A 113,657-nucleotide genomic window follows, 5' to 3' on the forward strand; every position below is an offset into this window, starting at 1 on the left:
CGGTGGCGCCATCGGCGCGTGCATCAGCGCGGCGGAGTATATCCTGCAAGCCGTGCCCATAGAAGATGTTGTCGCCGAGGATAAGCGCGGACGGCTGATCGCCAACGAAATCGGCACCGATGTGATATGCTTGCGCCAGCCCCGCCGGCACAGGCTGCACCGCATAACTGAACGCGACGCCGAAGTCGCCGCCATCGCCCAGCAAGCGCTGGAACGCGGTCTGGTCTGCCGGAGTCGTGATGATGAGGATGTCGCGGATGCCCGTCATCATCAGCACCGACAGCGGATAGTAGATCATCGGTTTATCATAGACGGGCATCAACTGTTTCGAGACGCCGCGGGTCAGCGGATAGAGCCGCGTTCCCGATCCGCCCGCCAGGATGATTCCCTTCCGCATTCAGCCCCCATCTTATCGGGCGATTGTTCCGGCGTGCCGCGTTCCTGGCAAGCGATACCGCTATATCGAGGAATGAAAACGTCAAACCGGCGCCGTCACGGCCGCCGGTCCCAATCGATAAGGCGTAGCCCGTCCGCATCGCATGCGATCACCCCGTACGCCCCGGTGCGCAGCTTCAGCGAGGGGAGCGCCTCCGCCTGCCGCCTTAGCGACTCGTCGGAGCGGAGCGCGAAGCGCGCGGCGCCGTTGCTGGTGACGACCAGCACGCGCCCGGCCCCTTGCCTCCACAGATCGCGCCAGCCCGCCAGCCGGCGCTCCGCATCGACGATCCACCCGCCGGGCACGCGCGCCTCGGCGTCCCAGGCGGCGAGCGCGGCGTGGCCGATCCGGGCGAGCACCGCGTCCTCGGCCGCGTCCTCGTCGGGGCCGTGATCGATTTCGGTGAGCCAGTCGGCGTCTTCGATCGTCGGTGCATCGGCCCGCGTCGCGAGGATCGCTTCGACGGTCGCGCGCGTGCGCAGCAGCGGTGCCGCCAAGACGCGGTCGAATCCCGGCAAAGCTGCGCCCAGTGCGCGCGCCTGCGCCTGCCCGCTCGCGACGAGCGGCAGATCGGTGCGCGCGCCGATCCGGCGAGGCGGCTCGCCAGTTTCGAACGTGTTGCCGTGTCGGACGATTGTGACGATCAGGCCCATGAGAGATGCGGCTCGCCATGTTCGGCGATCAACGCTTCCGCCATCGCGACGTCCTCGGGCGTATCGATGCCCGACATCGCATGGCGCGGCGGCGCGACCGCGACGGTCAGGATGTCCTCGCCGGTTTCGAGGAAGCGCAACTGCTCCAAACCCTCCAGCACTTCATAGGGGGTCGGCTCGGTTTCTTCGAAACGCCGCAGCGCCGCGAAACGATAGGCGTACAGGCCGATATGGCGGAAAATCGGCGACAGGTCGCTCGCCCCGCGCAACCGTCCCTCGTTGCGGATCGCCGGGATGACGGCTTTCGAAAACCACAAGGCGCGATCGTCCGCGCGCCGCGCGCAGGTCGTGCCGCTGAACGGCGACGCCAGCTTGTGCGCGCGCAACGCATCGAGCGCGCGCCAATCGAGCCGCACCACCGGCGTCGCGACCCCGCACGGGGAGGCGCGTAACGCCGTGATCAACGCGGCGATCATGTCGGGTGCGGCGAACGGCGCATCGCCCTGCAAGTTCACGACGATTGGCGGCGGAACCAACCGCTCGCGCGCGACCGCCCAGGCGCGGCCCGACCCCGAGGTGATCGCGGGATCGGTCATCACCGCGGCGCATCCGAGTTCGCGAGCATGGTCCAGGATGCGCGGATCGTCGGTCGCGACCACCACCTCGGCATTGCCGACGCGGCGCGCGCCCTCGCGTGCGATCGCGACGACACGCGACAACAAGGTGCGCCCGGCGATCGAGACCAGCGGCTTGCCCGGCAGCCGGGTCGAGCCGTACCGCGCGGGGATGACGATCAGGTCGGGCGGCGCGTCTCCGGCCCCGCGTGTGTCAGGCAACGCCGGCCCGCAGCATGTCGTGGAGGTGAACCACGCCGACCAGCCGCTCGTCCTCGCAGACGAACAGCACCGACACCGCCTTTTCATTGAGGATGCGCAGGGCGTCCGAGCTCAGCGTCTCGGGCGCGACCACGATCGGCGTCTGCGTCATATGGTGGCGAATGTCGTCACCGAGATGCTTGTTGGCGAAACTGCGGCGAAGATCGCCATCGGTGAATGCGCCGACCAACCGGTCCGCCTCATCGACCACGGCGGTGCAACCGTAGCGCTTCTGGCTCATCTCGATGGTCGCGTCCTGGAGCGACGCGCCGATCCGCACCACCGGCACTTCCGCGCCGCGCGCCATCAGTTGCGCGACGGTGGCGAGTTGCGCGCCGAGCCTGCCGCCGGGGTGGAAGGTGAGGAAATCGGAGCGGGTGAAACCCCGCCGCTCGATCAGCGCGACCGCGAGCGCGTCGCCGAGCACGACCTGTACCGTCGTCGAGGATGTCGGCGCGAGCTGGTTCGGACACGCTTCCTGCACCATCGGCAGCGCCAGGCAGATATCGGCGGCGCGACCGGCGGTGCTGTCGGGGCACGCGGTCGCGACGATCAGCTTCACGCCGAAACGCCGGCAATAAGCGATGATGTCACCAAGCTCGGTCGTCTCGCCCGACCAGCTCAGCGCCATGACGATATCGTCGCGCCCAATCGTGCCGAGGTCGCCGTGGCTCGCGTCGCCGGGATGGAGGAACAGCGCCGGCGTGCCCGTCGAGGTCATCGTCGCGGCGATCTTGCGCGCGACGAGCCCGCTCTTGCCCATGCCGGTGACGATCAGCCGGCCGGTATGTCCGCTGATCGCGCTGACGGCGGCGGTGAAGCTCTGTCGAAGCGGCCCGACATGCAGTGCTTCCGAAAGCGCGCGGAGCGCGTCCATCTCGATTCGCGTGGTGCGCAGCGCGGACAGCAGGCCGGGTTCGTCCGCGCCTTTGGTGGCAATCGCCGGCATAACATTCCCCAATGGCGGCGCTTTAGCGTCTGCCGCCGTGTCTATAAGGCCATCGCATTGACTTCCAGCGCTTTTGCGGCGCAGGGAACCGATACGCGACCGTCTGTTGCTCCTAAGAGACAGGTTCCCGCGCGTGGCAAGTCTAACGAGGTCGTGATGCGTCTGTTTGGGCAGGAAATTGGTCCGAATCAGAAGATGTTCTTCATCGCCGGGCCTTGCGTGATCGAAAGCGAATCGTTCGCGCTCGCGACCGCGACGCGGCTGCGCGCGATCGCCGACCGGCTCGGCGTGCTGCTGATCTACAAGAGTTCGTTCGACAAGGCGAACCGCAGTTCGGGCACGTCGTTCCGTGGCCCCGGTATCGACGAGGGCCTGCGCATTCTCGAGAAGGTCCGTGCCGAAACCGGACTACCGGTGCTGACCGACGTGCATGGCGAGGACCAGGTGCGCGCCGTCGCCGAGGTGGTCGATGTGCTGCAAACCCCCGCCTTCCTCGCGCGGCAGACCGATTTCATTGCGGCGGTGGCGGCGTCGGGCAAGCCGGTCAACATCAAGAAGGCGCAGTTCATGGCGCCGGGCGACATGGCGCACGTCGTCGCCAAGGCGCGCGCGGCGGCCGAAGGCGCGGGCGTCCCCGCCGACTTCATGGTGTGCGAACGCGGCGCGAGCTTCGGTTACAACAATCTCGTGTCGGACATGCGCGGCCTCGCGATCATGCGGGAAACCGGCTGCCCGGTGGTGTATGACGCGACGCATTCGGTGCAATTGCCCGGCGGACGCGGCACCACCTCGGGCGGGCAGCGCGAGCATGTGCCCGTGCTGGCGCGTGCCGCCGTCGCGGCGGGCATCTCGGGCCTGTTCATGGAAACCCATCCCGATCCCGACAATGCGATGTCGGACGGCCCTAACAGTTGGCCGCTCGACCGGCTCGAACCCCTGCTGACCCGGCTGCTCGCGATCGACGCGATCGTGAAAGACGGCGGCTTTGAGGAGCAGGCGCTGGTCGCGTGAGGCGGAACACGAATGCCGCGCGTTGAAGCACGATGTTCGCGCACGTTCCCGTCTCGCTCGGCATCCAGCTCGCCTGCTGGGCGCTGGGACGCAGACTCGGTGCCTCGACCAAGGCGTCGCTGTGGCTCGGCTGCTTCGCGGGGGCGGCGGTGTGCATCATGCGCGAGATCACGCAGCGCGAATATCAATGGATCGAGCAGTTCGGTGACGGCCGGCGCGCCAACATGCCGGGCTACGCCGGCCTTGAGGTGTGGGAATGGAACGCGCATTCGCTTAGCGAAACGGCGGTTGCGATATCCGCTTCGGTCGCGTTCGCGGCGTTCGTGACGCGGCGGCGTTAGCCGCGGGTCAGGCAAACCGCTCCGGCACCGACATGGCTTCCTCGACGATCGTCGCGCTCATGCCCACCGCTTCCCACGGGAATACGAACCAGCGCTTGTCCTGGTCGCGGTCGATAGTCTCCGCGCGGTAATCGACCCGCGCTTGCGAGCGAATATTGTCCAGCACCACCGCGAAGCGCAGATTGCCGCTGTCGCAGCCGGTCTCGGCGAGCAGTTTGCGAATATAGGCGATCGTGCCGCCGCTGTCGTTGATGTCATCGACGAACAGCAACCGCTCGCCCGCGGCGCTTTTCTCCGCCACCTTGCGCAGCAGCTCGTCGGCGAAGCCCGGCACCTTGGACGAATGATCGACCGATAGCATCGGGAGGTTGAGCTGGTGCGAGATGAACACCGCCGGCACCAGCCCGCCGCGCCCGATGCCGATCACGAAATCGGGCCTCCACTCGCCCGCCGAAACGCTCGCAGCGACGGTGCGGACATCGGCGAGGAACGCCTCATAGGGGATGTAATAGAGGTCCGGGCTCATGATCGGGCGAATCCAGAATGCTGGGAGGAAGCGCCCCGGATATCGTCTCGGCGCGCGGGCGGCAATCGTTACACCTCGGGAGCGACGGTCGGGGCCGCACCGGCATAGCCGAGTTGGGCGAAATCATTCTCGATCTCGGCCAGCACGATGCTCGCCGCATAAGACGGTGTGCGCGCGGTCGCGGTGCCGAGCGCCAGCGTCATCGGCCGCAGGATCGAATCGGAAATGCGCGTGAAATTGAGCAGCCCGCGCTTGATCTCGGTGAAAACGTCGATCGAGGTGAGGATGCCGATGCCCACACCCTCCAGCACCAGCGACACGATCATCTGGATATTGTCCGAGGTGACGGTCCGGTCGAGCACGACGCCGGTGATCCCCTCCAGCACCGCGATCTGCTGGCTGACCGCGAGCGGTTCGGCGGGCACGATCAGCGCCGAGCCGGTCACCGCCGAGAAACGCGCTTCCTTACGATGCCCGAGCGGGTGATCGGGCGGCGTTATCAGCCCCAGCACCACCTCGACGAAGGCGCGCACGGTGATGCCGCGATAGGATTGCGGCTCGAAGAAGATGCCGAAATCGACCTCTCCGTTCATGATCGCGGCGCGCACCTTGTCGTTCTCGACCACGCGCACGCCGATCGTGATGCCCGGATAGCGGCTCTGGAGCGAGCGGACGATGCCCGGCAGATACCCCTTCGCGAGCGCGTCGATCACGGCGATATCGACATGCCCGCGCTTGAGGCCGCGCAAATCCTCGATCTGCGCGCGAACATCGCTGAGGTTCTTCTGCCACCGGCCACCCGCCGCCATCATGATCTCGCCCGCCGCGGTGAGGCGCAGGCCGGTCGGCAGCCGCTCGAACAGCGGCATGCCCAGGTCGGCTTCGACGTTGAGGATTTGCCGGTCGATCGCCGACGCCGACACGTTGAGCACCTCGGCCGCCTTGCGGATCGAGCCGAGCCGGCCGACCGCCATGAAGTACCGCAGGAAACGCGAAAAGGCCGGCATCGAAGCCCCTCTATTTTTTGCAACGCTCTGTGGGATTCATTGCGTTTGATGGCGCGACGTCAAGCCCCTACGCAAAGATAATGCTGCGATGCCGCACGTGAGCGTCGGCGGACACATCCGAAAAATCAGAGGGAGCATTGCCGCGAGCGGCTAACCGAATAGCACCGAAGGCACCTTAAAACGAATACTATTTTCTTTACAATATGATGAACGCGTATCTACGATGACGCACCGCAACATTCGTCCGGCGGTGCGTGGGCGGGGCAAGGACACAAACGGGTCGGCGACGGGCGAGACACAAGCCGCCCGTCGCGAATGGGGGAAAGTTCACCAATGGCACAAACATATCTTCCTGGTTTCAAGGCTGATCTCGCACGGCACTGTCACACCCGCACATCGCTGACCGCGCTCGCGGCGGCGTTGCTGTCGTGCTCTGTGATCGCCGCCCCGGCCTGGGCGACGGACGCGCCAGCGCCAGCGCCGGCACCCGATGCGGCGCCCGATGAGGACAAGGACATCGTCGTCACCGGCGCGCTGAACGCGCTGCCGAACCAGGATGTCAGCTCGATCTTCGGCTTCAACAAGAGCGTGCTGGAAACACCGCGTTCGGTCTCGACGATCAGTTCCGAGCAGATGGAGCGCTACGGCGTCACCGACATCTACGATCTCGTCGCGCAATCGCCCGGCACCTTCACCAACTCGTTCTTCGGCGTCGGCGGCGCACTCGATATCCGCGGCACGCCGGGCGAAGTGTTCTTCCGCGGCATGCGCCGGCTCGACAACCCCGGCAATTACCCGACGCCGATCGCCGCCGCCGATCGGATCGACATCGTGCGCGGCCCGTCCTCGCCGATCTACGGCCCGTCCAAGACGGGCGGTTACATGAACTTCGTGCCCAAATCGGCGCGCGTGAAAGGCGGCGCGCTGCTCGATCATGCCGAGGGTCAGGTCAGCTACACCGGCGGCAGTTGGTCGTACAACGACATCAAGGCCGAGCTGCGCGGGCCGCTGCGCTTCGGCGGCACGGAGTTCGGCTACAGCCTGTACGGCGAGGTCGAGGATTCCGGGAGCTATTACCGCAACATATCGACCCGCAACGTCGTCCTGCAGGCGGCGTTCGACAACCAGATCACCGATACGCTGCGCGTCGAATTCGGCGGCATGTACCAGAAATACGACGGCCAGCAGAACGGCGGCTGGAACCGCCTGACGCAGGATCTGGTCGATAACGGCACGTACATCACCGGGACGCCGCCCTCGCTCGACACCAACGGCGATGGGCAGATGTCACCCGCCGAAATCAAGGCCGCCGGCGGTACCGCCGTGTTCAACCCGTTCCGCCCGTCGGGCAGCGCCTATACCGACGCCAGCTTCTCGCCCCTGCTCGCGCTCACCAACCCCGGCACGACCAAGCTCAGCCGCCGCGACGTGCTCGCGGGGCCCAACGATTTTCTGAAGAACAAGCAATCGACCGGCTATTTCGACATCATCTGGGATGGCGGCAACGATCTGGAAATCAAGAATCAGTTCTTCTACGATGGTACGCGCAACCGGAACAACAACGATTACGGCTTCTCACAATTCCACAAATCCTATGTGATTGAGGACAAGATCGTCGCGGCGAAGACCTTCAAGACCGACATCGGAAAATTCGCGCTGCAACTGTCGCCGTCTATCCGCTACACGGATTTCCTGCACGGCGATGATTTCACCTACGAATATTTCCACCGCGTCGATCTGTCGGTTGGCTACACGCCCGCCTCCAACCGGCTGCTGTCGAACGAATGCGGCTGCAATTACACCAACTACATCAAGGGCCATGATACCGATTACGGGTTCGCCGGCCTGCTCGACGCCGACTTCGACTTCGGCCTCGATGTGATCCTTGGCGGCCGGTACGACAAGGTGGATGTCACCTCATCCTACAACCCGAGCAAGATGGAGGTCGCGCCGACCACGGTCTCGGGATCGGGCAGCAACGATGGCTGGTCGTGGAACGCCAGCGTGTCCTACAAACTGCCGTTCGGGCTGATCCCCTATGGGACGATCTCGCGCCAGACGACGATCATCGCCGGCCAGGGTTCCGAAATCGACCCAGTCACTGCAATCGCCGGCACCTTCATGACCGCCTCGAAGCTCTATGAGGGCGGCATCAAGGGAAGCTGGCTCGGCGGCCGGCTCTACGGTGCGCTCGCGGTCTATAACCAGGAGCGGGTCGATCACAACATCCAGTCGTCGACCGTCAACCAGTCGGTGCAGACCAAGGGCCTTGAGGCCGAGATGCGCTGGTCGGTCGACAAGCATCTGCTTCTCACCGGATCATACACGCACCTCAAGGTCTACAACCTGACCTTCTACGATGCCGGCTCGACATTCAGCTTCTTCGGGGTTGGCGATCTGCCCAACGTCACCAATCCCGCGCTGATCTTCGGCGGCCAGCCCGGCGGCCTCGTACCGATCCCGGACAAGGAGGCCTCGCGTCGGCAGGGCATCCCGACCAACACCTACACCGCGACCGGCACCTACAAGTTCGACAACGGCATCGCGCTCAACGCCAGCCTCGTCCATGTCGATTCGGTGTTCTCTGGCCAGTCGCGGACGGTCAAGCTGCCGGCATATACGTTGCTCGATGTCGGCGCATCTTACGAGACCGGACCGTTCCTGTTCCGCGTCATCGTCAAGAACGCCACCGATGCGACCTATTATCGCGCCAACTTCACCGAATTGTTCGGCGGCACGATCGTGCTGCCCGAGCGGCCGCGCAGCTTCCAGGCGACGATCCAGTACAAGTTCTGACATTCTCGAAGGGGCGCCCGCTTAGGCTGGCGTCCCTTCGCCCATTATGGAAACCCCGCCATGCGCCTGTTGACCCGCGCCACCATCCTCGCCGCCGCGCTGTTCGGCCTCGGCGCCCCCGCGCTTGCCGCCTCCGCGGAGTGCCAACCCGGCGGCGCCTGCACGCACCCCCTGCCCGTCAAGGTCGTGATCGTCACGATGTTCGAGATCGGCGCGGACAGCGGCGACGCGCCGGGCGAGTTCCAGATCTGGAAGGAACGCCGCCACCTCGACACGCGCATTCAGTTTCCGCAATCCTATCACGATCTTTATTACAATCCGGACACGCAGACGCTCGGCATGGTCACGGGGATGGGCAGCATCCGCTCGGCGACGGCGACGCTCGCGCTCGGGCTGGACCAGCGGTTCGATCTCACCCATGCCTACTGGCTGGTCGCGGGCATCGCCGGGGTCGATCCCGCCAAGGCGTCGATCGGCTCGGCGGCATGGGCACGCTATCTGGTCGATGGCGATCTCGCGCATGAGATCGACGCCCGCGAAATTCCCAAGGACTGGAATTCGGGCTATTTCCCGCTCCACAGCAAGGGGCCGAACGACGCCAGCCCGCCGACCGGACAAGGCGAGGTGTTCGAGATCAACGCCGGCTTGCGCGATTGGGCGTTCGCGTTGACCAAGGACATCGCTTTGCCCGACGAGGCCGGCCTGCGGGCCGCACGCGTGCGCTTCACTGGCTATCCGGCCGGGCAGCGGCCGCCCTTCGTCCTCAAGGGCGACAATCTCGCCGCGATGACCTTCTGGCACGGTAAGCTCATGACCGGCTGGGCCGAGGATTGGGTGAAATATTGGACGCGCGGACAAGGCGAGTTCGTCACCTCGGCGATGGAGGAGACCGGTACCTACCAGTCGATCACCTATCTCGACACGATCGGCCGGGTCGACAAACGGCGCTTCATGGTGCTGCGCGCCGGCAGCAACTATACGATGCCGCCGCCTGGCGTGGACGCCGCGACGTATCTGCTGCGCGAGAACGAAGGTTATGCCGGCATGCACGCCGCGCTCGAGAATCTGTACACCGTCGGATCAAAAGTGGTCGATGAACTGACCGCGCATTGGGACCGATACGAGAAGAACGTACCGGAATGAGCCGATCTGCGGGCCGGACGTTCCCGCCGATCAGCCGCCGCGTTCCTTCACCGTCTCCATCGCGACGAAGGTCGAGGTGCTCTCGACATGCGGCAGGCTCGAAATCTTCTCGCCGAGCACGATGCGGTAGCGGCGGATGTCGGCGGTGCGGACCTTCAGCAGATAATCGAAGCTGCTCGCGATCATGTGGCATTCCTCGACTTCGGGGATACGGCGCACGGCGGCGTTGAAATCGCGCAGGGCCGCCTCTCGGGTGTCGGACAGTTTGACCTCGGCGAAGGCGACGTGATCGAGCCCGAGCCGCGCGGGATCGACGATGGCGCGGAAGCCGCGGATCACGCCGGTCGCGATCAGCCGGCGCAGCCGCGCCTGGGTCGGGGACTTGGACAGACCGATCCGGCGGGCGAGATCGGTGACGGTCATGCGCGCGTCTTCGACCAGCGCCGCGACGATGCGGTGATCGAACTCGTCCAGATCGACTGTACGTGGCGGCTTCTCCATTCATTTTGCCTGCCACGTACACGTAAAAAAGTCGATCATGCACGATTTCAGCGCGACATCGGTCGGAACGCCGTCACGGCTGTTGCTAGACTGGCGCGATGACGACGCCCCCGCCCTTCGCCGCCTTCGCGCCCCCGATCCGCCCCGCCACGCCGCTGCGCGCGGGCGTAACCGCCGCCTATCGTCGCGACGAGGCCGAGGCGCTCGCCCCGCTGCTTGCCGCCGCGACGCTCGACGATGCGACCCGCGCCAAGGTGCGCGAGACCGCGCGCACGCTCGTTACCACCTTGCGCGCGCAGAAGCGCGGCAGCGGGGTCGAGGGGCTGGTGCAGGAATATGCGCTCTCCAGCCAGGAGGGCGTCGCGCTGATGTGTCTCGCCGAAGCGCTGCTGCGCATTCCCGACGACGCCACGCGCGACGCGCTGATCCGCGACAAGATCGCCGATGGCGATTGGGGCGCGCATCTCGGCGGAGGCAAGTCGCTGTTCGTCAACGCCGCGACCTGGGGGCTGGTCGTCACCGGCAGACTGGTCGGCAGCGTCGATGATCGCGGGTTGGGTGCGGCGCTGACGCGGCTGGTGGCGCGCGCGGGCGAGCCGGTGATCCGGCGCGGGGTCGATCTGGCGATGCGGTTGATGGGCGAGCAGTTCGTCACCGGCGAGACGATCGACGAGGCATTGCGCCGCGCGAAGGCGATGGAGGCGAAGGGCTTCGGCTACAGCTACGACATGCTCGGCGAGGCGGCGACCACCGCCGCCGACGCGGCGCGCTATTTCGCCGATTACGAACGCGCGATCCATGCGATCGGCGCGGCATCGGCCGGGCGCGGCGTGTATGGCGGGCCGGGCATTTCGATCAAATTGTCGGCGCTGCACCCGCGCTACGTGCGCGCACAGGCCGGGCGCGTGATGGCCGAATTGCTGCCGCGCGTGACCGATCTCGCGCGACTCGCCAAACGCTATGATATCGGCTTCAACATCGATGCCGAGGAGGCCGACCGGCTCGAACTGTCGCTCGATCTGCTCGAAAGCCTCGCGCTCGATCCCGATTTGGCCGGGTGGAACGGGCTCGGCTTCGTCGTGCAGGGCTATGGCAAGCGCTGCCCGTTCGTGATCGACTGGATCGTCGATCTCGCGCAGCGCAGCGGGCGGCGGATCATGGTGCGGCTGGTCAAGGGCGCTTATTGGGACGCCGAGATCAAGCGCGCGCAGGTCGATGGGCTGGCGGATTTCCCGGTCTATACGCGCAAGGTGCATACCGACGTCGCGTATATCGCCTGCGCGCGGAAGCTGCTGGCGGCGCGCACGTACGTGTTCCCGCAATTCGCCACGCACAATGCGCAGACGCTGGCGACGATCTACCATCTGGCCGGGCCGGACTTCGCGGTCGGCGATTATGAGTTCCAGTGCCTGCACGGCATGGGCGAGCCGCTGTATGAGCAGGTGGTCGGCGCGGACAAGCTCGGGCGCCCGTGCCGGATCTACGCGCCGGTCGGCACGCACGAGACGTTGCTGGCGTATCTGGTGCGGCGGCTGCTCGAAAACGGCGCCAATTCGTCGTTCGTCAATCGCATCAACGACGTGTCGGTGCCGATCGGCGCGATGATCGCCGATCCGGTCGAGGTCGTGCGCGCGATGCCGCAGCCGGGCGCGCGCCACGACCAGATCGCGCTGCCGGCGAACCTCTACCCCGATCGCGCCAATTCGCGCGGGCTCGATCTCAGCGACGAAAGCGTGCTCGCCACGCTCGAAGCCGCGCTGCTCGAGAGTGCCGCGACCGGCTGGATCGCCGCGCCGCCGGGCGGCGAGGGCGTGGCGCGCCCGGTGTACAACCCGGCGGATAGGCGCGACGTGGTCGGCACCGTGTTCGAACCGTCGCTCGCGCAGGCCGAGGCCGCCGCGGCGCGCGCTGCCGCGTCGCGCTGGGGCGCGGTGCCCGTGGCGGAGCGCGCCGCGATCCTCGACCGAGCCGCAGAGGCGCTTCAGGCGCGGATGCCGGTGCTGCTCGGGCTGATCGTACGCGAGGCGGGCAAATCGCTGCCCAATGCGATCGCCGAGGTGCGCGAGGCGATCGATTTTCTCCATTACTACGCCGCGCAGGCGCGGGCCACGTTCGGCGCGCAGCAGGCGCCGCTCGGGCCGGTGGTGTGCATCAGCCCGTGGAATTTTCCGCTGGCGATCTTCACGGGCCAGGTCGCCGCCGCGCTCGCCGCCGGCAATCCGGTGCTCGCCAAGCCAGCCGAGGAAACCCCGCTGATCGCGGCCGAGGCGGTGCGGCTGCTTCACGCGGCGGGGGTGCCGGGCGATGCGCTGCAGTTGCTCCCCGGCGACGGTGCGATCGGCGCGGCGTTGGTGGCGGCGCCCGAGACGGCGGGGGTGGTGTTCACCGGCTCCACCGAGGTGGCGCGGCTGATCCAGCGGCAGCTTGCCACGCGGCTGTCGCCGGCCGGCAAGCCGATCCCGCTGATCGCCGAGACCGGCGGGCAGAATGCGATGATCGTCGATTCGTCGGCGCTCGCCGAGCAGGTCGTGGCCGACGTGCTCGCCTCGGCGTTCGACAGCGCCGGGCAACGCTGCTCGGCGCTGCGCATCCTGTGCTTGCAGGATGAGGTCGCCGATCGCACGCTGGCGATGCTCAAGGGCGCGCTCGCCGAGCTAAGCCTGGGGCGGACCGACCGACTCGCGGTCGATATCGGCCCGGTCATCACCGCCGAGGCGCAGGTGTCGATCACCCGACATATCGAGACGATGCGCGCCCACGGCCATGCCGTCACGCAAGCGCCGCTGCCGGCGACTTGCGCGCACGGCACGTTCGTTGCGCCGGCGATCATCGAGATCGACCGCATCGCCGATGTGACGCGCGAGGTGTTCGGCCCTGTCCTGCATGTGCTGCGCTTCAAGCGCGAGCGGCTCGGCGATCTCGTCGCGGCGATCAACGGGACCGGCTATGGCCTGACCTTCGGGCTGCACACGCGGCTCGACGCGACCGTCGCCGAGGTGACCGCGCGGGTTCAGGCGGGCAATCTCTATGTCAATCGCAACGTCATCGGCGCGGTGGTCGGCGTGCAGCCGTTCGGCGGGCACGGCCTCTCGGGGACCGGCCCCAAGGCGGGCGGCCCGCTCTATCTGGGACGGCTAACCCAGGTCGCGCCGGATGTCGCCGAGCATAGCGGGCACATCCCGCAGCGCTTGCGCGACTTCGCCGACTGGCTCGCCGCTCGCGGCGATACGCGCGGCGCGGCGCGGGGGCTGCGCTACGGCGCGGCCTCCGCGCTCGGCGTCGAGCGCGCGCTGCCGGGGCCGGTCGGCGAACGCAACCTCTACGCGCTTCATCCGCGCGGCCGCATCCTGCTCAGGCCGGCGAGCGACGCCGGGTTGATCGAGCAGATGGCGGCGGTGCTGGCGACCGGCAATCGCGGGGCCGTCGAGGGGATGGCGCTGCCCGGCGGGCTGCCGGCAACCGTCGCGGCGGCGTTCACGGCGGCCGACACGCCCTGCGCGGTCGCGCTGGTCGAAGGCGATCCGGCGGCGACGCTCGCCGCGGTCGCGGCGCTCGACGGGCCGATCGTGTCGGTCCATCGCGCGGACCCTGCCCGCCCGCTCGCCTATGATCCGGTTTGGCTGGTCGAGGAGGTTTCCACTTCGATCAACACCACGGCGGCGGGGGGGAATGCGAGCCTGATGGCGATCGGGTGAGCCATCGTCGCCCCGGCGCAGGCCGGGGCCGCTGGGTTGCTTGGCGAGCCGGGTGCCCCAGCACTCAGCGGCCCCGGCCTTCGCCGGGGCGACGATGATGGCGAGCGAGCGGTTCCCTTTTCCGGCCTGCACGCCCATATGGAGCTGACAAGCACGCCCGCATTACAGACGGACGGCCTATCGCGGGAGAGCTGATCCTCGCCCGTTCAACGAAGTGCTTCTATGTCCCTTCTCCCCTTTCCCGGTCAGCCGGCACAGCGCCCGAGGCGGCGCGGGGTCGCCTCGGTCAATGCCGAGGTGCGCGACGGCATTGTCCCGGCGGCGGGGTCGCTCGCCAAGACGCAGGATCTCGGGCCGGCGGTGTCGGGGCAGAATTACCGGCTGGTCGCGCTCATCATCGCCAGCGCGTTGTTCATGGAATTCGTCGACGCGACCGTGCTCGCGACGGCGCTGCCGACGATGGCGCGCGATTTCGGGGTGCGCGCGCCCGAGATGAGCATCGCGCTCACTTCGTACCTGCTCGCGCTGGCGATCTTCATCCCGGCCTCGGGCGTGCTGGCGGATCGCTATGGCTCGCGCACCGTGTTCCGCGCCGCGATCCTGCTGTTCATGGCCGGCAGCCTCGCCTGCGGGCAGTCGCGCACGCTCGAGATGATCGTGGTGTCGCGCTTCGTGCAAGGCATCGGCGGGGCGATGATGATCCCGGTCGGGCGGCTGGTGCTGCTGCGTTCGGTCGCCAAGCAGGACATGGTCAACGCGATGTCGTGGCTGCTGGTGCCCGCGCTGATCGGGCCGATCGTCGGGCCGCCGCTTGGCGGGTTCATCGTCACCTATCTCGATTGGCGCTGGATCTTCTACATCAACCTGCCGGTCGGCGTGCTTGGGGTCTGGCTGGTCGGGCGTTTCATCGCCAACATCAAGGAGGATCAGCCCGCGCCGTTCGATCCGCGCGGCTTCGTGTTGAGCGGGCTGTCGCTCGGCTGTCTGCTGTTCGGGTTCGAGATGGTCAGCCGCCCCGGCGAGGGCGGCGCGGCGGCGGCCCTGGTCGCGATCGGCGTTGTCGCCGGCATCTTCTACATCCGCCACGCGCGCGGCCGCGAGGGGGCGATCCTAGATCTCACCCTCATGCGCGATCCGACATTTCGGCTGTCGGTGATCGCCGGTTCGCTGACGCGCATCACCCAGGGCGCGCAGCCCTTCCTGCTGCCGCTGATGATGCAGGTAGGCTTCGGCTTCTCCGCCGCGCGCAGCGGCACGATCACGGTGGCGACCGCGATCGGATCGCTCGCGATGAAGAGCGTCGCGCAGCGCGTGCTGCGGTGGTTCGGCTTTCGCCGCGCGCTGATCTGGAACGGCGTGATCGCGACGGCGGGCTATGCGATCTGCGGACTGTTCCGCCCGAACTGGCCGGTATGGGCAATGTTCGGGATGCTCGCGATTTCGGGCTTCTTCATGTCGTTCCAATTCACCGCCTACAACACGATCGCCTATGACGGCGTCGACAAGCGCCACATGAGCAGCGCGACCGCCTTCTATTCGACCTTCCAACAGCTGATGCTGTCGCTCGGCATCTGCGTCGCGGCGATCGCGCTGCATCTCGCGATGCTGGCGAACGGCCATGCGGCGCCTGCGCTCGAGGATTTCTCGGCGGCATTCTGGGTGGTGACGTCGATCTCGCTCAGCGCGACGCTGTGGAACGTCCGCTTCGCGCGGGACGCCGGCGCGGAGATCAGCGGGCATGTCGCGCCGGCTGCGGCGGAGAAGCAGGCGGCTTGAGGTGACGGGCGTGCCGCAGACGGCTCGCCTCTACTCGCCGAGCAGGCCGATCCGCTTGCGATCCTCGGCCGGGATCAGCCCTTCGAGCACCGCCCAGAAACCGCCGACCGCCGCCTGCCCCGCGCTCGCATAAGCGGCGGACAGCCGCTCGCGCAGCGCATCGAACAATTCGGTTTCGAGACGGCGCCCGGCCTCGCTGAGGCGGAGCAAGCGCTGGCGCCGGTCGCGCTCACCGGCGCGCATCTCGACCAGTTCGCGCTCGATCAGTTCGTTGAGCACGCGGCCGAGCGATTGCTTGGTGATCGCCAGCAGACCGAGCAACTGGCTCACCGTCAGGTCGGGCTGACGGGCGATGAAATACAGCGCGCGGTGGTGCGCCCGCCCCAGCCCCTGGTTCGCCAATCCCTGATCGATGGTGCGCGTCAAGTGGCTATTTCCGAAGTACAGCAGCTCGAGTCCGCGCCGAAGCTCGGGTTCGCGCAGGAAAAGCGGTGACGCGGCGGTGTTCTGGCCAGCCATGTTGACCGGATTTGGCCGCAACCCTATCAGGGTTCAACCCTGAATTTGTATCAAATTGTACGAAGGTTGCGATGCCCGATCAGACTCTCGATACCGCCGATCGGACCGCTGCCGACGCGCCGACCTTCACCTTAGAGCGCAACGCCAGCCCGATCGAGGCCAATGAGCGTGCGCGTCTGCTGGAAAACCCCGGCTTCGGGCGCGTCTTCACCGATCATATGGCGATGATCCGCTACACCGAGGAAAAAGGCTGGCACGACGCGAAGATCGTGCCGCGCGCGCCGTTCCAGATGGATGGCGCCTCGTCGGTGCTGCATTATGCGCAGGAAATCTTCGAGGGCATGAAGGCGTACCGCCTCGCCGATGGCAGCACCGCGCTGTTCCGGCCCGAGGCGAATGCGCGCCGCTTCCACGATTCCGCGGTCCGCATGGCGATGGAGCCGCTGCCGGAGGAACTGTTCCTCGCTTCGGTGCGTGAACTCGTCAAGGTCGAGCAGGACTGGATTCCCGAGGCCGAAGGCGGCTCGCTGTATCTGCGCCCGTTCATGATCGCGAGCGAGGTGTTCCTCGGCGTGAAGCCGTCGTCCGAATATCTCTACGCGGTGATCGCCTCGTCGGTCGGCGCGTACTTCAAGGCGGGCGCGGGCGCGGTGTCGCTGTGGGTATCGGAGGACTATACGCGCGCCGCGCCGGGCGGCACGGGCGCGGCCAAGTGCGGCGGCAATTACGCCTCCAGCCTGGTCGCGCAGGCCGAGGCGACCCGCAAGGGCTGTGACCAGGTGCTGTTCCTCGATGCGGTCGAGCGCCGCTGGATCGAGGAACTCGGCGGCATGAACATCTTCTTCGTGTTCGATGACGGCAGCCTCGCCACGCCGCCGCTGACCGGCACGATCCTGCCCGGCATCACCCGCGATTCGATCATCACGCTGGCGCGCGACATGGGGCTGACCGTGCGCGAGGAGCCCTATGCGATCGACCAGTGCCGCGCCGATGCCGAGAGCGGCCGGCTGCGCGAGGCGTTCGCCTGCGGCACCGCCGCGGTGGTGGCGCCAATCGGCCAGATGAAGATGGCCGACGGCGATTTCACGATCGGCAGCGGCGGCCCCGGCCAGACGACGATGCGCATCCGCGAGGCCCTGACCAGCCTCCAGCGCGGCAAGCTGCCCGACCCGCACGGCTGGGTCGAGCGGATCGCCTGATCGCACGGCCCTTTGCAAAAGGGTCTTTCCACCAGCGAATGCTGCGCCTAAAGGCCTGCGTTCGCGCGTTGGGGCGTCGCCAAGTGGTAAGGCAGCGGCTTTTGGTGCCGCCATTCGCAGGTTCGAATCCTGCCGCCCCAGCCAGCCGGATCACCATGGTACGGTTGATTCGCAGCGCGTCATGCAGAGATCCTTCCATCGGACAGGAGGGCTGGGTTGGACCCGGTTTGCCCGGATTCGACGGCTATTCTGTCAGAATTGATTTTGTCTGCGCCGAGACCGTGTGGAGTTGGTCATGGCGAAGAAGATTGCACTCACACCCGCGGCGATTGACGCGCTGCAAAAAAGCGGCCTCGCCGACCTTTCCACACCTAGCCTGTCGATCCGGGTCTCAAGAGCAGCAAGAAGCGCTGGCAATATCGTCGGCAGGTCGCCGGTACTACGTGGTCGCCATTCTGTTCGGAGGTCTCTTTCCGGCCTACTCGACCGCAGACGTACGTGGCTGAGCGCGACCGTTAAAGTACTGGGTTGAAAAGGGAATTGACCCGCGCGAGGCGTTCCGCGCTCAGAAGGCGCGTTCCAGCATGACGGTTGCGCGCGCACACGAACTGGCCCCGTTGCTTCAGCTTGCCACCGATCCGTTCGCCCTCTATCGCCGCACGCATATATGAAATCAACTTCGCATATATGCGATCATCATGTACCAAACCTTCGGCAACCGTATCCATCGGCAACGGGAGAAAGGGACAGTGGCAGCGACGTAGCGGTCACTCGCGTGGTGCGGTCTCAGTGTTTAGGCTGAACCGGGATCCCGCCCGCAACCTGTGCCAGTATTCGGCGCCCTGCGGATACCGCCGGACAAGACCTGATCGGGCTGGCGGCGGGACGCTTCTCGCACGATGCGATCGATAGCTGGGAAACGATAAGACGGAGAGGGACTTAGCGATGGAAGGCAGGATTATGCAGCGGTTCGGGAAAGCACTCGCATTGGCCGCGGTGGCGCTCCCGGCAGCGACGCAGGCGCAGGTGCCCGACACCATCCTGTACGGCGTCGCCTATTATGACGAGTACACGCCGGTTGACCGCGTCGATGAGGACGCGCGGATGATGAAAGCGGCAGGGATCAGCGTTGTCCGCATCGCGGAATCGACATGGGGCACCTTGGAACCGCAGCCTGGGGTGTTCGATTTCAGCCATGTCGATCGCATGCTCGCCGCGATGCATAAGCAGGGCATCAAGGTAATTGTTGGGACGCCCACCTATGCGGTTCCGACATGGCTCGCGCGGCAGCATCCGAATGTGCTCGTCGTCGGCCGCGACGGCGTCCGTGCGCAATATGGCACCCGGCAGAACATGGACATCACCGATCCTGACTATCGGGCCGCGGCCGAGCGGGTGATCGTCGCGCTGGTGGACCATGTGAAGGATCATCCTGCGGTGATCGGCTACCAACTCGACAACGAGACCAAGCCCTATGGCACCAGCGGTCCCGCTGTGCAGGCGGCGTTTGTCCAATCGCTCAAGGCGAAGTGGCCGACCCTCGATGCACTGAACAAGGCGTGGGGCCTGAATTACTGGTCCAACCGGATCAACCGGTGGGAGGATTTTCCGTCGACCAACGGCTCGATCAACGCCAGCATGTCGAACGCTTTCGCCGCCTACCAGCGCAGCCTCGTCGCCGACTTCCTGGCCTGGCAGGCCAAGCTCGTGCGCGCCCATGCCCGGCCCGGCCAGTTCATGACGCAGAACTTCGATCTGGGCTGGCGTGAGGGGTCCTACGGCATCCAGCCGGAGGTCGATCACTGGAAGGCGGGGCGATCGCTCGATATCGCCGGCATCGACATCTATCATCCGACCCAGGACAAGCTGACCGGCGCGGAGATCGCCTTTGGGGGCGACGAGGCCCGCTCGATCCGCAATGGGCAGAATTACCTGGTGCTCGAAACCGAGGCGCAGGGGTTCCCGCAATGGACGCCCTATCCCGGCCAGCTTCGCCTGCAAGCGTTCAGCCATCTCGCGTCGGGCGCGCAGATGGTCGAATATTGGCACTGGGCGACGACCGCCCACGCGGTCGAAACCTATTGGCGCGGGCTGCTGTCGCAGGACTACAAGCCCAACGCGGAATATGAAGCGGCGAAGGGGATCGGTGCCGACATCGCGCGCCTCGGCCCGAAGCTGGCAGGCATGACGAAGCACAACAAGGTCGCCGTCTATGTCAGCAACGCCGCCCAGACCGCGTTCAATTCTTTCAAACCAAACGGCGTAGAGTACAACCGGGTGCTGCGCCCGTTCTACGACGCACTCTATCGAATGAACGTCGAGGCCGACATCCTGTCGCCCGACAGCACGCAGAAGCTCGATGATTACAAACTCATCGTGGTGCCTGCACTTTACGCGGCGAGCGACGCCGAGATCGCGCGGCTCAATGACTACGCCAAGCGCGGCGGCCATTTGCTCTACACGTTCAAAAGCGGCTTTTCGGACGAGAACACGAAGGTCCGCTATGCCGCACAGCCGGGGGCGATCGCCGAAGCGGCGGGCGTCACCTATCAGGAGTTCACGATTCCTGTCGGGGTCACGCTGGCGGGCAATCCGTTCGGAGTTTCGGATGCCGACAACACGCCGCGGTGGTGGATGGAGATGTTGAAGCCCACCACGGCCGAGGTGGTGGCGCGCTACCAGCATCCGTCGTGGCCGGCTGCCGCCGCGATGACCCGTAACCACTGGGGCAAAGGCGAGGTCAGCTACGTCGGCTTCATGCCGAGCGATGCGCTTGCCGAAAAGATCGTCGCCGCCGAGGTGGCGCGTGCGGGCGTAGAGCCATCGGTTGCGGGCGTGCACTTCCCGCTGATCGTGCGCGGGGGCACGTTGAAGAACGGCCACACGGTCCGTTACGTGCTCAACTATTCGGCTGTGCCACAGCATATGGCGGCCCCCGCCGCGGGCACCGAACTTTTGCACGGACGCAAGGTACAGCGTGGGGGACAGATCGACCTAGCCGCATGGGACGTCGCCATCATCGAGGAAGACGGGCGATCCGACTGATACGGCGCCACGCGAACGCCTGCTCGCTGGAGAACCCGCGGCGTTCGCAGGACTCAGCGAAGGAGAGATTGCGTGAACGAGAAGACAATGCCGCATCGCTGGGCCATCACGCGGCGAGCACTGCTCGGAAGCGGTGCTGGCGCGGCGATCGCATCGAGCGGGCTGGTGCAAGCCGCGACAAGGGTGGCCCCGCCGGATCTCTTGATCCGTTCGGGCGATCTGTCGATTGCCGTCACGGCCTTGAGCGATCGTGCGTTCCGCGTCCGCGTCGCCCCTTTAGGGGCGCCGCCCGCCACGCCGAGCGAGATGCTGGCGCCCAGCGCGAAGCCGCCAACTCCAAAGCGCACGCGGGACGATGGCCGAACGCGGCTAACGCTCCCGAATGCGCAATGTGTGTGGGATGAAGCGACCGGCTGCCTGTCGTTCCATGACGGTGCCGGCAACCTGCTCCTGAGCGAAGTGCCCGGATCGCGCCACATCACGCAATCGACGATCCGCAACGAGCCAACGTTGGCCGTAACGCAGGGCTTTGCCAGCCCGGCCGACGAACGCCTCTACGGCACGGGTTGTTTTCAGGATGGTCATCTCGACATTCGGGGTCTGCCACGCCGCGCTATTGGCTGCTCCCCGAGCATCTGCGGCTTGAGTCCAACTTCGCGCCGCTGGCCAAGGGCGCGTTTTGAAGAATGCGCCGGGGCACCGGTCAGCGGCTTTAGCGCAAAGTCTTGCCCGTGCATCCCGCGTAGCAGGTCAATCTGCTCAGGCGGCAGCGTCCCTTCGCCGGTGACATCGCTGACGCCGGCCTTCTCGACCGACGGTCTCGTGGCGGCCACGCTGCTCGGGACGGCTCACGCTATCCGCGGCAGTTTGGCCAATCGCTCGCGGCTAACGGAGGTGATGCTGTCCCGCTCGTCCCGGCTGTCGGTGACATAGATCCTGTAGCGGCCATCGGCGTGTACCCGGACCACGACATTGCCTTCGGTACTCTTCACCTGTGGCAGAAAGCGCGCATTGATCGCGCGGCTGGCGGGATCGAGCCTCGTTATGAATACATCACGTGGAGACCGGCCGCGCCATGCGTTCGACAAGCGTTGTAGCGAGGACATCGCCGGGTGAGTCGCGTGCCAAGCCTGGATCACATAGGTGTCCGCGTCGAGCGCGCGTGTGAAACCCGGCCGGCACGCGTCGAAATAGCCGTGATGATCCGCCGATGCGACATCGACCCGGCCAGCCGCTTCGACGATCGGCGTCTCCACGTCGAGCCAAGGCACGGTGCCATCATGCGTATCGGCCACGAGATCACCACCGGCGAAATAGCGGAAGCCGCCGTAGGCGAGCACCATTGCGATCGACATGTGGTTCTCTTCGGGCGTCGCCTCTGGCGTCCACGACGATTTCGGCGCGAGCAGGTCGCGCGAGCGGCCCTCTGCGCCTGTCCAAACGCGACCGTCTCCACCCACGAACCGCAAAGTGAAGGCTCCCGCTCGCCGAGAGGTGACCTGTCGAGCCGATCCGACGGCGACCTTCTCGACACGGCGCCCGGCCTTCACCCTGGCCTTCAGCCAAGCGAGGTGGTTCACGGCAAAGGGGGCCGAAGTGAGCGGGAGCGAGGCGTAATCCGGAAAACCGCGGTCTATCACCGTCTGCGCGGGCATAAGCGCGTCCACTTCGCTCAGGCCGGTCAGAATATATCCCTCAGATGCCCTCCGGTCGCCCATGAGCGGTGAGCCGACGTGATCCGGATGAACATGCGTTGCGATCATGTAATCTAGCGAGGTGCGGCCCGCGGCGCGCGCATGTCGCAAGGCATAGCGCGCCACCGCCTCCCCAGCCGATCGCGCGCCGTCGGGTCGCAACGGGGTTGATGCCGGCGGCCCTCCGCGTGTCGCGCCGCAGTCGATCAGCAGCGTGGTGCCATCCGGCCCGAGCACGAAGGTCGCGTTGCCGACGCCCGTGTCGATGTGGTGGATGTCGAGCGTGCCTGGGCTCCAGGGCGGAAGGGTCTGCGGTTCGGTCCCCGCCGCCTTCCCGGTTGGAAGCGCAAGCGAGATGCCGCCGAGCAGCCCGCCCAGGAGAACGACGCGCCGCTCGAACGACGATTCGTCCCACCGCGTGATAAGCCGATTCCACATGGTCAGAAGCGCGCGCTCAGGCTCGCGCCGATGATGCGCGGTTCACCCAGATAGCGCCCGAGCACGACCTGGTTTGACGGGATCAGCACGTAATCGCGATTGAGCAGGTTTCGCGCGAATACGGTCAGGCTGTAGCGTCGATCCAGCGTCGCCAGACCGATGGAGCCATTGACCAGGGAATAAGCCGGTACGGACAGCGTCCCTTCCTGCGTCGCGCCAGTGAAATACTGCGAGGTGTAGGAATAGACGGCGTTCCCGATCAGGCGAACGCGGCCCAGCGGCGCGTCGATGTCGAGCATGGCGGAGGCTTTGTCTTTGGGCGACGAGCCGAGACGATTACCGGTAAGCACGGCCCCGCCGGGGATGACGAAGCGGTCGTACCGGGTATCGAGCCAGCCATAGGTGCCGGTCAGCGTGGCCCAGCGTGTCGGCTTGACGGCGACCTGCGCCTCAATGCCATGGATCGTGGCCTTGCCCGCGTTCGTGATGTTCAGCACGCGGGTGAGATTGTTGAAATACAATTCCTGCTTGTTGCGGTATTTCGAGACGAACCCGTCAAGATCCGCGGTCAACCTTCCGCCGAACAGCGCGGTCTTGAGGCCGCCTTCGATATTCTCGAGCGTTTCCGGCTCGAAAGCCGCGTCGAACGCAGCCTTGGTCGCCGCCTGCGTGTTGAACCCACCGGCGGTATAGCCGCGCGAATAGGTCACGTAGAGCATCGTCGAGCCGACCGGTTTGATCTGCAACGATGCACGCGGGGTAAACTGGCTCCAGTTCCGGGTCGCATTGGTCTCGGCGAAATTACCGGCGCCGTTGATTGAGTTCGAGAAGGCGAGGTCGGCCGCCTTGTGATCCCTGGTGTAGCGCGCGCCGCCCGTCACCGACAGGAACGGCGTGAGGTTCAGCGTGCCGTTGAGGAAGACCGCGGCGGTCTGGCTCAGCGCGCGGCCCTGCCAGAGTTGGTTGGTGACGAGCGCGCCGGTCCGCGCGGCGAGCGCGGTCTGGTTGAGGCGACGGCTGGAAACATCCGATGCGAGATAGAGGCCCGCGACGAACCGCCCGCGCCGCCACTCGGGCGACGCGAGCCGGATCTCCTGCGAGAAAGAGGAGACGTGATCCCGGTCGTCAGTCAGCGCCTGGCTCTGCGTGCCGGTCAGGAAGATGTAGTTGGCCGCGACGTTGGAATAGATGTCGATCGAGTGCGATCCGCGCCACGCGGTAACGCTGGTCACCTGCCCCATACCGGTATCGAGGAACAGGCGCGCCGAGCCGCCATAGACGGCGCGACTGAAATTTTGCGGCGTGCCGCTCTCGGCGGTACGCGGATCGCCATCACTGCCAGCACCGATCGAGGAGAGCGTACGGCCACCGGCGCTATCCGCCGCATAGTCGCCGCCGATCAGCGCCTCTAGGCGATCGCTTACGCGCAGGCGAAGCTGGCCGCGCGTATTGACGCTGTCGAGATTGTCCAACGCCTGACCGGTCAATCGATCGCGACCCCAGCCGTCGTGGCGGCGCGCCGAAAAGGCGATGCGGCCGGCGGCATCGTTGCCCAAACCGACATCGGCCAACGCGTCCAGTTCGGCGGTGCGGTAGGACGCGCCGGTGATGCGCATCCGCATATCGGATTGGCCGTAAGAGGGACGACCGGTGTCGAACACGAGGGCGCCTCCCGTCACGTTCTTGCCGAACAAGGTGCCCTGGGGCCCGCGCAACACCTGGATCGATTCGAGCCCGAAGAGCTGGAACGTCGAGGCGCTGTTGCGTGGTATGTAGACGTCATCGACGAAAATGCCGACCGGCTTGTCGACCCCGATCTGGCTGAACGTGTTGGTCGCGCCTCGAACGGCGATCACCGGTGAGCCGATGCTGAAGTTGGATATCAGCAACCCCGGCGTGATGCGGGAGAGGTCGCGCAATTCGTTGATCCGCGCCGTCTCGATGGTCTGCCGGCCGATCGCGGTGATCGAAATCGGCACGTCGCGTGCGCGCTCCAGGCGGCGCTGAGCGGTGACGAGGATGTCCGCCGTCATGTCCGCGGCGTTTCCCACCGCGGCCGCACGCAGGACGATGACGCCGCCTTTGTCCGATACGACTTCGAGACCGGTGCCGCCGATCAGAGTCTTGAGGGCGACGCGCGTATCGAGCGTGCCATTGACGGGCTGGCTTGTCACGGCCGTCGCAAGGTCAGCAGGCGCGATGACCTGAAGGCCGCTCTGGCGTGCAAACATCGACAGCGCGGCAGAAACGCTCTGAGCTGGTATATCGAAGCGTGCCGTCCGCGCCACGGCGGACATCGGCGATAGCGCGCCGACGATCGCCGCCATCGACAGCAGCGTGTTTCTCGAGATCATGTCACCCCCAAGCCGTTGCGGGCGCATTGCCCAACCGCGCTTAGGATGCGGTTCGCGGGGCTTCCCGCCATGCGCCGGCCAAATTTTTCAAGTTTTCGAGAGGATCACTTCGTTGCCCCGACGGACGCTCTTCAAGCCCAGGCTTAAAGCCACGTTCTCGGCGAAGCCGGCGGGGTCGCTGGTCGCATAAACGCCAGCGATGTGGAGATTGGCGATCGCAGGATCGGTGACGCGAATCCTCAGGTCCGAATATCGGCTGAATTCCTCGGCCGCCTCCGCAAGCGTCATACCCTGAAGGTCGATCCTGCCGCCACGCCAAGCCAGCGCGCTGTCGATCTGCGACGGGTTGAGCGTCTCTATCACTGGCGAGGCGGCGGCGTCCACGGCGAAGGCGATGCCGGCATGGACTTGCCCCAGGACATCCTGCCGCCGGGTCACCTCAACGATCCCTTCCGTCACGACGACCTTGACGGCACCCAAGGCGGTGCGCCGCACGGTGAAGCTCGTCCCCACTGCGCGCACGCTGAACTCGCCGACGTAAACAACGAAGGGTCGTTTAGGGTCTTTCGCGACGTCGAACAGCGCCTCGCCCTTGAGAAGATCGACCTTGCGTAGCGTATCGGTGAGCGATGGGCGGAGTTCTGTCATGGTGTTGAGCGTCACCGTGGAGCCCTCACCCAACGCGACTTCCCGAACCGCGCCTCTCGCTGTCCCGATCGTCCGCCGCTTTGGCGCGGCACCTCGCCGCTGCAACGTGAAGATGCTCAGACTCGCCGCGCAGGCGGCGGCTGCGCTCGCGGCGACGGCGATGACGCGACGCCGGCTCGGCGCCTCTACAGGCTGGTGCCTGGTGACATAATCCTCGCCGAGCGCGACGGCGCGATCGAGATGGAGGTTCACCGCCATCGCGCGCGCATAAGCGCCGGCACGCCGGGTATCCTGGGCGGCCCATGATGCGAGCGCCTGCTGCTCAGTGTCGGAAAGTGCGCCGCGATCGAGGCGCGCGACCCAATCCGCCGCCGCCCGCTCGATATCAGCGGCGCTCTCGCGCGGTCCTGTCGGTTCCATCGGCGTTGTGCGGTTCATGGTCATAAGATGGCGCGACGCGACGCTTTCCGCCACGTCCAATCACATGGCCGAGTAGGCCGAGCGCCTTCCCGATATGCTTTTCCACGGTATTCTCGGAGACCGACATCGCCGACGCGACCTCGCGCTGGCTAAAACCCCGCACCTTGCGGAGGACGAACGCTTCGCGGCACTTGGGCGGCAGCGCATCGATCAATTCCGAAAGCCGCCCCAATTCCTGCCGCCCGGCCGCGATCGCCTCGGGCGAAGGCATTTCGTCGGGGATCAGCAGCGCATCGAATTCGGCGATCGCGCTGAACGCGACCACCCGCGATTGCCGAAAGCTCTGAAGGATGACCGACTTCGCGACCTCGAAAAAATAGATCCGCGGATGATGGATATGATCTACCGACTGGAGACCCGCGAGGATTGCGTAACTCTCCTGAACGACGTCATCGACATCGAGTCCGGGCATGGCGCGCCGCTTGAGCCATGAGCGTAGTTCGGGCTCGTGCACGAGGATGTGCTTTGTCAGCCACAAGGCTCTGTCCGGCGTCGCGAGCGTCATTCGACCCGCTATGTCCATCGAAGATGACAAACTGGCGACGGGAACTGACAATGCTGCCGTGTGCATCAAATGCTGCCGCGAACGCTCCGATCAACGTACGAATTGTCAGCGCTACGAAGATCCATAGCATTGTGCCACGAGCGCGAAGACCCGTCGCCGTTCGCCGCGTGAGCCGATAAGCTTCATTGTTTGGTCATCTTGGTGTAACCCTATCGCACGCAAAGCGTAACGATCTGCATCTACGCGCCCCTCCCAGCAGCAAAAGCTGGCTGCGGGGGAACACGAATGTCGAGCTATTCACGCCTGTTCCGGGCGACGCTGCCGTTCACGTTGGCGGCCTTGGGGATCACACAACCAGCCGCGGCGCAAACGAAGGCCGCTGTTCCGAACACAGGCGAACAGGCGCGTGCGGCCGGTACCGAAGGCGTGGACGACATCGTCGTGACCGGCTCCTACGCGCAGAGCCTCGCGGCGGCGGCGGAAACCAAGCGCATGGCGGGCTTTGGCGTCGACGCGATCAACGCCACCGACATTGGCAAATTCCCGGCGCAGAACGTCGCGGAAGCGTTGCAGCTCGTACCCGGCGTGGCGATCACCCGCCCGCGCGGCGAAGGCTTGTACATCAGCGTTCGCGGCCTCGGTCCGCAATTCCAGAACACGCTGCTGAACGGCCGACCGATCGCCATAAATGATCTCATCGAGAACGGCGGCGCCAACGGCCGCCAGTTCCGGTTCGAGATGCTGCCGGCCGAATTCGTCTCGCAGATCGACGTCGTGAAAACGCCGACCGCCGACATGACGGAGGGCGCGCTCGGCGGCAACATCGACGTGCACACCTTCCGTCCGCTCGAGGTCGGCACCAAGACCACGCTCAACCTGCGCGGCACCTACACGACGCTGACGGACAAGGTGAAACCAAACGCGACCGCGCTCAGCAGCTTCAAGAGCGGCAACGGCACCTTCGGCATCCTCGCCGCCGCGCAATATTGGGGCAAGTCGGTCCGCAACGACCGCACCTACAATACCGGCTGGTACCTCGATAAATTCAGCTCCGCGCTCGGTTCCGGCTTCTACACGCCCGGCCGCACGCGTCCGACGGTGGAAACCGAGGACCGCAAGCGCCTGTCCGGGCTGATCTCGGCGCAGTGGCAACCGACGCCCGAATTGCAGACGACGCTCGACGTGCTCGCGACGCGGCTGGACGTCGCCTATGACGAGTTCGGGCTCGACATCTATCCCGACGATTCGAGCGTCGCCGGGCACAAACCGGTGATCGTGCCCGGATCGGTAAAGCTCGACGGCGATACCGTGGTGGCTGCGACGATCAACGACGTGCGCTTCATGGGCACGCGCGAGTACAGCCTCAACCGCCATGACCTCATCACCATCGGCCTCAAGCAGGTGTGGAATCCCGCGGGGTGGAACATCGTCGCGAACGCCAACTGGTCGTATGCGCACAGCTTCCACCCGAGCTACGCCGAAGGCACCGTCCGCAGCCGTATCCGGTTCTTCGCGCCGCTGAGCTACGATGCGTCCGGCGGCTACAAGGTCGCCCCGACGATCACCACGCCGACCAACGTGCTCAATCCGGCGAACTACACGCTCTACCCCTTCAACATCGCACCCAAGAACAGCAAGGATTGGGACCGCTACGTCCGGCTCGACATCGACCATGAGATGGACGGCTTCATCACCAAGCTGTCCGCCGGCGGCGAATATCACTCACGCAAGCGCGACTACCGCCGCCGGGACTTCACGGTGAACCCGGCCGCCAACACCACGCTCACCGGCTTCGCGCCCAACGGCTTTGAGCAGATCCCGTTCGATGATTTCCTGTCAGGCGTGCCGGGCAACTATCCCCGCACCTGGATCGTGCCGATCACCAGCGCGTTCTACGACAAGCTGTTTACGGACGCCGTCGCCAACGCCCCGCTCGCCGCCGCCGATCTGCGCGCGTCGTACGTCGTCACCGAGAAGACAGCGGGCGGCTACGTGCGCGCCGACTATGCCTTCGCGCTCGGCGGAATTCCGGTCACCGGCAACGTCGGCGTTCGCTATGTCCACACCGATCAGGTGGCGAGCGGTACGCTCACCACCGGCAACGTGGCGACCCCGGCCAGCTTTCCGCAGACCTTCAACGACTGGTTGCCGAGCTTCAACCTGCGCGCCGAGCTTACGCACGATCTCGTCGGACGTCTCGCCGCGAGCCGGGTGCTGACCCGGCCGAACGTGACACAGAGCGCACCGCAGATCAGCGTTTCGACCGATCAGCCCACCGCGAGCGGCGGCAATCCGGCGCTGAAGCCTTTCCTCGCCACCCAGTTCGATGCGTCGCTCGAATGGTATTTCAACCGCCAAGGCTCGCTGACCGGCGCGTTGTTCTACAAGGCGATGGACGACTATATCACCGCGCAGAACATCAACGTCGAGATCCCGGGCCGCGGCACGGTGCTGCTCAGCACGCAGGTGAATGGCGGCAAGGCCAAGGTCTATGGCGCGGAAGCGGCGTATAACCAGGTGTTCACCTTCCTGCCGGCGCCGTTCGACGGTCTCGGCTTCCAGGCGTCCTACACCCATACCTCGGTGCAGGCGAACTACACGGCCGGTGCGCGCCCGATCAAGGATCAGTTGATCGGCCTGTCCAAGAACAGCTTCAACGTCGTCGGCTTCTACGACAAGGGACCGCTGTCCACCCGCCTGTCGTACACGTGGCGCGACAAGTATCTGACCGGCATCGGCAGCACCACGCAGGCGACCACCACGCAGGCGGCATTCGGGTCGCTCGACGGCAATCTCTCGGTCCGCGCCACCAGCCGCCTGATGTTCAGCGTCGAGGCGATCAACATCGCCAATGCGAACACCTACAGCTACAATGAAAAGGAAATCCGGTTCGGCGAGATCAACAATTACGGCCGCACCGTGCTGTTCGGCGTGCGGGCGCAGTTCTGATGATCAGAGCCACTCTTCTTGGCCTCGCGGCGCTGGCGCTCGGCGGTGCCGCCCCACCACTCAGGATGAACGACATCCAGGTCGTCGGCTCGCACAACAGCTTCAAGGCGCGCATCCCGAACGCGGTTATGGCGAAAATCCGCAAGGTGGAACCGAAGCTCGCTCAGGGGCTCGACTATTATCATCTGCCGCTCGCGCAGCAGCTTGATCGGGGGGTGCGCCAGCTTGAGATCGACATCTTCGCCGATCCCCAGGGCGGCCGCTATGCCGATCCCAAAGGCGAGGAATTGGCGCGCGCCGCCGGCGAGACGACCAGCTTTGATCGCGCGGCGATGCTCGATGCCGGCTTCAAGGCGTTCCATATTCCTGACGTGGATTACATCAGCACCTGCATCACGCTACGCCGGTGCCTGGGCGAGATCGACCGCTGGTCGCGCGGGCACCCCGACCACCTCCCGATCATGATCACCATCAACGCCGCCGACACGCCCTCGAACCGGCCTGGGATAAGCGATCCGATTCCGCTCGATGATCCGAAACTGCTCGACGCACTGGATGGCGAAATCCGCTCGGCGTTCCCCGGCCATCGGCTCATCACGCCTGACGAGGTCCGGGGCAGTGCACCGACGCTGCGGCAAGCTATACGGGAACACGGCTGGCCGACTCTGTCGGCGGCGCGGGGCCGGGTCTTCATCCTTTTCGATGTTCGAAAGGACGTCTCGGAGACATACCGCAAGGGGCACCCGGCGCTTGCCGGGCGGGCAATGTTCGGCTGGTACTCGGAAGAAGACTCCGATGCCGCGATACAGATCGTCCAGGATCCGATCGTGGATGAGACCAAGATCCGGCGCTGGGTCGAGCAGGGGCTGATCGTGCGGACCCGCACCGACGCGAACACCGTGGAGGCGCGCGCGAACGACTTCACCAAGGCGCGTGCCGCGATGTGGAGCGGCGCGCAGGCGGTGAGCACCGATTATTATCCGGGCGCGCCCGACCCGCTGCGCACGGGCTTCACCGTGACATTGCCCGAGGGGCAAATGGCCCGATGCAGTCCGGTGCGGGTACCGGCCGGTTGCAGACTGCGGCCGTGAGGACCGTGGCATTATCATCTGCGTCACGGCTTCCTCCGGCTCTCGTCAAGCCGTCTCGCCGCGACGACGAGGCGCCGCTCATCGTCGAACGGACGGTTGGTGATGCGGCAGGCCGAACACGCTGCCCATTATCCGGCAGTTGGTGGATTGGATAGACGACGGGCCGGGCTGCCCCCGACGTCAGGGTTTTGGAGTCTGATTCAAAACTGATTGGCGCGATTTCCTGATCTGGCGGCAAATGACGGGCTGGATCGAGGCGATGAACAGCCATGCGGTTGCCGATGCGATGGTCTGCTCGCAGTCTTGGCGAGCCGGCGGTTTCGGTTGAGCCAGGCGAGGGTCTGTTCGACGACCCAGCGTCGAGGCCGCACCGCGCAGCCTTTTGCGGCATCGGATCGCTTGATGATCCCGATGGTCCACTTGCCGATGCGGCGGAGGCGTGCTCGAGTTTGTTGCCAGCGTAGTCTCCATCCGCAAATACATGACGCACCGCGAGAAGCGGCCGGCGATCCCCGCGAGCACCAACGGCGCGCCGTCCCGGTCTTGGATGTCGGCGGTGTGGATCACGGCGTGGACGAGATTACCTTCGGCATCGGTCCACATCGTTGTATCCACGCTAGTTCTTCGCGCCCGCCTGAATCAACGACAGGCAAAGCCGTCAAGCTAACCTGCTGCTACCATTCACCTTAATCTCCGATCAGGCTCTCAGACGCTGGAAAGTCTCGACACGGTTTCTTTGATCGCGCCCCGGACGGCTTGCAATTGCGCACGATTGTCGCTGTCGGACATGACGTCGAGGAGGGGGTTATAATCCTGCGCACGCACGCCCTGCCCGCTCAGCACCGCGAACCAACTCGCGTCCCGGAACAATTCGTCGGGGGCGAGCATGATCCGCCCCGAGGCGCGGAACTGGTCGATCTTGTAGGCGAGCGTCTCGGGGATCGGCATCGTCTGGCAATGCTGCCATAGCGGCTCGTTACGACCGTACGTGCGGTGATAATGGAGGATCACGAAGTCGCGGATCTCCTCGATCTCCCGCGCGGACAGGCGATTGTACTGTTCGGCGAGCAAAGGATTCATGTCGGCGCGCGGGAACAGCGACAGCAACTTGCCGATACCGCTCTGGATGAGATGGATGCTCGTCGATTCGAGCGGTTCGAGGAACCCGCTCGCCAGCCCGATCGCCACCACGTTGCCGACCCATGCGCGGTTACGCCGGCCGGGGGTGAAGCGGATCAGGCGCGGGTCCGCGATCGGCGGCGACTCCATCGCGCCGACGAGCAGCGCGCGTGCGTCATCCACATCCTGAAAACGTGTCGAGAAGACATAGCCGTTGCCGACCCGGTGCTGGAGCGGGATGCGCCAGCGCCACCCCGCCTCCTGCGCGGTCGCTTGCGTGTATGGCGTGACCTGCGCCTCCGCCGCCGATGGCGCCGCCCACGCGGCATCGCAGGGCAGCCAGCGCGGCCAATCCTCGTATCCGGCGTGCATCGTTTGCTCGATCAGTAGCCCGCGAAAGCCCGAGCAATCGACGAACAGATCGCCCGCGACCTGCGCGCCGCCTTCGAGGACGAGCGCGCGGACGTGGCCGCTCGCCTCGTCCTGCTCGACGCTGACGACCTTACCCTCGCGCCGGACCACGCCCCGCGCTTCGGCCAGCCCACGCAGATGCGCGGCATAGCGCGCGGCGTCGAAGTGAAAGGCATAGCCGAGCGTTGACAGCAAGGAGCGCGGGTCGCCGACCGGCTTGGCGAAGCGGCGCGCGCGCGCCAGTTGCGTGGTGAGCGAGAAGACCTCGATCGGCGCTTCTTCGCCGGCGAGCCAGGCGCGGGCGAGTCGATGCGGGAACGTCGCTCCATCGCCCGGGCTGCCATAGGTGCCGAACGGATGGAAATAGGCGCTGCCCTCGCCCTGCCAGCCGCGAAACTCGATGCCGAGTTTCCACGTCGCGCCGGTGTCCGCCATGAAGCGCGCTTCGTCGATGCCGACCAGGCCGTTGAACCAGTGGATCGTCGGGATCGTCGCCTCGCCCACGCCCACCGTGCCGATCTCCTCGGATTCGACCAGCGTGATCGTCGTGCCGCTACGTTCGAGCGCCTTGGAGAGCGCCGCCGCGGTCATCCATCCAGCGGTGCCGCCGCCGAGAATGACGACCTCGCGGACCGGCTCCGCCATGCTCAGCGCGCCTCGCAGGCGGGAGCGCCGACCGGACGCTTCACCGCGAGATAGACCGTGCTCCACAGTTGCGCGGCGTTGGATTCGTCCGCGTCCGCGCCGCTCTCTCCGAACGCGGCGATATGGTAGCCGCCGTCAGTGTAGCGCCACGACCAGAGTTCGGAACTCTGCACGCTGCCGCTCGTATCAATGGCTTGCCACAGGCTCGCTTGCGTGGCGCGCAGCCGTTTGCAGGTGGCGGCGGGCAAGTCCCTGCGGGCGAGTTGGCGCGCGAGGCCAGCGGCGACAAGTGCCTGCTGCCACGACCAGATCACCGTGCCGTGGTAGGCGGTCGGCCCGAACCGCGCCTGAAGTTCGGGCGTCGCGAACACCGGATTGGCGACCAGCATGCCGACCCCGGTCATCAGCCCGGCGGGGAACGGGTTCGATATCGTCGCGCTCGCGGTGTCGAGCGCGGCCGGCGCGGGATGCCCGAACAGCATCGCGAAGCCGTCGTCGGAGTTTTCGATCGGCACCGGCTTGCCTTGAGCATCGAGCGCGATCGCGGTGAAGCGCGTCGGCGCGTCGCCGGCCACCGATAGCGCCGGTGCCGCGGGCACGCCCGCCAGCTTTGCGTAGCGTTCGATCGCGGCGCGGGCAGCGCCGGCGGAAACGCTTTGCGCGAACAGACCGGGCGCGCGCGCGGACCATGTCGCCGCCATCGTGTTCAACCCGGCGAGCGCGACCTTGTCCGCGGGTTTGAGGTACGGAGACAGCAATCCCGCGCGCGCCATCGCATCGATCGACTGGAGCGCGGCGGGCACCAGCACCGCATTGATATCGTACGGATAGCGGCCACCGCCGAGCCCATCGTTGCTGTCACGCCATTCGCCCGCATCCATGCCCTTGGTGAGCGAGATGAGGTTGCTCCAGCGCGGATCGCGCGCGAACGGCGTCGCGCGGGCGACGACGAAGCGCGCGTTGCGCACCAGCGCGTCACCCAACCGCTCGCCGCCTACCCGCTGCGCGAGAAAGGCTCGCGCGCGGGCGCGGCCGCGTGCATCATCGACCAGCCACGCGCTCGCGACGGGTGCGAGCAGGAACGGGCTGTCGACCATCTTGTAATCGTAGGTCGGCGCGGACGACGCCGGATCACCCGCGCGGCGATGATCGAGCACGGCGAACTCGCCGATATCTTCCTCATGCGCGACGTTGCCCTCCGGCGACAGCCGCTCCAGAACCGAGCGCAGCCCCGTCTCGACGGCTTCGGGCTGCAAGGCGGGCATCAGCAACCGGACCGACATCAGCGTGTCGCGACCGAAATAGGTGAGGAAGCGCCAGGAGCCCGCCAGGAATTTCTCATGATAGCTGAGAAACTGGAGTGCCGCGCGCGCCTGCGGATCGGCAGCGGCGGCGCGGTTGAGCAAAGTACCCGGCGCGAACGGCGTCAGCGGCGTTTCGCCGGTGAGCGCGGTGACCGTCACCGTGATTGTACCGTCCGCCGCGGCGGTCAGCGTCGTGCCGTCGAGCGTGCCGTGATCGACATGGACGCTCAGGGCATAGCCGGGGGCGCCATCGAGCCGGTCGCGCGACCAGCTGAGATCGCTGCCATGCGCCTGCACCGGAGTGTCGAGTTCGGCGGGCGCGGTGCCGAGCGCCTGATAGTCGCGCAGCACACGCACGCTGGTGAGCAGCGCGCGCTTGACGGCGAGGCGCGGCGTGCGGATCGTCGCGGTGAACGTGACGCCGTGAAGCGGTCGCCCGCGTCGGTCGGTGGTGGTGCGCGGGCGCGCGGGCGCCTTCATCTGCCATTCGGCAGGCGCCGCGACACGGTCGAACCAGAGCCCCACGCCGCTGTTGCCGGCGGGGAATGCGACCAGCACGCGCGGGTCTTGCCCCGAGCGCAGCAGGACATGGGCCGCGACCGGGCCTTGCTGCGTGAAGCTGTTGAGGTTCAGTCCCTCGCGCTGCCCGACATCCGCCCGCAGCGGTGTTGCCAAACCGACGCAAGAGGCAGCGAGCGCAATCAGGGCGACCGGACGATACGAGGCGCGCGGCATGAGGGTTCGCTCCTGCAAGAAAGGGCGTGGCCGGATGCGCACATCCGGCCACGATCCACGTGTGACGTGAGCTTACAGTTTGATCGTCGCGCTGACGATCGCGTTGCGGCCATAAATCGCCCGGCCATAGAAATAGCCGTTGACGATCGTCTGGGTCTGGCCTTGCCGCGGGTTGCCTTCGGTGAAGCCCTTGGTGTCGGTCAGATTGTCCACGCTGACGTTGATGTTGAAGCGCTCGGTGACGTTCACGCTCGCGCCGACCGAGAACACGCTGTAATCGGGCAGCGACACGCCATTGCCGGCATCGGCGAAGATCTTGCCGATATACTTCCAGCGCCCGTAGATCTCGCCAAGGCCGCCCGGCAGCACGAACGACGGCGTAACGGTCAGCAGCTTCTTGGGCGTGCGCTCGGGCGTGTTGCCGTTGTAATTGCCCGCGATCGGCGCGCTGAACGTGAGGTTGGTCAGCTTCGGATCCTGATAGACGCCGCTCACCCCCAGGCTGAAGAAGCTGATCGGGTGAATGTCGGCATCGACCTGAACGCCGTTGGTCCGGCTGTCGGCCAGCGCGTTGGTCTGCACCGACGGATTGTCGGGGTTGATGATCTGATACGACAGATCGTTGATCTCGGTCCGGAACCCGATCACCGACGCGTTGAAGCCCGGCCAGCGCAACCGAACGCCACCCTCGTACAGCGTCAGTCCGGTCGGCTTGTGCGTGCCGCCGGTGTCGCCGCCGTTGGTCTGGAAGCCATAGGCGCCGCGTGCGTAGAGCGACACGTGATCGGTGAGTTCGTAGTTGATGCCGCCGGTGTAGGCGGCCTTGTCGAACGACGCCGAGGTGCGGGTATATTGGCCGCTGAACGTGCTGCCGACGTTTTGCACCAATCCGGGCGTGCCGGGTGGAACCGGCGCTGGGGTTTGTGCCTCCGTCCCGATCGCCACGCCGACATGCTGATGCTCGAAGCGCGCGCCGAAGTCGATGTGCAGCTTATCGCCGATCTTGAGTTCGTCGTTGAAATAGCCGTTGATCGAGTTGACCTGGTCCTGGAAGATCCCCTGCCCCCAGTTGCCGTAATTGACCATGCCGCTGTTGGTGAGCGATCCCAGCACGTTGCCACCCGCGCCCAGCGCGACCAGATCATAGACGTGCGAGTTGCTGGTCACGTCGTTGATGACGGTGGCGACCGCCGACTGATCGTTCTTGCGGCGCACGTTGTAGAACATCGCGCCGATGGTGAGCGAGTTGTCGATCGCGCCGCTGCTGGCATCCCACTTGACGCCGAAATTGCTGCCGAAATCCTTGGTGGACAGCGTCTGGTGGTTGAGCACCGTCTGTTGCAGCAACCCGTTGCCGTTGAGCGCGGCGAGCGCGGCGGTGTTGCTCGCCGGGATGACCGCGCCGGTCTGGATATCACGCAGGCCATATTGCGCGGTGCCGGGGAAAGCGGCCGCCGCAGCGGTGAAATATGGCACGCCGCCGACCGACACCGAGTTCAACGGCGATACCGCCGGGTTCAAATAATCCTGTGCAGACGTCAGTCCGGCCGTGCCGGCACCCGAGCCGGGGAAGATGCCGTTGAAGTCGTAATAGCCGTCGAGATAGCGGACATGCGCGAACACGCTGACGTGGTCGGAAACCGGCTTGTCGATGTCGATCCGATAGGTATCCGCCTTGACGCGGACGCCGGTGGTCGAGCGGAACGAGCGCAGGCTGTTGCCGGTCGCCGGGCTATCGGGCACGTTGAAGTTCGTGAAGTAGCGGCCGCCCACGTCGCCGGTCTTGAGATCAAGGCCGGGGATGCTGCTGATGTCGCCGTTGCTGCTCACCTTGAACGGCATGTCGGCGTAATAGGGGTTGTGCTGGTCGATCCGCTTGTAGGTCAGGCGGATGGTGCCGCCGTCGTCGAAGCGCTTCTCCAGCATCGCCTTGACGTTATAGCCCTCGAAGCTGAACGGGGTGTCGCGCACGCCCTTCTGCGACTGGACGTAGCCGCCGACGCTGAACGCGAGATTGTTGGCGATCGGTGCGGAGAAATATGCGTCGGTGCGCAAGTCGCCATAGCTGGCGCCGGTGAAGCGCGCCGAAGCGACGGCCTTGTCGTAGCTGGGCTTGAGCGAGATGAAGTTGATCGTCGCACCAGCGCCGTTGGGCGCGAGCACGCCCGAGGTACCGCCCTCGACGGCTTCGAGCCGCGCCGTGGTGATGTCCTGCTGGAAATAGAAGTCCGCGCCACCGCCGCCGTAGAGGATCGGCATGCCATCCTCTTCGAGCGTGATGAACGCCTGCGACCCGCCACGCAGGCCGCGCACCGAATAGTTGTTCGAGATCGGGCCGGCGGTACCCTCGACGAAAACGCCCGGCACCAGTTCGAGCGTCTCCGCGACCGAGCGCGGTGCCTTGCGCGCGATATCGGCGGCGCTCGCGAGCGTCACGTTCGACGAGCTGTTGAATAGCGTGCGCTTGCCGGAGGTGTTGCCGGTGACGATGATGTCGGCCATCTGCGCGCCATCGTCCGCGGGCGGCTGCGCGCCCGGCGGGGTGCGCGGCTCGGCCGCGTTCTGCGCCGCTTCCGCGGTCTGATTCGCGGGCGCGGTGTTGGCGGGGGTGGCGGCGGCTGGATCGCTGCTCGCCTGCTGGGCAAGCGCGGGGCCGCACACGAGCGTGGCACCCCCCGCGAGCAGCGTCGCGCGGATGGTGAGGGTAAGCTTTGACATGGAACGGTTCCTCCTGCGGGCCGATCTGATCGTCGGGCTCCGAGGCGGCTGCCGATACGCCCATTACGCGTGCGCTTCAATTTGATGGCACAAACAAGAATGACGTGTTGCAGATACGACACGGGCGGCGGCGCAATCGGCTCGCCGGACACCGGTCGTTGGTTCATGTGCAACCAGGTCCGTCTGGTGGTAGAGTTGACGGAATGCTTCCCCTCAACAACTTCCAGCGCGAACAACGTGGCGTTGCGATCAGGATGGTGGCGGCGCTCTGTATCACTGTCGTGGTGGTGGCAGCATGCCTCGAGTTGACAGACCCGACGCCTCTCCCGCTGGCGGATCGCCTGATCGTCGTTGGAAGGGCAGACCTGTTGGTTCTCGTCTGGCTTGCAGCGACGATCGGAAACGTCGCGCGACTACGGTTCTTCTCGGCCAACGATATCGCGGGGAGCGCCTCTACTATCGGTACTGACCGTGTAAGCCGCGCCGACGCAGTTTTGCAAAATACCTTGGAGCAGGTGGTGTTGGCCGTCCCGATCCATGTCGCGCTCGCGGTGCTCGTTCAGTCGTCGTCCGCGCTGATCATTGCGCTCGCGCTCCTTTTCGCCATCGGTCGTTTCCTGTTCTGGATCGGATATGCGAATGGCGCGCGATCGCGGGCGTTCGGGTTCGCCTTGACCTTCTATCCGAGCGTCGCGGGGCTCGTCATCGCCATGACCACGGCGGCGCGATTGTCGCTGTAGCCAGGTGAGGAGGGCGGTGATGGCGCGATCCACCCTCGAAACTGTATTTCGGCGGCAGTCATCGGGCCACTCCCATGCCACGCAAGCGGCGCGTCAAGGGATGAGAAGCAGCTTGCCTGTGGTCGCCCGGCTCTCCATCTTCGCATGCGCGACAGCCGCATCGGCCAAGCCGAATGTCGTCGCTGGCGTCAACTGCAGCTTGCCGTCCCGAACCCAGCCGAACAAACGCGCGGCGCGCTCGCGCAACAGCTCGGGGGTGGGGATGTGATCGAAGAACACAGCGTACCCGATTTTGACGCTCCTCGGCAGGCTCATGAGGTTGAAGGCGCTTGGCTCGCCGAGCACCGGACCATACCAGCAAAACGTGCCCGAGCGCCGAAGCGCGTCAAGCGACCCCTGGAACGTCACGGGGCCTGATCCATCATAGACCACGTCGACGCCCACTCCACCGGTGAGCTGGCGGACCTGATCCGCAAAGCGCCCCTCCCCATCAACAATGACGTGGTCCGCTCCAGCCGCTTTGGCGGTATCTATCTTAGCGGCGCTGGAGACCCGCCCGATCACCGTACCACCGCGTAACTTGATGATTTGAGACAGAATCTGTCCCAGCCCGCCCGCAGCCGCATGAACCAGCGCGACGTCGCCCGGCTTCACCGGGTAAAAATCTGTCGCGAAGTGGCTGGCCGTCAACCCTTGCATCATCAGCGACGCAGCCGTGACATCGGCGATATCGTCCGGCACCCGCACGAGCGAATCGGCGGGCACCGCGACCCGCTCGGCATAGCTTGAGGGCGCGAACACCCACGCCACCCGGTCGCCCACGCGAAAGTCCACCACGCCGGGGCCGACGTCGAGCACGCGCCCGGCACCTTCAACGCCGAGGATCGTCGGCTTATACCCGCCGCCGACCAAACCGCGCCGCGCGCCAATATCCATGAAGTTCACGCCGGCCGCCGCGACCTCGACCATCACGTGGCCAGGGCCCGCGACGGGTTCGGGCACGTCGGCATAGCGCATTACCTCGGCGCCGCCTGCCCCGTTCAACGTGACTGCTTTCATCTCAAACTCCTTGAACGATCATTCCAAAACACGATAAAAATTAGCGCAGCGCGCGTAGTGCGAGGTCGACCAGAGCGGCGAGATGCTCGGGCGAGGCACCGCCGCGCGCGGCGATACGGAGTCCAGCGATCGACGCGACGATGAAGGTCGCGATCGTTGCCGGATCGAGATCGATCGCGATATCACCCTCAGCCTGTCCGCGCTCGACCGTGCGGATGAGTAGATCCCGCAGAGCGCCGCCGATCGCGGTGCGGATTTCGGTCAACTCGGCGTGAAGCTGGCCGAACTCGACGATCGAGCCGACGCCCAGACACCCCCGCTCCGCTTCGCCGACGCCCCTCTCCAGCATTGCGCGTATGCCGTCGATCGCTGCGGGCCGGCTGGCGAGTGCCTCGCGGTGTGCGTTCGTCTCGCAGAGTCCGTAACGGCGTACCGCAGCCCGGTAGATCCCCCATTTGTCACCGAATGTGTTGTAGAGGCTCTGCCGCCCGATCCCCATGGCATCGACGAGCATCTGTGCCGAAGTGCCCTCGTAGCCATGCTCGCGAAACACCCCGACCGCGGCATCGATCGCCGCATCCTCATCGAATTCCTTTGGTCTTGCCATGCACCTGAGATAGGATATTTGAACGATTGTTCAATATGCCGCGCGCGGATTTCGATGCCGCAATGACGAGGCGGCTGATTTCAGGGGTGGACCGCGCGCAAGAACAACTGCCAACGCATCTCGAACACGGCATCCGGTTCCCAGTGCGGTGAGTCGGACCATTTAGAGCGGCTGGCGGCGCCGTCGAGCAGGTCGATCAGGATCTCGGCGATATTCATGGCCTGATCGAGATCCCACCCCTGTTCGGGTGCGGCAGCCCTGATCCCGTCGCACATAGGTTCGAGCGCGGCGGCGGACCACAGACGAAGCTTGGCCCGCAGATGATCGGACCGGCCGGCCTCCAGCGCGATCGCGATATAGAGCGTTGCGTAGCCCGGCGACGCCGAGAAGCCGAAATAGGTACGCGCGACAGCTCGCAGCTTCAGGAGCGGGTCCGCCTCGGTACGAGCGGCTTCGATCAACGCCGCCCGGAAGCGTTCTACGTCGCGGTCGACCACCGCCTCCAGCAAAACGAGCTTGTTGGCATAGCGCCGGTAGATCGTGTGCTTGGACGATCGCAACACCGTTGCGACCTCGTCGATCGTGGTTCCGGCATAGCCCTTCTCGGAGAACAGTGCGCGCGCGGTATCGAGCAGGGCTTCGCTGCGCGCAGCGGCCTCGGCCTGGGTCGGGCGTCCACCGCTTGCACGTTCGATCACGCCAACGGCCTCCACACCTTGTCCATTTCGCTATTCACTGTTAACGACACGAAACCGTGCCGTTTACTTTCGATGATCTCCATGCCTTCGATTAGCCTATCTGACCTTGCCTGGGCGACCCCTGACGGACGCGCCGTTTTCAGCGGGCTCGATCTCAGCTTTTCGCGGGAGCGGGTCGGGCTGGTCGGGCGCAATGGCGTGGGCAAGACGACGTTGTTCCATATCCTGTCTCACGACCTGACACCGACCGCTGGACGCGTGAGCATCGACGGGACCGTCCGGCTGATGCGGCAGCGGGTCAGCGCGGAAGAATGCGCGACCATCGCGGAGCTGTTCGGCCTCACCGAGGCGCTTGCCGTCCTACGGCGTGCCGAGACCGGCACGGCAACGCTCGATGATCTAGCGGTCGCGGACTGGACGTTGGAGGAGCGAGTCTGCGACGCTTTGGCGCAGGTTGATCTGGATGTGGGCATCTCCACCCCGCTGGCGGCGCTCTCCGGCGGTCAGCGCACCAGGGCGCTGCTCGCGGCGGCCATTTTCGCGAGTCCTGACTTCCTCCTGCTCGACGAGCCGACCAACAATCTCGACCGTGCGGGTCGTGATGCGGTCGCGCGATTGGTGGAAAACTGGAAAGCCGGGCTCATCATCGTCAGCCACGACCGCGAACTCCTCGACCGTGTGGACGCCATCGTCGAGATGACCAGCTTGGGCGCTTCCCGTTACGGTGGCAATTGGACCCAGTACCAGGCGCGAAAGGCGGTAGAACTCAGTGCCGCCGCGCAGGATCTCGCTCACGCTCAGAAGCAGCGGGCCACGGCCGAGCGCGACGCGCGTACAGCGAAAGAGCGACAGTTGAGGCGAGAGGCCGCGGGCGCCCGCAAGGCAGCGAAAGGGGACATGCCCCGCATCCTGCTGGGCGCGCGCAAGAACGCGGCCGAGGCGACCCGCGGCAATAATATTCGCTTGGCTGAAAGGCTGTCGGCTCAGGCGGACGCGGCGGTCGCGGCCGCCCACGAACGCGTCGAGAGATTGCAGAAGCTCTCGATCGTGCTCCCCTCGACCAACCTTCCCGCCGGCCGAACGGTGCTATCGATGGCGGGTGTGTCGGGCGGCTATGATCCGGCAGCACCGATAGTCCGGCGCTTCAACCTGTCGATTGTGGGGCCGGATCGGATCGCGATCGTCGGGTCCAACGGATCGGGCAAGACGACGCTCCTGAAGCTCATCGGCGGTGAACTCGCCCCTTTTTCCGGGAATATCCACGTCGCCGCGACCATGGCGATGGTCGACCAGCAGGTCGCGTTCCTCGATCCCGACGCGACGATCCTCGAGAATTTCAAGCACCTGAATCCAGGCGCGACCGAGAATGCGTGCCGCGCCACCCTCGCCGGCTTTCTGTTCCGGGCCGATGCCGCGCTCCAGCAGGTCGGCACGCTGAGCGGAGGTCAGATGCTGCGCGCGGGGCTCGCCTGTCGCCTCGGCGCCGATCAGCCGCCCGAACTGCTGATCCTCGACGAGCCGACCAACCATCTCGACCTGGACTCGATCGCCGCGATCGAAACCGCGCTGCAAGCTTACGACGGTGCGCTGCTCGTCGTCAGTCATGACGAGCCGTTCCTGCGGAACATCTCGATCTCGCGCCGGATCGAGGCAGACGCATGGGCCGCATGAGCCCGCGCTGGTATCGCGATCTGGACGCGGAGGGACGGCGTGCCGTCTGGAGCACCTATGGCGGGTTCATCCTCGATGCCATGAACGTGCAGCTCTACGCCTTCGTCCTGCCCGTGCTGCTCATCCTCTGGCATATGTCCCCGTCGCGCGCGGGCGTCCTCGCCACCGCCGCGCTGCTCTCCGGCGCGATTGGCGGCTGGGTCGCCGGCATGGTCTCCGATCGGATCGGACGGGTACGGGTGCTCCGGCTCACGATCCTGTGGCTCGCGATATCGAGCGCGGTATGTGGTCTCGCCCGCTCCTACGACGAACTGCTGCTCGCCCGGATCGTCCAGGGCGTCGGGTTTGGTGCCGAATGGGCGGTGGGCGCGGTCTTCATCGCCGAGGTTGCCGCGCCTGCGACACGCGGGCGCGTTACGGGCTCCGTTCAGAGCGCTTGGGCACTCGGCTGGGCGATTGCCGCGGTCGTAACGGCGGTGGCGCTCTGGCGCCTACCTCCCGAGCTCGGCTGGCGGGCCACCTTTTTCGTCGGGCTGCTACCGGCCGCTTGGGTGTACTGGCTTCGCACCCGCCTCGACGAGACGCCGAGCTTCTCTAGTCCGCAGGCCGAGGGCGACTGGCATGCGATCTTCTCAAGCGTTACGCGCGGACGCACCCTGCGCGGCAGCATCCTCGCGACCGGCACGCATGGCGGTTACTGGGCGCTGGCGACTTGGTGGCCGACCATGCTCCGCCTCGAACACGCGATGACGGCGGCACAGGCGACATCGCACGTGGCCACCCTCATCGGCGGCTCGTTCGCCGGTTACCTTCTTGGCGGCTGGCTCGGCGATCGCGCCGGTCGCAGGCTGACGCTCGCCACCTTCGCGGTCGGTGGCATCGCGGCGGTGCTCGCCGCCACCTTCCTGCCGCTCCCGGCCTTCGCTTTCCTTGCCCTGAACGCCGTGATCGGCCTGTTCGCACTCGGCCTTTACAGCGCGATCACCCCGGTGCTGACCGAACTGTTCCCGACCCGGCTGCGAGGCTCCGGGCTCGGCTTCTGCTACAACGTCGGCCGGGGTCTCGCAGGCGCGGGGCCACTGGCTATCGGGGCAAGCATCGCCGCGTTCGGCATCGCGCCCGCGATCGGGCTGTATGTAGCGTTTTCCTACAGCCTCGTACTGATCGCAGTGGCGCTACTTCCCGAAACGCGCGGACTCGAATTTGGCGCTGCCGCCTGAGGGATCAGAAACCCAGCTCGGACAAAGTCGGGTGGTCGTCCGGGCGCGCACCGGCCGGCCAACGCAGCGCGCGCTCGTACTCCGCGATCGGCAGTTCGTTGGCCGCGGTCAGGCGGCGCGTGACGAGGCCGGCGGCATCCAACTGAAGGTCTTCGCTGCCATAAACGCGGAACCACGTTCCGCCGTCATCGCGAAACTCGCGGGCGAAGCGAAGCGACAGGCGTCCCACCCCTTCGGCCCAGCCTTCCAGGAGCACGCGCGCGTCGATCTCGCGGCAGACCTGGCGCTGCGCATGAGCGCGGATCTGCTCGCGCCCCCACAGGAAGTGGACGCGGTCACGCCAGTGGCAATCAATGGTGTTGCCGAACACGATCGCGTCAAGATCGCGCCTGTTCCAGGCGTTCTCGGCGTCGCGGACGTGCCGCGCCATCGCAAGGCTGGGTTGGGGCATGTCATTCCCATCTACAAAGCCGGCCCGAAGGATTGCGGACGGACGATCCGTTCATCATCACCAGCACGGCCCTGGATGCCAGTTAGAGGGTGTTAGCTCATGTTCCCCGTGGCGCGCAGACGCGGGTGCGGCGGGAGGCTGACGGCGCATAACAGCGCCTAACGGGTACGTGCGCGCGCGCCGCGCTATTCCGGCACCACCGCATAGTCAGGAGGAACCGCCATGGACATCGCCACGACCGACGCCATCGACACGGGTCGGCGAAACTTCGTCACCGCCGCCGCCGCGGGTGCCACCGCGTTGCTCGGCGGCGCTGCGAACGCGCGGACGGCGAGCCCCCCGCGCCGCGCCGTCGCTCGTTCCGCGCCCGCGCTTGGGCCGGTGAAGCAGATCGACGCCGGCGATCTCAATGTCGGCTATGTCGACGTGGGGCCGGCGAATGGGCCGGTGGTCATGCTCTTCCACGGCTGGCCCTACGACATCCACAGCTTCGCGGAGGTGGTGCCGCTGCTGGTCGCGAGGGGTTACCGCGTCGTGGTTCCGCATCTGCGCGGCTATGGTACCACGCTGCTGCGGTCGCCCGAGATCGTCCGCAACGCGCAGCCGACCGCCCTGGCGACCGACGCCATCACGCTCATGGACGCGCTCCGCATCAAACAGGCGATCGTCGCCGGATTCGATTGGGGCGGCCGCACCGCCGACATTTTGGCAGTGCTCTGGCCGGAGCGCTGCAAGGCGCTTGTTTCGGTCAGCGGCTATCTGATCGGTAGCCGGGCCGCCGGCGCCAAGCCGTTGCCGCCAAGGCAGGAATTGCAGTGGTGGTATCAATTCTACTTCGCGACCGAGCGCGGCAAGAACGGCTATGCCGCCAACACCAACGCCTTCAACCGGCAGATCTGGGAGCTGGCGTCGCCGAAATGGGCATTCGACGATGCCACGTATCAACGCTCCGCCGCTTCCTTCGCCAACCCGGATCATGTCGACATCGTGATCCACAATTACCGTTGGCGGCTTGGGCTTGCCGAGGGCGAGGCGAAATATGACGCGGCGGAGGCGAAGCTCGCCGCTGCGCCGGCGGTGTCGATCCCGGCGATCACGATGGAAGGCGATGCCAATGGCGCGCCGCACCCTGAGGCCGCGAATTACCGCGCGAAGTTCACCGGCCCGTATGCGCACCGGCGCATAACCGGCGGGATCGGCCACAACCTCCCGCAGGAGGCGCCGGCCGCCTTCGCGCGCGCCGTCCTCGATGTGGCGCGACTGGCATGATCGCCGCGCGACCAGCGCTCGGCGCGGTCGCGGCGCTGTTCCTCGCGGTCGCGCTCCCGAGGGTTGCGGCACGACCGGCCGACCCCGCCGAGGCGTCGCCCGTCTATGGGGTAAGGCTACCGCCCGGCTACCGGGACTGGAAGCTCATCAGCGTCGCTCAGGAGAACGGCAAGACCAACGATATCCGCGCGATCCTCGGCAACGACATCGCCGTGAAAGCCTTTCGCGCCGGCACCCGCCCGTTCCCGGACGGGGCGACGATCGTTCGTCTCGCGTGGCGCTACCAATCGTCGCCACGCAACGACGCCGTGTTCCCGGCCCCGCAGTCCTTCGTTGCCGGCGCGCCGACCAACGTACAGGTGAGCGTGAAGGACGCGAGGCGCTATGCCTCAAGCGGTGGCTGGGGCTACGGCCAGTTCGAGGGCGGCGAGGCCAATCGTGACGAGACACTCACCCGCTCGTGCGTCGCCTGTCACACGAAACTGCCGAAGTCCGCGGATCTGGTTTTCACCGATTACGCGCGCTGAACGAACGCAAATGGTCGGCTAGGATTGGAGGCAGCGCCGACCCTGAACGTGCGCGCCGGCGGAAGGTAAGCCGCCGGCGCGGCGCGTCAGCGGGTCGCGGCGGCGCGTTCGATCACCTGCGCGACCTCGCCCGGATGCGAAACCATGACGACATGCGACGCGCCCTTCACGACCACCGTCTGCCGGGCGTGCGCACGCGCCGCCATGAAGCCGAGCGCGGCGGGCGGGATGTTCCGGTCACGGTCGCCATAGACGAAGTAGGACGGGATGCGCTTCCAGCCCGGCCGGGGCGACGGCTCGGTGAGCGCGCCCGCCGCGATCGGGCGCTGTCCGACCGACATCAGATATGCCCGTGCCGGGTCGACGTCGGCGGCGAACTGCGCGGGGAACTTGCCCTGCACGATGTAGAGGTTCTTGCCGCCACCCGGTAGCGGTACGGCTGGCGCGAGCGCGCCGGCGAGCGTGCTGCCGGGGAACTTGCCGCTCAGCCCGAGCGCGGTCTCGCCCGCGTCGGGCGCGAAGGCGCTGACATAGACCAGTGCCTTGACGTTGGCCGCACCGGTCGCGACGGCGCTGATGACCGAACCGCCATAGGAATGGCCGACCAGCACGACCCGCCCCTTCAGGCGCGAGACGACGCTCGTGATCTCGGCCGCGTCGCTGCGCACCCCGCGCAGCGGGTTTTCCATCGCGATCACGAAATAGCCGTCTCTGCGCAGGATCGGGATCACCCCGTTCCAGCTCGACGAGTCCGCGAAGGCGCCGTGGACGAGCACGATGATGGGCTTGGCAGGCGCCTGCGCCTGCGCGGTAGGCGCGATGAGGGCCGCGGCGAGCGCGAGCCCGCCGGCGAGGAACGTTTTCATGGCGTTTTCCTTTCGGGAACGGTCAGGCGAGTGTGACGACGGCGTCGATGTTGCCCTTGATCGCCTTCGAATAGGGGCAGGTGCGGTGGGCGGTGTCGATGAGCTGGCGCGCGACATCCGCGTCGAGCCCCGGCGCGCGGACGGTCAGCCGGGCGCCGAGCGAATAGCCGTCCTCGCCCTGACGCAGGCTCACCTCGGCATCGATCGCGAGATCGCGCGGAAGCGCGATGCCCTTGGCGCGCGCGGCGTGCGCCATCGCGCCCTCGAAACAGGCCGACCAGCCGGCCGCGAACAATTGCTCGGGATTGGTGCCCTGCCCCGGCCCGCCTGGCACCGACAGCGTGAGATCGAGCCGGCCGTCGGAACTCCGCGCGGCGCCGTCGCGTCCGCCGGTGACATGGACGTTGGCGGTGTAGAGCGTCTTGGTGTCGGACATGGTCTGTCTCCTGATACTGCGTAAAGGATCGGTCAGCGGATCGATCGGAAGGCGGCGCGCACCTCGTCGGCGAAGATCGCGGGCTGCTCCCATGCGGCGAAATGGCCGCCGCCGCGCGCTTCGTTGAAGTAGAAGAGGTTGGTGTAGGCGCGCTCGGCCCAGCTCCGGGGCGCGCGGAAGATCTCGCCCGGAAAGACGCTCACCGCGACGGGCAGGTCGATCACGCCGCGCGCATTGAAGTTGTTGCTATGGTCTTCCCAGTAGATCCGCGCCGCCGACGCGCCAGTCCCGGTCAGCCAATAAAGCGAGATGTCGTCGAGGATCTCGTCGCGCGTCAGCACGCGCAGCGGATCGCCGTTCGCGTACACCCATTGCGCGATCTTCTCATACATCCACGCCGCGAGTGCGACGGGCGAGTCGGCCAACGCATAGCCGATCGTCTGCGGCCGGGTGTTCATCTCGATCGCATAGCCGGCATTGTCCCGGTAGAAGGCGGCGAGCTGGTCGAACGCACCGCGCTCCTTGGGCGTGAGCGTCGCCGGCGCGGGATCTCCGGCCGCGAGCGTGCGAGCGATATCGGCCGGCACGACGGCGGGCATGTTGAGGTGGATGGCGAGCAACCCCGGCACCTTCTGCAACGCCATACGCTGCGAGATGACCGAACCGCAGTCACCGCCTTGCGAAACATATTTCGCATAGCCGAGCCGCCGCATCAGCGTCGCCCAGGCGCGCGCCGTGCGATCCGAACCCCAGCCGATTGTGGTCGGCCGGGCCGAGAAGCCGAAGCCGGGAATCGAGGGAATCACGAGGTGGAAGGCGTCCTCGGCCTTGCCGCCGTGCGCGGTCGGGTCGGTCAGCGGCCCGATCACCTTGAGGAATTCCAGCACCGAGCCCGGCCAGCCGTGCGTCAGGATCATCGGCAGGGCATGGTCGTGGCGCGAGCGAACGTGGATGAAGTGGATGTCGAGACCGTCGATCTCGGTGATGAACATCGGCAGCGCGTTGAGCCGCGCCTCGATCTTGCGCCAGTCGTACGCGCCGCCCCAATAGCGTAACAGCGGCTCGATCGTCTGGCGGCGCACGCCCTGCCCATCATCAGGCGCCGGCTGCGTGTCCGCCCAGCGCGTGTCGGCGATGCGCCGCTTCATTCCATCGACCTCGGCGGGCGGGACCGCCACCTTGAACGGACGGATCGCCGTGCCGCCGGCCTCGGCGCGGAGCATCGCGGGCAGCGCCCCCGCCGCTCCCGCCGCCGCCGCGCTCGCCATGAACGTGCGGCGCGTTGTCATGAGGTCTTCGAGCATTTGCCGTCTCCCTGCCCCGGATCGACCCGGTCGAACCCGAAGTAGCGGGATGGCGGCGCGATGCCCGTTATCGCCAGTGATCCGGCGTTAGACGGTGATGGCCCGCGCGACCGGAGACGGACCTTTCAGTGTCTAACAGCGTGCGCGCGACGACTAACACCGGATTGCCGCCCGCCACGCCTAACGTGCGGACCAACCCGGCCGAGGCCGACAGCGCGAGAGAAACGGTCATGTTCAGGATCCGCTCCTTCACCTTCGCGGCGGCCGCCGTTCTGGTCGCCGGCGTCACCACGGCGGTGTGCTGCGGGGAGGCGCTGCAACTGGTCGCCGCCAAGCCGCTGCCGGTGCAGTCGGCGATCGCCGCCGCACCCGCGGACGCATCAGCGCAGCCGCTATCGGCCCTGTCCGAAGCGGAGCCGTGGCTCACCGCCGTTCCGGGCGGCGTGGCGGCGCTGCGCGGCAAGGTCGTGGTGGTGAATTTCTGGACCTATTCCTGCATCAACTCGCTGCGGGCGCTCCCGGCACTGCGCGCGTGGGACCAGCGCTACCGCGACAAGGGGCTGGTCGTCATCGGCGTGCACGCGCCCGAATTCGCGTTCGAAAAGGATTCGGCCAAGGTGCGCGCCGCGTTGCGCGACCTCGACGTGCGCTATCCCAACGTGCAGGACAATCACTACGCGACATGGCAGCGGTTCGGGAACGAGGGCTGGCCCGGCTTCTACTTCATCGACGCCAAGGGCGCGATCCGCGGCTATCGGCTCGGCGAGGGCCATTATGACGAGGCCGAACTGCTCATCCGCACGCTGCTGACCGAAGCGGGCCAAGACGTCTCCGGCATCAGGCCTGCCCCGCCGGCCGGGACGGGGATACAGGCCGAAGCCGATTGGAAAAACCTCCGCTCGCCCGAATCCTACCTCGGCTATGCCAAAGCCGGAGATTTCGAGTCGCCGGACGGGCTCCGGCGCGACGTCGCGCACCGCTACCAACCGGCGGCGAGCCTATTGCCGAACCATTGGGATCTTGCCGGTGCATGGTCGATCGGACGCGAGTTCGCCACTCTGGGCGACCCGACGGGTGCGATCCGCTATCGCTTCCACGCGCGGGATCTTCATCTGGTGCTCGGCGGCGCGGCGGACGGCCAGCCGGTCCGCTTCCGGGTTCTCATCGACGGCGCCCCGCCGGGCGCTAGCCACGGTGCCGATGTCGATGCGGCTGGTTGGGGCGAAGTTCGACAAGACCGGCTGTACCAGCTCGTTCGTATGGCCGGCGTCATCGCCGATCGCACCGTGACGGTCGCGTTCACCCGGCCCGGCGTGCGCGCCTATGTCTTCACCTTCGGATGACAGCTCGGGCTTGAACGGACGTTCCAAAACATTCATACCTCACATGGAAGGGCAAAGCATGGCACGAACGTGGTTGATTACCGGCAGCTCTCGCGGCTTCGGTCGGGCGCTGTGTGAAGCCGTCCTCGAATCGGGCGACAATCTCCTCGCAACCGCGCGTGATCCCGGTCAGCTTCAGTCGTTGGCGGCGCGGCGGCCGGGCCAGCTCGGCACCGCCGCGCTGGACGTCACCAACGAAGCGCAGGCGCTGGCCGCGGTCGCGACCGCCATTCGCACGTTCGGCGGCCTCGACGTGCTCGTGAACAACGCCGGCTACGGCAATGTCGGCTCGGTCGAGGATACGTCGATCGAGTCCTTTCGCGAGCAGATCGAAACCAATTTGTTCGGCACCATCATCATGACCAAGGCGGTAATTCCCCATATGCGCGAACGCCGCAGCGGGCATATCGTGCAATTCTCCTCGGTGGGGGGTCGCCTGGGCGCCCCCGGCCGCGCGCCCTATTCCGCCGCGAAGTGGGGCGTGGAGGGTTTTTCCGAAGTGCTGGCGCAAGAGATGGCGTCGATCGGCGTACGCGTCACCATCATCGAACCGGGCGGCTTTCGCACCGACTTCGCGGGCGCATCGACCAGCCTCGACAGCGGCCGCCCCGAATATGACGCGGTGGTGGGCAAGGCGGCACGCATGCAGCAGGCGTATGACGGCCACCAGCCGGGCGACCCGAGCCGCGGCGCCCGAGCCATTCTCGAGATCGTCGCGTCCAACGCACCGCCCTTGCGCCTGCCGCTCGGCTCGGATGCGGTCGCCGCGCTCGAGCGTGGCGATCGCGCCCGGCTGGAAGAATTGACGGCGTGGCGGGCGCTCAGCATCTCGACCGATTTTCCGTCGGACGACGGTAGCGCCTGACCGATGCCCGAGCACGGCCGAACCAGCGAGCGGGTCCGCTTCGGCCCGTTCTGCCTCTCCACCTCGGAGCGGCTGCTCACCCGGGACGGCGTGCCGGTCGAGATCGGCGGACGATCGTTCGATCTTCTCGCCGCGCTGGTCGAGCAACCGGGGCGGGTGCTGTCGAAGCGCGAGTTGCTCAAGCGCGTCTGGTCCGATGTCGTGGTCGAGGACGGCAGCCTGCGCTTTCACATGGCGGGCTTGCGCAAGCTGCTCGGCGGGGGTGAGAACGGCGCGCGCTATATCGCGACCCAGGTCGGCGTCGGCTACGCCTTCGTGGCGCCGGTGGAGGCGGTGTCACCGTCGCATGCGGCTGCCGTTCCCGCCGCGGTCGCCGCTCCGTCGCGGCCCGCGCCGACCACCATCAACATGCCCGCACGCCTGCCGCATCTGATAGGGCGCGACACCGATCTTGCGCTCCTCACGCAGCGGATCGTCGGCACGCCGTTGTTCACGATCGTCGGCCCCGCCGGGGTCGGCAAGACCACGCTCGCGGTCGAGATCGCCCACCGCCTTGGGCCGGAATTCGGCGATCAGGTCACCTTCGTCGATTTCAGCCAGCTCGAAGATCCGGCGCTCGTCGCGCAGATGATCGCCGGGGCGATGATGATCGCGGTGCAAAGCGACGATCCGCTCGCCGTCATTCTCGGCCACATCCGCGACAAGAAAGTGCTGCTGCTGCTCGACAATTGCGAGCATGTGATCGAGCCGGTGTCGGCGATCGTGGAGCGCATTGTCGCGGCCGCACCGGGCGCGCGCATTCTCGCGACATCGCGCGAGCCGATGCGGATTCGCGGCGAGCACGTCCACCGTCTCGACGCCCTCGCCTATCCCGAGCATCCCGAGAGCCTCGGCCGCGAACAGCTCCTGTCCTACCCCGCTATCCAGCTTTTCTGCGAGCGCGCGCTGGCGGGCGACAGCACACTTCAGCTCGATGAGGCGGCGGCGCGCCTGATCGCGGGCATGTGCCGTCGGCTGGACGGCATGGCGCTCCCGATCGAGCTGACCGCCGTGCGCGCGGCGACGCACGGGATCGAGGCGACCGCGCGCCTGCTGGGCGATCGGTTCAGCCTCGGCTGGCATGGGCACCGCACCGCGACGCCGCGCCAGCAGACCCTGCAAGCGACGCTCGACTGGAGCTACGATCTGCTGTCCGGCGTCGAGCAGATCGTCCTGGCGCGGCTGGCGGTGTTCGTCGGCCTGTTCTCGATCGATGCCGCGCTCGACGTCGTCGCGGACGAGCGCATCAGCGCCGACGAGGTCTCCGCCGCACTCGACGAACTCGCCTCCAAATCGCTGGTCGTGCCGCAGCGTGCGCGCGGTATGGGCACCTATCGCTTGCTCGAAATGACGCGCGCCTATGCGCGTGAGAAGCTGCTCGCGCGCGGCGCCGACGAGGCGAGGGCGACGGCGCGGCGCCATGCGAGCTTCTATTTCCGCGAAATCGACGCCGCAGCCGCCCAGGACGCCGAGGCGCTGCACGACCTCCGCGCGCTGCGCCAGCAGCTCGGCAATATCCGCAGTGCACTCGATTGGGCGTTCGGCCCGGATGGCGACGCCAGACTGGCCGTCCTGCTCGCGGCCGCGAGCGCGCCGGTCTTCCTCAACCTGTCATCGCTGGTCGAGTGCCGGACGTGGTGCGCCCGGGCGCTGTCGATCATCCAGGACGAGCAACGCGGCACTTCGATGGAGCTGGAGCTTCAGGCGTCCCTCGGCACCGCGCTGATGTTCACGCGCGGCAACAGCCAGGCGGCGGGTGCGGCGCTATCGCGAGCACTCGAGGTCGCCTCCACGCTGGACGACAGCTGGAACGAGTTGCGGCTGCTCGGTCGGCTGCACATCTTCCACGAGCGCCTGGGCGACTATGCCGATGCGTTCGGCCACGCCGAGCGCGCCGTTCGGATAGCCACCACGATCGGCGAGCCGGAGGCACTCGGCGTGGCTTATTCGCTGTCGGGCATCTCGCACCACCTCGCCGGCGATCAGACGCGTGCGCGGCGCGAGCTGGAACTCTCGCGGAAGAACAGCGCGCCGTCGCAGCGGGAACGAACGATCCACTACGGCTTCGATCATCGCAACCGCGCCACCATCGCGCTTGCCCGCGCGCTCTGGCTCACCGGCGATGCCGATCAGGCACTGCACATGGCGAAGCAGGCGGTCCATGAGGCCGAACGCCTGGACCATGCGGTCACGCGCTGCATCGCGCTGGTCTGGTCGTTCTCGGTCCACCTGTGGGCCGGGGATGTCGAGGAGGCGGAGCGGGCATTGGCGGCCTTCGCCGACTGCGCGGACACCAACGCCCTCGGGCCATATATCGCGGCGACCGACGGGCTGCGCGGCGAACTCGCCGTCGCGCGCGGCGACGCGGGCGCGGCGGTCGGCTTGTTGGAGGAGAGCCTGTCGCGGCTCCGCGCCGCCCGCTACGAGCTTCTGACGACGCCCTTCTCGCTCGCGCTCGCGCGTGGCCTGATCCGCGACGGGCGATGGCCGGAAGCGCACGATCTGCTGATCGCGGCGATCGGACGCTGCGAGACGAGTGGCGAGCGTATACTCGTTCCCGAGCTGCTGCGTGCCCAAGCGGAAATTACCGAACGGGCGGACAACAGCCACGATGCGGCCGCCGATGTCCTTCGCCGCGCGATCGCCCTCGCGCACGAGCAAGGCGCGGTGGCTTGGGAGCGGCGATCTTCATTGGCCCTTGCCGCATTATAGGAAGGCGCAACCGTATCGAACGATGCTTCGGCCGCTTCAAGCGTTCCGACGTTTCGCCGCACGCTATGATTGCCGGACCGTCCACTTCGCGGGCGCATCGGACAAAGGCCCATCCAGGATGTTCTTTCGAAATGCAGGCGGTATCCTTAACCTCATGCGGCGAGCAAAAGGCCGGAAGGGACGCTATTGCGACAGACGGAACGCCACTCCAGTGCCGACCCCACCATAACCGACGTCGCGGAGGCGGCGGGCGTATCGATCCGCACGGTGTCGCGTGTCCTCAACCACTCGCCGAAGGTCAATGCCGCGACGCGTGAAAAGATCGAGGCGGCGATCGTCCGGCTCAATTTCCGGCCGAGCGCGCGTGCGCGCGCGCTCGCGATGGGACGATCGTTCCTGATCGGTATGGTCCACAATGATCGCAATGCACTGGTGCTCGAAGCGGTGCAGCGCGGCATCGTCGGCGAGGCCGCCCCTGAAGGGTATGAGCTTATAATGCACTCGACCCCGCCGGTGAACAACCGCGCGATCGAAGACGTCATGGATTTCGTCCATCGCTCACGGGTCGACGGAGTTCTCGTGCTGCCGCCGGTCTCGGGCATCCCCGGCCTTGCCGCTGCATTGGCCGAGGAGGGCGTGCCGGCCGTGGCGCTTTCGGCAACCCCGGTCGAGGGCTATGCGTCTGTCATAATCTCCGAGGAACGCCGCGCCGCCGCGGAGGTGGCGCGCTATCTGGTTGGTCTGGGGCATAAGCGGATCGCGATGGTGACGGGCCCGCAGGATATGGTCTCCGCGGTCGAACGCCGGCTGGGCTTTCTCGAAGCGCTCGAAGAGGCCGGCTTGCCGCTGCTCGTCGAGGCCGAGGGCGATTACGGCTTCACCTCGGCCTTGGCGCCAGCCGAGGCGTTCCTGGCGCTTCCCGAACCCCCGACAGCGATTTTCGCGGCTAACGATATCATGGCGGCGGCGGTGTTGAAGGTCGCTGCCGCACGCAGCGTCGGCGTGCCGAGCGGACTCTCGGTCGTAGGCTTCGACGGCAGCATACTCGCGCAAATGCTGACGCCCGCACTGACGACAGTGCGGCGCCCGTTCGACGAGATGGCGCGCCAGGCGACTCGGCAATTGCTTGACCGGCTCGGCGGGTTGCCGATCACCCAGGTGGCTCGCGCCGAACTCGTCCTGATCGCCGGGGAATCGAGCGCGCCGCCGCCGCATCAAACCTGAAGCGGCACGTCCGTGTTGGCGGCGACGACGAGGCGCTGCGGACGTCCATCCCTCAGCCGAAGCGTCAGCGACTGCGGGAGCGCTTCAAATCCGGTCAATCGCAGCAGCTTGCCGTTTGCATCCGTGACGAGCCGGACACTGCCACCGTCTATCCGTGCAACGCGAACGGCATCGAGATGCAACGTAACGCCGCGCGCGTCATAGGAGAGTGTGGCAAGACGCCCTCGATCGGTCTTCAACTCCAAGCGCGTGCCTTGCGCGGCGGGATGCTGCGGGCGGCAGTTCCAATGTAATTCCTCGCCAGCCGGTTGCACGCCGACCAGCCGCCAAGTGAAATCGACCATCACCAACGCCGACGGCGAATAGCCCACAGAGTCCGCCTGGGTGAATGCACCGGTCACCGGGTCGATTTGCTGACGGAAGCTCGGGTCGCGCTGAATCGCCTCGCACCATTGATTCATCAGCGTGCCGAACTCAGCCGAGCGCCGATAATGGTCCATCCACCGCCCGGTGCGCAGCGCGGTCAACGCCTGCGCGGCGCCGCCCCAACTGTTCCCTGGTATCGGCCGCACGAACGTCGGATCATCCAACGCTATCGAGGGCAATGGGTAGGGCGTCCAGAACGCCTTCGAATTGCCGAGTTGGTGCTGCCACAGCGAATCGAAAGTTCGCTGGTCAACGACATGCTCTCCAACGACACGCGTGAGAATGTCGCCCCGGACCCGAACGAAGCGATCGTCGGCGTCAAGGTCGTAGAAGGCGGCGTCCTCCGCGACGTAGAGCCGGTCGAGGATCAACCGCCGGATCGCCTCGGCCTGCTCGTCCCAACGGGCAGCATCCGCCGTCCGGCCGAGCGCCCGCGCCATCTCCGCGAGTGCCCGGCGTCCGCCGTGAACGGTGGCCGACAAATCCGGGCACAGCCGCGGCAAGGCGAAACCCTGCGGGAAGCGCCGTGCGTCCTTGTTTGGACACTGGTTGGGCACGCCAGCCCAGCGCGGGCTGTTGTCATGGCCCGTGTCATACGTGCAGAATCCTTCGATCAACCCGGTGCCGCGGGTGTTGCGATGGCGCATCAACCATCCATCCCAGGCCGAGCAGGCGCGATATGCGGCTTCCAGCAATTCACCGTCGCCGGTCGCGCGCGCGAGCTCCCACGCCGTCGCGGCGATCGGCACCACCATTTGAATCTGGCCAAAGCCGGTTTCTGTCAGCTTGTTGTTGGCGGGCAGTTGTCCGTCCGCGCGCTGGAGATCGAAGAAGGTCCGATGGCTCGCACGCGCCACGTCGGGCCGCCAATGGCGATAGACGAGCGCCTCGTGCGGTCCGCACTCCTGCCAGATGCCCTGATATTGCGCGCCCTCGATCAACACCGGATCTGGCACATATGGTAGCACGCGCACGTTGCCGGCGAGCACCGCCAGAGCTTTGTCATAGGCGGTCTGCCAGCGCGTGTTGGCGGTCACGAAAACGGGCGTGTCGCTCGCCACCGGCGCGGCGCGCGTCGCAGCGGGCAGCGCGAGCGCTGCGGCGGTGTTGGCGAGGAAGAGGCGACGGTCGATGGTCATGGCTGCTCCACCTGAAAGGAATCGACATCGATGCTGCCGCCCGGCACGGCGTGGGTGAAGCTGAACAAGGCCGGCCGCGATCCCTTCCACCATGAGAATTTGGCGAGCGCGATCGCGTCGCCGAACGGGAGGAAACGTCTACCGTCGAGGCTATAGCTGTAGCGCACGGTCTGGTCGGAGGCGACGTCCGCACGCAGCGTCACGGTGAGGCCGGATACTCTCGGTCCGGGGGTTTCGGCCCCTTTCGACGCGAGTGTGATCCGCCGTACACCATCATCCTGCGCGATGCCGATCCAACTCGGCCCGACACCGAACAACGACAGGCCAGCACGCTGACCATCGCGCATTCGCGACACGTCGATCCGTGTGCTGATCCGGCTGGACGGGCCATGCAGGATCTGCGTCAGGGTGTTGCGAGCCGTCACCAGATGATCGCTTCGCAGCGCGGTCAGCCGCAACCAGCCGGGACGAACGGTTAGACTCCATGCGCGATCGTCCGGATTATGATTCCATTCCCATTGCACCCCAAGGCGCGGCGACGCGAAGTCGTCCGACGCCTGGATCTGATCCCGGGTGGGCGGACTTCCCGTATCTGGCATGGGCGCCGACGCGACCGGCTGCCCGGCCTCCGCGTCACCCGCGATCGGGTCGCCGATCACCGGCCAATCATCGATCCAGCGCAAGGGTTCGAGATAATCGATCCGTCCGAACGCGCCGGTCGAATTGAAGTGAAGAAACCAACCTTGCCCTGACGGGGTCTCGATCCACGCGCCCTGATGCGGTCCCTGCACGCCGCTCGTGCCGGGCTTGAGCACGGTCCGCCATTCGTATGGCCCCCGAATGTCGCGCGCGCGCACGACCGCTTGCGGGCCGGTCGCGACACCGCCGTAGGGCGCGAATATGTAGTACCAGCCCGCGCGCTTGTAGAGCTTGGGGCCTTCGAGCGTCGGTAGGCGCACCTTGTCCTCCGCGACGACGGTTCCGGCGTCGAGCACGCGGGTACCGTCGGCGCTCATCCGGTGGAGGATCAGCGGCCCGGCACCGGTTCGACTGTGGATGAGCCACGCGGTGCCGTCATCGTCCCAGAACGGGCACGGATCTTCCAGCCCCGCCTGCGCAATCACCGCGGTCGGTGTGCTCCATGGGCCGGCCGGATTGGTCGCGGTGGCCATGAAGATACCCTCGTCCGGCGTCGGCCAGTACACGAAGAACTTGCCCGCGTGGTATCGGATCGCCGGCGCCCAGACACCGCTCGCATAGCGTGTCCCGCCGACGGGCTTCGAAATCGCGTCGGTCAGCGTGTGGGGGCCGGGCATGTCATATTCGGACGCAAACGGCAGCTTGGGGAGGACATGGCCGATGATCGTCCAGTGGACGAGGTCGGTGGAGTGCAGCACGGGTAGGCCGGGAGAGAAGTGGAAGCTCGAAGCGACAAGATAATAGTCGCGGCCGACGCGAATCGCGTCGGGGTCGGAGTAATCGGCGAACAGAATCGGATTGGTGAAGCGCGATCGAGCGCCTCCGCCGTTCGCGTCGGCAAGACCGCAGGAGAATGCCAGCACGGCGACGCACGCTGTAACGCATCTGGCGATCTTCATCGTTCGGTCTCTCCCAAGCCGTAGTGCGGTGCGCACTTGACGAATATGTTTCTCATACCATAGACATTCGTCTCAACAAGTGGGCTATGCCAGCGCTAGCAAGATGGCGCGGACGGGCTCGATCAAGACGACCAAGATCGTTGCGATCAAATGATCACGCCGCAGGCGTACAAAGGGAGGATATCAATGCCAAACACCAAGGCCGCCCGCCGGCGGCTTCTGAGCGGTGCAACCGCAGGCGTGCTAGCGCTAGCAATAGCAAGCCCGCTGGCGGCGCAGACCGCCGCTCCGTCGATCGGAAACATGTCACAGTCGGCTCCCACGCAATCGGGCGACAGCGACGGTCAGGCTATCGCGCCAGGCGTGCCGGCGACGGAACCCGTCGCGCAGGACGTCGTCGTCACCGGGTCGCGCATCGCGCGCAGCGGCTTCGACGCTTCGACACCGGTAAACGTGTTCAACCAGCAGGACATCAAGCTTTCGGGCAACGTCAACATCGACAAGACGCTCGAGCAAGTGCCGCAGGTGGTCGCCTCCCAGCTTGGCGGCGCGACGTCCAACACCGTGCCGGGCGGCTATGCCGATGTGAACCTGCGCGGGTTCGGTTCGACCCGCAACCTCGTGCTCGTCAACGGCCGCCGGTTCGCGATTTTCGGACCCGAGCAAGTCGTCGATCTCAACACCATCCCCTCATCTTTGATCGCGCGCACCGAAATCGTCACGGGCGGCAGCTCGGCGGTCTACGGCTCGGATGCGATCACCGGCGTCATCAACTTCATCATGCGCGAGGATTTCTCGGGCGTGGAAGCGCGCGCGCAGGTCAACGTCGACCGGCCCACCGGCACGCCGACCTATAATTTCGATCTCACGATGGGCGGCAATTTCTCCGAAGGGCGCGGCAACCTCGTCGTGTCGGGCAATTACCTCAATCGCGGCGCCATCACGCGCGGTGATCGCGGCAGCTTCGCCTATCTAAGTCTTGCCGATGGGTGCGTCGTGCCGGGATCGGGCAGCGCCACCCGACCCGGCACGCCGTTCACGCCGGCCGCCGGGCAAAGCTGCACCGGCGGCGGCGGGCAGCTCGGTTTCATCGCCAGCGGGTCAGGCGACATCCCCAACGGCCGCTTCTCGGGTATCCCCGCAGCCGGCGGCTCCAACGCAGCGCTAAACGCCGCTTATGCCGCCGCGGGCCTGTCGGGCCTGACCTCGCGCGGTTTCACCTTCAACAGCGCGGGTACGGTCGCGCGTCCAGCGCTGACGCCGCAGGACGACTTCAATCTCGGCCCCGACAATTACCTGATCCAGCCGCAGAAACGGTGGATGATCAACAGCTTCGGCCATTATGATTTCACCGACACCATCACCGGCTATATGGAGCTGCACTATAGCCACAACGAGGTGAACGCGCGGCTCGCGCCGACCAACATCGGCTCGCCGATGCTGTTCAACGTCAACAATCCCTATCTGTCGCCCGCGCTGCAAAACGTGCTCGGCGTGCTCGACCGATCGGAGACCGGCAACAGCACCGTGTCGGCGGGAACCGCCACATACACCAACCGCCCCAATGATGGTCTCGCCCAGATCACCGCCGGACGTCGCTATGTCGAAGTCGGCCCGCGCATGGCGAGCGAGCGGCGCAACGTGTTCCGCGGCGCGTGGGGCTTCCGCGGCGGCTTGGGGGACGTGAGCGAGAATTTCCTCAGCGACCTGAAGTACGACGTCTATTACACCTATTCGCGCAGCGAAGACACGCTGCTGCTCCAGAACGCACTGTCGCGTAGCCGCGTCCAGGCGGCGGTATTGTCGCAGAACGGCGCGGCGCCGGTGTGTGACATCTTCGGCGCGCAGATCACCGAAGCCTGCGCCGCCGCGATCCGGATCAGCGCGACCAACAGCACCGTCGCGACGCAACAGGTGGCGCAAGGCAGCATCACCGGTACCCTGTTCCGCCTTCCGGCCGGCAAGGTTGGCTTCTCGTCGGGCTTCGAGTGGCGCAAGACCGATGCGGTGTTCTCCCCCGACAGCTTCCTTGCGTCGGGCGATGTCGCCGGTTTCAACCCCGGGCTGCCGACACAGGGCAGCGTGAGCGTGAAAGAGGGCTTCGGCGAGGTCCGCGTGCCGCTGATCCACGATACGCCGTTCATCCAGAACCTCACCGCCAATGCGGCGTTCCGCTATTCGGACTATGATCTGAAGGGAATCGGCGGCAACTGGACGTATCTGGGCGGGCTCGACTGGCGCGTGAACCGCAGCATCGCACTGCGCGGCCAGTATCAGCGCGCGATCCGCGCGCCCAACGTCTCGGAACTGTACGGCGGCGTCAACCGCGTGACCAGCGTTGCGACCGATCCCTGCTCCAACCGCGGCTCCGCCGCGCTGCAGACCGCGTCGGTGCGGGCCGTCTGCCAGGCGACCGGCGTGCCCGCCGCCAACGTCTTCACCGCGGCGGTGCAGCCCAACACGATCATCCCGGCGGACTTCGGCGGCAACCCGAACCTCGCCGCCGAGAAGTCCGACACCTACACCGCTGGCGCGGTGTTCACGCCGGCGTTCGCGCCGCGCCTGCTGTTCAGCGTCGATTATTTCAACATCAAGCTGGATGGCGCGATTTCGTCGCTGGGCGGCGGTCTGCAGAACACGCTCAACCTCTGCTACACCGTCATCCAGGACGCGAGCAGCCCGTATTGCCAGGCCGTTCAGCGCAACCCGACCACCGGCGAGATCAACGATCCCTACGTCGCCAAGATCCTCAACGCCAATACTGGATCGTTGCGGACGTCGGGGCTGGACTTCGCCGCGCGGTACCGCTTCAACCTCGGCTTCGGTTTCCCGGGCCTGGGCGAGACCAGTTCGATCGACCTCAGCAGCACCTTCACCTGGTTGAACGACTTCACCTCGGTGCCGGTCGCAGCGTTCCCTAACCTCCAGAACCACTGCGAGGGATCGTACGGCCCGACCTGCGGCCAGCCGCTGCCGATCTGGCGTGGTACCAGCCGCGTGACGTGGGAAACGGGGCCGCTCAGCCTGTCGCTGCGCCACCGCTACATCGGCCCGGTGACCACCGATCGATATCTGGTGCCGCTGCGCCAGGGTTCGACCGCGACTCCGGCGCTCAACACCTTGGTCTATCCCAAGCTGCCCGACCGGCATTATTTCGATCTGTCGTTCAGCTACGACGTCGCGAAAACCTTCCAGCTATTCGGCGGTGCGAACAACATCTTCAACCAGAACCCGCCGATCACCACCCAAGGGCCAAGTGCGAACACGTTTTCAGCGACTTACGACGTGATGGGCACCGAATTCTTCTTCGGCATCACCGCGAAGTTCTGATCGCTTCCCCTCTTCCCGGCCGGCATCATGCCGGCCGGGCCTTTTTCTTGCGGAGCGTGTCCATGAAGCGTCGAGACCTCCTCCTGTCCGGCGGCGCCGCGGCGCTCGCCGCCATGCTCCCGCGGAGCGCCTTCGCAGCCGACGCTGGCTGGCTCGACGCGCGCCGCTTCGGCGCGCGCGGTGACGGCAAGACCATCGATACGGCCGCGATCAATCGCGCAATTGCCGCAGCAGCGGCACGCGGCGGCGGCACCGTCTATTTCCCGGCCGGCCACTACGCCAGCTACACGATACGGCTGATGAGCGCGGTGACGCTCCACCTCGATCCCGGCGCGATTCTGCTCGCCGCCGCGCCGCAGGGCGACGCGGGTTACGACCGCGCCGAGCCGATCGATCCGGCCTACGAACACTTCCAGGATTTTGGCCATAGCCACTGGCGCAACAGCCTGATCCACGGTGAGGGATTACACGACATCGCCATCGCCGGCGGCGGGCTGATCTGGGGCAAGGGCCTCGGTCGCGGTGACGGCAAGGATGGGTGGCTCAAAGATCCCAATGGGCCGGGAACCGGCAACAAGGCGATCGCGCTCAAGAACTGTCACAACGTGCTGCTGCGCGACTTCCGGCTGCTCGAAGGCGGCTGGTTCGGCATCCTCGCCACCGGTGTCGACAATCTCACGATCGACAATCTCATCATCGATACCAATCGCGACGGCATGGACATCGACTGTTGCCGCAACGTCCGCGTCAGCAATTGCACGGTCAACTCGCCTTACGACGATGGCATTTGCCCCAAATCGAGCTTCGCGCTCGGCTATCCGCGCACAACCGAAAACCTGACGATCACCAATTGCTACGTTACCGGCAATTATCAGGTCGGCTCGGTGATTGACGGTAGCTGGAAGAAGATGCCCGCCGATTTCGCGCCCAAGATCCACGGGCGAATCAAGTGCGGCACCGAATCGAACGGTGGCTTCCGCAACATCACGATCAGCAATTGCGTGATAGAGGACAGTCGCGGCATCGCGCTCGAGACTGTTGATGGCGCGACGATCGAAGACGTCACGATCAGCAACATCGCGATGCGCGGCACCATCGACGGTCCGCTGTTCCTGCGGCTTGGCCGGCGGATGCGCGGCCCGGCGGGACGTCCGATCGGTACGCTCAAGCGCGTGCTGATCCAGAACGTGTCGAGTTCGGGCGCGAACCTGCTCCCATCGGTGATCGCCGGGTTGCCCGGCCATCCGATCGAGGACGTGCAGATCAGCGACTGCCATTTCCAGCACGTCGGCGGCGCGCCGGCCGCGATGGCCACGCTGACCGCGCCCGAAAACGAACTCGGCTATCCCGAGGCGACCATGTTCGGCGATTTGCCGGCGAGCGGATTCTTCGTGCGTCACGCGCGGGGGCTACGGATGAGCAATGTCGAGGTCGAGACGACCGCGCCCGATCCCCGCGCGGCCTTCCGGCTCGAGGATGTGGATGGCGCCAGCTTCCTCGCCGTGCGCGCGCCGCGTGGTCGCGTCTTCGCGCTCGACCACGTGACCGACTTCACCACCGCCGCCACCCGCGGCGTGCGCGATCAAGTGGTCCCCGGACCGGCGAACGTGGCGTTGTGAATGCGCCACCGCCCTTGCTGATGGAGCACGACGTGGCAGCGGAAATCGTTGAGGGCCGACTGGTGCAGGTGCTTGATGACTGGTGCCCACACGATCTTGGGTGCCATATCTACCCCAGCCGCCAAATCACGCCGGCGCTCCATCCGTTTGTTGATGCGCTGAGATGGTGAGCAGGCTGACCAGCCGCGGGAATCAATGCGCTTGGGTCGAATCCTGCCCCCATCCAAGCATCATCCGGCCACCACCGCATGCGCGCGCGCCTCTTCGGCGAAGTGGCGCAGCGCGGTGGAGACGTCGCCGCGGCGATAGGCGATCGCCATCCGCGCGCTGCGGCGAATGTCGGTGAGGTCGCGGTAGGCGACGCCCTGGATCAGCGCCATCCGCATCGAACCCGGCACCAGCGACACGCCGAGCTCAGCGGCGACGAAGGCGAGCACCGAGGCGATCTGCGGGGCGGACTGGCCGAGGATCGGCTCGAACCCGGCGTCGCGGCACGCGGCGATCGCCGCGTCGAACAGCGTCGGGCCGAGATCGCGCGGGGTGAGCACGAACGCCTCGCCCGCGAGCGCGGCGAGCGGCAGCGCGTCGGCGGTCGCGGCGGGGTGGGCGGCGGGCAGCGCCGCGACCAGCGGTTCGTCATCGAGCGTGTGGAGGTGGAGGCCGGCCCGGTCCACCGAATCGGGGCGCAGGAATGCCGCGTCGAGCATGTCGTCACGCAGCGCGGCGACCAGCTCGAGCGAATTGCCCTCGCGCAGCGTCAGGTCGATATCGGGGAAGCGGCGGCGGTAGCCGCGGATCACGGCGGGCACGATCGGGTTGAACGCGGCCGAGCCGGTGAAGCCGACCCGCAGCGCACCCGTCTCTCCGCGCGCGGCGCGTTGCGCGGCGTGGATCGCGGCCTCGGCCAAGGCGGGAAGGCCGCGCACGCCCGCGCGGAACGCTTCGCCCGCCTCGGTGAGTTCCGCACCCTGGGGGATGCGGTGGAACAGGCGCGCGCCGATCTCCTCCTCGAGATCCCGGATCTGCTGGCTGAGCGGCGGCTGGCCGATGCCGAGCCGCCGCGCGGCGCGGGTGAAATTCCCCTCCTCGGCCACCGCGAGAAAGTAGCGCACATGCCGCAATTCCATGCCATCTCCAAAAGCTATCGAAATCGTAGCCGCGAGATATTAGACAGATGGCACCGGCGAGACCAGATTGTCGGTCGGAGATTCGCCATGTTCACCGATTTCGACGCTTTTGGGTTTGCCGCCGTTGACGATCATGCCCCGGCCCCGTCGGCCGTGCCGTCGCTGATGCCGACCGTGTTCCTGCCCGGCCTGCTCTGCGACGCGGCGCTGTGGCGCCCGCAGATCGACGCGCTCGCGCCCCACGTCGCGCCGCTGGTCGCCGACCTGACGCTCGACGACAGCATCCCGGCGATGGCCCGGCGCGTGCTAGCGGTGGCGCCGGCACGCTTCGCGCTCGTCGCGCTGTCGATGGGCGGCTATGTCGCGCTCGAAATCCTGCGGCAGGCGCCCGAGCGGGTTTCCTCGGTGGCGCTGCTCGACACCAGTGCGCGCGCCGATTCGGCCGAGCGGGCGGCGCAGCGTCGGATCGGCATGGCCTCGCTCGAACGCGGGCGGTTCGTCGGCATCACGCGGGCGTTGCTCGATCGGCTCGTCCATCCCGACAAGACCGAGGGGCCTGTCGCCGAGGCGCTCAAGGCGATGGCGCTCCGGGTCGGCGGCGCCGCGTTCCTGCGCCAGCAGCATGCGATCCTCGATCGCGTCGATATGCGCCCCGTCCTTCCCGGCTTGCGTGTGCCGACGCTGGTGGCGGTGGGTGACGGCGACCAGATCACGCCGCCGCACGAGGCCGAGGAGATCGCGCGGCTGATTCCGGGTGCCCACCTCCACCGGTTCGACGCCTGCGGGCACCTGCCCGCGCTCGAACAGCCAGGCGAGACGGCGGCCCTGCTCAAATGGTGGCTGGCGCGCGATCCGGGCTGAAGCGGCGAGCGGTACACCAACCGTTCGTGCCGAGCGAAGTCGAGGCACCTGCGTGCCGGGCATGTCCCGCGACTACGCTCGGGACGAACGGAACGTAACTAGCAGTCCACCGCGCATTCGCTGGTCTCGACCTGCACGGTCGCATGGCCGATGCCGAAGCGCGCGCGCAGCATCGCCTGCGTCTCCATCAGAAAGGCGTCGCCCGGATGGCCGCCGGGCATCAGCAAATGCGTGGTCAACACAGTCTCGGTCGTGCTCATCGGCCAGATGTGGAGATCGTGGATCTGCGTCACGCCGGGCAGCGCCCGGAGCGCCTCGCCCACCGCGTCGTAATCGATCGCGCGCGGCACCGCCGATAGCGACATTTCGACCGATTCGCGCAGCAACCCCCACGTCTGCCACACGATCAGCAGCGCGATGACGATGCTCACCGCCGGATCGAGCCAGGTCGTGCCGGTGAGCAGGATGATCCCGCCGACGATCACCACCCCCGCCGACACCGCCGCGTCGGCGGCCATGTGGAGGAACGCGCCACGGATGTTGATATCGTCCTTGCGCCCGCGCGCGAAGAGCAACGCGGTGGCAAGATTGACGACGATGCCTACGCCCGCGACGATCGATACGGTCGCCCCGGCGACGGGCGCGGGCGCGGCGAGCCGCTGCGCCGCCTCGAGGATGATCGCGCCCAGCGCGACGAGCAGGAACAGCGCGTTGAGCAACGCGGCGAGGATCGTCGAACCCTTGAGGCCATAGGTGAAGCGCTTGGTCGCCGCGCGCCGCGCCAGCGTCGCGCCGCCCCAGGCGATCGCGAGGCCGAGCACGTCGGACAGATTGTGCCCGGCATCGGCGAGCAGCGCGACCGAATGCGCGACGAACCCGAACCCCGCCTCGACCCCGACGAACACGATGTTGAGCGAAATGCCGATCGCGAACGCGCGGTCGAACGCGGCCGGCGCGTGGACATGGCCGTGCCCATGGCCATGCCCGCCGTGCGAATGGCCATGATCGTGGCCGGCGTGATCGTGCGCGTGGTGATGATGGCCGCCCAAGGGAAACTCCGCGTATCGCTTTGGCGTGCCGTAGCACCCCCGGCGCAGGTGATACTAGGACGCGGGTATGACGTTGCCGATGCGACTTCTCGGCATGCTGGGGACGTTCGTCCAGCATATCTCCGTTCGTGCTGAGCGAAGTCGAAGCACGTGCCTAGCACGACAGCCAATTGCTCCGGGCACGTGCTTCGACTGCGCTCAGCACGAACGGGTGCTTTTGACAAGGAACAAACCGCCGCCGGGGCTGGCGTTCCGCACGACAGCGCGTAGAACGCCGCCGTGGCCGATCCCCCCCTCCCCGTTCTTGCCGTTCTGCCGGACCTGCTCGCCGCCCTGCGGGCAGGATCGAACGCGGTGCTGGTCGCGCCGCCGGGCGCGGGCAAGACGACCGCGGTCGCGCCCGCCTTACTGGGCGAACCCTGGTGCGACGGCGAGGTGCTGCTGCTCTCCCCGCGCCGGCTCGCCGCGCGCGCCGCCGCCGAGCGGATGGCGGCGCTGGCGGGCGAGCCGGTCGGGCGCACGTTCGGCTATGCGACCCGGATGGACAGCAAGCGCTCGGCCGCGACGCGGGTGACGGTGCTGACCGAGGGGATCTTCGTCAACCGCATCCAGTCCGACCCCGAGCTGGCAGGCGTGTCGGCTGTGCTGTTCGACGAGGTGCATGAGCGCAGCCTCGACAGCGATTTCGGGCTGGCGCTCGCACTTGATGCGCAAGCGGGATTGCGCCCCGACCTGCGGCTGGTGGCGATGTCGGCGACGCTCGACGGCGCGCGCTTCTCGGCGCTGATGGGCGCGGCGCCGGTGATCGAGAGCGCGGGGCGGATGTTCCCGCTGACGCTACGCCATCTCGGCCGCGCCGCCGAGGCGCGGATCGAGGATTCGGTCGCGGCGGCGGTGCGGACCGCGCTGCGCGAGGCGGAGGGCGGCATCCTCGCCTTCCTGCCCGGGGTCGGCGAGATCGAGCGCACCGCCGAGCGGCTTGACGCGCTGGGCGATGGCATCGCGCTGCACCGGCTGCACGGCACGCTTGACCCTGTCGCGCAGCGCGCCGCGATCCAGCCCGATCCGCAGGGCCGGCGCAAGGTGGTGCTGGCCACGTCGATCGCCGAGACCAGCCTGACGCTCGACGGCATTGCGGTGGTGGTCGATTCCGGCCTCGCGCGCCGCCCGCGCTATGACCGGGCGGCGGGCATGACCCGGCTCGTCACCGAACGCGCGAGCCAGGCGGCGGTGACCCAGCGCGCCGGCCGCGCCGCGCGCCAGCGTCCGGGCGTGGCGTACCGGTTGTGGGAAGAAGCGGCGACCGCCGGCTTGCCGCGCTTCGACCCGCCCGAAATCCTCGAAGCCGATCTGTCGGCGCTGACGCTCGATTGCGCTTTATGGGGCGTCAACGATCCGCGCGCGCTGGCGTGGCTCGATCCGCCGCCCGACGCCGCGGTCAGCGAGGCGCGCGCGCGGCTGACCACGCTCGGGGCGATCGACGCCGATGGACGGCCGACGCCGCACGGCGCGGCGATCGCCAAGCTGCCGCTGCCACCTCGGCTCGGGCACATGCTGGTGCGCGCTGGCGAGATCGGGCTGGGCGCGGTGGCAGCCGAGGTCGCGGTGCTGCTCGGCGAGCGTGGTCTGGGCGGGGCCGATGCCGATCTCGAGATGCGGCTGCGGCGCTGGCGGAGCGAGCGCGGCACGCGGGCGGAAGCCGCGCGGCGGCTGGCGGCGCGGTGGGCGTCCCTCCTTCCTCCCTCTCCCCGCTCGCGGGGAGAGGGCCGGGGAGAGGGGCCGTCACAGATGACACAGCCTCGCACGGCCCCTCCCCCAACCCTCTCCCCGCACGCGGGGAGAGGGCTAGACGTGGCCATCGCCCTCGCCTTCCCCGATCGTATCGCCAAGCGGCGCGATGCCAGCGGCGAGACCTGGGCGTCGGTCGGCGGGCGGGGCTTCAAGCTCGATCCGACATCCTCGCTTGCCCGCGCCGAGTGGCTCGCCGTCGCCGAGACGCAAGGGATGGCGGCGGGCGCGCGCATCCTGTCGGCCGCGCCGATCGAGCCGGCGAGCGTCGAGGCGCTGTTCGGCGACCGGATCGTCACGCATCGCAGCGTCACCTTCGATCCCGCCACCGGCGGCGTACGCGCGACGCGCGAGCGGCGGCTCGGCGCGATCCGGTTGTCGAGCGGCCCCGACGCCGATGCCGATCCGGAGGCCATCGCCGCGGCCTTGTTGGACGGGGTGAAGCGCGGCGGCTTTCGCCTGCTCCCGTGGAGCGACGCGGCGCAGGCGCTGCTCGCGCGCATCGCGTTCCTGCGCGCGCAAGGCCGTGCCGTCGAGGCGATCGACGAGGCCGCGCTGCTCGACCGCGCCGAGGAATGGTTGACGCCGTTGCTCGTCGGCAAACGCCGGCTCGACGCGATCGACCCCGGCGCGCTCGCCGATGCGCTGCGCGGGGTGATCGGCTGGGACACGCTGCGGCTGCTCGATGCCGAGGCGCCGACGCACTTCCAGTCGCCCGCCGGCAGCAGCCATCCGATCGATTACGCCGCCGAGGGCGGCCCGCGCGTCGACCTCCGCCCGCAGGCACTGTTCGGCCTCGCCACCCACCCGATGATCGCGGGCGGGCGCGTGCCGCTGGTGCTGAGCCTCACCTCACCCGCCGGCCGCCCGATCCAGACCACGCGCGACCTGCCCGGCTTCTGGGCCGGAAGCTGGGCCGATGTGGCGCGCGAAATGCGCGGCCGCTACCCGCGCCACCCCTGGCCCGACGATCCCGCCGGCGCGAATCCGACGACGCGCACGAAAAACGCGGATGCAAGGGCGCGCGGGGCGCGTTAAGGGGAAGTGTACAAGAGGGACATCGACGAGACATGGCCACCGCCCGTATTTACCAGCGCCCGAAGAACGCGATGCAGTCGGGCCGCGCGCGCACCCACGGCTGGGTGCTCGATTTCGAGCCGGCCGAAGCCAAGCGTGCCGATCCGCTGACCGGCTGGGCCGGATCAGGCGACACGCTCGACCAGATCCGCATCGGATTCCCGACGCAGGAAGCCGCGATCGCCTATGCCGAGCGCGAGGGACTCGCCTACACCGTCCTCCCCGCGCCCGAGCGCAAGCTCAAGCTGCAGGCTTACGCGGACAACTTTCGGTAAATATCTATAGCCCACGCGCGCTTGGCGCCTTCGCGGGCATCCTCTCCGTTCGCGCTGAGCGAAGTCGAAGTGCGTGCCCCAAGCGCTGCGCGTGACGCACGTCCTTCGACTTCGCTCAGGACGAACGGCTTGGCGGTTTGGACGGTCAGCGCCGTCCAGCCGTCACACCGTCGGCCGCTTCTTCAACTCGTCGCGGATCTCGCGCAGCAGCGCGACGTCTGCGGGTTCGGGCGCTGCGGCGGCGGGCTCCTTTGGCTTGTCCATCAGCTTGTGGACGCTGCGCACCAGCAGGAAGATGATGAACGCGAGGATCAGGAAATTGACCGCCGCGGTGACAAACGCGCCGTAGCCGAACACTGCGACGCCCGCCTTCTTGAGCGCCGCATAATCGCTCGATCCGGCGAGTTCGGCGGGTACCTTGCCGAGGATCAGGAAGTGGCTGGAGAAATCGAGCCCGCCGGTGATCTTGCCGATCACGGGCATGATGATGTCATCGGTCAGCGACGACACGATCTTGCCGAATGCGGCGCCGATGATGACCGCCACGGCGAGATCGAGCACGTTGCCGCGCGCGATGAATGCCTTGAACTCCTTGAACACGCAGATCTCCCAACCGATTTCGCTTCCGCGCGGCCATGCTATCCGGGTAAGACGGCCACGCCAAGTTGAAGGAGCCGCCTCGCATGACCATTCGTGCCATTCTCACGCTCGCCGTCGCCGCGATGCTGTCCGCCTGCGGGCTCAACAGCGTGCCGACCGCCGAGGAGAACGCCAAGGCGAAATGGGGCGAGGTGCAGAACCAGTATCAGCGCCGCTCGGACCTGATCCCCAATCTCGTCGCGACCGTGAAGGCCGCCGGCGCGCAGGAGAAGGCGATCCTCGTCGAAGTCACGCAGGCCCGCGCGGCGGCGAACACCGTCAAGGTGTCGGGCGACGATCTGAAGGATCCGGCCAAGGTCCAGCAGTTCGCGCAGGTCCAGGGCGCGCTCGGCCTGTCGCTGCAGCGCTTGCAGGAGGCGTATCCGGAACTGAAGTCACAGGCTAATTACGCGACGTTGATGGATCAGCTCGAGGGCACCGAGAACCGCATCACCAACGCCCGGCGCGATTACAACGACGCAGTCGAGAAGTACAATGTGACGATCCGCACATTCCCAGACGCGATCGGCGCCAAGATCTTCTACGGTGCCAAGCCGATGGTCCCGTTCCAGGCGACCACGCCGGGCTCCGAGACCGCGCCGAAGGTCGATTTCGGTAGTTGATGATGCCGCTGCTGCGGTTCCTGCTTCTGCTGCTCGCCGGGATGCTGATCGGCACCCCGGCGGGCGCGCAGACCTACCCCAAATTCACCGGCCTGGTGGTCGATGCGGCGAACGTGCTACCGCCCGCGACGCGCGCCGACCTCGAAGCCAAGCTGGAGGCGCTCCAGAAGGACACGCACCGCCAGCTCGTTGTTGCGACGATCCCCGACCTGCAAGGCAACAGTCTCGAAGACTACGGCATCGGCTTGCTGGGCGCTTGGGGGCCTGGCCTCAAGGACGTCGATAATGGCGCGATCCTGTTCATCGCGCCCAACGAACCCGCCGGGCATCGCGGCCCCCGCATTGAAGTCGGCTATGGGCTTGAGCCGATCCTAACGGACGCGTTTTCGGGCGTCACCATCCGCCAGCAAATGATGCCTAAGCTGCGCGCGGGCGACGTCCCCGGCGCGATGGAAGCGGGCACCGACGCGCTGATCGCGCAACTGCGCGCGTCGCCCGAGGAAGCCAAAGCGCGGACGGACGCGGCGATCAAGGAGTTCAACAAGACCCACCAACGCCAAGCCTCGGGCAGCGGTGGTGACATCCCATTCGGTCTGATCGTCTGGGGCTTCATCATCCTGTTCGTCGCGCTGTCGTGGTTCCGCCGCGCCGGCGGCAGCCGCTATGTCGGGCAAAGCGGCGGGGGCAGCGCGTGGCCGGTCATCCTGTGGGGTCTCGGCAACGAGATCGGCCGAGGTTCGGGCGGCGGCTTTGGCGGCGGCTGGGGTAGCGGTGGTGGTAGTTCGGGGAGCGACGGTAGCTGGGGTGGTGGTGGCTTCACCGGCGGCGGCGGCGGATCGGGCGGGGGCGGCGGCGCCTCGGGGGATTGGTGATGGCACGGTTCGCGCTCACACCCGCTGATCGAGATCGCGTAACGGCGGCGGTCGCCGCCGCCGAACGCGGCACCGACGGCGAGATCGTCACGATCGTCGCGGCGCAATCGGACAGCTATCATGACGTGCCGCTTCAGTTCGGCGTGCTCGCAGTCCTGCTCGTCACGGCGCTGGCGACGCTCGACGCGCGCTGGCTGGAGATCGGGCTGGACCCGTGGAGCGAGACCGATCTCCGCCATGTCCTGCTGATTCTGCTGGTCGCGCAGGCGGTGGCATTTCTGGTGGTGCGCTATCTCGTCGGCTGGTCGCGCTTGCGCTTCGCGCTCACCCCGCGCGCGACCAAGCGGCGGCGGGTGCGCCGGCGTGCACTGCAATGTTTCCGTATCGGCGCGGAGAATCGCACAAGCGCCAAGGTCGGCATCCTGCTTTATCTCTCCACGCGAGAGCGCATGGCCGAGATCATCGCCGACGAGGCGATCCACCGCGCCGTGCCCGCGGAGCGCTGGGGCGACGCGATGGCGGCACTCGTCGCCGAGGTTCGCGCCGGCCGCGCGGGTGACGGCATGGCGGCCGCCGTCGCCGCGATCGGCGCGATCCTGACCGAAACCTTTCCCAAGACGGAGCATGACGTGAACGAACTTCCCGACCGGGTGATCGAATTGTGAGCCAGCCCATCGAAACGGTCTGGCAGGGCAAGTTCATCACCGTCCGCAAGCAGGGCACGTGGGAATATGTCGGCCGCGCGCGCGATATCCACGCGGCGGTGATCCTCGCCGTCGAAGCGGGCGAGGTGTTGCTGGTCGAGCAATATCGCGTGCCGCTCGGGCGCGTCTGCATCGAACTGCCCGCCGGTCTCGTCGGTGACGAGACCGAGGGCGAGGCGATCACCGCCTCGGCCGCGCGCGAGCTTGAGGAAGAGACCGGCTACCGCCCTGCGCGCGTCGAGGTGATCGGAGAATTCTGCTCGTCGCCGGGAATGGTCTCTGAGAGCTTCACGCTGGTCCGCGCGAGCGAACTGACCAAGGTCGGCGATGGCGGCGGCGTGCCGGGCGAGGATATCACCGTCCACCGTGTCGCGCTCGCCCAATTGCCGGACTTCATCGCGGCCAAGCGCGCCGAGGGGCTGGCCGTGGACGTCAAGCTGCTGCTGTTGCTGGGCGCTTCGATCCTCACCTAACGTCGTTCGCCCTGAGCTTGTCGAAGGGCGTGCCCGGGACACGTGCTTCGACAGGCTCAGCACGAACGGGGCATAGGGCGCTCCGAGTTCGCCCCTCGACTTCGCTCGGGACGAACGGAGGTCGGGGACGTTACGCCGCCGCCAGCACCTTCGTCGTCGTGTCGGCGAGGCTGGTGCCGTCGAGGATGCGCGCGGTCTCGTCGCGGACGCGGAGCATCGCGTGGCGGATCGCGCAGGCGGCTTCGTCCTTGCAATCGGTGCAGGAGCGATAGGCGGTGCGGCTGACGCACGGCACCAGCGCGAGCGGCCCCTCGATCACGCGGATGATCTCGCCGAGCGAGATCAGATGCGTCGGCCGCGCGAGCAGATAGCCGCCCATCTTGCCGCGGTGGCTGTGCAGGAACCCCGCCTCGCGCAGATCGGCGAGGATCAGTTCGAGGAACTTGCGCGGCACGTTCGCCTCGGTCGCGATGCGGTTCATCGGGATCGGCGGGCTGCCGGCGGGGGCTTCGGCAAGGAAGATCATCGCGCGGAGCGCGTATCGGGAACGCTGCGTCAACATAGTATAGCCGCTATGGACCGATAATGTGGCGAGCGGAAGGCGCCCCTTTGCATTAAGTTTGGGCCGCCCTATATAGGCTCCGTCGGCCGGTTCGTCCGGTGACTATGGCGATAAAGTGCGGCGTGAAATAGATGCAGCGGACCCGGGGGCAGTACCCGGCGGCTCCACCACAGCCTGCCCTTTCAGGGCGGGCTATGACGGGGCCGAACCAGGATCGACGTGTATTGAAAGGCGCTGTTTTTGCCCGGGCTGAGTAACCCGTTCAAGGCTCAAAACCACAAGTGCTAACGATAACGAAGCACTCGCGATTGCCGCGTAACTGACGGCCTAACGGCCTAAGTTACGACGCATAAACGCGGTTCGGGCCGCACCGGGCAACAGAAGCGGACACCGGCGGTACGGGGAGCACCGAGCAACAGAAGCTCCCCACTTATTCTTAGAAATGGCTATCTCACTAACGCCCAGATCCGTTCGTGCTGAGTAGTCGCCGAGTAGCCCGTAGGGCGTATCGAGGTGACGTATCGAAGCACAGCCCCGCGCGGATCCTGTGCTTCGATACGTCACCTCGATACGGCGCAAGCGCCTACTCGATCCCTACTCAGCACGAACGGAATGTAATACCGTAACTGGCGTCATCCATTCCATACGAACGGGGTTCACTCCCGCGCGTCGCCGCTCGGCGGGTTGGCCTCCGCCTCGGCGCTTTCGAGCGGTTTGCGCTCTTCGTAGATTTCGGCGAGCTTCGCCTCGGTCGCGTCGGACAGTTCCTCGGCCGCCGCCGGGAACATCTCTTCCTCTTCCTCGGTGATGTGATGCTCGTAGCGGCGGCGCATGTGGAAGAACTTCTCGCTCCACGCGTCCGATCCGAATTCGAGCTCGTGCATCTCGCCGATCAGATCATCGACTTCCTTGTGTTCGGCGACCGAATGGCGCGCATCGTCGCGCAACTCGGGATCGCCGAGCATCGTCGCATAGAGCGATTCCTCTTCGGCGGCGGCGTGGCCCTGCAGTTCGACGCGGAACGCCTCGAACAGCGCTTTGCGCTCCTCGCTCGCGCCGGTCAGCTCGCCGAGTTGCTTGAGCATGTCGCGCTGCTTGTCGTGGTCGCGCTTGAGGTCCTGGTAAATCTGCGCTTCGGCCATGCGGTGTCTCCCTGCGTGTCGGGCGATAACCTCCGGTGGCGCGTGGAAGTTGCGTCAGGCAGCGAGCAATCCCGCAGCACCGCCAAGATCGACCGAGACCAGGCGGCTGACGCCCTGCTCGATCATCGTCACGCCGAACAGCCGGTGCATCCGGCTCATCGTGACGGCATTGTGCGTGACGATCAGATACCGCGTCAGCGTCTCGCGGCTCATCGCGTCGAGCAGATCGCAGAAGCGCTCGATATTGGCGTCGTCGAGCGGCGCATCGACCTCGTCGAGCACGCAGATCGGCGCGGGGTTGGTGAGGAACAGCCCGAAAATCAGCGCAACCGCAGTGAGCGCCTGCTCGCCACCCGATAGCAGCGTGAGCGATTGCAGCTTCTTGCCCGGCGGCTGCGCCATGATTTCGAGTCCCGCCTCGAGCGGATCGTCCGAATCGACCAGTTCGAGATGCGCCTGTCCGCCGTTGAACAAGGTGGTGAACAGCCGCCGGAAATGCGTATCCACCGCCTCGAAGGCGGCGAGCAATCGCTGACGGCCCTCGCGATTGAGCGTGCCGATCGACCCGCGCAGCCGGTTGACCGCAAGCCCGAGTTCCTCGCGCTCGGCGGCATTGCCCGCGCTCGCGGCTTCAAGCTCGGCCAGTTCGGTTTCGGCGACCAGATTGACCGGCCCGATCCGCTCGCGATCGACGCTGAGTTTCTCATGCGCGGCGGATTCCTCGCCCGGCGAACGCACCGTGTCACCGTCGAACCCGACTCGCTCGGGAAGCAGCACGGACGGGCATTGGAAACGTTCGCCCGACAGGCGGTTCATCTCGACGCGGCGCAGCTCGTGGTTTTCCGCGCGCGCGGCGGCGCCGGCGCGGGCCTCGCGCGCCTCGGCGAGCGCTTCGGCGGCGGCATGGGCGCGCGCCTCGGCGTCGCGGAGCGCGATATCGGCTTTGCGCTCGGCGGCGGCGGCGGTGTCGGCGGCGGCGCGGGCCTCGGCGTGCGCGGCTTCGCGCGCGCCGATCTCGGCGGCGAGCGCGGCGGGGCGGTCGGCAAGCGTCACGGCTTCGGCAGCGAGATCGCCGGCGCGCTTGTCCATCTCGGTGATGCGCTTGGCCGCCTCGCCCGCGCGTGAACGCCACCCTTTCGCCTCGGCGGCGGCCGCCGCGAGCCGCTCGCGCGCGTCGCCGATCGCCCGGTCGAGTCCGGTGCGTTCGGCGCGGACGGCGGCGATGGCGGTGCGTTTGGCGTCGGCGGCGGCGGAGAAGCCGGCGACGCGCGCACGGGTTTCGCTGCCGTCGGGGAGCGCGGCGCGCGCGGCGGCGGCGCGTTCCGCCTCCCCGCCCGCTTCGGCATGTTCGCCGCGCACCCGCTCGGCGCGGGCGGTGAGATCGGCGCGCTGCGCTTCGAGCCGTTCGAGCGCGGTGGCGGCGCGGTCCTCGGCGCGGCCCGCCTCGCGCGCGGTGGCTTCGGACGAGTCGAGAAGCCGCCGCGCATCGGCGGCGGCGCGGCGCGCGTCGCCGATCGCGGCGTCGATGCGGCGCAGTTCGGCATCGGCGGTTTCGACCGCGCGGACACGTTCGGGGCGCAGGCCCTCGATCGCACGGAGGCGATTGAGCCGTTCGAGCCGCTCGGCCGCCGCCGCGCCACCGCTGCGCGCGGCATAGCCGTCCCAACGGCGGAGCGCGCCGCCCAGCGTGACGAGGCGCTGGCCGACCGCGAGCGCGGCGCCGTCATCGGCTGTCGCGACGAAGATTTGTGCGAGCCGCCGGGCCAAAGCCTCCGGCGCGGCGGCATGCGCCGCGAGCGGAACGGTGCCGGGCGGTGCCGGCGGATCGCCGGGTTGGACCCCAGCCCCCGCCCAATGCCGCTCCGCCGCCGGATCGAGCCCGGCTTCGAGATCGTCGCCGAGCGCGGCGGCAAGCGCGCGTTCGTAGCCGGGATCGGGTCGAACGCGGTCGAGCAGCCGGTCGCGACCGTCGCGCCGGGTCGCCTTGGTGAGCGCCGCCGCTTCGCTGTCGAGCGCGGCGAGTTCGGCGTGTGCGGCAGAGCGCTGCGACTGGGCATGGTCGCGCCCGCCGATCGCGGTGCGTTCGGCGGCATCGGCGCCGGCCAGCGCGGCCCGCGCCGCTTCGGCATGGCGCAGCGCCTGCGCACGCGCCTCCCCGGCGCGCGTGCGTTCGGCAAGCAACGGCGCTGGATCGGCGAGCGCGGCGGCCTCAGCAGAGACGCGCGCGAGATCCCGCGCTGCGCGGTCGAGCCGCGCCCGCGCTGCCGACAGCGCCGCGTCGGCGACGCGGACATCGGCAATCTCGCTCGCCTGCGCGGCGAGCGCCTGTGCCAGCGCAACCTCGGCATCGCGCCCGGCACGTTCGGCTTCGGCGACCGCGGTGTCGAGTTCAGGCAACCGCGCGGCCGCCGCCGCCAGCCGCGCCTCGATCATTTTGGCGTCCTCGGCAAGCCGGGCGATCGCTTCGGCAGCGTCGCTCGCCAGCGCGCCCTCGCGCGCGCGATCAGCGGCAAGCCGCGTCGTGCTGTCGTCGAGCTCCTTGATCCGCCGCAACACCGCCGCGTGGTCGGCACGCAGGCCAGCCAGCGCGTGCCCAGCCTCGCTCGCGGCATCGCGCGCCGTCTGCGCGGTGGCGCGCGCCTGCGCGACGGCTTCGGTCGCCTGTGAGCTGTACGCGGCCGCCGCGCGCTGCGCCTCGGCGGCGGTGCTGACGCGCGCCTCGCAGGTGGCGGCTTCGGCCTTCGCAGCGTCCGCATCGGCCTGCGCCTCGCGCCAGCGCGCAAAGATCGTCCGCGCCTCGGCGATGCGGATCTGCTCGGAAAGCGCGCGGTAGCGTTCGGCCTGCCGCGCCTGCCGCTTGAGCGCGGCGGCGCGGGCGTCCTGATCGGAGATCAACTCGTCGAGCTTGGCGAGGTTGGCCTCGGTCGCGCGCAACCGTGCCTCGGCATCCCTGCGCCGCACATGCAGCCCGGCGATGCCGGCCGCTTCCTCCAGCATCGCGCGGCGCTCGGCCGGCTTGGCGGCGATCACCGCGCTGATCCGGCCCTGGCTGACCAGGGCGGGCGAATGCGCGCCGGTGGCGGCATCGGCGAACAGCAGCGACACGTCCTTGGCACGCACGTCGCGCCCGTCGATCCGATAGGCGGAACCGGCGCCGCGCTCGATGCGGCGGACGATCTCGGTCTCGGTTCCGTCGATCTCGGTGAGCATCGCGACTTCGGCGAAGTCGCGCGCCGGGCGGGTGGAGGTGCCCGCGAAGATCACGTCCTCCATACCCGCCCCGCGCAGCGAGCGCGCCGACGTCTCGCCCATCGTCCAGCGCAACGCTTCGAGCAGGTTCGATTTGCCGCAGCCGTTGGGGCCGACGATGCCGGTCAGACCGGGTTCGATGCGCAGATCGGCCGGATCGACGAAGCTCTTGAAGCCCGACAATCGCAGCCGTGTGATCTGCACCCTCAGCCCCCGACTGGCCTAGCGCGTTACAGCGCGCCGGCGGCCTTCAGCGCGGGTTCGAGCTGCTCGTACGCCGCCGCATTGGGCACGACCTTGCCGTTGACGATGAAGGTCGGCGTGCCGGTGATGTTGTATTTCTGATTGGCGGCATCGGTCTGCTTGGCGATCGCCTCGAGCGCCTTGCCGTCGGCGAGGCACGCCTTGGCCTTGGCCTCGGGCACGCCGCGCTGCTTCACGAAATCGAGATAGCCGTAGAAGTTGGCGAGGTACGAAATGACCTCCGTGGGCGTCGCGGTGTTGAGCTTGGCCTGATCGGCGGCGGGGATCTGGTCCTTGCGGTAGATCAGCGATTCCTGGTTGGCGAACATCTGGTCGAGCATCGGGAAGAACTGCGCCGGCTCGACACACTGGCCGAGCAGGATCGGGCCGAGATCGAGCTGGTTGTGAACCGGATAATCGTGGAATTCGTACGAGAGCTTGCCTGCCGCGATCGGCCCGGCCTTCAGCTTGGGCAGACCTTCGGCATCGAACACGCCGCAATGCGGGCAGGTGCGCGAGCCATATTCGATCAGCTTCACCGGCGCGTCCGGGTTGCCCATGCGATAGCCGCCGTCATCGGTCTTGGCGACGGTATCCACCCAGCTCTGGCCGGCCGGCGCGGGCTTGGCGGCGACCGGCGCCGACGTCGCGCCACTGCCGCCGGTATCGGCGGCGGGCTTGCAAGCGGCGAGGGTGATCGCCGCGACGATCGCGACCGACAAACGCATGGTCATTCTGAGTTAGCTCCTGGAGAAAAAGGGTCAGTGGGCGCCGGCGGCACGCAGCGCCTTTTCGAGATCGGCCCAGCCTTTGTATTCATAGGGCTTGCCGTTGAGCACGAAGGACGGGGTGGAGCGCACCTCCTTCCACGATGCGTCGCTCAGCTTGGCGATGGCGGCGATGCCGGCCTCGTCGGCGAAGCACGCGTCGATCGCCGCGTCGCTCATCCCGCGCCCGCGCATCAGTTGGTCAAGCCCGCCGCCGGTCGCGATCTTCTTCAACTGCGCGCCGACCGGATAGCTGGCCAGTCGCGCGCCGTTGATCTGGTCATAGTCGAACGCGCGCGGCAGCCATGCCTGCTGCTGCGCGAAGATCGCGTCGGTGGTCGCCGAGAAGCCCGCCGGGCCGGCGCAGCGCGCGAGCTGCGCGGCGGCGAGATCGACGCGATCCCGCACCGCGTTGCGCACTTCGATGCTGGTCGAGCCGGACTTCACGAACGTGTCCTTGAGCGTCGCGGCTGACTCGGCGCTGAACGCGCCGCAATGCGGGCAGGTGTAGCTGAGATATTCGATCAGCTTCACCTTGGCTTTCGGGTTGCCGATCACATAGGCGCCGCTCGCGGTCTTGCTCGCGACCTTGGTCCAGTCGGGCGCGGCGGCGGCGGGGAGCGCTGCCAGCCCCAGAATCACCAGCAGAGCCGCCAGCCAACGCTTCATTCCTCACCCTTCCCTACTGTCGGCGCGCCGCGCGTCGATGCGACGCCCGCCGCCAGCGCCTCGAGCACCGCTTTCAATTCCGGGTCCGCGATCGCCCGCAGGCTGGCGCCGAGCTCGACCGGCACTGGCTTGAGCGACGGCGGCGCGGCGCGCGGGCGGGGCGCGGGCACGTCGCCCTGGCGGATCAGCACGCGCGCGACCGCGTCATAGCCGAAGAAGCGGTTGACGCGCTCGACGATCTCGGGCGCGATATGCTGCATCATCGTCGCATGCGCGCCGCGCACGACCAGGTTGAGCGTGCCGCCGCTGCGCTCGCCCTGCGGGAACTTGATCGATTCGGGCGCGGACACGCCGGCGTAGCGGCTGCCGACGATCTCGCCCCAGCGCGTCACGACGGCGCTCTGGACGAAGCCGAACCGGCGGAAGGCGGTGCGAGTCGCGTCGGGCAGCAGTTCGGCGACCGCGCGCGCGCCGCCGCCGCGACGCGGCGCGGGCGCCGGTTCGGTGGGAGGGCGACGTTTGCTCATCGCGCAGTCCATGCCATAGCCGGGGCGTGCGCGCCAAGCTTCCTTCCAACATCGCCGGGCCTTTGCTCGACTGGTACGATGCGCATGCCCGCGCCTTGCCGTGGCGCAGCCCACCCGGACATCCGCGCGCCGCCCCGTACCGCGTGTGGCTGTCCGAGATCATGCTCCAGCAGACCACCGTCGCGGCGGTGCGGCCCAAGTTCGAGATGTTCGTCGCGCGCTGGCCAAGCGTGGATGCGCTGGCCGCGGCCGACGAGGCCGAGCTGATGGCCGCCTGGGCGGGGCTCGGCTATTATGCGCGGGCGCGCAACCTGATCGCCTGCGCGCGGGTGGTCGCCGCGGCGGGCGCGTTTCCCGAGACCGAGGCGGGGCTGCGCGCCTTGCCGGGCGTCGGCGCTTATACCGCCGCCGCGATCGCCGCGATCGCCTTTGGCGAACGCGCGGCGGTGGTCGACGCCAATGTCGCGCGCGTGGTGGCGCGGCTGTTCGCGATCGCCACGCCGCTCCCCGCCGCGATGGAGACGATCCGCGCCGCCACCGACACGATCACCCCGGCCGACCGGCCCGGCGACTTCGCGCAGGCGATGATGGACCTAGGGTCGAGCGTCTGTACGCCGCGCAACCCCGCCTGCCTCGCCTGCCCGCTCAGCGCAGCGTGTCTCGCGCATGCGGCGGGCATGGCCGATGCCTACCCGGTCAAACCCGCCAGGGCGGCGAAGCCGCAGCGCTACGGCACGATCTTCTGGCTGGAGGATGCCGGCCGCGTGCTGTTGGTGCGCCGCCCGCCCAAGGGTCTGCTCGGCGGGATGCGCGCGCTCCCGACCGGGCCGTGGGCCGCCGCGCCGCCGGTGCTGGCGGACGCGCCGGTGCGGTCGAACTGGCAGATGCTGTCCGGCACGGTGGGGCATGTCTTCACCCATTTCCGCCTCGAACTCGCGCTTGCGATCGGCCAGGCGCACGGGCATGCGGTGGCCGGCGAATGGTGGCCCGTCGCCGATCTCGAATCAGCCGGGCTGCCGACCGTCTTCGCCAAGGCCGCCGCTGAAATCAGGAGAGTGACCGCATGATCCGACAGATCGCTTCCGGGGCCGCGCTGGCCGCATTGCTGGCGAGCGGCGCGCTCGCGTTCCAGGCGATGCCGGCCTCCGCGCCCGCGTCCGTGGCCACGGCGAGTCCCCTGCCCGACACGCAGGCATTGTTCGAATCCTACGTCCGTACCGACAAGACGCCCGGCATCGTCGGCGCGTTCGGCGCGGGCGACCTGCCGACCGTGTTCGTCTCGGCCGGGCGCATCGCCGACGAGGCGACCGCCCCGGCCGCCGGGCCCGACAGCCTGTGGCGGGTCTATTCGATGACCAAGCCGATCACCGCGCTCGCCGCGATGATGCTGATCGAACAGGGCAAGATCGGGCTCGACCAGCCGGTGTCGGACTTCATTCCCGCGTTCAAGACGATGCGGGTGCAGATCAGCCCCGATTCGCTGGCGAGCAAACCCGCCGCCAGCCCGATCACGATCCGCGAGCTGCTGACCCACACCGCCGGCCTCGGCTATACGATCATCACGCGCGGGCCGCTGCTCGACGCCTATGAGAAAGCGGGCATCACCCCCTTCACCGCCGACGCCAAGAGCGAGGCGAAGATGCGGCTCACCCGCCCCAAGACGCTCGAGGATTTCGCCAACACGGTCGCCACGCTGCCGCTGATCGCCGAGCCGGGCACCAAATGGAGCTATTCGATCGGCCTCGACGTGATGGGCCGCGTGATCGAGGTGGCGAGCGGGATGCCGTTCGATCGCTTCCTGCAAACGCGCATCTTCACGCCGCTCGGCATGACCTCGACCTATTTCACCGTGCCGGGCAGCGAGGCGAAGCGGCTGGCGACCGGCTATGTCTGGGTCGGCGACGGGCGCGTCCCCCTCGATCGGGGCGCGAGTTCGGTGTTCCTCCAGCCGCCGAGCTTCCCCTATGGCGGCGCCGGGCTGGTCTCCTCGGCGCGCGATTACGATCGCTTCACGCACCTGTTGCAAGATGGCGGCGCGCTCGACGGGGTGCGGCTCGTCAAGCCGGAGACGGCGGCGCTGATGATGTCGAACCTGCTGCCGCCGGGCGTGACCTATACCAGCGTGTCCGGCGCGACCGGCGGCACCGCCGGCGGCGCCGCGACGATGGGCTATGGCGCGGGCGGCTCGGTCACCCTCGTCGATGTGCCGGGCGGCGCGCGCAAGGGCACCTATGCCTGGGGCGGGGCGGCCGGAACGATCTTCTGGGTCGATCCGGTACGGCGCTTCCGCGGCACCGTCATGGTCAACTATCTGCCGAGCGACAAATGGCCGATCCGCAGCGATGTCGCCAAGGCGTTGCGCACCGATCTGGCGCGCTATCGGTGATCGCGCCCGGCTTCACCGGCGGACTGCTCGACCGGTCGGACGCGCTGCGCCACGATCCCGAAGGCTTCGCCGCCGCCGCGCGTGATCCCGCCGCGCGGCTGCTCAGGCTCGATGGCTATGAGCCCGACGTGGACGGCGAGGGCCGGCTGATATGGACCGGCATGGCGGACGCGCCGGAGGACGCCGAACTGGTATTGCTCGGGCTTGATGGCGGCGTGCCGTATTTCACGGCCTTCTCGGCGGCGGGGGCCGCGCCTTCGCGTCGCTCGGCGCGGCTGATGGATCTGCTCGGCCGGTTCGCCCCCGGCGAGGCCGCGACCTATGCGGGTGCGCGCAGCGTGCTCGATTGGCACGCGCGCCACCGCTTCTGCGCCAATTGCGGCGCACCGACCGAGATGTTTCGCGCCGGCTGGGCGCGCCTGTGCCCGAACTGCCACGCCGAGCATTTTCCGCGTGTCGATCCGGTCGTCATCATGATCGCCGAACATGAGGGGCGTGCGCTGCTCGGGCGGCAGCCCACGTTTCCACCGGGGCGCTATTCGGCACTGGCGGGATTCCTCGAACCCGGCGAAAGCATCGAGGAAGCGGTCGTGCGCGAGATCGCCGAGGAAGCCGGCGTGCGCGTGCGCGAGGTGCGCTACATCGCCAGCCAGCCCTGGCCGTTCCCCTCCTCGCTGATGATCGCGTGCATCGGCTGCGCCGACGACGACCGCATCACGCTCGACACCAACGAACTTGAGGATGCGATGTGGGTGCCGCGCGAAGAGGTGCGCCGGATCCTCGCGGGCGAACCGGGTTCGTTCCTGCCGCCGCCGCCCTATGCGATCGCCAACACGCTGCTGCATGCTTGGGCCAAGGACGCTTAGCCCAGACCGTTCGGGTCGAGCGACATCGAGACACCTGTGCTCCCGCGCATGTCCCTCGATTTCGCGCGGGAATGCGGTGGCCTCAGCCCCGCGCCCGCGCCCTCGGATACGCGCCCAGCACGCGCATCGATTTCGAATGGAAGCCCAGTTCCTCCAGCGCGCGGTCGACATTGGGGTCGCCGGGGCGGCCCTCGATATCGCAATAGAATTCGGTCGCGGCGAAGGTGCCACCCTGCTGATAGCTTTCCAGCTTGGTCATGTTGACGCCGTTGGTCGCGAACCCGCCCATCGCCTTGTAAAGCGCGGCGGGCACGTTCTTCACCTTGAAGATCAGCGTCGTCATGAACGGCCCCTCGCCGGTGGGCGGATGGCCGGCGCGCGCCAGCACGACGAAGCGGGTGGTGTTGTGGTCGGCGTCGGCGATGTCGGTGGCGAGCGTTTCCAGGCCGTAAATCTCGGCGGCGCCCGGAGGGGCGAGCGCGGCGGTGGCGGGGTCGCCGAGTTCGACCACCATCGCCGCCGCACCCGCGGTATCGGGATAGCTGACCGGCGCGATGCCGTGCTCGCGCAGCCAGTGGCGGCATTGGCCGAGCGCCTGCGGATGGCTCATCGCGTCCCGCACGCCGCTCACCGGCCCCAGCCCCATCAGCGCATAGCGGATCGGCAGGAAATGTTCGCCGGTGATGGTCAGCCCCGATTCGGGGAGCAGGAAATGGATGTCGGCGACGCGCCCATGAAGCGAATTCTCGATCGGGATGATCGCGCAGTCCGCAAGCCCCTCGCGCACCGCGTCGATCGCGTCGGAGAAGTCGAAACAGGGCAGCGGCAGACAGCCCGGAAACGCTTCCAGCGCGGCGATGTGCGAATTGGCGCCCGGCGCGCCCTGGAACGCGACCGCGCGGTGCGGCGCGGCGGCGGCTTGTTCGATCATGCGCGCGACGATCGGTCGCGCCGGTGCTGCGAAATTTTCCATGATCGGCGAGGCCCTAGCGATGGCGCCCGCCGCGCACAAGCTTGGCTTGCGGTGGCGTGCCGGCGAATCTAAGGGTGGAGATAATATCGGAGAGGGGCCACGCAACGATGGACAGCCGTACAAACACGATCGCGGGTTGGACGCTGGGCGCGTGTGCCGCCGCGCTGGCGCTGACCATCGCGGGCAGCACTCTGTTCACGGCGGAAAAGCCAGAGAAAGCCGGCTACCCGGTCGAAGGCGTCGCCGCCGATGCCGGCGGCGGCGAGGCCGAGGAACCGATCGCCAACCTGCTCGCCAAGGCCGATGCCGCCCACGGCGCCGAAGTCTTCAAGAAATGCGCCGCCTGCCACACGATCAACCAAGGCGGCGCCAACGGCATCGGCCCGAACCTGTGGGGCACGGTCGGCGAGGCGAAGGGCCAGGGCAAGGGCGGCTTCGCCTTCTCCGACGCGTTGAAGGGCAAGGGCGGCGCCTGGGATTTCGAGGCGCTCAACCAGTGGCTCGCCAGCCCGCGCAAATACGTGCCCGGCACCAAGATGACCTTCGCCGGTCTGTCGTCCGCCAAGGACCGTGCCGACGTGATCCTCTACCTCAACCAGCAGGGTTCGAACCTGCCGCTGCCCGCCCCGCAAGCCGGCGCGCCGACCGCGACCGACGCCAAGGCACCCCCCGGTGCCGCCCCCGCCGCGCCGGGCGAAGAAGCCAAGCCGAGCGCGGAGGGCCTGTCGAATGTCGCCACGCCCGCGAACGCGGCGGCCCCTGCGGAGAAGTGACCACCCTATCCGTTCGCCCCGAGCGAAGTCGAGGGGCCAACGAAGCGTAGGTGCCTCGACTTCGCTCGGCACGAACGGGTGGGTTGACGTGCCTGACGCTCAGCCCCCGTTCGTCCTGAGCGAAGTCGAAGGACGTGCCGCAAGCGCATGCGCTCAGGCATGCGCTCCGACTTCGCTCAGTGCGAACGGTCGAAGAAGCGGATCACTCCGCCGGAAACACCGCCGGATCGGCGTCACGGTAGAAGTCGCGTACCACGTCCCAGCCTTCCTGCGCCGTCTCGACGAACTTGAAGATGTTGAGATCGCGGCGCGAGACCACCCCTTCCTCGACCAACGCCTGAAAATCGACGACGCGGTTCCAGAAATCGCGACCGTAGAGCAGCACCGGAATCGGCGCGATCTTACCGGTCTGGATCAGCGTGAGCAGCTCGAACAGTTCGTCGAACGTGCCGAACCCGCCGGGGAACGCCGCCAGCGCGCGCGCGTGGAGCAGGAAATGCATCTTGCGCAGCGCGAAATAGTGGAACTGCATCGACAGCGCCGGGGTGACATACCGGTTTGGCGCCTGTTCGTGCGGCAGCACGATGTTGAGGCCGATCGATTCATGCCCCGCCTCGGCCGCGCCGCGGTTGGCGGCTTCCATGATCGAGGGGCCGCCGCCCGAACAGACGACGAAGTGGCGCTTGCCCGCCTCGTCGTTGGGGAAGCGGCTCGCCAGGCCGGCGAGTTCGCGCGCGACATCGTAATAATGCGATTTGGCGACCAGCCGCTCGGCGATCACCCGCGCTTCATCGCCCTGCGCGAGATCGAGCATCGCCTGCGCCTTGGCAGGCTCCGGGATGCGCGCCGAACCGTAGAACACGAAAGTCGAGGCGATGTTCGCCTCTTCGAGGATCAGTTCGGGCTTGAGCAGTTCGAGCTGGAAACGCACCGGACGCAGATCCTCGCGCAGCAGGAAATCCATATCCTGGAAAGCGAGGCGGTAGGCCGGGGTTTCGGTTTGGGGGGTGCTGACGCCGGTCTTGGCTTTTTCGGCATCCTGGCGAGCGCGCGGAAAGACGCGCGACGGTACATGGGTATCACTCATTTGGCGCTATGTAGGGGATAGTGGGGGGAGATTGAACCCCGGCGAGCACGATCCTCTCACCGCTCGCGCCTTACCGGCAGAAGCTCTTGTGATCGTCCTCCAGGTGAAGATGGTTGCGATGCACCGCGTTGTAATCGGGGCTGAGCACCGTGCCGAAGCGCTTGCACGCCGAATCGTGCAGGACGCGGAGGAACGCGCGGACTTGCGGAACGGGCGATTGCCAGCCGTTCAGCACGCTGATCCGCCGCCCGTCCTCGAGCACGAACGCCCCGACATCGACCGCGTTGGCGATGGCGTGACCGGACAACATCGGCCGCGCCGTGCCCACCGTGTTGCGGCAGGCGTAGGTTCCCATGCTCTCGACCCGTACCAGATCGCTGCCGAGCATCTGGCGCGCGGCCGGGACCGCCGCGTGCCGCACCCAGCCGCCGAAGCTCCGCGCGAGGCCGCAGCGCATCGCGGTCAGGTTGGTGACGGGCACGCCGATGTCGATCAACTGCACCGCGCCGGCGACCCGGCAACCGCCGCCATAGTCACGATCCGCGAGCGGACTGAACCGCACCGCCTCGCGCGAAAGATCGGTGTAGCAGGCCTGCGTCTCCCGGCTGGTCGGGATCGCGAGCGTGACCGGTTTCGATCCGCGCGGGCGCGGGGCGGGCCTGTTGCTGCCGCATCCGGCCAGCATGGCGAGTGCCGGCAGCACCAGCCACTTCGTCATGCCGGACTTGTTCCGGCATCCACCTGTCAGCGAACGCAACACGCACCGTTCTTGCTGCACCGTGGACGCCGGAACAAGTCTGGCATGACCGGTTTGAGATGAAGCGAACAACGCATCTGGTTGACACCCCGCCGATCGACGTTACAGCCGGCCCCGGGCCACGCGGTCCCAACGCCGCGCGTGCTCTCTGCAAGGAGAGACTATATGACTGACCTACCCGTGCTTCCTGCGCATAAGCCTGCGCGCCCCTTCTTCAGCTCCGGCCCCTGCGCCAAGCCTCCGGGCTGGTCCGCCGACGCGCTCGCCACCGAATCGCTCGGCCGTTCGCACCGCTCGAAGATCGGCAAGACCCGCCTCGCCTATTGCATCGATCTGATGCGCGAGCTGCTCAACCTGCCCGACACCCATCGCATCGGCATCGTCCCCGGCTCCGACACCGGCGCGTTCGAGATGGCGATGTGGACGATGCTCGGCGCGCGCGGCGTCACCACCCTCGCCTGGGAAAGCTTCGGCGAAGGCTGGGTGACGGATGCCGTCAAGCAACTGAAGCTCGATCCGACCGTGATCCGCGCCGATTACGGCCAGCTTCCCGATCTCACCACCATCGACTGGTCGACCGACGTGCTGTTCACCTGGAACGGCACCACCTCGGGCGTCCGTGTTCCGAACGGCGACTGGATCGCCGACGATCGCGAGGGTCTCTCGTTCGCCGACGCGACCAGCGCGGTGTTCGCCTATCCACTGCCGTGGGACAAGATCGACGTCGCCACCTTCTCCTGGCAGAAGGTGCTGGGCGGCGAAGGCGGCCATGGCGTGCTCATCCTCGGCCCGCGCGCGGTCGAGCGGCTGGAAAGCTACACCCCGGCCTGGCCGCTTCCCAAGGTGTTCCGCCTGATGGCGAAGGGCAAGCTCGCCGAGGGCATCTTCAAGGGCGAGACGATCAACACCCCGTCGATGCTGGCGGTCGAGGATGCGATCTTCGCGCTCGAATGGGCCAAGTCGATCGGCGGTGCCGAAGGGCTGATCGCGCGCAGCGACGCCAATGCTGCCGCGCTCGATAAGATCGTGTCGGAGCGCGACTGGCTCGGCCATCTCGCTGAGAACGAAGCGTCGCGCTCGAAGACCAGCGTGTGCCTGACGGTGAAGGGCGCGGACGAAGCGTTCATCAAGACCTTCGCCGGCCTGCTCGAAAGGCAGGGCGCGGCGTTCGACGTCGCCGGCTACCGCGATGCCCCGGCGGGCCTGCGGATCTGGTGCGGCGCGACGGTCGACACCGCCGATATCGAGGCGCTCGGGCCGTGGCTCGACTGGGCCTATGCCACCGTCAAGGCGCCGGTCGCCGCCTGAGCCGCTACCCGTAAAGCGGGCCAACTCTCCTCCGTTCGCCCTGAGCTTGTCGAAGGGCGTGTCCAGGACACGTGCTTCGACAAGCTCAGCACGAACGGGTTTCGAAGGACTTGATGACATGCCTAAAGTTCTAATCAGCGACAAAATGGACCCCAAAGCCGCGCAGATCTTCCGCGAACGCGGCGTCGAGGTCGACGAGATCACCGGCAAGACCCCCGAGGAGCTGAAAGCAATCATCGGCCAGTATGACGGGCTCGCGATCCGCAGCTCGACCAAGGTCACCAAGGACATCCTCAGCGCCGCGACCAACCTCAAGGTGGTCGGCCGCGCCGGCATCGGCGTCGACAACGTCGATATCCCCGCCGCCTCCGCGGCCGGCGTGGTGGTGATGAACACCCCCTTCGGCAATTCGATCACGACCGCCGAGCACGCGATCGCGCTGATGTTCGCGCTCGCCCGCGATCTGCCCGAGGCCGACAAATCGACTCAGGCCGGCAAGTGGGAGAAGAACCGCTTCATGGGCGTCGAAGTGACCGGTAAGACGCTCGGGCTGATCGGCGCCGGCAACATCGGCTCGATCGTCGCCGATCGCGCGCTTGGCCTGCGCATGAAGGTGGTCGCGTTCGATCCGTTCCTGTCGCCGGAACGCGCGCTCGAACTCGGCGTCGAGAAGGTCGAGCTCGATGAACTGCTCGCGCGCGCCGACTTCATCACGCTGCACACGCCGCTCACCGACCAGACCCGCAACATCCTCTCGGCCGAGAATCTCGCCAAGACCAAAAAGGGCGTTCGCATCATCAACTGCGCGCGCGGCGGGCTGATCGACGAGGCGGCGCTCAAGGCGGGACTGGACGCGGGCCATATCGGCGGCGCGGCGCTCGACGTGTTCGTCACCGAGCCGGCCAAGGAATCGCCGCTGTTCGGCACGCCCAACTTCATCTCGACCCCGCACCTCGGCGCATCGACCAGCGAAGCGCAGGTCAACGTCGCGATCCAGGTCGCCGAGCAGATGGCGGATTATCTCGTCTCAGGCGGGATCACCAACGCGCTCAACGTGCCGTCGCTGTCGGCGGAGGAAGCGCCGCGCTTGAAGCCGTACATGGCGCTCGCCGAAAAGCTCGGCAGCCTCGTCGGCCAGCTCACGCGCGGCGCGGTGCCGCGCATTTCGATCCATACCGAAGGGGCCGCGACCGAGCTCAACCAAAAGCCGATGGTGTCGGCGGTGCTGCACGGCTTCCTGCGGACCCAGACCGACACGGTCAACATGGTCAACGCGCCGCTGCTCGCCAAGGAGCGCGGCATGGAAGTGCGCGAGGTGAAGACCGAGCGTGAGGGCGATTATCACACGCTGCTGCGCGTCTCGGTCAAGACCGACGCTGGCGAGCGTTCGGTCGCCGGCACGCTGTTCGGCGACGCCGCGCCGCGTCTGGTCGAGCTGTTCGGCATCAAGGTCGAGGCCGATCTCGCTGGGCCGATGCTCTACGTCGTCAACGAGGACGCGCCCGGCTTCATCGGCCGGCTCGGCTCGCTGCTCGGCGAATCGGGCGTCAACATCGGCACCTTCCACCTCGGCCGCCGCTCGGCGGGCGGCGAAGCGGTGCTGCTGCTGTCGGTCGACGAGTCGGTCACGCCCGAACTGATCGCCAAGGTCCGCGATCTGGCGGGCGTGAAGACCGCGATGGCGCTGGCGTTTTAAACCGGCCTTGGGGGTGAGCGCGATGCTCACCCCCCGTTCGCCCTGAGCGAAGTCGAAGGGCGTGCCCGGAGCGCTCTGCGTGCGAAACACGTGCTTCGACTTCGCTCAGCACGAACGGGCGCCGATGACCGTCCGCGCCAATCCACCCACTGTTCTTCCTGTGCAGAGAAACTACAGGGCATCGAACAGACCGCCCAACCGGGCTTCATGGATTGCCGCACTGATGACCTCCCTCCTCCCCCAAGGTTTCCGCGATCGCCTGCCGCCCGTCGCCGACGCCACCGCGCGGCTCGAACAGGCGGTTCTCGGCGCGGCGTTCCAGCACGGCTATGAGCGCGCGGATCCCGCGCTTGCCGAATTCGAGCAGGGCCTGGCAGGGCGGCTCAAATCGGCGACCGCGCAAGATGCGGTGCGCTTTGTCGATCCGGTCTCGCAGCGCACGCTGGCTATCCGGCCCGACATCACCGCGCAGATCGGCCGTATCGCGGCGACGCGGATGGGCCATCACCCGCGCCCGGTCCGCCTCTCCTATGCGGGTCCGGTGCTGCGGTTGCGTGCCTCGCAGCTCAGCCCCGAGCGCGAATTGCTCCAGATGGGCTGCGAGCTGATCGGCCTAGATACGGTCGCGGCGGCGGCGGAGATCGTTGGGGTTGCGGTCGAGGCGCTGGAAGCAGCGGGCGTGCGTGACATTTCGATCGATTTCACTCTGCCCGATCTGGTCGGAATTCTCGCCAACGGGCCGCTGCCGATCGACCCAGCGCAGATCGCCGCGCTAAGCGAGCGGCTCGATGCCAAGGACGCCGGCGGCGTGGCGGAGATCGCGCGCGCGTATCTGCCGCTGGTCGAGGCGGCGGGGCCGTTCGAGGCGGCTCACCACCGGCTCTGCGCGTTCGACGCCGGCGGCGCGCTCACCTCGCGGCTCGACGGGCTGTGGGCGATCGCTGAGGGGCTCAAGGGCCGCGTCGGGCTGACGCTCGATCCGACCGAGCGGCACGGCTTCGAATATCAAAGCTGGCTCGGCTTCTCGATCTTCGCGAGCGGCGTGCGCGGCGAGATCGGGCGCGGCGGCACCTACACGATCGTCCACGAAGATGGCGCTGAGGAGGCGGCGGTCGGCTTCTCGCTCTACGCCGATGCGATCGTCGCAGCGGGGCTCGGCGAGATGGACCGGCGGCGGCTTTTCGTGCCGCTCGGCACCGATCCGGCGCTGGCGGCGGCGATGCGCCAAGCGGGCTGGGTCACGGTTGCGGCGCTCGAAGCGGGCGACACGCCCGAAGCGCAGCTATGCACGCATCTGCTCGCGGAGGGCGACGCGCGGGCGCTCTAAGAGCGCCCGTTTTACCTCCGTTCGTCCTGAGCTTGTCGAAGGACGTGCCACAGATGCTGCGTTTGCGGCACGTGCTTCGACTTCGCTCAGCACGAACGGATCATCTTACGATCGGACCTTAACCAAACTCGACCGCTTCGAACCGTATCGGCTCACCCACCGCCGCCTCGGCCAGCGCGCCGTCCCACATCACGCGGTTGCCGCGCACGATCGTGCCGATCGGCTTGCCGGTCAGTTCCATCCCCGTGAACGGCGACCAACCGCAGCGCGACGCCAGCCAATCCTCGGTGATCGTCCAGCGCGCCTTGAGATCGACGATCGAGAAATCGGCGTCATAGCCGACCGCGATGCGGCCCTTGCCGACGATCCCGAAAATCCGCTGCGCGCCCGCGCTGGTCAGGTCGATCACGCGCTGGAGCGTGGTACGCCCTTCGGCGACATGGTTGAGCAGTAGCGGCAGCAAGGTCTGCACCCCCGGCATGCCGCTCGGTGACTCGGGATAGGGCTTGGCTTTCTCCTCGATCGTATGCGGCGCATGGTCGGAGCCGATCACGTCGGGAACGCCCTGCCGCAGCCAATGCCACAGCCCGTCGCGGTGTGCGCCCGAGCGGATCGGCGGGTTCATCTGCGCATAGCTGCCGAGCCGGGGATACGCCTCCTCGCCCGCGAGCGTCAGGTGCTGCGGCGTCACCTCGCAGGTGGCGATGTCCTTGTGCTGCGAGAGCAGTTCGAGTTCCGCCGGCGTGGTGACGTGGAGCACATGAATTCGCCGCCGCGCCGCCCGCGCCAGCGCGAGGATGCGCCGCGTCGCGAGCATCGCGCTTTCGTCGTCGCGCCGCACCGGATGCGACGAAGGATCGCCAGGAATGCGCTCGCCGGCGCGGGCGTTCATCCGCGCCTCGTCCTCGGCATGGATCGCGACGCGGCGCTTGCCCGAGGCAAGCACTTCGGCGAGCGACGAATCCTCCGAGACGAGCAGGTCGCCGGTCGAGGCGCCCATGAAGATCTTCACCCCCGCCGTGCCCGGCATCCGCTCCAGCTCGGCGAGGTCGGGCGCGTTCACATTGGTCGCGCCGACATAGAAAGCGTGGTCGCACCACATGCGATGATGCGCGCGGGTCAGCTTGTCGGTGATCGCGGCGGCGCTGTCGGTGTTGGGCTTGGTGTTGGGCATTTCGAACACCGCGGTCACCCCGCCGAGCACGGCGGCGCGGCTGCCGCTTTCGAGATCCTCCTTGTGGACCAGACCCGGCTCGCGGAAGTGGACCTGCGTGTCGATCACGCCGGGGAGGATGTCCAACCCCGTGCAGTCGATCGTCTCGCCCGCATCGCCGCTCACGCCGATCGCCGCGATCTTGCCGGCGACCACGCCGACAGAGGTTTGCGCCGGGCCGCTCGGGAGATGCACCGTACCGCCCGTCAGCATCAGATCGAACCGTGCCATGTCTGCCTCTTTCGCTTGTGTCTCAGCCCTCCTACCTGTTGACGATGACCGAAACCACCCCGACGCTGCTCGCTGGCCGCACGCTCATCCGCATCGCCGGAGACGACCCGCGCGGCTTTCTGCAAGGCCTGCTCACGCAGGATGTGATCGGGCTCGATGCCTCGGGTCCGCGCTGGGCCGGGCTGCTGACGCCGCAAGGCAAGGCGCTGTTCGATTTTCTGCTATGGGCAGACGGCGACGCGGTGCTGATCGACTGCGAGGCGAGCGCCGCCGAGGCGCTCACGCGGCGGCTTTCGATGTACCGCCTGCGCCGCGCGATCACGATCGAGGCGGTCGAGGGCGGGGTGCATTGGTCGTCGCTGCAGGGCGCGTTCGCCGATCCGCGCCTGCCGGATCTCGGCTTTCGGTGGATCGGTGCGGCGGCGGGCGAACCCGCCGATGCGGCGTGGCGTGCGCATCGGCTGGCGCGCGGCGTGACCGAGGGTGTCGGCGAACTCGGCAGCGATCAGACGCTCTGGCTCGAATGCAACGCGCGCGAGCTGAACGGCGTCAGCTTCACCAAGGGCTGCTATGTCGGGCAGGAGAATACCGCACGGATGCACCATCGCGCCAAGGTCAACCGCCGGCTGGTAGTGGCGCCATTGGGCGAGCCGGGCGACCGGACGCGCGCATCCTATCCCGAGCTTGGCCTGATGGTCGAACTTCGCCGGATCGAAGCGCTTAGCGACGCGGTGCGGCCGGCGTGGTTGGAGGCGGCTTTGGCCGACACCAGCGCAATCTCGTAGCTCCGACCGGAACCCGAACCCCGCTCGTCCTGAGCGAAGTCGAAGGACGTGTCACAGGCGGCTCGCTCAGAACACGCACTTCGACTTCGCTCAGTGCGAACGGATGCGGATTGGGACCGCGTTTCAGAAGCCGGCGACGGCAATCCGACCGGCAGATACTGAACCGCGCTGCGGCGTCGTCGCTGCCCTTCCAACCACGCAAAAAAGGGGGCCGGTTTCCCGACCCCCTCTCTTGCGACTTTCGTCAAGCTCGGGCTTAGTTGCCCGAACCCGGACCGTAGGTGATTTCCACGCGACGGTTCTGCACTTCGCGAACGCCGTCGGCGGTCTGAACGCGCAGATGGGCGGGGTCTTCGCCGAACGCCTGCGTGGTCATGACGCCCTCGGGGATCGAGTGAGCCGACAGGTAAGCCTTCACCGAGTCCGCGCGACGCTGCGACAGGCCGATGTTGTACTTCGGCGTGCCCGAGCGATCGGTGAAGCCGGCCAGCATGACCTGCGCGTTGCCGCACGACTGGTACTGGCTGATCGCGTTGTCGAGGATCGACGCCGCTTCGGCCGTGATGTCCGACTTGTCCCACTCGAAGAACACGATGAACGGACCAGGCGAGCAGACCACCGGGGGCGGCGGCGGCGGAGGGGTGGGCTCCGGCGGCGGCGGCGGGGGCGGAGGAGGCGGCGGCGGCGGAGCGGCAGGCTCGCCGAAGTTGTAGGTCAGGCCACCGAGCAGGCTGTGCGAACGATAGCGCGTCTCGTAGCTCGCGCCCTCGACACCGACCAGCTTGACGTTGTCGGCGTTGAAGAAACGATACTTGAGCGAGATGTCGACATGGTCCGAGAGCGGCGCGCGGACGCCCGCGATGCCCTGCCATGCGAAGACGGTGTCGCTGTCGTCGAGGATCGCGGCGCGGTTGCCGGCGCGGACGCCCGCCATCGACACGCGCGCGACACCGACACCGCCGCCGACGAAGCCCTGGATGGCATTGTCGTCGCCGAAGTCGAGCAGGCCGTTGACCATGAAGCTCAGCGCCGACGTGTGGCTGTGCGGGCTGTTATAGTTGCCGGGGGCCGCGAAGCCGCCGGGGGTCGTCACGAACGGGCTGTTGACCGACGAGCGATAGTCGTCGCCCTTGGCGAACTTGTAAGCGACTTCGCTCTCAAGCCGGAACATGCCGAGGTCGTAACCGATGACGCCATCGACGTCGTAACCGGTCTTCGTCTTGTAGGTCGAAGCCGACGGCACGTTGCCGATATCGAACTTCGAGTCTTCGACGATCATACCGCCGCCTTCGACGCCAACATACCACGACTTGTCGCGGGCAAGAGCTGGCGTTGCGAGAGCAGTGGAGGCAAGCGCGATGATAACGGCTAGCTTCCGCATAGAAATCCCCTTTCATTAGGTGTCACTCGGACAGCCCAAACTCCCTAGGACGGGGTTGGTTTCCACGCAAGCGCACAAATACCTGGGACTGTTGCAGAAGCGCAACATCCAAGGACTTAAAGGGGTTTCAGCCGGTTAACCGGCGATCAACCCGTGTGTTTGCAGTGCAGCAAGAATCGCCGCGATCGCGGCTCTCGCCTCGGCATCCACCACGTCTCCGTTCACAGGCGCGGCGATGGCGGATTGCTGCGCCGCAACAACACGAACGCCGTCGATTTCCACGCGTGATCCGCGAACCACGCCGACGCTCCAGCCCTCCCCGTCGAACACCGCTTCGCAACCGTCGGCGAGGTTCCACACGCGCATGCCCGTTCTGGGCATGCAGAACCGCCACCCGCCCACGGTCCAGCCGGCGAGATGCCGTGTGCGTCCTGCCCAAAGGCCGCTCGGCGCGTCGCCGACGATCCAGCACTGCCCCGGCACGGGCGTCGCCGGCGGTGTGTCGATCGCCATCGCGACCACCACCGGCTGCGCGAACAGATCCAGCAGCGCCAGCGCTTCGTTATGGGTCAGCTCCTTCTGCGCCTGCCCGGCGCTGAGCAGCGGCAACGCCAGCCGCGCGGTAACATCGTCAGTCATGTCATGCCTCCCAGGCGGGGATGAAAAGCGCCGCGGCGGTCGATGCGCCGGCCGAACCGATCTGGCGGATCGAAACGCTCACCCCCGCGGCGCGCTCGGCGACGGTGAGGATGTGCACGGGTTCGCTGGTGTCGATGCTCGGCCCGGTTCCGATCGTCACCCGGTAGAGTTCCCGCTCCTCGGCGAGCGGGGCGTCGACGCCGTCGAGCCAGCGCCACCCCGCGCGACTGCGGCGCGTCCAGGCGATCGCGGCATCGCCCCCGCCAAGCTCGCGCCAACGCAGTCCGACCGGCGCGGGCGGCAACACCGATATGCCCGCGATCACGGTTCGCGCCGCGCCCGGCCCGGCGACATCCCCCACGCCGGAGGCCAGCACGCGGATCTCGCCCCCGAGCGCCGCGAGCGGCATGTCGAGCGCGACGAGCGTATCGCGCTCGATCAGCACGACACGATCGCCGACGGCCTGCGTCCCGATCGCCGCCTCGGTGCCCCGCCGGCCGCGATACAGGTCCGACAGTCGCCAGCGTGTCGCACCGATCTGCTCGGCCGTGCCGAACTGGAGCAGTTCGTCACCGCACAGGACCAGGTTCGCGCCCGCGTCGAGCGCCCCCGGATTCGCGCCCATCAGCACCATGCCCGCGTGCGCGAGCTCGACCTCGAACCGCGAACGACGGTCGCGCAGCGTGGCGGGCACGGCAAGCGGCACCGAAACGAGCATGCCGAGCGTCGCGGGCGCGGCCGTTGCCCCGGCGCTAGACCAACGCGCGCCACCGTCGAGGCTGTGCAGCAGCGCCGCGCGCCGCCACCCCGGCGCGGTGCCCGCCGCCGCGATCATCACGCGCGGCGCGCTCAGCATGCCGTCGTCGAGCGGAGGAATCTCGAAGACGTGGACGATCGTCGTCCCGGCGACGCTATCGGGCGACGGCAACACCCGCCCCCCGCTCCCCCTTGCCGGCAGCGCCGCGGCGGCGAGCCGGACGCAGTCGAGCGACAGCACCATCTGTTCGAGCGACCAGCCGGTCACCCGCCACACCCCCGCCTGCCCCTCGATCGTGACACGCGCGCCCGGCGCGATGCCGATCGCATCCCAGCCGAGCGCGACGGTCCGCCGCACGCGCGCCGCCTCGGCGCGGGCCAGCGTGGCCGCCGCCATCGTCTTGGCACTGTCCGCATCGAGCGCGGCGGGCATGTCGATCTGCTGCTCGGTCTGGCCCGCGCCGGGGCGCCGCGCGCGCTGCACGCCGGCCTGATACTCTCGCGCCGGATCATAATGCCGCAGTGTCACCGAGCGCGGCACGCTCTCGATCGCGGCGGCCGCGCTCACCGACCGCGCGCCGCCAAGCACCCCCGCCGCGAACCCTGCGTCGGCGATGATCCGCTCGGGGCCGCCGCCCGCGCGCATCGCCAGCCCCGCGCCGCTCGGCGCGAACCATCCGCCGGTGGCCACGCCGATCGTCTCGATCACGCCGCGCACATTGCCATAGGCCGCGAAGCCCGGCAGCGGCAGCGTCGCCGCCGCGCCATCGATCAGCCCGCCCGACACCGCCGCCGCGATCGCGCCGGCGGCGACCGGGGCGGGATCGGCGATCACCTCGAAGGTGAGCGAGGGAATCCGGTTGCCGTAATCGGCGAGCTGAAGGCCCTCGAACACCGCATAGGCGATTCCGCGATGCGCCGGCGCCAGCGCCACGCCTTCCGCCGAGGCGATCAGGGGATCGGCCTCCTGGTCCTCGCCGCCAAGGTGCAGGCGGAAGCCGGTCGAGACCTTGAAGTCGCCGGCGGCACCGCGCAGCAGGTTGCCGTCGGCCCAGATCCGCCCGACGCGCTGGATCGGCCGCCCTGACAGCGCCACCGCGAACGAGGCCGAATAGCTGTAGCTGGTCACGCTCGGCTGCCCCTTGCCGCCGCCTGCCGTGCTCCGGCTTTCGATCAGGTCGGTCGACCAGATCACGCAGCCCGCGATCCGCATCGTGCCGAACACCTGCTGGATCGGCGTGCCGTAAGAGGATGTCTGCACCGCCAGTTCGGTCAGCCGCGGCCCCTCGCGCCCCTTGGGCTTGAAGATCACGTCGCGGTCGATCGCCTGTCCCAGCACCGCGCCGATCGCACCGCCGATGGGGCCGCCGATCACGCTGCCGATCGTCGTCAGCACCAGCGTCGCCATATCAGTCTCCCCTCAAACGCCACGCCGCGACCAGCGGCCAGGGTGGCACGCCCGGCCGCTCGACCACGCGCCGCAGCATCGCATCGGCATGGATGATCCCGCCCGGCACCTGCACGGCGAGATGGAATTGCGCCGGCCCGGCCGCGAACAGCAGCAGATCGCCGGTCGCCGGTGCCGAAGTGCGCACCAGCCCCACCGCATCGATCGCGGTCGAGGGATCACCGCTGCGGACCGCATAATCGGCCGATATAGGTGCAGCGAACCCCGCCGCGCGCGCGGCCAGCACCGCCAGTCCGACGCAGTCGAGCCCGAACGCGGGGTCGCGACCGTGCGACCGGAACCGCGCACCCACCGCGCCCCGCGCCGCCGCGACGGCGCATTCGGCGGGCGTCATGCGCCGGGATACCGGGTGAGCAGGTCGATGCCCGGCAGGTACGGCTCGCCGCGAAAATTCGCGACGTTGCCGAACCGCGCCGCACAGGTCGCCACGCTCTTGTCGCAGCCCTCGACCAGCTCGATCAGATCGCCCGCTGACGCCACAAACGGCGGTTCGGCGCGCAGCGTCACCGTCGCGCCGGCGGAAATCGCCACCGCGCTTTCCAGTCCGCTGTTCGCTCCCCCCACCCAGCGCAGCAGCCCGCCGCCATAAGCGTCGTCACTCGGCTCGGCCGCATCCACCGTCACCGTCTGCCCGGCGGCCGAGACCACGCGCACGAAGCGCCGCCGCCCCGCCATCGCCACGCCGCAGCGTTTGTCACCCAGCTCGGCACGGCATTCCGCCGAGGTTTCCTCGCCCACCGGCCGGTCGAGCGCCGCACTCGCGCCGCGCAACTCGGCGGTGAAGGCGCCGTCGCGCGTCTCGACCGATCCGATCGTTCCCTCACCGAGATCCATGCGCCCTTCGGCGCCGCTCCAGTTGACCGCGAACAGCCGCACCCGCGCGCCGTCCCACCGCCCCGCGCCGAGATCGCGCGCGCTGATCGCCGCGCCGGTCAACGCCCCCGAAACGTCCATCGTGTCGGCATCGAGACCGTCGGCGCGCTTGATCGCGGAGGGCGTCATGCCCGGCGCGGCACGGTGGACAAGGCCATCGATCACCAGATCACGGTCGTGCGCGGTCAGCCCGATCGCGATGCCGTCGCGCCGCTCGATCCGCCAGCACAACGCCACGGTCGAAAGCGGTCCATCCAGGAAGCTCATGCCACGTCCTCGCGCACTTCGATGAGCGGCACCGACGCCGCCGATCCCGCCTGAAAGGTCGCGCGCGACACCGCGAGACTGTCCTCGGCGAAACGCACCGGCACGTCGAACAGGAACCCCGCCGTCACCACCGCGCCCGGCGCTGGCGCGGCGTCGAGTTCGATCATGCCGCCATCCACCAGCGAAAAGGCGGCGGTCACGGCACCGTCCACCGCGACGCTCACGCTGCCGCCCACCGGGCGCGTGATCCGCCGGACCACGGCGCCATAATGTTTGACCAGCGCGAAGCGGGTGGCGACGCCGTCGCCGATGCCGATCTGCTGGTCGAGCGGCGTCGGCACCGCGCCGCCCGAGGAGGCATCGAACGGATCGCGCAGCCGGAACGCACGCGCCGGCCCCATCCGCGCGCGGAAGAACGCCAGCAACGTTGCGATATCGGCTTCGGACCGCACGCCCGGCCCGACATCATAGTGCGTCCGCGCCCCCGCCCAGCCCGCGTTGCGCGCCTCGTGACCGCCCGCGCTCGTCACAACCGCGGTCGAATATTCGGGTGCCACCTCCGCCTCGCGGCCGAGCGCGAGCGGGAAAAGCACATCGTCGAACGCCTGCATCTCGTCCGCCTCCTCCTCGAAATGCACGAACCCGTCGCGGATCACCTGCGGCAGCGCCCAGACGAAGCCCCGCCGCACACCGCGCGCCCGCGCACGCTCCGCCGCCGCCTCGATCTCGCGCCAGCCGGCGCTGTCCTCGGGCCGCAGCACGAAGCCCGCGAGATAGTCGGTGTCGCCGGTCACATAACCGAGCCGCGTCTGCGCCTCCGCGATGGCCCGCGCGCTCAACGCGCTGTTGCCCGCGGTGACGTAATCATAATCCTCGAGCTGGAGCACATCGAACGCGGGCCGCGCCCAGCCGAGCGGCAGATTGGCGCGCCGCACCTCGGGCGCGTCCGCCGCCAACACGCTCGGCAGATAGGCGAGCAGATGCGTCTCGCATCCCGGCGCGACGGCCTTCACCGCCGCGACCAGCGCCGCCGTCGAATCCGCCAAGATCGCCCCAGCCGCGTCCAACAGTTCGATCGCAGCGGCAGGCAACGGTGCGCGCACGCTGGCGATCTCGACCGGGGCGCCGCCCAGCGCCGCCCGTGCCGCAGCATCGTAGAGACAGGGCCGGCCCTCGGGCATCACCCACCACCACGGCTCACCAACCTGAAACTTCGGCGCCAGCCCCGCCGCCACCGCGATGCCGATCACCTCCGCCGCGACCGCGCGCAGATAGGCCATCGCGCCGCCATGCGCGGGTGACAGCAAGGTCGAAGGCGGCACCCAGCCGGTCAGCGCGGGCGATCCGTCCCACGCGCGCTGCTTCCAGGCCTCGGGGCAATGCGCGTCGAACAGTTCGTAGCTGAGCGACCAGATCACGTCATAACCGAGCGCCCTCGCCCGTTCGGCGAAATCGCGCTGCCACGCGCGCGCCGCGACGTTGAGCGCGCCGCCGGACAGGGTCGCGATGCCCCCGCCCGCCGCGAGCCGAAAATAATGGCTCATCCCGACATACTGGAGGATCGCGCCGCGATAGCCGAGCTGCAACGCGTTTCGCAGCAGCCGCGCCGGTGTCAGATTGTAGCTGTCGTCATATCCGCTCGCGAGTTCCAGCGCGTGTGCCGGCACCATCACGTCGCCGATCGCCAGCACCGCCCCCGAGCCGGCGCAGACGATATCGCTCATCTCGACCCAGCCCTCGGCGGCCTGCGCGAGCGGCGTGTCGGATGCATCATAATCGGGTGGCACCAAGGACACGAACATCCGGTCGATGTCGCCCGCCCATACCGGCACGGCCTCGTCCGGCAGCAGGAAGCCGCCCGCCACGTCCGCGAAGTCGATCGCGATCCGCGCGTCCTCGCGCGTGCCCGTCGCGTAATTCCACAGCCGCACGTACCAGGTTCGCGCCGCGCCGTCCGCGTCGCGCCCCTCGATCGTCAGCACCGGCCCGTCCACCGCGTCGAGCGGCCGCACCCCCGCCGACCGCCAGCGGAACGCCAGCCGGCACCCGCGAAAATCCCGCGCCGTCTCATAGGCGAGCAAGGGATGGTCGAACCGGTCCTCCGCCGCCCAGATCAGCCCTGCAAGATCGTTCTTGCGATAGAATACCGCATCCACCCGCAGCGCATCGGGCGCGATCGTGGTGACCGCCGCCATCATCGGCCGCGGGAAATCGACCGTCCAGAAGCGTGGGTCGAACCGCGATATCACGCCCTCGGCCTGATGCGTCCGCGCGCGCGCCAACCAATATGCCATGCCTGCCCCCTCTCACTCGGCCGCCAGCGCCGCTTTCACCGCGCGCGCGACCTGGCGGCCCGACGCGCTCAGCGCCGCGCCGCCCTCGCCGCGCGGAGCGTTGATCGTGATCGCCACACGCACATCGCGCGCGCCGCCGCCCCCGGCCGCGACGATGCTCCCGCTCGCCGTCGGCACGAACACTTCCGGCCCGCGTTCGCCGACGACATAGGGCCGCAGTGGCGACACCGGGCCGCCCGTCGCCCGCCCCGGCGCTCCCCCGAGCAGTCCGCTCAGCGCGGCGACGAGGCCGCCGCCACCCGAGCCGCCGCCGCGCCCCAGGATCGCGTCGATCCCGCTGCGGATCGCCGCGCCAGCGATGTCGGCCAGCACCGACAGCGCCACCTTGCGCAGATCCTCGAACCCGAGCGTCCCGCTCCGCGTCGCCTTGAGCAGCACGCTCTCGATCTCGCGCCCGGCGCGATCCGCCCCCGGTACCAGCACGTCGCCGAAACAGCCGCGCATCGTGTCCACGTCGCGCGCGAAGGCGGCGGTATCGGCGCGCACGCTCACCACCAGCCGGTCGATTTCCTCATCCATCGGGAAACGCCTCCATCAATGCCGCGATCGTTTCGCGCGTCGGCGGCGCGGCGCCAGCCTCGCCGCCGATCGCCGCCACCAGTGCCGCCAGCTCGGCGGGCGTCGCCTCCCAGAAGTGCGCGGGCGCCCAGCCGAACGCGACGCCTGCCAGCCCCGCCAGCCGCGCCGCCGCCTCGGCGAAGCGCGCGCTCATCGCCCGCCGAGAATCTGCGCGAGCAGCACCCGCAACACCGGCGTCGCCGCCGCGAGCCCCGCCGCCGCCACCGCCTCTCCGAACGCCTCGCGCGTCAGCGCCACAGGCGCCTCGTGCCGGCAGTGCCAGAACAGCCCGACCAGCTCGCGCAACGACAGGTGACCGGCCGCCGCGCGCTCGACCAGCGCGAACAGCGGCCCCAGTTCCTCCTCCGCCGCGACCAGTGCCGCGAAGCTCGGCCGCAGCACGAGTTGCGCGCCCGCGACGCGGATCGCCGCCTCGCCCCGCGCCGCGTTCGCCACCCCGCTCATGCCGCCACCACTGCGCCCGAGCTTTCCAGCGCGATCGTGTAGTTGCGCTCGCCATTGTAATCGCCGGCATAGTCGAGCCTGGTGACGAGGAAGCGCCCGCTCAGCGTCTCGCCACTTTCGAAGCTCAGCCGATAATCGTCGATCACGCCGGCGAGCGCATTGCCTTTGAGCCGCACTTCCGCCGCCGATCCAGTGAACACCCCCGCCCCCGACACGCTGACCGATCGCACCCCCGCGCCCGACAGCAATTCGCGCCACCCGCCCGAATCCTTCGAGGTGATCGCCACCATCTCGCCGTTGATCGAAAGCTGCGTCGTGCGCAGCCCCGCCACCGTCGCATAGGCAAGCGGCGTTGCACCGTTGCCGATCTTGAGCAGGAATGCCCTGCCGCTCTCCGCGCTCATATCATGCTCCTGTCCGTTTGATCCCGCCGCCTCACGCGGCCAGCATCCGCACCCGATATTCGATCACCGCGCTCCACCGCCCCGGCGCCGGTCGCAGCAGCCGCGACCGCACGAACGCCAGGCTCGCGATCCGCCACGCGCCGAGATCGCGCGGCAGCGCCTCGATCGCCGCCACCGCCCCCGCCGCGAGCGCCTGCACCCGCGCGGGCGTCTCCGCCGCATCGCGGATCGTCACCGCCATCCGCAGCTCGCGCCCGTCGCGATCCTTGACGCTCCAGTCGCCGCTCAGCGTCTCACCGATCTCGGCGTAGGGTGGCGTCGCCTTGACCGGCGGCCCTTCGAACACGCCGTTCAGCCCGGCGATGTCTTTGAGCGCGGCGAGCAACGCGGCCTGCACCAGGCTTTCCGCGCTCATCGCAACAGGCTCCCGATCCAGCGCAGCCGCGCATCCTCGCGCGAGATCCGCCCGGCCAGCACGATCGCGTCCGCCTCGCCGCGCACCGCCAGTTCGGGGAACGCCGTCTGCAACCGCGCCACGCCCTCCGCGATCGCCCGCCGCTCCGCCGCCTCGCCGATCGCCGCCCCACGCGCCGCCACCCCGCTCAACATGCGCGTGTCCGCCGCGTCAGCGTGATCCGCCGGAAGGGCCGCCACAGCGCGGTCACCGCCGCCGGTGGCGCCGCCGCCGCGTCTCGCGCGGTGAACAGATGCGCCGCGAGCAGCACCGCGCCCTGCCGGATCGGCGCCGGCAGCGTCGCCCAGCCGGTCGCCAGCCCGGCGGTGAAGGTCACCCCCACCCGGGTCGCGCCACCCGCGTCGATCACCCGCACCCAGCCATCGCCGTCCGCGTCTATGTCGATCGCATAGGCTTCGCTCGCCAGCGCGCCGCCGCCCACCGCCTCGACCGCGCCGATCGCCCGCACCGGCGTCGCCGCCAGTTGCTGCCAGGCGCGACTCGCCGGCAGCACATCGCGCAACACGCGCGCGATCAGCACCTGCCCGATGAACCGTTCGCCCAGCCCCAGCGCGGTCTCGACCAGCGTCGCCACCAGCGCATCCTCATCGTCGCTCATCAGCCGCAGCATCGCCTTCACCTCGGCCAGCGCCGCCGCGCGATCCTCCCCGCCGAGCGCCACCGCGCCCGGCCCCTCGCTCCCGATCGTCATCACCATCTCCACCCAAATCCCTCTCCCAGCGGGAGAGGGAGGGAGCCGCCGAAGGCGGCGGAAGGGTGAGGGCGACCGATCCCACGATCACCCTCATCCGGCGCTACGCGCCACCTTCTCCCAACGGGAGAAGGCTTTAGTTCGCCGAAAAGCGCATCAGCTTGATCGCTTCCGAATTGCTCACGCAACCGCCGACCCGCTTGGTCGCGTAGAAATTCACGAACGGCTTGTTCGAATAGGGATCGCGCAGGATCGCGGTTTCGCTCCGCTCGGCGATCAGATAGCCCGCGCGGAAATCGCCGAACGCGATCGCCAGCGCGTTGGCGGCGATGTCGGGCATGTCCTCCGCCTCGATCACGGGATAGCCGAGCAAGGTCGCCGGCTGCCCCGCCGCCAGCCCCGGCACCCACAGGAACGCGCCGTCGGTCGTCTTGAACTTGCGGATGCGCGCGAGCGTGGCCGAGTTCATCACCCAGCTCGCATTCTGCCGATACGGCCCGCGCAGGCTCTGGACGAGGTCGATCAGCCGGTCCTGCGGGTTGGCGGCGAAATCGCCCGCCGCGCCGCTCGCCAGATATTGCAGCGTGCCGAACGCGCGCGCGGTATCGTTGGTCGCCGCGACCGGCGCCTGGAGAAACCCCTTCGGCCGCGCGGTGCCTGATCCGTTGACGAACGCCGCGCCCTCGGCGCGCGCGAACTCGGTGGCGATCTCGCCGGCGAGCCACCCCTCGACATCGAACAGCGCGTCGTCGAGCATCGCCTGGCTCGCGCTCGGGTTGGCATAGAGTTCGCCCATCGGCGGCGCGATCTCGGCATAGCTCGGCGTGGCGGTGCCGGGCCGCGCGTCGGTCTCCGCCGCCCAGCCTGAGGGCGTGCCGCCGCTCGTCACCAGCTTGCGATAGCCGGCCGAACCAACCTTGACGACATTGGCAATCGCCCGGATCGGCGATATCGATTTGAGCGTCGCATCGACCACCGCGTCGATTTCTTTGGGGATGGCATAGCCGCCGCTGTCGCCGGTCACGCCGGTGAACGATTTCATCTCGACGCTCGTGCCGCTACGCAGGAACCCCGCGAAAGCCGTCGCACCGCCATCGCGCGCGCCGCTCAGCAGCGGCCGCACCACCGCGCCGCCCATCTCCACGCCCGAGAAGCTCGTCTCGAGCGAATCCGCTTTGACTTCGATCATGTCATTCTCCCATGCGAAACCACCCCCGCGCAGGCACCCGCGCGGGCAAAAACTTCGGAAGTCGAAAAACCCTCAGGCGATCGCGTGAACCCGCGCGAGCGGCTGCATCGGCTGCGCGACCAGGCTCACCTCGACCAGATCGAGCGCGGTCAGCTCGCGATACCGCCCGCGCGCCGCCGCCTTGACGCGGTAGCCGAACGAAAGGCCGGAGACCGCGCCGGAGCGTACCAGACGCGCAAGCCGCGCATCATCGATCCGCCCGATCACGCGCAGGCCGCGCGAATCCTCGCCCGCCTGCTCGATCACGCCGACCGGCGCGCCCCGATGCTGCCACAGCAACGGCACCGCCCCGACCGCGCCGAACGCGCCCGAGCGCACCACGTCGCCACCCCGATCGGCCCGGTCGAACACGGCGGCATAGCCGGCAAACCGCAGCCCTCCCGTTCCCCCGCGAATGCGGGGGTCCAGAGCCACGGACGCGACGCTGCTTTGCTCTGAGCGCCCGCCTGCGCGGGAGAACGGCATCGTCACTTCACCCAGCCCCAAAATCCGAACCGCGCCGCCAGCCCCGCCAGCACCACCGCGCCGCCGATCCGCACCACCCAGCCGACCGCCGCTTTCCACGCCGAGCGCTTGGCGTCCCGCCATGCCCCGAGCAGCTCGCGCAATTCGGCCATGTCCTTGGCCGCGCCGGCATCGTCCAGCCCGAGCCGCATCAGCGCCCGGCTCGCGCCAAGCTCGCCCGCTTCCTCCGCGATCGCGCGCAACGTCGCGAGATCGGTGCCCTCGGCCTGTCCCTGCGCCATCAACTGCGCCAGCACCGTACTCACACTCATGCCACACCTCCCGCGTGCTCCGCGCTCAAGCCCAACATCGCCCGCTTCTCCTCGTCGCTGAGGAACCCGGCCGCATTCACCTGCGCCCACAGCCGTTCGCGGTCCTCGGCGAGCGCGGTGACCTTATCGACGTTCACACGCAGCCACGGCGCCTCGAACCAGCCGGCGAGCCCCTGCGCCAACCCCGAGAAAATCGTGTCGGCGAGCGGCAGGATCGCGAGCCGCCACAAAGCCCGGCTCGCCTCGCGGTAATTGGCGTAGGTGGCGTCACCGGGCAGCCCGAGCAGCATCGGCGGCACCCCGAAACTGCATGCGATCTCGCGCGCCGCCGCCGCCTTCAGTCCGACGAAATCCATGTCGGCCGGCGTCAGGCTGAGCGCCTGCCATTTCAGCCCGCCCTCCAGCAGCATCGGCCGCCCGGCATTGCCCGCGCCGGCGAACCCCGCCTCCATCTCGGTGCGCAGCCGCTCGAACTGCTCGCGCGACAGCACCGATCCGTCACCGGGATCATGCACCAGCGCGCCAGAGGGGCGCGCCGCATTGTCCAGCAGCGCCTTGTTCCAGCGCGCCGCCGCATTGTGGAGCGCGATCGCGCCCGCCGCGGCGCCCAGGCACCCGAGCCCATAATGATCGTCGAGCGGATGGAAGCCGCGCAGATGCACCACTTCGGGCCGCGCCCCGTCCGCCATCAGCCGCGTCACCCGCTCGCCGACCCGGTAGCGATAGGCGACCGGCCACCCGCCCGCGTCCGCCTCGACGCTCACCCGCTCGGGCCTGAGCGCGAACAGCTCGACCACCGCCCCCGCCGGATCGGTCATGATCTGGACATAGGCGTTGCCGTGCAGCAGCAGATGCGCCGCCACCGTCTCGGTCAGCGCCTGCCCGCCCGACCGCGCCGTCACCAGGGCGAGCAACTCGGGCGAGGATGCCGCCAGCGGCGCGCCGGCCAGCCCTTGCGCGACGAGCCGCACCGCGCGTTGCGCGACCGCGTTGCGGCAATAGCCCTGCCGCACCTGCGCCGCATAATCGTCGCTCCACTCGCCCGGCGATCCGCCGCCCGACCACAAGCCATAGCGCGCCAGCACCGGACGCACGTCGCGCCCGGCTGATTTCCAGCCGAAGAGTTTCATGATGATGTCCTTGTTCGTGCCGGCGACCGTCAATGCCGAGCCGCGGCAACCCAAAAACCCGTTCGCACGGAGCGCAGCCGAAGTGCGTGCCCCAAGCGCGACGCGTGCCGCACGTCCTTCGCGCGGTGTCGAAGCGGCGCTAGATCTTCTTCCCGAACCAGATCACATGCCGCGCGCCCTTGCCGCTGGCGCGCGCGCGGATCGTCACCTCGTCCACCACGAACCCGGCCTCGCCGAGCCGCCTGGCGAACTTCGCATCGGGCGCGGCCGACCAGATCGCCAGCACCCCGCCCGGTCGCAGCGCGCCGCGCGCCGCCTCCAGCCCGCGCGCCGAATACAACCGGTCGTTGCCGCGCCGGGTCAGCCCATCGGGGCCGTTATCGACATCGAGCAGGATCGCGTCGTACACGCCCCGCCCCTCGGCGATCACCGCGCCGACATCCTCGGTGATGATCCGCACCCGCGGATCGTCGAGGCTGGCGTCGGTCAGCGCCGCCATCGGCCCGCGTGCCCAGTCGATCACCTCCGGCACCAGTTCCGCCACCGACACGCTCGCGTCCGCCCCGAGCCGCGCCAGCGCCGCGCGGAGCGTGAACCCCATGCCGTAGCCACCGATCAGGAAGTGCGGCGCGCGCGCGGAAACCCGCTCCCACGCCATCGTCGCGAGCGCTTCCTCGGACCCGCTCATGCGGCTGCTCATCAATTCCTCGACGCCGAGCATGATGAAGAAGTCGGTGCCACGCTGCACCAGCCGCATCTCGCCGCCGCCGGGCACCTGCGCGCTATCAATCAATATTCTCGGAACCATTCGTCCTCCTAGCGCCCTAAAAGCCAATCGCCCAGCCCGTCGCCCCGGCGCAGGCCGGGGCCGCTGGGTTTTGGGCGTCCAGCTCGCCAAATTATCCAGCGGCCCCGGCCTCCGCCGGGACGACGCTAAAGCCCGCGCACCGCAGCCATCCCCACACGCCCCGGCAGCAACTCGGCCAGCGCCCACACCAAGGCATCCGCCCGATCCGGCGAGCGCCCCGGCCCCTGATAGCGCCCGCCAGCCACCAGCCCGCACATCTCGTCCTCCAACGCCGGGAACGCGCCGACATGATGCACCCGCCCGCGCGCGTATTCGATCGACACCGGCTCCGCGCGCGCCGCCTTGCCGCGCGTCGCGTTGACGGTGGCGAGCGGCAGCCCCGGATCGACCCGTTCCAGCACCGATCGCACCATCTGCCCGCCCTGATTGACCTCGGCCACCACACGGTCGGCCGCGTGCCGTGCCGCACACGCCACCACCGCCCGCGCCCAGCCTTCAGGGCTTTCGCCCGTCACGCTGGCGTCCTCGATGACATAAGCGTGGCCGTCCCGATCCAGCCCGGCCGCGACGATGCCGCATGCGTCGCCCTCCCCGCTCGCCCGCCCCGCCGGGGGATCGACACCCACCACCACGCGCACCAGCGCGGGCGCACATGCGACCCGGCACGCCTCGATGGCGCCGCGAGTCCATAACGCGCCCGGCAGATCCTCGATCAGCTCGCCGTCGATCTCCTGTCGGCCGAGCCGCGTACCGCCATAGCCCTGCTCGATCGCGGCGATGAAGCCTTCGCCCAGATGGGCGTTGTCGTGCGTCCGCCCCTGCGTTTGTTTCAGGCCCTTGATCGCCATGATCCGCCGCAAGAGCGGCACGGCGCGCGGCGTCGTCGTCACCACCACTTGCTGCCGCGCGCCGAGCCTCAGCCCCAGCATCAGATTGTCCCACGTCGTCTCCGCGCGCCGCCATTTGGCGATCTCGTCGCACCAGGCGGCGTGATGCTGCGGCCCGCGCAACTTCTCGGGCGCCTCGGCCGAATAGGCGAAGGCGCGCGCCCCCGACATGAACGCCAGTTCGCCCGAACCGCGGTGCCAGTCGATCCGCTCGCCCGGTTGCGCCACCGACAGGATGCCGCTGTCGCCCTCGACCATCACGCGCGTCACATCCTCGATCGTCGCGCCGACCAGCGCGATCCGCGCGCCCGGCAGATCACGCGCGATCTGACTGACCCATTCCGCCCCGGCCCGCGTCTTGCCGAAGCCGCGCCCGGCGCGGATCAGCCACACCCGCCAATCCCCTTCCGGGCGATACTGGCCCTTATGCGCGCACAGCGCCCAGGTCCGCGCCAGCGTATATTTGACGGGAGCGTCGAGACTGTGGATCACCTCCGCCTGTTCGTCGGGCGGCAGCGACGCGAGCGTCGCCAGCAACTCGACCACCGTCGCTTCGGTCATGTCTTCGCCGGCAGCCGTTTAGCGAACGCCGCGAGCTTGCCCAGCAGCGCCTGTTCGACCTCCTCCATCGAAGCCGCGCGTGGCACCGCCTCGCGCGGGGCGTTCGGCCGTGCGCGCCGGGTCTCGTGGCGCGCGAGCATCTTGAGCGCCAGGGCCTGATCGAACGCATCGCCTTCGCGCGCGCGCGGATCGACCGCACGCGCCAGCAATTCGTCCTCGATCCGCGCATAGGCCGCGTTCAACGCCTCCTCCCACGCGTCAGCGAAGGCCGGATCGTGCCGCCGCAGCGCGTAGGCCGAAGCGTGCGTCCGCCCCGCTGCCTCGGCCGATCGTGCCACGTCGCCGCTCAGCGCCAACGTGTCGAGAAACGCGGTCCGCGCCGCCGCACCCCAGCCGGCGTCGCGCCGGCCCGTGCTCGCCATTTCGTCCATCGCCGCCCTCCCATCCTCGCTCCCCGCCGGGCGCGGTTTGCCATCATGACGATTCTCTTAAACCGAGCGTCACGCTGTAGGACAGAGGTTTTTAACCGTTTTGGTACGCTTCGAGATGATTTCGGCATATCGCCCGCGCACGACGGTCGCGAGCGTCATCGGATCGAACGGCTTGGTAAGCACGCCATCGGCACCGAGGTCGAGCCAGGCGCGGATATCGTCGCGCCGCGCGCTCGCGGTGACGAACAGCGCGGGCAACGCCGCCAGCCCGGCGCGCCGCCGCAGCGCCGCCAACAGCCCGCCGCCCGACATCCCCGGCATCATCATGTCGATCAGCGCGAAATCGGGCGTCCACCCGCCCGCGTCGAGCAGCCGCAGCGCGTCCGGCCCCGATTCGGCCATCCGCACGTCGAGACCGGCGTCGAGCCGCAGCGCCATGCCGACGATGGTGCGGATATCGGGTTCGTCATCGACGTAGAGGATCTTCATCCCGTCCGCGCGCTCCTGTACGATTCCGGCACGTCGAGGGTCGCGGTTCCGCTCCCGGCGAACGTGCCCTCCACAAGCGTGACCGGCGCCGCGCCCGCCACCGCCAGGTCGAAGCAGAACAGCGCGCCCTCCCGCGCCGGCGCGTGCCAGATGCGCCCGCCATGCGCGCGGACGATCTCGCGCGCGATGGTCAAGCCGAGGCCCGTGCCCGCGGACACGCCCGCCGGGCACTGCCCCTGTCCGAAGCGCGTGAACAGTCGCCGTCCCAACTCAGGGTCGATGCCCGGCCCGTGGTCCTGCACCGACACGGTGGCGCGGCCGGATGCGGCGTGCAGCGACAGCGTCACCACGCCGCCGTCGCGCGAAAAGCGAACCGCGTTGGAGAGCAGGTTGCTCGCCACCTGCACCAGCCGTCCGCTATCGCCGCGCACCATCACCGGCGTGTCGCCCGCCTCCATGCGCAGCACGATCCCGCGTGTCTCGGCGAGACCGCGCATCGTTTCGGCGGCCTCGCGCATCGCTGACCGCAGATCGAGCATCTGGAAATCGAAGCGCATCGCGCCCGCCTCCAGCTTTTCGATATCGAGCAGGTCGTTGACCAGACGGATCAGCCGGACCGCGTTGCTTTCGGCGATCACCACCAGCCGGCGCACGTCGCCGTGCAAGCCGGAGACCGCGTCGCCGCGCAGCAGCCCGAGCGCGCCGACGATCGACGTGAGCGGCGTGCGCAACTCGTGGCTGACGGTGGAAAGGAACCGGCGGCGCAGATCCTCGGCGCGTTCGCGTTCGGTCACGTCGCGGAACGCGGCGACGATATGCACCCCGTCCGGCAGGTCCATCGCGCCGAGCGAGACTTCGATCGGCAGCACCGCGCCGTCCCGCCGCCGCGCGTGCAGATTCGTGCGGAACGGGTTCGCCAGCCCGGTGGAGCGATAGCCGATCCGGTCGAGGAACGCGCCGTCGCCCGGCGCGAGATCGGCCAACAACGCCACGTCGCGGCGCAATAGCGCGTTTGCCGGATAGCCGAACAGATGCTCCGCCGCCGGATTGACCATCTCGATGCCGCCGTCGGGGTTGAGCAGCACGATCGCGTCCTGCGCGGCGGCGAAGATCGCATTCTGCCGGGTTCCGAAGCGCACCGCCTTCAGCGTCAGCGCGTGGTTGCGCCGCCGCGTCCGCCAGAACAGATATCCGAGCGCGAACGTGCTCACCGTCATCGTCAGCACCAGTCCCCAGATCAGGCGCTTGGTGGCGAGGATGCGCGCGCGCTGCCGCGTCACCCCGGTGTCGAGGATGCGACCCTGCTCGGCGAGGATCGCGCCTTGTGTTTGCGCGATCGCCGCCATCAGCCGCTTCTCCTCACCGGCGCCGATCGCCGCCGCAGCCGCCGCCGGCCCCCGCGACCCGCGCACCGCATTGGCCCGCTCCATCGCGGCGAACTTGGCGGCGGCGAGCGCGTGCAATCGCCTCAGCCGCTCGCGCTGATCGGGCCGGCGGCGGAACGCCTCGCCGAGCGCCTCCGCAACGCGATCGAAGCGCGCGCGTGCCGCATGGTATGGCACGAGGAATGCCGCGTCGCCGGTGATGATATAGCCGCGCTGCGCCAGTTCGGCGTCCGTCAGCGCCGCCCCCAACGCGTCGATCTCGACCCGCTCGCGGTACGTGCGATTGACGTTGGCGGAGGTCGCGGTCGAGTGGTTGTATTCGACTCCGAACACGACCGCGAGCAGCACGAGCGCGCCCGATAGCGCGCTGGCGACCGCCATCGTCCGCCACAACTTCGGTTCCCAATCCGCCTTGAAGACCGGGATCGTGTTCATCACGGCTGGTGCGGATCGAGCAGCGGCTGCATCGTCAGGATCGCCTGCACGCGGTTCTGCACCCCGATCTTGCGGAAGATCGCGCTGAGATGCGCCTTGATCGTCGCTTCGGTGACGTTGAGGTCGCCCGCGATCTGTTTGTTGAGCCGCCCGTCGGTCAGCGCCGCCAGCACGCGCCGCTGCGCGGTCGACAAAGTCTCGAGCCGCGATCGCAACTCGTCATGCGGCCCGCCGCCCTCCGCCGGGAAAACCGTACCGCCGCCCAGCAGCACCTCCACCGCGCCGACCAGCCTGTCGAGCGCGTCCGCTTTGGGCAGGAACCCCGCCGCACCCACCGCGCGGGCGGCGGCGATCAGCGCCGCGTCGTCGCTCGCCGAGATGATCGCGATCGGGCAGTCTCCCAGCGCCTGCCGCAGTTCGAAGAAGCCGGAAAACCCCTGCGCGTCGGGCAGCTTGAAATCGAGCAGCACCAGATCGTAGCCGCCGTTGGCGGCGATCAGCGCGCGCGCGCCCGCCACGGTCGTGGTGGTGTCGATCCCGCAATCGGGAATGCGTGCCCGCACGGCAAGCTGGATGCCGTTGCTGATCAGCGGGTGATCGTCCGCCACCAGGATCCGCCGAGGCGCGACCATCTCCATCCCCTTTTCTCATCCCGTTCGGATGACGGTGTTGCGCGCACTGTTCTGCACTTTTCGTTACGGATCAAGCAATGTTATGAAAAGCCTACGCTTTTTTCAGAAGGCGTGACTTTTCGACGCAGCACGAGGCCGCCGGTGTGACCAGTTCCGCGATCCTGTACGGCGCTGACGCGCGCATGGCCGCCGCCGTGCGCCCCCTGCTCGAACCATGCGGCTGGGCCGTTCACGCGACCTCGGACGCGGCGGAGGCGGTCGCACGTCTCGACGACACCGTCGCGCTGCTCATGCTCGACGCGCGGGCCGCCGGTGCGGCCGCGCTGCTCGCGGATATCCGCGCCCGTCCCCATCCGGCGGCGAGCGTGCCGGTGCTTCAATGGGGCGGCGCCGGTTTGCCCGCGATGGGCGCACCGGCGCCGGACGATGGCGCCGCGCTCGCCGCCGCGATCGCGCATGTCACCGGCGCACTATCCGATCACGCGCTGCGGCGGATGCCCCACTCGCCCTTCTACCGGCTCGTGCGCCTGCTCGGGACCGAGGACGCGGTCGCGATGATCGACCGCTTCGCCGGCACCATGCGCGCCGCGCTCGCCGCACCCGTCATCACGCCCGATCTGGCGCATCGTCTCGCCGGGATCGCCGGCGCGATCGGCTATCCCGATCTCGGCCGTGCGTGGGGCGCGGCGGAACATGGCGGCGCGCACGCGATCGCGCGCGCGATGGCGGCGAGCCACGCCACGCTCGCCGCGATCGAGCGCGGCGACGTCGCGCGCTACCGCGACCTGGGAGCCTGAGCCTCAACGATCCTCGTCATTGCCCCACCGCCAGCGCAGCCCGCCATCGGTCTTGTTGGCGGCTACCACGCCGTACGCCGCGATCAGAGCGATACAGACGATGATGCGCGGCACCCCGCCCGGCAGCAAGCGCGCCGCCGCCACCAGCGCGGCGAGCAGGCCCGCCGTCAGGGCCCACCCCTGCCACGTCACCGGCGTCGCGCCGAACCCGAACCATTTGGGGACGAACCAATAGCCCTCGCGCGCGCGAAAATGCGCCTTCACCTCGTCAAGCATCGTCGTCCTCCATCCTGGGCGGCCGGCCGCGCCGGGCCGGGATCGGCGCTTCCAGCTTCACACCCCGCCGCGCCAGCGCTTCGCGCAGCAGACATTCGAACTCGGCATTGACGCTCCGCAGGTCGGCCGCCGCCGCCCGCTCGACCGCCGCGTACAGCGCGGGGTCGAGACGCAACGGGAACGCCTTCCGTGGCGGATTGGCCATGGTCCCGCCCGCCTTACTGATAGAGCGTGCCGGTGTTGACGACGGGCTGGGTGTCACGCTCGCCGCACAGCACCACCATCAGGTTGGAGACCATCGCCGCGCGCCGCTCGTCGTCGAGCTCGACGACGCCCTTCTCGCTCAGCAGGTCGAGCGCCATCTCGACCATCCCGACCGCGCCCGCCACCAGCGTCTGACGCGCGGCGACCACCGCCTGCGCCTGTTGCCGCCGCAGCATCGCGCCCGCGATCTCGGGCGCGTAGGCGAGATGCGTGAAGCCGCATTCGTCGACCGTGATCCCCGCGACCTTGAGCCGCGCGATCAGCTCGGCGCGCAACGCCTCGCCGACCTGCTCGTGGTTGCCGCGCAGCGTGATCTCCTGATGCTCGTAATCGTCATAGGGGTAACGCGCGCCGATCGTCCGCACCGCCGCTTCGATCTGGACGACCACGAACGCCTTGTAATCGTCGATGT

The 113,657-nt window shown here is 67.9% G+C and carries 102 protein-coding genes, 1 tRNA gene, 1 other RNA gene and 1 pseudogene (2 of these 105 running past the window's edge); 41 read left to right on the forward strand and 64 right to left on the reverse strand.

Annotated elements, in window-relative coordinates; translation table 11 throughout:
- From rfbA to PX554_RS01060, 4 genes are all read right to left on the reverse strand, one after another.
- On the reverse strand, nucleotides 1-397 hold the start of the coding sequence (rfbA, locus tag PX554_RS01045; protein WP_275498197.1) for a glucose-1-phosphate thymidylyltransferase RfbA. It extends 485 nt beyond the left edge of the window; only the first 397 of its 882 coding nucleotides appear in the window; its start codon is at nucleotides 395-397; its stop codon lies off the left edge, out of view.
- A 95-nt stretch (nucleotides 398-492) separates the two neighbouring features.
- Nucleotides 493-1,089 (reverse strand): histidine phosphatase family protein, encoded by a 597-nt coding sequence (locus PX554_RS01050; RefSeq protein ID WP_275498198.1) that lies wholly within the window; start codon nucleotides 1,087-1,089, stop codon nucleotides 493-495.
- The gene (locus PX554_RS01055; protein WP_256326294.1) at nucleotides 1,080-1,925 is read right to left on the reverse strand and encodes a 3-deoxy-manno-octulosonate cytidylyltransferase; all 846 of its coding nucleotides are present in this window, start codon (nucleotides 1,923-1,925) and stop codon (nucleotides 1,080-1,082) included. Before PX554_RS01055 ends, PX554_RS01050 begins: the two co-directional genes overlap by 10 nt.
- Nucleotides 1,918-2,913: a KpsF/GutQ family sugar-phosphate isomerase gene (locus PX554_RS01060; protein ID WP_275498203.1), complete on the reverse strand. Its 996-nt coding sequence runs from the start codon at nucleotides 2,911-2,913 to the stop codon at nucleotides 1,918-1,920. The genes PX554_RS01055 and PX554_RS01060 overlap by 8 nt, the downstream gene beginning before the upstream one ends.
- A gap of 156 nt (nucleotides 2,914-3,069) precedes the next feature.
- Here PX554_RS01060 and kdsA point away from each other — a divergent pair, with 156 nt between their 5' ends.
- Both kdsA and PX554_RS01070 read left to right on the forward strand, forming a co-directional pair.
- Nucleotides 3,070-3,924: a 3-deoxy-8-phosphooctulonate synthase gene (kdsA, locus tag PX554_RS01065; RefSeq protein WP_275498205.1), complete on the forward strand. Its 855-nt coding sequence runs from the start codon at nucleotides 3,070-3,072 to the stop codon at nucleotides 3,922-3,924.
- Nucleotides 3,925-3,956: 32 nt separating this feature from the next.
- On the forward strand, nucleotides 3,957-4,265 hold the full coding sequence (locus tag PX554_RS01070) for a hypothetical protein (protein ID WP_275498207.1): 309 nt from the start codon (nucleotides 3,957-3,959) through the stop codon (nucleotides 4,263-4,265).
- Between the two features lie 7 nt (nucleotides 4,266-4,272).
- Here PX554_RS01070 and PX554_RS01075 read toward each other — a convergent pair whose 3' ends face one another.
- A complete protein-coding gene (locus PX554_RS01075) occupies nucleotides 4,273-4,791 on the reverse strand; it encodes a phosphoribosyltransferase (protein WP_275498209.1) in 519 nt (172 codons plus the stop codon).
- 68 nt (nucleotides 4,792-4,859) lie between these two features.
- Complete coding sequence (locus tag PX554_RS01080; protein WP_275498210.1) at nucleotides 4,860-5,798, reverse strand: LysR family transcriptional regulator; 939 nt, start codon at nucleotides 5,796-5,798, stop codon at nucleotides 4,860-4,862.
- A gap of 333 nt (nucleotides 5,799-6,131) precedes the next feature.
- Here PX554_RS01080 and PX554_RS01085 point away from each other — a divergent pair, with 333 nt between their 5' ends.
- Nucleotides 6,132-8,594, forward strand: coding sequence for a TonB-dependent siderophore receptor (locus PX554_RS01085; RefSeq protein ID WP_275498212.1), 2,463 nt, complete (start codon nucleotides 6,132-6,134; stop codon nucleotides 8,592-8,594).
- 60 nt (nucleotides 8,595-8,654) lie between these two features.
- Nucleotides 8,655-9,737 (forward strand): purine nucleoside permease, encoded by a 1,083-nt coding sequence (locus PX554_RS01090; RefSeq protein ID WP_275498214.1) that lies wholly within the window; start codon nucleotides 8,655-8,657, stop codon nucleotides 9,735-9,737.
- A gap of 30 nt (nucleotides 9,738-9,767) precedes the next feature.
- Here the strand turns inward: PX554_RS01090 and PX554_RS01095 are convergent, their stop codons facing one another.
- Complete coding sequence (locus PX554_RS01095; protein WP_275498216.1) at nucleotides 9,768-10,238, reverse strand: Lrp/AsnC family transcriptional regulator; 471 nt, start codon at nucleotides 10,236-10,238, stop codon at nucleotides 9,768-9,770.
- 98 nt (nucleotides 10,239-10,336) lie between these two features.
- On the opposite strand from PX554_RS01095, the gene putA reads away from it, so the two are divergent.
- Both putA and PX554_RS01105 read left to right on the forward strand, forming a co-directional pair.
- On the forward strand, nucleotides 10,337-13,933 hold the full coding sequence (gene putA, locus PX554_RS01100; protein WP_275498218.1) for a trifunctional transcriptional regulator/proline dehydrogenase/L-glutamate gamma-semialdehyde dehydrogenase: 3,597 nt from the start codon (nucleotides 10,337-10,339) through the stop codon (nucleotides 13,931-13,933).
- 222 nt (nucleotides 13,934-14,155) lie between these two features.
- Nucleotides 14,156-15,709, forward strand: coding sequence for an MFS transporter (locus tag PX554_RS01105; RefSeq protein WP_275498220.1), 1,554 nt, complete (start codon nucleotides 14,156-14,158; stop codon nucleotides 15,707-15,709).
- A 30-nt stretch (nucleotides 15,710-15,739) separates the two neighbouring features.
- On the opposite strand, the gene PX554_RS01110 is transcribed toward PX554_RS01105, so the two are convergent.
- On the reverse strand, nucleotides 15,740-16,228 hold the full coding sequence (locus PX554_RS01110) for a MarR family transcriptional regulator (RefSeq protein WP_093225398.1): 489 nt from the start codon (nucleotides 16,226-16,228) through the stop codon (nucleotides 15,740-15,742).
- 71 nt (nucleotides 16,229-16,299) lie between these two features.
- Here PX554_RS01110 and PX554_RS01115 point away from each other — a divergent pair, with 71 nt between their 5' ends.
- The 5 genes from PX554_RS01115 to PX554_RS01135 all read left to right on the forward strand — a co-directional run bounded on the left by PX554_RS01115 (nucleotide 16,300) and on the right by PX554_RS01135 (nucleotide 21,405).
- Entirely contained in the window at nucleotides 16,300-17,427 is a 1,128-nt protein-coding gene (locus PX554_RS01115; RefSeq protein ID WP_275498223.1) for a branched-chain amino acid aminotransferase, read from the forward strand.
- Between the two features lie 69 nt (nucleotides 17,428-17,496).
- A tRNA-Gln gene (locus tag PX554_RS01120) sits at nucleotides 17,497-17,571 on the forward strand.
- Between the two features lie 151 nt (nucleotides 17,572-17,722).
- Nucleotides 17,723-17,959, forward strand: coding sequence for a hypothetical protein (locus PX554_RS01125; protein WP_275498224.1), 237 nt, complete (start codon nucleotides 17,723-17,725; stop codon nucleotides 17,957-17,959).
- Between the two features lie 413 nt (nucleotides 17,960-18,372).
- Nucleotides 18,373-20,472 carry a beta-galactosidase gene (locus PX554_RS01130; RefSeq protein WP_275498226.1) on the forward strand — a complete coding sequence of 700 codons (2,100 nt, stop codon included), beginning with the start codon at nucleotides 18,373-18,375 and terminating at the stop codon, nucleotides 20,470-20,472.
- A gap of 72 nt (nucleotides 20,473-20,544) precedes the next feature.
- Entirely contained in the window at nucleotides 20,545-21,405 is an 861-nt protein-coding gene (locus PX554_RS01135) for a hypothetical protein (RefSeq protein ID WP_275498228.1), read from the forward strand.
- Here the strand turns inward: PX554_RS01135 and PX554_RS01140 are convergent.
- From PX554_RS01140 to PX554_RS01155, 4 genes are all read right to left on the reverse strand, one after another.
- Entirely contained in the window at nucleotides 21,321-22,604 is a 1,284-nt protein-coding gene (locus PX554_RS01140) for a ComEC/Rec2 family competence protein (RefSeq protein ID WP_093225393.1), read from the reverse strand. The two genes, PX554_RS01135 and PX554_RS01140, sit on opposite strands and share 85 nt — an antisense overlap.
- A gap of 2 nt (nucleotides 22,605-22,606) precedes the next feature.
- On the reverse strand, nucleotides 22,607-24,958 hold the full coding sequence (locus tag PX554_RS01145) for a TonB-dependent receptor domain-containing protein (protein ID WP_275498231.1): 2,352 nt from the start codon (nucleotides 24,956-24,958) through the stop codon (nucleotides 22,607-22,609).
- 87 nt (nucleotides 24,959-25,045) lie between these two features.
- Nucleotides 25,046-26,050: a FecR family protein gene (locus PX554_RS01150; RefSeq protein WP_275498233.1), complete on the reverse strand. Its 1,005-nt coding sequence runs from the start codon at nucleotides 26,048-26,050 to the stop codon at nucleotides 25,046-25,048.
- Entirely contained in the window at nucleotides 25,992-26,591 is a 600-nt protein-coding gene (locus tag PX554_RS01155; RefSeq protein WP_275498236.1) for an RNA polymerase sigma factor, read from the reverse strand. Before PX554_RS01155 ends, PX554_RS01150 begins: the two co-directional genes overlap by 59 nt.
- Nucleotides 26,592-26,876: 285 nt before the next feature.
- Here PX554_RS01155 and PX554_RS01160 point away from each other — a divergent pair, with 285 nt between their 5' ends.
- Entirely contained in the window at nucleotides 26,877-29,540 is a 2,664-nt protein-coding gene (locus PX554_RS01160; RefSeq protein ID WP_275498238.1) for a TonB-dependent receptor, read from the forward strand.
- Complete coding sequence (locus PX554_RS01165) at nucleotides 29,540-30,631, forward strand: Ca2+-dependent phosphoinositide-specific phospholipase C (protein ID WP_275498240.1); 1,092 nt, start codon at nucleotides 29,540-29,542, stop codon at nucleotides 30,629-30,631. Before PX554_RS01160 ends, PX554_RS01165 begins: the two co-directional genes overlap by 1 nt.
- Nucleotides 30,632-30,811: 180 nt before the next feature.
- Here the strand turns inward: PX554_RS01165 and PX554_RS01170 are convergent.
- The 4 genes and pseudogenes from PX554_RS01170 to PX554_RS01185 all read right to left on the reverse strand — a co-directional run.
- Nucleotides 30,812-31,228 (reverse strand): annotated as a pseudogene (locus tag PX554_RS01170) (transposase); the annotation flags it as partial.
- A gap of 108 nt (nucleotides 31,229-31,336) precedes the next feature.
- On the reverse strand, nucleotides 31,337-32,806 hold the full coding sequence (locus PX554_RS01175) for a tryptophan halogenase family protein (protein ID WP_275498242.1): 1,470 nt from the start codon (nucleotides 32,804-32,806) through the stop codon (nucleotides 31,337-31,339).
- A gap of 2 nt (nucleotides 32,807-32,808) precedes the next feature.
- A complete protein-coding gene (locus PX554_RS01180) occupies nucleotides 32,809-34,845 on the reverse strand; it encodes a glucosidase family protein (RefSeq protein WP_275498244.1) in 2,037 nt (678 codons plus the stop codon).
- A 72-nt stretch (nucleotides 34,846-34,917) separates the two neighbouring features.
- Complete coding sequence (locus PX554_RS01185) at nucleotides 34,918-37,563, reverse strand: TonB-dependent receptor domain-containing protein (protein ID WP_275498245.1); 2,646 nt, start codon at nucleotides 37,561-37,563, stop codon at nucleotides 34,918-34,920.
- Nucleotides 37,564-37,766: 203 nt separating this feature from the next.
- Between PX554_RS01185 and PX554_RS01190 the strand changes: the two genes are divergently transcribed.
- Complete coding sequence (locus PX554_RS01190) at nucleotides 37,767-38,303, forward strand: MAPEG family protein (protein ID WP_275498248.1); 537 nt, start codon at nucleotides 37,767-37,769, stop codon at nucleotides 38,301-38,303.
- A gap of 93 nt (nucleotides 38,304-38,396) precedes the next feature.
- Here PX554_RS01190 and PX554_RS01195 read toward each other — a convergent pair whose 3' ends face one another.
- The 3 genes from PX554_RS01195 to PX554_RS01205 form a co-directional block, all read right to left on the reverse strand.
- A complete protein-coding gene (locus tag PX554_RS01195; RefSeq protein ID WP_275498250.1) occupies nucleotides 38,397-39,362 on the reverse strand; it encodes a quinone oxidoreductase family protein in 966 nt (321 codons plus the stop codon).
- A 40-nt stretch (nucleotides 39,363-39,402) separates the two neighbouring features.
- Nucleotides 39,403-39,969, reverse strand: a complete 567-nt coding sequence (locus tag PX554_RS01200) for a TetR/AcrR family transcriptional regulator (RefSeq protein ID WP_275498251.1) — start codon at nucleotides 39,967-39,969, stop codon at nucleotides 39,403-39,405.
- 80 nt (nucleotides 39,970-40,049) lie between these two features.
- A complete protein-coding gene (locus PX554_RS01205) occupies nucleotides 40,050-40,667 on the reverse strand; it encodes a TetR/AcrR family transcriptional regulator (protein WP_176787197.1) in 618 nt (205 codons plus the stop codon).
- 81 nt (nucleotides 40,668-40,748) lie between these two features.
- Here PX554_RS01205 and PX554_RS01210 point away from each other — a divergent pair, with 81 nt between their 5' ends.
- Together PX554_RS01210 and PX554_RS01215 are read left to right on the forward strand one after the other, a co-directional pair.
- Nucleotides 40,749-42,338, forward strand: coding sequence for an ABC-F family ATP-binding cassette domain-containing protein (locus PX554_RS01210; protein WP_275498254.1), 1,590 nt, complete (start codon nucleotides 40,749-40,751; stop codon nucleotides 42,336-42,338).
- On the forward strand, nucleotides 42,326-43,558 hold the full coding sequence (locus PX554_RS01215; RefSeq protein ID WP_093225373.1) for an MFS transporter: 1,233 nt from the start codon (nucleotides 42,326-42,328) through the stop codon (nucleotides 43,556-43,558). The genes PX554_RS01210 and PX554_RS01215 overlap by 13 nt, the downstream gene beginning before the upstream one ends.
- 4 nt (nucleotides 43,559-43,562) lie before the next feature.
- Here the strand turns inward: PX554_RS01215 and PX554_RS01220 are convergent, their stop codons facing one another.
- Nucleotides 43,563-44,009 (reverse strand): DUF1348 family protein, encoded by a 447-nt coding sequence (locus PX554_RS01220; protein WP_275498257.1) that lies wholly within the window; start codon nucleotides 44,007-44,009, stop codon nucleotides 43,563-43,565.
- Between the two features lie 222 nt (nucleotides 44,010-44,231).
- Between PX554_RS01220 and PX554_RS01225 the strand changes: the two genes are divergently transcribed.
- On the forward strand, nucleotides 44,232-45,278 hold the full coding sequence (locus tag PX554_RS01225; RefSeq protein WP_275498259.1) for an alpha/beta fold hydrolase: 1,047 nt from the start codon (nucleotides 44,232-44,234) through the stop codon (nucleotides 45,276-45,278).
- The gene (locus tag PX554_RS01230) at nucleotides 45,275-45,805 is read left to right on the forward strand and encodes a cytochrome P460 family protein (RefSeq protein WP_275498261.1); all 531 of its coding nucleotides are present in this window, start codon (nucleotides 45,275-45,277) and stop codon (nucleotides 45,803-45,805) included. The genes PX554_RS01225 and PX554_RS01230 overlap by 4 nt, the downstream gene beginning before the upstream one ends.
- 86 nt (nucleotides 45,806-45,891) lie before the next feature.
- Here PX554_RS01230 and PX554_RS01235 read toward each other — a convergent pair whose 3' ends face one another.
- From PX554_RS01235 to PX554_RS01245, 3 genes are read right to left on the reverse strand one after another with little or no spacing between them, the layout of a single operon-like run.
- Nucleotides 45,892-46,671: an alpha/beta fold hydrolase gene (locus PX554_RS01235; protein ID WP_275498263.1), complete on the reverse strand. Its 780-nt coding sequence runs from the start codon at nucleotides 46,669-46,671 to the stop codon at nucleotides 45,892-45,894.
- A gap of 22 nt (nucleotides 46,672-46,693) precedes the next feature.
- Nucleotides 46,694-47,107, reverse strand: a complete 414-nt coding sequence (locus PX554_RS01240; RefSeq protein ID WP_275498265.1) for an organic hydroperoxide resistance protein — start codon at nucleotides 47,105-47,107, stop codon at nucleotides 46,694-46,696.
- Nucleotides 47,108-47,139: 32 nt separating this feature from the next.
- Nucleotides 47,140-48,411: an epoxide hydrolase family protein gene (locus PX554_RS01245; protein WP_275498266.1), complete on the reverse strand. Its 1,272-nt coding sequence runs from the start codon at nucleotides 48,409-48,411 to the stop codon at nucleotides 47,140-47,142.
- Between the two features lie 230 nt (nucleotides 48,412-48,641).
- On the opposite strand from PX554_RS01245, the gene PX554_RS01250 reads away from it, so the two are divergent.
- The 4 genes from PX554_RS01250 (at nucleotide 48,642) to PX554_RS01265 (ending at nucleotide 54,633) form a co-directional block, all read left to right on the forward strand.
- Nucleotides 48,642-49,754, forward strand: coding sequence for a redoxin domain-containing protein (locus PX554_RS01250; RefSeq protein ID WP_275498268.1), 1,113 nt, complete (start codon nucleotides 48,642-48,644; stop codon nucleotides 49,752-49,754).
- A 58-nt stretch (nucleotides 49,755-49,812) separates the two neighbouring features.
- A complete protein-coding gene (locus PX554_RS01255) occupies nucleotides 49,813-50,658 on the forward strand; it encodes an oxidoreductase (protein ID WP_275498270.1) in 846 nt (281 codons plus the stop codon).
- A gap of 3 nt (nucleotides 50,659-50,661) precedes the next feature.
- Nucleotides 50,662-53,409 (forward strand): ATP-binding protein, encoded by a 2,748-nt coding sequence (locus PX554_RS01260; protein ID WP_275498272.1) that lies wholly within the window; start codon nucleotides 50,662-50,664, stop codon nucleotides 53,407-53,409.
- Nucleotides 53,410-53,595: 186 nt separating this feature from the next.
- Nucleotides 53,596-54,633: a LacI family DNA-binding transcriptional regulator gene (locus tag PX554_RS01265; protein WP_275498274.1), complete on the forward strand. Its 1,038-nt coding sequence runs from the start codon at nucleotides 53,596-53,598 to the stop codon at nucleotides 54,631-54,633.
- Here the strand turns inward: PX554_RS01265 and PX554_RS01270 are convergent.
- Both PX554_RS01270 and PX554_RS01275 read right to left on the reverse strand, forming a co-directional pair.
- Entirely contained in the window at nucleotides 54,624-56,198 is a 1,575-nt protein-coding gene (locus PX554_RS01270) for an MGH1-like glycoside hydrolase domain-containing protein (RefSeq protein WP_275498276.1), read from the reverse strand. The genes PX554_RS01265 and PX554_RS01270 overlap by 10 nt on opposite strands.
- Nucleotides 56,195-57,796 carry a glycoside hydrolase family 43 protein gene (locus tag PX554_RS01275; RefSeq protein ID WP_275498279.1) on the reverse strand — a complete coding sequence of 534 codons (1,602 nt, stop codon included), beginning with the start codon at nucleotides 57,794-57,796 and terminating at the stop codon, nucleotides 56,195-56,197. Before PX554_RS01275 ends, PX554_RS01270 begins: the two co-directional genes overlap by 4 nt.
- 303 nt (nucleotides 57,797-58,099) lie before the next feature.
- On the opposite strand from PX554_RS01275, the gene PX554_RS01280 reads away from it, so the two are divergent.
- Entirely contained in the window at nucleotides 58,100-61,126 is a 3,027-nt protein-coding gene (locus PX554_RS01280; protein ID WP_275498281.1) for a TonB-dependent receptor domain-containing protein, read from the forward strand.
- 62 nt (nucleotides 61,127-61,188) lie between these two features.
- On the forward strand, nucleotides 61,189-62,745 hold the full coding sequence (locus PX554_RS01285) for a rhamnogalacturonidase (RefSeq protein WP_275498283.1): 1,557 nt from the start codon (nucleotides 61,189-61,191) through the stop codon (nucleotides 62,743-62,745).
- Nucleotides 62,746-62,975: 230 nt separating this feature from the next.
- Here PX554_RS01285 and PX554_RS01290 read toward each other — a convergent pair whose 3' ends face one another.
- Entirely contained in the window at nucleotides 62,976-63,872 is an 897-nt protein-coding gene (locus PX554_RS01290) for a LysR substrate-binding domain-containing protein (RefSeq protein WP_275498286.1), read from the reverse strand.
- An 87-nt stretch (nucleotides 63,873-63,959) separates the two neighbouring features.
- On the opposite strand from PX554_RS01290, the gene PX554_RS01295 reads away from it, so the two are divergent.
- Nucleotides 63,960-64,733 carry an alpha/beta fold hydrolase gene (locus PX554_RS01295; RefSeq protein ID WP_275498288.1) on the forward strand — a complete coding sequence of 258 codons (774 nt, stop codon included), beginning with the start codon at nucleotides 63,960-63,962 and terminating at the stop codon, nucleotides 64,731-64,733.
- A 98-nt stretch (nucleotides 64,734-64,831) separates the two neighbouring features.
- Here the strand turns inward: PX554_RS01295 and PX554_RS01300 are convergent, their stop codons facing one another.
- Nucleotides 64,832-65,782, reverse strand: a complete 951-nt coding sequence (locus PX554_RS01300) for a cation diffusion facilitator family transporter (protein WP_275498291.1) — start codon at nucleotides 65,780-65,782, stop codon at nucleotides 64,832-64,834.
- Between the two features lie 279 nt (nucleotides 65,783-66,061).
- On the opposite strand from PX554_RS01300, the gene hrpB reads away from it, so the two are divergent.
- Together hrpB and PX554_RS01310 are read left to right on the forward strand one after the other, a co-directional pair.
- A complete protein-coding gene (hrpB, locus tag PX554_RS01305) occupies nucleotides 66,062-68,608 on the forward strand; it encodes an ATP-dependent helicase HrpB (protein WP_275498293.1) in 2,547 nt (848 codons plus the stop codon).
- A gap of 32 nt (nucleotides 68,609-68,640) precedes the next feature.
- On the forward strand, nucleotides 68,641-68,922 hold the full coding sequence (locus PX554_RS01310; RefSeq protein ID WP_093225347.1) for an ETC complex I subunit: 282 nt from the start codon (nucleotides 68,641-68,643) through the stop codon (nucleotides 68,920-68,922).
- A gap of 162 nt (nucleotides 68,923-69,084) precedes the next feature.
- Here the strand turns inward: PX554_RS01310 and mscL are convergent, their stop codons facing one another.
- Complete coding sequence (gene mscL / locus PX554_RS01315) at nucleotides 69,085-69,522, reverse strand: large conductance mechanosensitive channel protein MscL (protein ID WP_275498296.1); 438 nt, start codon at nucleotides 69,520-69,522, stop codon at nucleotides 69,085-69,087.
- Between the two features lie 83 nt (nucleotides 69,523-69,605).
- Here mscL and PX554_RS01320 point away from each other — a divergent pair, with 83 nt between their 5' ends.
- From PX554_RS01320 to PX554_RS01335, 4 genes are read left to right on the forward strand one after another with little or no spacing between them, the layout of a single operon-like run.
- Nucleotides 69,606-70,184 carry a LemA family protein gene (locus PX554_RS01320; protein WP_093225344.1) on the forward strand — a complete coding sequence of 193 codons (579 nt, stop codon included), beginning with the start codon at nucleotides 69,606-69,608 and terminating at the stop codon, nucleotides 70,182-70,184.
- A gap of 2 nt (nucleotides 70,185-70,186) precedes the next feature.
- Nucleotides 70,187-71,056 carry a TPM domain-containing protein gene (locus tag PX554_RS01325; RefSeq protein WP_093225500.1) on the forward strand — a complete coding sequence of 290 codons (870 nt, stop codon included), beginning with the start codon at nucleotides 70,187-70,189 and terminating at the stop codon, nucleotides 71,054-71,056.
- Complete coding sequence (locus PX554_RS01330; protein ID WP_275498300.1) at nucleotides 71,056-71,721, forward strand: TPM domain-containing protein; 666 nt, start codon at nucleotides 71,056-71,058, stop codon at nucleotides 71,719-71,721. Before PX554_RS01325 ends, PX554_RS01330 begins: the two co-directional genes overlap by 1 nt.
- Nucleotides 71,718-72,233 carry an NUDIX hydrolase gene (locus tag PX554_RS01335; RefSeq protein ID WP_371128296.1) on the forward strand — a complete coding sequence of 172 codons (516 nt, stop codon included), beginning with the start codon at nucleotides 71,718-71,720 and terminating at the stop codon, nucleotides 72,231-72,233. Before PX554_RS01330 ends, PX554_RS01335 begins: the two co-directional genes overlap by 4 nt.
- A gap of 130 nt (nucleotides 72,234-72,363) precedes the next feature.
- Here the strand turns inward: PX554_RS01335 and PX554_RS01340 are convergent, their stop codons facing one another.
- Nucleotides 72,364-72,795: an RrF2 family transcriptional regulator gene (locus PX554_RS01340; protein ID WP_093225338.1), complete on the reverse strand. Its 432-nt coding sequence runs from the start codon at nucleotides 72,793-72,795 to the stop codon at nucleotides 72,364-72,366.
- Nucleotides 72,796-72,837: 42 nt separating this feature from the next.
- Here PX554_RS01340 and ssrA point away from each other — a divergent pair.
- Nucleotides 72,838-73,187: a transfer-messenger RNA gene (gene ssrA / locus PX554_RS01345) on the forward strand.
- A gap of 264 nt (nucleotides 73,188-73,451) precedes the next feature.
- On the opposite strand, the gene PX554_RS01350 is transcribed toward ssrA, so the two are convergent.
- The 5 genes from PX554_RS01350 to PX554_RS01370 are packed head-to-tail and all read right to left on the reverse strand — an operon-like array spanning nucleotide 73,452 to nucleotide 79,404.
- Nucleotides 73,452-73,937, reverse strand: a complete 486-nt coding sequence (locus tag PX554_RS01350; protein WP_275498302.1) for a hemerythrin domain-containing protein — start codon at nucleotides 73,935-73,937, stop codon at nucleotides 73,452-73,454.
- Between the two features lie 54 nt (nucleotides 73,938-73,991).
- Nucleotides 73,992-77,390, reverse strand: coding sequence for a chromosome segregation SMC family protein (locus PX554_RS01355; protein WP_275498304.1), 3,399 nt, complete (start codon nucleotides 77,388-77,390; stop codon nucleotides 73,992-73,994).
- Between the two features lie 26 nt (nucleotides 77,391-77,416).
- Nucleotides 77,417-78,163 (reverse strand): DsbA family protein, encoded by a 747-nt coding sequence (locus tag PX554_RS01360; RefSeq protein WP_275498306.1) that lies wholly within the window; start codon nucleotides 78,161-78,163, stop codon nucleotides 77,417-77,419.
- Nucleotides 78,164-78,190: 27 nt separating this feature from the next.
- Nucleotides 78,191-78,865 carry a DsbA family protein gene (locus PX554_RS01365; protein WP_275498307.1) on the reverse strand — a complete coding sequence of 225 codons (675 nt, stop codon included), beginning with the start codon at nucleotides 78,863-78,865 and terminating at the stop codon, nucleotides 78,191-78,193.
- Nucleotides 78,862-79,404, reverse strand: a complete 543-nt coding sequence (locus PX554_RS01370; protein ID WP_093225328.1) for a DUF721 domain-containing protein — start codon at nucleotides 79,402-79,404, stop codon at nucleotides 78,862-78,864. The genes PX554_RS01365 and PX554_RS01370 overlap by 4 nt, the downstream gene beginning before the upstream one ends.
- 50 nt (nucleotides 79,405-79,454) lie before the next feature.
- On the opposite strand from PX554_RS01370, the gene PX554_RS01375 reads away from it, so the two are divergent.
- Genes PX554_RS01375 through nudC form a run of 3 tightly spaced genes read left to right on the forward strand, consistent with a single transcriptional unit; the run spans nucleotide 79,455 to nucleotide 82,644 of the window.
- Nucleotides 79,455-80,459: an A/G-specific adenine glycosylase gene (locus PX554_RS01375; protein WP_420833413.1), complete on the forward strand. Its 1,005-nt coding sequence runs from the start codon at nucleotides 79,455-79,457 to the stop codon at nucleotides 80,457-80,459.
- Nucleotides 80,456-81,778, forward strand: coding sequence for a serine hydrolase domain-containing protein (locus tag PX554_RS01380; RefSeq protein ID WP_275498312.1), 1,323 nt, complete (start codon nucleotides 80,456-80,458; stop codon nucleotides 81,776-81,778). The genes PX554_RS01375 and PX554_RS01380 overlap by 4 nt, the downstream gene beginning before the upstream one ends.
- A complete protein-coding gene (nudC, locus tag PX554_RS01385) occupies nucleotides 81,775-82,644 on the forward strand; it encodes an NAD(+) diphosphatase (protein WP_275498314.1) in 870 nt (289 codons plus the stop codon). The genes PX554_RS01380 and nudC overlap by 4 nt, the downstream gene beginning before the upstream one ends.
- A gap of 82 nt (nucleotides 82,645-82,726) precedes the next feature.
- On the opposite strand, the gene PX554_RS01390 is transcribed toward nudC, so the two are convergent.
- Entirely contained in the window at nucleotides 82,727-83,617 is an 891-nt protein-coding gene (locus tag PX554_RS01390) for a prephenate dehydratase (protein ID WP_093225324.1), read from the reverse strand.
- Between the two features lie 107 nt (nucleotides 83,618-83,724).
- On the opposite strand from PX554_RS01390, the gene PX554_RS01395 reads away from it, so the two are divergent.
- Nucleotides 83,725-84,390: a c-type cytochrome gene (locus PX554_RS01395; protein WP_275498318.1), complete on the forward strand. Its 666-nt coding sequence runs from the start codon at nucleotides 83,725-83,727 to the stop codon at nucleotides 84,388-84,390.
- Nucleotides 84,391-84,592: 202 nt separating this feature from the next.
- On the opposite strand, the gene PX554_RS01400 is transcribed toward PX554_RS01395, so the two are convergent.
- On the reverse strand, nucleotides 84,593-85,477 hold the full coding sequence (locus PX554_RS01400; RefSeq protein ID WP_093225322.1) for an LOG family protein: 885 nt from the start codon (nucleotides 85,475-85,477) through the stop codon (nucleotides 84,593-84,595).
- Nucleotides 85,478-85,547: 70 nt separating this feature from the next.
- Nucleotides 85,548-86,195: an extensin family protein gene (locus PX554_RS01405; protein ID WP_275498322.1), complete on the reverse strand. Its 648-nt coding sequence runs from the start codon at nucleotides 86,193-86,195 to the stop codon at nucleotides 85,548-85,550.
- A gap of 204 nt (nucleotides 86,196-86,399) precedes the next feature.
- Between PX554_RS01405 and PX554_RS01410 the strand changes: the two genes are divergently transcribed.
- The 3 genes from PX554_RS01410 to PX554_RS01420 all read left to right on the forward strand — a co-directional run bounded on the left by PX554_RS01410 (nucleotide 86,400) and on the right by PX554_RS01420 (nucleotide 90,565).
- Complete coding sequence (locus PX554_RS01410; RefSeq protein ID WP_275498324.1) at nucleotides 86,400-87,542, forward strand: phosphoserine transaminase; 1,143 nt, start codon at nucleotides 86,400-86,402, stop codon at nucleotides 87,540-87,542.
- Nucleotides 87,543-87,660: 118 nt separating this feature from the next.
- Nucleotides 87,661-89,238 carry a phosphoglycerate dehydrogenase gene (serA, locus tag PX554_RS01415; protein ID WP_275498326.1) on the forward strand — a complete coding sequence of 526 codons (1,578 nt, stop codon included), beginning with the start codon at nucleotides 87,661-87,663 and terminating at the stop codon, nucleotides 89,236-89,238.
- Nucleotides 89,239-89,461: 223 nt separating this feature from the next.
- Nucleotides 89,462-90,565, forward strand: coding sequence for an ATP phosphoribosyltransferase regulatory subunit (locus tag PX554_RS01420; RefSeq protein ID WP_275498328.1), 1,104 nt, complete (start codon nucleotides 89,462-89,464; stop codon nucleotides 90,563-90,565).
- A 118-nt stretch (nucleotides 90,566-90,683) separates the two neighbouring features.
- Here the strand turns inward: PX554_RS01420 and PX554_RS01425 are convergent, their stop codons facing one another.
- Nucleotides 90,684-92,009, reverse strand: a complete 1,326-nt coding sequence (locus PX554_RS01425; protein ID WP_275498330.1) for a dihydroorotase — start codon at nucleotides 92,007-92,009, stop codon at nucleotides 90,684-90,686.
- A gap of 44 nt (nucleotides 92,010-92,053) precedes the next feature.
- Here PX554_RS01425 and ygfZ point away from each other — a divergent pair, with 44 nt between their 5' ends.
- A complete protein-coding gene (ygfZ, locus tag PX554_RS01430) occupies nucleotides 92,054-92,794 on the forward strand; it encodes a CAF17-like 4Fe-4S cluster assembly/insertion protein YgfZ (protein ID WP_275498333.1) in 741 nt (246 codons plus the stop codon).
- A 256-nt stretch (nucleotides 92,795-93,050) separates the two neighbouring features.
- On the opposite strand, the gene PX554_RS01435 is transcribed toward ygfZ, so the two are convergent.
- From PX554_RS01435 to PX554_RS01545, 23 genes are all read right to left on the reverse strand, one after another.
- The gene (locus tag PX554_RS01435) at nucleotides 93,051-94,175 is read right to left on the reverse strand and encodes an OmpA family protein (protein WP_093225311.1); all 1,125 of its coding nucleotides are present in this window, start codon (nucleotides 94,173-94,175) and stop codon (nucleotides 93,051-93,053) included.
- Between the two features lie 135 nt (nucleotides 94,176-94,310).
- On the reverse strand, nucleotides 94,311-94,814 hold the full coding sequence (locus PX554_RS01440; protein WP_275498337.1) for a DUF2793 domain-containing protein: 504 nt from the start codon (nucleotides 94,812-94,814) through the stop codon (nucleotides 94,311-94,313).
- Nucleotide 94,815: 1 nt separating this feature from the next.
- Nucleotides 94,816-96,978 (reverse strand): phage tail protein, encoded by a 2,163-nt coding sequence (locus tag PX554_RS01445; protein ID WP_275498340.1) that lies wholly within the window; start codon nucleotides 96,976-96,978, stop codon nucleotides 94,816-94,818.
- A 1-nt stretch (nucleotide 96,979) separates the two neighbouring features.
- Nucleotides 96,980-97,372 carry a peptidoglycan endopeptidase gene (locus PX554_RS01450; protein WP_275498342.1) on the reverse strand — a complete coding sequence of 131 codons (393 nt, stop codon included), beginning with the start codon at nucleotides 97,370-97,372 and terminating at the stop codon, nucleotides 96,980-96,982.
- Nucleotides 97,369-98,178 (reverse strand): DUF2163 domain-containing protein, encoded by an 810-nt coding sequence (locus tag PX554_RS01455; RefSeq protein ID WP_275498344.1) that lies wholly within the window; start codon nucleotides 98,176-98,178, stop codon nucleotides 97,369-97,371. Before PX554_RS01455 ends, PX554_RS01450 begins: the two co-directional genes overlap by 4 nt.
- Nucleotides 98,175-100,472: a DUF2460 domain-containing protein gene (locus PX554_RS01460; protein WP_275498346.1), complete on the reverse strand. Its 2,298-nt coding sequence runs from the start codon at nucleotides 100,470-100,472 to the stop codon at nucleotides 98,175-98,177. The genes PX554_RS01455 and PX554_RS01460 overlap by 4 nt, the downstream gene beginning before the upstream one ends.
- Nucleotides 100,473-100,484: 12 nt before the next feature.
- The gene (locus PX554_RS01465; RefSeq protein WP_275498348.1) at nucleotides 100,485-101,051 is read right to left on the reverse strand and encodes a tail tape measure protein; all 567 of its coding nucleotides are present in this window, start codon (nucleotides 101,049-101,051) and stop codon (nucleotides 100,485-100,487) included.
- Nucleotides 101,044-101,244 carry a phage tail assembly chaperone gene (locus PX554_RS01470; RefSeq protein WP_275498350.1) on the reverse strand — a complete coding sequence of 67 codons (201 nt, stop codon included), beginning with the start codon at nucleotides 101,242-101,244 and terminating at the stop codon, nucleotides 101,044-101,046. Before PX554_RS01470 ends, PX554_RS01465 begins: the two co-directional genes overlap by 8 nt.
- Entirely contained in the window at nucleotides 101,241-101,555 is a 315-nt protein-coding gene (locus PX554_RS01475) for a GTA-gp10 family protein (protein WP_275498352.1), read from the reverse strand. Before PX554_RS01475 ends, PX554_RS01470 begins: the two co-directional genes overlap by 4 nt.
- Nucleotides 101,552-101,959 (reverse strand): phage major tail protein, TP901-1 family, encoded by a 408-nt coding sequence (locus PX554_RS01480; RefSeq protein ID WP_275498354.1) that lies wholly within the window; start codon nucleotides 101,957-101,959, stop codon nucleotides 101,552-101,554. Before PX554_RS01480 ends, PX554_RS01475 begins: the two co-directional genes overlap by 4 nt.
- A 31-nt stretch (nucleotides 101,960-101,990) precedes the next feature.
- Nucleotides 101,991-102,374 (reverse strand): tail completion protein gp17, encoded by a 384-nt coding sequence (gp17, locus tag PX554_RS01485; RefSeq protein WP_275498356.1) that lies wholly within the window; start codon nucleotides 102,372-102,374, stop codon nucleotides 101,991-101,993.
- Complete coding sequence (locus PX554_RS01490) at nucleotides 102,371-102,568, reverse strand: hypothetical protein (RefSeq protein WP_093225295.1); 198 nt, start codon at nucleotides 102,566-102,568, stop codon at nucleotides 102,371-102,373. The genes gp17 and PX554_RS01490 overlap by 4 nt, the downstream gene beginning before the upstream one ends.
- On the reverse strand, nucleotides 102,562-103,125 hold the full coding sequence (locus PX554_RS01495; RefSeq protein WP_093225496.1) for a head-tail connector protein: 564 nt from the start codon (nucleotides 103,123-103,125) through the stop codon (nucleotides 102,562-102,564). Before PX554_RS01495 ends, PX554_RS01490 begins: the two co-directional genes overlap by 7 nt.
- A 136-nt stretch (nucleotides 103,126-103,261) precedes the next feature.
- Complete coding sequence (locus PX554_RS01500; RefSeq protein WP_093225293.1) at nucleotides 103,262-104,314, reverse strand: phage major capsid protein; 1,053 nt, start codon at nucleotides 104,312-104,314, stop codon at nucleotides 103,262-103,264.
- A 72-nt stretch (nucleotides 104,315-104,386) separates the two neighbouring features.
- A complete protein-coding gene (locus PX554_RS01505) occupies nucleotides 104,387-104,788 on the reverse strand; it encodes an HK97 family phage prohead protease (RefSeq protein WP_256326287.1) in 402 nt (133 codons plus the stop codon).
- 53 nt (nucleotides 104,789-104,841) lie between these two features.
- Nucleotides 104,842-105,150 carry a DUF6127 family protein gene (locus PX554_RS01510; protein WP_093225290.1) on the reverse strand — a complete coding sequence of 103 codons (309 nt, stop codon included), beginning with the start codon at nucleotides 105,148-105,150 and terminating at the stop codon, nucleotides 104,842-104,844.
- Nucleotides 105,147-106,280: a phage portal protein gene (locus PX554_RS01515; RefSeq protein WP_275498362.1), complete on the reverse strand. Its 1,134-nt coding sequence runs from the start codon at nucleotides 106,278-106,280 to the stop codon at nucleotides 105,147-105,149. The genes PX554_RS01510 and PX554_RS01515 overlap by 4 nt, the downstream gene beginning before the upstream one ends.
- A gap of 139 nt (nucleotides 106,281-106,419) precedes the next feature.
- On the reverse strand, nucleotides 106,420-107,088 hold the full coding sequence (locus PX554_RS01520) for a spermidine synthase (RefSeq protein ID WP_275498364.1): 669 nt from the start codon (nucleotides 107,086-107,088) through the stop codon (nucleotides 106,420-106,422).
- A gap of 125 nt (nucleotides 107,089-107,213) precedes the next feature.
- A complete protein-coding gene (locus PX554_RS01525) occupies nucleotides 107,214-108,536 on the reverse strand; it encodes a DNA-packaging protein (RefSeq protein WP_093225287.1) in 1,323 nt (440 codons plus the stop codon).
- The gene (locus PX554_RS01530) at nucleotides 108,533-108,967 is read right to left on the reverse strand and encodes a hypothetical protein (protein WP_093225286.1); all 435 of its coding nucleotides are present in this window, start codon (nucleotides 108,965-108,967) and stop codon (nucleotides 108,533-108,535) included. Before PX554_RS01530 ends, PX554_RS01525 begins: the two co-directional genes overlap by 4 nt.
- A gap of 69 nt (nucleotides 108,968-109,036) precedes the next feature.
- Entirely contained in the window at nucleotides 109,037-109,456 is a 420-nt protein-coding gene (locus PX554_RS01535) for a response regulator (protein ID WP_093225284.1), read from the reverse strand.
- Nucleotides 109,453-111,276, reverse strand: a complete 1,824-nt coding sequence (locus PX554_RS01540; RefSeq protein ID WP_275498368.1) for a sensor histidine kinase — start codon at nucleotides 111,274-111,276, stop codon at nucleotides 109,453-109,455. Before PX554_RS01540 ends, PX554_RS01535 begins: the two co-directional genes overlap by 4 nt.
- Nucleotides 111,276-111,908 carry a response regulator transcription factor gene (locus PX554_RS01545; RefSeq protein WP_275498370.1) on the reverse strand — a complete coding sequence of 211 codons (633 nt, stop codon included), beginning with the start codon at nucleotides 111,906-111,908 and terminating at the stop codon, nucleotides 111,276-111,278. The genes PX554_RS01540 and PX554_RS01545 overlap by 1 nt, the downstream gene beginning before the upstream one ends.
- 143 nt (nucleotides 111,909-112,051) lie before the next feature.
- Between PX554_RS01545 and PX554_RS01550 the strand changes: the two genes are divergently transcribed.
- Nucleotides 112,052-112,705, forward strand: a complete 654-nt coding sequence (locus PX554_RS01550; RefSeq protein WP_275498372.1) for a hypothetical protein — start codon at nucleotides 112,052-112,054, stop codon at nucleotides 112,703-112,705.
- 3 nt (nucleotides 112,706-112,708) lie between these two features.
- Here PX554_RS01550 and PX554_RS01555 read toward each other — a convergent pair whose 3' ends face one another.
- The 3 genes in view from PX554_RS01555 to PX554_RS01565 are tightly spaced (at most 13 nt apart) and all read right to left on the reverse strand, a layout consistent with a single transcriptional unit that may run on beyond the window.
- The gene (locus PX554_RS01555; protein ID WP_275498374.1) at nucleotides 112,709-112,981 is read right to left on the reverse strand and encodes a hypothetical protein; all 273 of its coding nucleotides are present in this window, start codon (nucleotides 112,979-112,981) and stop codon (nucleotides 112,709-112,711) included.
- The gene (locus tag PX554_RS01560) at nucleotides 112,974-113,186 is read right to left on the reverse strand and encodes a type II toxin-antitoxin system antitoxin (RefSeq protein WP_275498376.1); all 213 of its coding nucleotides are present in this window, start codon (nucleotides 113,184-113,186) and stop codon (nucleotides 112,974-112,976) included. The genes PX554_RS01555 and PX554_RS01560 overlap by 8 nt, the downstream gene beginning before the upstream one ends.
- Nucleotides 113,187-113,199: 13 nt before the next feature.
- Nucleotides 113,200-113,657, reverse strand: the 3' portion of a protein-coding gene (locus tag PX554_RS01565; RefSeq protein WP_275498378.1) for an SPFH domain-containing protein. 445 nt of this gene lie beyond the right edge of the window; the window shows 458 of its 903 coding nt (coding positions 446-903); its start codon lies beyond the right edge, outside the window; its stop codon occupies nucleotides 113,200-113,202.

The organism is Sphingomonas pollutisoli, assembly GCF_029167165.1.
Lineage (GTDB): Bacteria > Pseudomonadota > Alphaproteobacteria > Sphingomonadales > Sphingomonadaceae > Sphingomonas > Sphingomonas pollutisoli.

Coding starts and splice junctions, on each gene's coding strand:
- PX554_RS01195 (WP_275498250.1), bottom strand. CDS start 39,362: ATGAAAGCAGTCACGTTGAACGGGGCAGGCGGCGCCGAGGTAATGCGC.
- gp17 (WP_275498356.1), bottom strand. CDS start 102,374: ATGAGCGCGGAAAGCCTGGTGCAGGCCGCGTTGCTCGCCGCGCTCAAA.
- PX554_RS01140 (WP_093225393.1), bottom strand. CDS start 22,604: ATGTGGAATCGGCTTATCACGCGGTGGGACGAATCGTCGTTCGAGCGG.
- PX554_RS01500 (WP_093225293.1), bottom strand. CDS start 104,314: ATGATCGAAGTCAAAGCGGATTCGCTCGAGACGAGCTTCTCGGGCGTG.
- PX554_RS01490 (WP_093225295.1), bottom strand. CDS start 102,568: ATGTTGAGCGGGGTGGCGGCGCGTGGGGCGGCGATCGGCGAGGCGGCG.
- kdsA (WP_275498205.1), top strand. CDS start 3,070: ATGCGTCTGTTTGGGCAGGAAATTGGTCCGAATCAGAAGATGTTCTTC.
- PX554_RS01255 (WP_275498270.1), top strand. CDS start 49,813: ATGGCACGAACGTGGTTGATTACCGGCAGCTCTCGCGGCTTCGGTCGG.
- PX554_RS01230 (WP_275498261.1), top strand. CDS start 45,275: ATGATCGCCGCGCGACCAGCGCTCGGCGCGGTCGCGGCGCTGTTCCTC.
- PX554_RS01475 (WP_275498352.1), bottom strand. CDS start 101,555: ATGAGCGGGGTGGCGAACGCGGCGCGGGGCGAGGCGGCGATCCGCGTC.
- PX554_RS01085 (WP_275498212.1), top strand. CDS start 6,132: ATGGCACAAACATATCTTCCTGGTTTCAAGGCTGATCTCGCACGGCAC.
- PX554_RS01400 (WP_093225322.1), bottom strand. CDS start 85,477: ATGAGTGATACCCATGTACCGTCGCGCGTCTTTCCGCGCGCTCGCCAG.
- PX554_RS01525 (WP_093225287.1), bottom strand. CDS start 108,536: ATGACCGAAGCGACGGTGGTCGAGTTGCTGGCGACGCTCGCGTCGCTG.
- PX554_RS01515 (WP_275498362.1), bottom strand. CDS start 106,280: ATGAAACTCTTCGGCTGGAAATCAGCCGGGCGCGACGTGCGTCCGGTG.
- PX554_RS01220 (WP_275498257.1), bottom strand. CDS start 44,009: ATGCCCCAACCCAGCCTTGCGATGGCGCGGCACGTCCGCGACGCCGAG.
- PX554_RS01175 (WP_275498242.1), bottom strand. CDS start 32,806: ATGGCGGAGCCGGTCCGCGAGGTCGTCATTCTCGGCGGCGGCACCGCT.
- PX554_RS01160 (WP_275498238.1), top strand. CDS start 26,877: ATGTCGAGCTATTCACGCCTGTTCCGGGCGACGCTGCCGTTCACGTTG.
- PX554_RS01125 (WP_275498224.1), top strand. CDS start 17,723: ATGGCGAAGAAGATTGCACTCACACCCGCGGCGATTGACGCGCTGCAA.
- ygfZ (WP_275498333.1), top strand. CDS start 92,054: ATGACCGAAACCACCCCGACGCTGCTCGCTGGCCGCACGCTCATCCGC.
- PX554_RS01370 (WP_093225328.1), bottom strand. CDS start 79,404: ATGGACTGCGCGATGAGCAAACGTCGCCCTCCCACCGAACCGGCGCCC.
- PX554_RS01060 (WP_275498203.1), bottom strand. CDS start 2,913: ATGCCGGCGATTGCCACCAAAGGCGCGGACGAACCCGGCCTGCTGTCC.
- PX554_RS01470 (WP_275498350.1), bottom strand. CDS start 101,244: ATGAGCGCGCGCTTCGCCGAGGCGGCGGCGCGGCTGGCGGGGCTGGCA.
- PX554_RS01165 (WP_275498240.1), top strand. CDS start 29,540: ATGATCAGAGCCACTCTTCTTGGCCTCGCGGCGCTGGCGCTCGGCGGT.
- PX554_RS01360 (WP_275498306.1), bottom strand. CDS start 78,163: ATGACCATGCGTTTGTCGGTCGCGATCGTCGCGGCGATCACCCTCGCC.
- PX554_RS01425 (WP_275498330.1), bottom strand. CDS start 92,009: ATGGCACGGTTCGATCTGATGCTGACGGGCGGTACGGTGCATCTCCCG.
- PX554_RS01330 (WP_275498300.1), top strand. CDS start 71,056: ATGGCACGGTTCGCGCTCACACCCGCTGATCGAGATCGCGTAACGGCG.
- PX554_RS01190 (WP_275498248.1), top strand. CDS start 37,767: ATGCTTCCCCTCAACAACTTCCAGCGCGAACAACGTGGCGTTGCGATC.
- PX554_RS01365 (WP_275498307.1), bottom strand. CDS start 78,865: ATGAAGCGTTGGCTGGCGGCTCTGCTGGTGATTCTGGGGCTGGCAGCG.
- PX554_RS01310 (WP_093225347.1), top strand. CDS start 68,641: ATGGCCACCGCCCGTATTTACCAGCGCCCGAAGAACGCGATGCAGTCG.
- PX554_RS01270 (WP_275498276.1), bottom strand. CDS start 56,198: ATGACCATCGACCGTCGCCTCTTCCTCGCCAACACCGCCGCAGCGCTC.
- PX554_RS01440 (WP_275498337.1), bottom strand. CDS start 94,814: ATGACTGACGATGTTACCGCGCGGCTGGCGTTGCCGCTGCTCAGCGCC.
- PX554_RS01465 (WP_275498348.1), bottom strand. CDS start 101,051: ATGGATGAGGAAATCGACCGGCTGGTGGTGAGCGTGCGCGCCGATACC.
- PX554_RS01460 (WP_275498346.1), bottom strand. CDS start 100,472: ATGGCATATTGGTTGGCGCGCGCGCGGACGCATCAGGCCGAGGGCGTG.
- PX554_RS01380 (WP_275498312.1), top strand. CDS start 80,456: ATGATCCGACAGATCGCTTCCGGGGCCGCGCTGGCCGCATTGCTGGCG.
- PX554_RS01110 (WP_093225398.1), bottom strand. CDS start 16,228: ATGGCTGGCCAGAACACCGCCGCGTCACCGCTTTTCCTGCGCGAACCC.
- PX554_RS01150 (WP_275498233.1), bottom strand. CDS start 26,050: ATGACCATGAACCGCACAACGCCGATGGAACCGACAGGACCGCGCGAG.
- PX554_RS01320 (WP_093225344.1), top strand. CDS start 69,606: ATGACCATTCGTGCCATTCTCACGCTCGCCGTCGCCGCGATGCTGTCC.
- PX554_RS01105 (WP_275498220.1), top strand. CDS start 14,156: ATGTCCCTTCTCCCCTTTCCCGGTCAGCCGGCACAGCGCCCGAGGCGG.
- PX554_RS01445 (WP_275498340.1), bottom strand. CDS start 96,978: ATGGCGACGCTGGTGCTGACGACGATCGGCAGCGTGATCGGCGGCCCC.
- PX554_RS01210 (WP_275498254.1), top strand. CDS start 40,749: ATGCCTTCGATTAGCCTATCTGACCTTGCCTGGGCGACCCCTGACGGA.
- PX554_RS01540 (WP_275498368.1), bottom strand. CDS start 111,276: ATGAACACGATCCCGGTCTTCAAGGCGGATTGGGAACCGAAGTTGTGG.
- PX554_RS01325 (WP_093225500.1), top strand. CDS start 70,187: ATGCCGCTGCTGCGGTTCCTGCTTCTGCTGCTCGCCGGGATGCTGATC.
- PX554_RS01390 (WP_093225324.1), bottom strand. CDS start 83,617: ATGGAAAATTTCGCAGCACCGGCGCGACCGATCGTCGCGCGCATGATC.
- PX554_RS01535 (WP_093225284.1), bottom strand. CDS start 109,456: ATGAAGATCCTCTACGTCGATGACGAACCCGATATCCGCACCATCGTC.
- PX554_RS01340 (WP_093225338.1), bottom strand. CDS start 72,795: ATGTTGACGCAGCGTTCCCGATACGCGCTCCGCGCGATGATCTTCCTT.
- PX554_RS01450 (WP_275498342.1), bottom strand. CDS start 97,372: ATGACGCCCGCCGAATGCGCCGTCGCGGCGGCGCGGGGCGCGGTGGGT.
- PX554_RS01200 (WP_275498251.1), bottom strand. CDS start 39,969: ATGGCAAGACCAAAGGAATTCGATGAGGATGCGGCGATCGATGCCGCG.
- putA (WP_275498218.1), top strand. CDS start 10,337: ATGACGACGCCCCCGCCCTTCGCCGCCTTCGCGCCCCCGATCCGCCCC.
- PX554_RS01420 (WP_275498328.1), top strand. CDS start 89,462: ATGACCTCCCTCCTCCCCCAAGGTTTCCGCGATCGCCTGCCGCCCGTC.
- PX554_RS01495 (WP_093225496.1), bottom strand. CDS start 103,125: ATGACGATCGGGAGCGAGGGGCCGGGCGCGGTGGCGCTCGGCGGGGAG.
- PX554_RS01435 (WP_093225311.1), bottom strand. CDS start 94,175: ATGCGGAAGCTAGCCGTTATCATCGCGCTTGCCTCCACTGCTCTCGCA.
- PX554_RS01075 (WP_275498209.1), bottom strand. CDS start 4,791: ATGAGCCCGGACCTCTATTACATCCCCTATGAGGCGTTCCTCGCCGAT.
- PX554_RS01235 (WP_275498263.1), bottom strand. CDS start 46,671: ATGAAAACGTTCCTCGCCGGCGGGCTCGCGCTCGCCGCGGCCCTCATC.
- PX554_RS01285 (WP_275498283.1), top strand. CDS start 61,189: ATGAAGCGTCGAGACCTCCTCCTGTCCGGCGGCGCCGCGGCGCTCGCC.
- PX554_RS01225 (WP_275498259.1), top strand. CDS start 44,232: ATGGACATCGCCACGACCGACGCCATCGACACGGGTCGGCGAAACTTC.
- PX554_RS01455 (WP_275498344.1), bottom strand. CDS start 98,178: ATGAGCTTCCTGGATGGACCGCTTTCGACCGTGGCGTTGTGCTGGCGG.
- PX554_RS01295 (WP_275498288.1), top strand. CDS start 63,960: ATGTTCACCGATTTCGACGCTTTTGGGTTTGCCGCCGTTGACGATCAT.
- PX554_RS01155 (WP_275498236.1), bottom strand. CDS start 26,591: ATGACGCTCGCGACGCCGGACAGAGCCTTGTGGCTGACAAAGCACATC.
- PX554_RS01240 (WP_275498265.1), bottom strand. CDS start 47,107: ATGTCCGACACCAAGACGCTCTACACCGCCAACGTCCATGTCACCGGC.
- PX554_RS01555 (WP_275498374.1), bottom strand. CDS start 112,981: ATGCTTGACGAGGTGAAGGCGCATTTTCGCGCGCGCGAGGGCTATTGG.
- PX554_RS01350 (WP_275498302.1), bottom strand. CDS start 73,937: ATGGCCGAAGCGCAGATTTACCAGGACCTCAAGCGCGACCACGACAAG.
- PX554_RS01480 (WP_275498354.1), bottom strand. CDS start 101,959: ATGAGCGCGGAGAGCGGCAGGGCATTCCTGCTCAAGATCGGCAACGGT.
- PX554_RS01410 (WP_275498324.1), top strand. CDS start 86,400: ATGACTGACCTACCCGTGCTTCCTGCGCATAAGCCTGCGCGCCCCTTC.
- PX554_RS01130 (WP_275498226.1), top strand. CDS start 18,373: ATGGAAGGCAGGATTATGCAGCGGTTCGGGAAAGCACTCGCATTGGCC.
- PX554_RS01560 (WP_275498376.1), bottom strand. CDS start 113,186: ATGGCCAATCCGCCACGGAAGGCGTTCCCGTTGCGTCTCGACCCCGCG.
- PX554_RS01070 (WP_275498207.1), top strand. CDS start 3,957: ATGTTCGCGCACGTTCCCGTCTCGCTCGGCATCCAGCTCGCCTGCTGG.
- PX554_RS01185 (WP_275498245.1), bottom strand. CDS start 37,563: ATGTCAAAGCTTACCCTCACCATCCGCGCGACGCTGCTCGCGGGGGGT.
- PX554_RS01530 (WP_093225286.1), bottom strand. CDS start 108,967: ATGGACGAAATGGCGAGCACGGGCCGGCGCGACGCCGGCTGGGGTGCG.
- PX554_RS01115 (WP_275498223.1), top strand. CDS start 16,300: ATGCCCGATCAGACTCTCGATACCGCCGATCGGACCGCTGCCGACGCG.
- PX554_RS01080 (WP_275498210.1), bottom strand. CDS start 5,798: ATGCCGGCCTTTTCGCGTTTCCTGCGGTACTTCATGGCGGTCGGCCGG.
- PX554_RS01250 (WP_275498268.1), top strand. CDS start 48,642: ATGTTCAGGATCCGCTCCTTCACCTTCGCGGCGGCCGCCGTTCTGGTC.
- PX554_RS01510 (WP_093225290.1), bottom strand. CDS start 105,150: ATGAGTGTGAGTACGGTGCTGGCGCAGTTGATGGCGCAGGGACAGGCC.
- PX554_RS01290 (WP_275498286.1), bottom strand. CDS start 63,872: ATGGAATTGCGGCATGTGCGCTACTTTCTCGCGGTGGCCGAGGAGGGG.
- serA (WP_275498326.1), top strand. CDS start 87,661: ATGCCTAAAGTTCTAATCAGCGACAAAATGGACCCCAAAGCCGCGCAG.
- PX554_RS01145 (WP_275498231.1), bottom strand. CDS start 24,958: ATGATCTCGAGAAACACGCTGCTGTCGATGGCGGCGATCGTCGGCGCG.
- PX554_RS01520 (WP_275498364.1), bottom strand. CDS start 107,088: ATGGTTCCGAGAATATTGATTGATAGCGCGCAGGTGCCCGGCGGCGGC.
- PX554_RS01095 (WP_275498216.1), bottom strand. CDS start 10,238: ATGGAGAAGCCGCCACGTACAGTCGATCTGGACGAGTTCGATCACCGC.
- PX554_RS01395 (WP_275498318.1), top strand. CDS start 83,725: ATGGACAGCCGTACAAACACGATCGCGGGTTGGACGCTGGGCGCGTGT.
- PX554_RS01275 (WP_275498279.1), bottom strand. CDS start 57,796: ATGAAGATCGCCAGATGCGTTACAGCGTGCGTCGCCGTGCTGGCATTC.
- PX554_RS01050 (WP_275498198.1), bottom strand. CDS start 1,089: ATGGGCCTGATCGTCACAATCGTCCGACACGGCAACACGTTCGAAACT.
- PX554_RS01245 (WP_275498266.1), bottom strand. CDS start 48,411: ATGCTCGAAGACCTCATGACAACGCGCCGCACGTTCATGGCGAGCGCG.
- PX554_RS01090 (WP_275498214.1), top strand. CDS start 8,655: ATGCGCCTGTTGACCCGCGCCACCATCCTCGCCGCCGCGCTGTTCGGC.
- PX554_RS01545 (WP_275498370.1), bottom strand. CDS start 111,908: ATGGTCGCGCCTCGGCGGATCCTGGTGGCGGACGATCACCCGCTGATC.
- PX554_RS01180 (WP_275498244.1), bottom strand. CDS start 34,845: ATGCCGCGCGCCTCGTATCGTCCGGTCGCCCTGATTGCGCTCGCTGCC.
- PX554_RS01280 (WP_275498281.1), top strand. CDS start 58,100: ATGTCACAGTCGGCTCCCACGCAATCGGGCGACAGCGACGGTCAGGCT.
- PX554_RS01405 (WP_275498322.1), bottom strand. CDS start 86,195: ATGACGAAGTGGCTGGTGCTGCCGGCACTCGCCATGCTGGCCGGATGC.
- PX554_RS01215 (WP_093225373.1), top strand. CDS start 42,326: ATGGGCCGCATGAGCCCGCGCTGGTATCGCGATCTGGACGCGGAGGGA.
- PX554_RS01260 (WP_275498272.1), top strand. CDS start 50,662: ATGCCCGAGCACGGCCGAACCAGCGAGCGGGTCCGCTTCGGCCCGTTC.